This window comes from Micromonospora sp. NPDC049201 (assembly GCF_055586805.1).
The window spans coordinates 277,259-392,601 of record NZ_JBVJHM010000006.1 but is presented as its reverse complement, the minus strand read 5'-3'; the positions used below and the strand labels follow the sequence as shown (position 1 = coordinate 392,601).

Below are 115,343 nucleotides of genomic sequence, written 5' to 3'. Positions count from 1 at the left end.
GTCTGGTTCTCGAAGCCGTCACAGAGCGCCGCCCCGGCGCAGCCGGCCGGCGGCGGCGCGGTGGTCGGCGGGTCCGTCGTCGGCGGCGTCGACGTCGGCGGCGTGCTGGTGGGCGGCGTCGAGGTGGGCGGCGCGGTGGTCGGCACCATCGTGGTGGGGGCGCCGGTCGGCCCGGCGCCGTTGCACGGCACGCCGTTCAGGGTGAACCCGGTCGGCGCGCCGCCGCCGGCCGAGAACGTGCCCTGCACGCCGAACTCGGTGGAGCCGCCGGCCGGGATGCTGCCGTTGTACGACACGTTGCGGGCGGTCACCGTCGATCCGGACTGGGTGACCGTGGCGTTCCAGCCGTTCGTGACGCGCTGGTCGCCGGGGTACGTCCAGGTGACCGTCCAGCCGGAGACGGCGGTGTCCCCGGGGGAGACCTTGACGTTGGCGGTGAACCCGCCGGACCACTGGTTGGGCGTGTAGTCGACCCGGCACCCCTGGGCGGCGGCGGCCGGGCCGGCGAGCAGGGCCGTGCCGGTCGCGGCCAGGGTGGCGGCCAGCGCGGCGACGGCCGCCAGGATCGGGGCGGGGCGGGCGCGGAGAATCTTCATGGAGGGTCCTTCTGCCATCGAGCGGGGCGGAGGCGACGCGGCGGCGCGCGTCCCGGACGGACGCGGCGCGGCAACGTGCCCTGGATGTGGCGCGGCGGTGCGCCACGGCGACCGGTCGGCGCGTACGGCCGACGTGCCCGGCTCGGGTGGAGCTGTCAGCCGCCGACGGCCCGGTCGGAGGACCTCGGCGACGCCCACCCCCAATCTATTGACAGATCCCTATTCAATCAAGCGTTGGCGGTCCACCCTCCGGACAGCTGATCGACAACGGCCGGCACATCGCAGACCATCTATCCCATGGAAGCCCCATCCACCGACGCTCGGGACCGCACCGAGAGCGCACCCCCCGAACAGCCCACCGCCGACCCAGCCCCGGGCAGGCCGTGGTGGCGCCGCGCCCGCACCGAATGGGTCCTCGCGGCGCTGGCCAGCCTGCTGGTCGCGGTGGCGCTCACCTGGCCGACGCTGCGGCACCCGGCCAGCACCATCCCCGGCGACCTCGGCGATCCCACGTTGCAGGCGTGGCAGGTGGCCTGGGCGGGGCACGCGCTGCTGACCAACCCGCTCGACCTCTGGCACTCGAACACGTTCTATCCCGAGCGGTACACCTACGCCTACAGCGACACGCTGCTCGGCTACGCCCCGGTCGGGATGCTCGGCACCGGCTTCGAGGCGGCCGTGATCCGGTACAACGTGCTCTACGTGCTGCTGCACGCGCTGGCCTGCTTCGGGGCGTACGCGCTGGCCCGGCAGCTCGGCGCGAACCGGTGGGGCGGGGCGGTCGCCGGGGTCGCCTGGGCGTTCGCGCCGTGGCGGCTGGCGCACTCCGGGCACCTGAACATCCTGTCCAGCGGCGGCATCGCGCTGTCCCTGGCGATGCTGGCCCGGGGGCACGGGTGGTCGCTGCGCCACGGCTACCGGCCGGAGCGGCGACGGCCCGGCTGGGCGCTCGCCGGATGGCTCGTCGCCGCCTGGCAGGTCAGCCTCGGCTTCGGCATCGGGCTGCCGCTTGTGTACTTCCTGCTGGCCGCCGTGCTGGTGGCGGCCGGCTGCTACGGCTGGTCCTGGTGGCGCCGACGGGAACGCCCGCCGTTCGGCCGCCGGCTGCTGCTCGCGGACCTGGCCGGCGGCGCCGTGTTCGGCGCGGTGACGCTCCTGCTCGGCCTGGTCTTCCTGCGCGTCGTCGACCTCAATCCGCAGGCCCAACGCACGCTGGACTGGACGAAGATGTTCTCCCCGCCGCTGATGGGGTTCCTCACCGCGCCCGGGGACTCGTGGCTGTGGGGCGAGCGGCACGCCGCCGCCCGCGAGCAGCTCTCCTGGCCGCCGGAGATGGCGCTGCTGCCGGGCATGACGCTGATCGGGCTGGCCGCGGCGGGGCTGGTCGTCTCGGCGTACCCGCTACGGCGCCGGGTGGCGCTGGGGGTGGGGGTGCTCGGCACGGTGCTGCTGGGGTTGGGCGCCACGCTGGGCGGGGACGGCGATCCCGGCTACCTGACGTTGTCCACGCACCTGCCGGGCTGGGACGCGTTGCGCACGCCCGGCCGGATGATGCACTGGACCAGCCTGCTGCTGGCGCTGCTGGCCGCCGGGCTGGTGACCGCGTTGGCCGAGTCGCCGGGACGGTCCACCGGCCGCCGCTGGTCACGGTTCCTCATGCCGCTGGTCCTGCTGGCGCCGCTCGCCCTGGTCGTCACGGAGGGCGTCAACACCACGCCCCACCCGGAGGTGCCCCGACCACCGGCGGCGATGCGGGCAGCCCGGGATCCGATCCTGGTGCTGCCGGCCGGCGGCGTGGGCGACCTGACGTACATGCTGTGGACGACCGACGGCTTCCCCCGGGTGACGAACGGGCTGGCCGGCTTCGAGCCGGTCAGCCAGTCGCAGACCAAGGCGGCGATCGCGTCCTTCCCCGACCCGGGCAGCGTGGCGTACCTGCGCGGGATCGGCGTGCGGTCGGTGGTGGCCGTCCCCAGCCGCGCCGCCGGCACGCCCTGGGAGGGCATCGAGGCCCGGCCCGTCGACGGGCTCGGCATCACCCGGGAGGATCTCGATGGCACGCTCGTCTTCCACCTCTGACCGGGGCGGGCCGAGGTGAAGCGGGTGCGCTTGTCCGTGGTGGTGCCCTGCTTCAACGAGGAGGCGTCGGTGGAGCGGCTGCACGGGACCGTGCGCGCCGCGCTCGCCGAGCTGCCCGACGTGGACGTCGAGGTGGTCTACGTCGACGACGGCAGCACCGACGGCACCCTCGCGGCGCTGCGCCGGCTCGCCGCCGCCGACGCGGACGTCCGCTACACGTCGCTGAGCCGCAACTTCGGCAAGGAGGCGGCGATGCTCGCCGGGCTGCGGCGGACCACCGGCGACGCGGTCGTGATCATGGACGCCGACCTGCAACACCCGCCGCGGCTGCTGCCCGAGATGCTGACGCTCTACCGGCAGGGCTTCGACCAGGTGATCGCCCGCCGGGACCGGCGTGGTGACCGCTTCGTCCGGACGCTCGCGTCCCGGTCGTTCTACCGGGCCATCAACTGGTGGATCGACGTCCGCCTGCTGGACGGCGCCGGCGACTTCCGGCTGCTGTCCCGGCTCGCGGTGAACGCGATCCTGGCCATGCCGGAGTACAACCGGTTCTCCAAGGGTCTGTTCTCCTGGATCGGCTTCCGGACCGCGGTGGTGGCCCACCGCAACGAGATCCGGCAGGCGGGGCGGAGCCGGTGGACGTTCGGCAAGCTTTTCAACTACGCGTTCGACGGCCTGCTGTCGTTCAACAACCGGCCGCTGCGGCTCGCGATCTACGGCGGCCTGTTCCTCACCCTGATCGCGGTCGCGTACATGGCCTGGGTGGTCGCGGACGCCGTCGAGAAGGGCATCGACGTCCCCGGCTACACCACCATCATCGTCAGCGTGATCGGGCTCGGCGGCATCCAGATGATGCTCCTCGGGGTGATCGGGGAGTACATCGGCCGGATCTACTACGAGACCAAGCGCCGGCCGCACTACCTGGTGCAGGAGACCGAGCGTCCGGCCGGCCCGGACGAGCGTCCCGGGAGGTGACCGCGCAATTCGGTGGACCGGCCGCGCCGGCTCTGCCAGCCTGACGCGGAGACGGGCCGAACCGACCGACGGGAGCACGACGATGCGAGGACTCGAAACCTTCCCGCCCATCCGGACGCGAGCTTTCGAGGACCCGTCGACCCATGCAGACCGTCAACCTCGGCATCGTCGCCCACGTCGACGCCGGTAAGACCAGCCTGACCGAACGCCTGCTGCACGCCACCGGCGCCATCGACCGGCTCGGCAGCGTCGACGCGGGCACCACCCGCACCGACAGCGGCGAGATCGAGCGTCGGCGGGGCATCACCATCCGCAGCGCCGTCGCCGCGTTCGACGTCCGCGATCGCCAGGTCAACCTGCTCGACACGCCCGGGCACAGCGACTTCGTGGCCGAGGTCGAACGCGCGCTCGGGGTGCTCGACGCGGCCGTCCTGGTGCTGTCCGCGGTCGAGGGCGTCCAGCCGCACAGCCGGCGGCTCATGCGGATCCTCCGGTCGCTGCGGCTGCCCACCCTGATCTTCGTCAACAAGATCGACCGGGTGGGCGCCCGCGTCGACGAGCTGGTCGCGGACGTGCGCCGACTGCTCACCCCGGCCGTCGCCCCGCTGGGCACGGTCCGCGCGCCCGGCACCCCCGGGGCCACGTTCCGGACCGACCAGCCACGGTACGACGCCGGCGCCGCCCACCGGCTCGCCGAGGTCCTCGCCGAACACGACGACGAGTTGCTGGCCGCCCTGGTCGACGACCTGCCGCCGGACCCGCACCGGATCGACCTGGCGCTCCGCGCGCAGACCGCGGCCGGGCAGGTCCACCCGCTGCTGTTCGGTTCGGCGCTGTCCGGGGTCGGCGTGCCGGAACTGCTGGACGCCGTCGCGACCCTGCTCCCGGCGTCGCCGCCGGCCGAGCCCGAGCCGCGGGCCCGCGTCTTCGCCCTGGAACGCGACCCGACCGGCGAGCGGGTGGCGTACCTGCGGTCGTACGGCGGGCGGCTCCGCGCCCGGCAGCCGGTCACCGCGTACCGCCGGGAGCCGGACGGCCGGATCACCGCGACGCGCGCCCGGATCGTCCGGCTCGACGTGGTCGGCGCGACCACCGACCGACCGCAGCCGGCCGCGCTGACCGCCGGGTCCATCGCGCGGGTCACCGGCCTGGCCGGGGTACGCCTCGGCGACCAGCTCGGCAGCCCGGCCGGCCTCGACGGACGCGCGCACTTCCCGGCGCCGACGCTGGAGGCGGTGGTGCGTCCCCGCGACCCGGACCGGGCCCTGGCGCTGCACGCCGCCCTGCTGGACCTGGCGGACGCCGACCCGTTCATCCGGACCCGGGTGGCCCCGGACGGCGGCACGAGCGTGCTGCTCTACGGCGAGGTGCAACGCGAGGTGCTGGCCGCGACGCTGGCCGAGACGCACGGGATCGAGGCGGACTTCGGGCCGGGCCGGCTGATGCACGTCGAGCGACCGGTCGGCGCCGGCAGCGCCGTGGAGATCATCGGGCACGGCTTCTCCGGCACGGTCGGGTTCCGGGTCGAGCCCGGTTCCGGGGTGGACTACCGGCTGGCGGTCGAGCTGGGCGCGCTGCCGCTGTCGTTCCACCGGGCCATCGAGGAGGCCACCCGCGCCGCGCTCGACCAGGGACGCCACGGCTGGCCGGTCACCGACATCCGGGTCACGCTCACCCACAGCGGCTACTGGTCGCCGATCACCACCGCCGGGCACTTCCGGGACCTCGCGCCCCACGTCCTCATGCGGGCGCTCGCCGAGGCCGGCACCCGGGTCTTCGAGCCGTGCCGCCGGTTCGAGGCGGAGGTGCCGGCCGACCGGCTCGGCCCGGTCACCGCGTACCTGGGCCGGCTCGGCGCCCGGATCGACAGCGCCGACGAGATCGCGGCCGGCTGGCGGATCGGCGGCGTCCTGCCGACCCGGCTGGAACCGGAGGCCCAGCGGCGGCTGCCGGACCTGTCCAGCGGCGAGGGGTTGTGGTCGTCGGCGCCCGGCGGGGACCGGCCGGTGGTCGGCGACCCGCCCGGCCGGCCCCGCACCGACGGCAACCCGTTCGACCGGGTGGAATACCTGCGCTTCCTCGCCCGGCGCCGGTGACCGGCCCGGCAGGCGCCGCCGTCCGCACCTCCTGAGTACGCCGACTCATGCCCGCCACATCGACCTCGGCCACGCTGGACCGCATGACGTCTGCCACCACCGCCACCGCCCGCCGGGGCGGACCGATCGTCGGACTGCTTGTCGTGCTCTGGGTCTGCGGGCTGATCGCGACGGCCACCTGGTGGGTGGGCATCGGCCTGCGGCAGTGGTCGGTCAGCTACGACGACGCCCCGGGTGAGGTCGCGGACCTGCGCCGCCGGGCGACGCTGGCCCTGCTGACCTTCGTGCTGGTGGCGGTCGCCGGGCCCGTTCTCGTCGCGCTGGTCGCGTACCACCTGCGACTGGTCCGTACCGCGATCGTCTTCCTGGTGCTTGCCGTCGGGCTCGCCGTGCCCGCCCTGCCGATCGCCGTGCACGCCGGCCGGGACCTGAAACCGGCGCCGGCCCCGACCGCGCCCGTCCCTCCTGGACACTGCATGGAGCACAGTGGCGGCGACACCCGCTGCCCGGGCGGCTGACCGAACCAACAGATCCAGGAATCTCGATCTATGGAAGTGGGTAGAGGCGGGGTCCCGGGCGGTGCGCCCGGGACCGATCGGAGGTTCGATGCGCAGACCCCGCACGCTCCTGCTGCCGGCCGCCACCATGGTGATCACCCTGGGCACCGGGCTGTTGCCCGCCCTGGCCCAGCCGGCCGTGGACCCCACCCCCGCCGACGCCGTCGACGAGCGCACCTGCATCCGCACCATCGAGGGAGTGGACTGGTTCTTCGATCCGTGCGTCGCACCGGACGAGCCGTTGCCGCCCGACGTGCGGACCGGCATCGAGGAGGACAGGCAGGCCCGGTGCGGGCCGACCGGCGCCCCCTCGACAACGCCACTCGCGGTCGCCCTGACGGCGACGCCCTCGGCTTCCTCGACCGCGACCGTCGCCCCGACCAGCATTCCGACCTCCACCGGCAGCGCGGGTCCGGGTCCGAGCGGATCGGTCGACCCGTCCGCCTCGGCGGTGTCGCCGAGCCCGTGCCCGGTCACCCCGAGCCCCACCGTGCCGGCGTCCGCCCCGCCGTCGTCACCCGGCACGACCACGTCCGCCACGCCGCCGACCACCGCCGCACCATCCAGCAGCACCGTGCCGCCCAGCGCCACCGTGCCGCCCAGCGCCTCGGTCCCACCCAGCGCCTCGGTCCCACCCAGCGCCACCGTGCCACCCAGCAGCAGCGCACCGCCCAGCAGCACCGTGCCGCCCAGCGCCACCGTGCCGCCCTCGGGGAGTCCGTCACCGCCCGCCGGCGGGTGCGCGGCGACCGGCGGCACCGCGCCCACCGACAGCCGACTCCCCGAAGCGGAGAAGGACCGGCTCTGCCCGCCGAACCGGACTCCGGCCGCGCCCGCGGTGCTGGTGGCGACCGGCGACTCCGTCACCTCGGCGCACATCCAGGCGAAGCACCACCACGAGCCCAAGAAGTGCGCCGTCAACCAGAACACCCAGGCGGACCAGCGCGGCCTGCCCGGCAACGACATGACGTCGAGCTACGCGGGCAGGTACGTGACCGCGCTCAACCAGGACGTGGTGGAGTACTACAACTTCGCGCGCACCGGCATGGGCACCGGTGACATCCTCGGTGCGCCGGCGACCTATCCGGACGCCTGCGAGAACCTCTGGTCGCGCACGTCGCCGCCGATAGCGCTGGCCGAGGCGGCCGTGGCCAAGGCCAAACAGGATCGACGCAAGGCGTACTTCGTCACCACCGGCGGGATCAACAACACCAACTGGACCCAGGTGGCCCAGGGCATCGCGATGTGCGGCATGGCCGAGCTGATGCGCACCGAGATGGTCAAGTACTTCATCCGGAACAACCTCCCGCTCAACGCGGTGATGCGCTGGTACGACACGACCGGCAAGCAGATCGGCCGGGACGACGTCATCAAGGGCGGGGCGTGCCAGGTGGTGCTCCAGGAGAACGTCAACGCCGGCAACGAGAAGGAGGTGACGGTCGACCGGCTCCGGTTCGTGGTGCCCGCCTTCGACGGACCGGCCAACTACGCGAAGATCACCGCGGACGCCAACGCGATCACGACCCGGATGGTCCGCGCCGGGGCGGACAAGGTCGTCTGGATGGGCTACTACGACATCACGCCGGCGAAGGTGGCGCTGGGTTCGTTCGCCCAGACGTACGTGCAGAACACGAAGTTGCCCGACCCGGTCAAGGGCGCGCTGCCGAACATCCCCGACGTCGAGGTGGACCTCGTGACGCAGCCGGCGTGGAAGACACAGGTCCAGACCTGGACGAAGGACGTCAACAACGCCATCCGGGCGAGCATCCTGCCCGCCGACCCGATCGTCCGTTTCCAGCCGGCGCCGGCCCTCACCTCCGACAAGATCCAGAAGAAGTTGATCGGTGGGTGCCCGCACCCCAACCTGCCCGGGCACGACGAGTTGGCCAAGGCGCTGGACGCCGCGATCAAGGCGTAGGCCGCACGGAACCGGGCCGGTACGCGGATCGCGTACCGGCCCGGTCGCCGGGATCGGGCGGGGCGGCCGATCCCGCTCCTCGGGAGGGGAACTGTCGTACATCAGCGTGCGTCTATGGCCATCCGTGAGCGCGGCCCTAACCTCACCCCGGGGCGGCCGGAGAGGGCCAGTGGGGAGGCCGGATGTCCGACCAGAGGGAGCGTCGCGATGCCCGGAGAACGACGACGCCGGGCGTCGCGCCCGACCGCTCCGCGCACCCGTTGGTCCGTCCCGCCGACGCGACCCGGAGCGTGCCGGAGCTGGCCGGCCTGCTGCGTCAACTGCGCCGCCGGGAGGCCCGGCAGCAGGGTGAGACGCCGTTGACCTACCGACAGCTCGCCGCGAAGACCGGCTGGTCGCGTGGCGTGATCGGGGAGTACTTCGCGGGGAACATCCTGCCGCCGACGGAGCGGTTCGACATCCTGATCCGACTGCTCGGGGCCACCCCCGTGGAGCAGGGCGCGTTGGCCACCGCGCGGGACCGGGTGGAGGAGGCCCGACGGCAGCCCGGACCGGACCGGACCCCCGCCCTCCGGCCCGGTGGCGGGCGGGCCCGCACCCGGGCCGCACGGCTGCCCGTACCGCGTCAGCTTCCGCCGGCCCTGCCCGGCTTCGTCGGCCGGCAGGCGCAGTTGGCGCACCTGGACGGCGCGGGTGACCGCGGCGGGCCGGCGACCGGCGACCCCGCCTCGACGATCGTGGTCCTGTCCGGTACCGCCGGGGTGGGCAAGACGACGCTGGCGGTGCACTGGGCACACCGCGCCGCCGACCGGTTCCCGGACGGCCAGCTCTACGTGGATCTGCGGGGCTTCGACTCCACCGGGGCGGTGGTGACACCGGCGGATGCGGTGCGCGGCTTCCTGGAGGCACTGGAGGTGCCACCGGAACTGCTGCCCCACCACCTGTCCGCGCAGGTCGGCCTCTACCGCAGCCTGCTCGCCGACCGCCGGATGCTGGTGCTGCTGGACAATGCCCGCGACGTCGAGCAGGTCCGGCTCCTGCTGCCGGGCAGCCCCGGCTGCCTGGTGGTGGTCACCAGTCGCAACCGGCTCGCCGGCCTGATCGCCGCCGAGGGCGCCCGGTCGATCGATGTCGGGCTGCTCAGCACCGGCGAGTCCTGGCAGTTGCTGGCCCGGCGCCTCGGCGCCGAACGGTTGGCGGTCGAGCCGCAGGTCGTGGACGAGATGGTCGAGCGGTGCGCGCGGCTGCCGCTGGCGCTGGCGGTGCTCGCCGCCCGGGGCGCGGCGCACCCCGCCTTCCCCCTGGCCACGCTCGCCGCCGGGTTACGCGAGACGGCACGGCTGCTGGACGCGTTCGACACCGGCGACGCCGGCACCGACGTGCAGGCGGTCTTCTCCTGGTCGTACCAGTGCCTGACCCCGCCGGCGGCGCGGCTGTTCCGGCTGATCGGCTGCCATCCGGGCCCCGAGTTCGGGATCCCGGCGGTCGCCAGCCTGGCCGGCCTGCCCCGGGACCAGGTGCCCCGGCTGCTGGGTGAGCTGGCCCACGCGCACCTGGTCACCGAGCACGCCCCCGGCCGGTTCGGCGTGCACGACCTGCTGCGCGCGTACGCGGCCGAGCTGACCGAGCGGCTCGACCCCGACGAGCAGCGGCAGGCGGCGATCCGTCGAGGGCTCGACCACTACCTGCACTCCGCGCACGCCGCCGCGGTGCTGTTGCAGCCGGGCTGGGATCCGGTCGCGCCGGCCGACGCGCTGCCCGGCGTGGTGCCCGAGGAGGTCACCGGCCAGGGGTCGGCGCTGGCCTGGTTCACCGCCGAGCACCGGGTGCTCCTGGCGGCGGTGGCGCACGCCGGGCGCACCCGGTGCGACGGTCACGCCTGGCGGCTGGCCCGGACCCTGGTCGACTTCCTGCAACGCCAGGGCCGCTGGTCGGACCTGGCCGACGCCCAGCAGGCCGCCCTGACCGCCGCGCGGCGCTCGGGCGAGCGCGCCGGCCAGGCCAACGCCCACCGCGACCTCGCCCGCGCCCTGGTCCGGCTGGACCGGAAGGAGGAGGCCGCCGGCCACTACCGCCACGCATTGGCGCTCTTCGCGGAGCTGGGCGACCACAGCGGACAGGCCCGCACCCACCGCGCGTTCGGCGCGATGCTGGACGGGATGGGCCGGTACGAGGAGTCGCTGCACCACGCGACGCGGGCGCTGGCGCTCTACGAGCACACCGGTCACCCGGTGGGGCAGGCCAGCGCCCGCAACGCTATGGGCTGGGCGTACGCCCGCCTCGGCCGGTACGCCGCCGCGCGGGGGCACTGCGAGCAGGCGCTGGCGCTGCTGCGCCGGACCGACGACCGGCACGGTGAGGCGAACACCTGGGACAGCCTCGGCCTCATCCACGACCGGCTCGGCCACCACCGTCGGGCGGCCCGGTGCTACGGCCGGGCGCTGACGCTCTACCAGCGCATCGGTGACCGGTACGACGAGGCGGACACCCTGACCCGGCTCGGTGACTGCCGGCACTCCGCCGGTGACCGGGCCGGCGCGCTCCGCACCTGGCGCCGGGCCCTGGTCATCCTCGACGGCCTCGGCCACTCGGACGTCGACCGGGTCCGCGAGCGGCTGGCCCGGGCGGCGCCGGGCGAGCCGGGGTGATCAGTCGCCCTCGTGGCGGCGGAGCATCTTCTCCGTCTCCGGGTCGTACTGGAGTTCCCGCACCTCCTGCGGGCACCGGCAGGCGTCGGCGATCCGGGTCGCCCAGGCCAGCCCCTCCTCGCGGGTCTCCGCGTCGACGATCACGAACCCGCCGAGGAACCGCGCGGCCTCCGGGTCGGGGCCCTCGGTGACCGTCCCGTCCGCGGCCACGACGCTCGCCCGCTGGCGTTCGACCCCGATGCCGAACACGTACGCACCGGCCTTCACGGCGTCCTCCATCACCGCGTGCGAGGCCTTGTCCACGTCTGCCATCTCCTCGGCGGGGATGTGGTCCATCGCGCCGTCTTCGAACGAGATCAGGTACCGCTTCATGCCATGACTCCCTTGTCCCGGGCGACTCTCTCCGGTCACCCCTCACCTGTCCCTACCCAAACAGGACGATCAGATATCGACGCCCGTACCGGAAGATTCTCCATCAGGTTGCCCTGCCCCGCTCACCGACCGTGGTGCCAGCACCACCCGAACGTGCGTGTCGGCACCGCCGACCCGACGCGGGAAAAGGACTGGACCGGGCGACACCCGGGCTTGTAGCTTGCGGCTGACCGTGACCCGGCCCGAGGAGGTGAGACCCATGAACCGTATCGATGTGGGTGCTCCCCCTCCGGTCCCGGTCGGGCGATCGACGTAGGTGTCGCCGGGAGCGCCCCCGCCACCACGGCGCTTCCCGAAAGGCAACACCATGTTCGATGTGATCATCGCCGGCTGCGGGCCGGTCGGCGCGATGCTGGCCGCCGAACTACGGCTGCACGACGTCCGGGTGCTCGTCCTGGACAAGGAGACCGAGCCGACGTCGTTCGCCCGCATCGTCGGTCTGCACATCCGCAGCATCGAGCTGCTGGCCATGCGCGGGCTGCTGGCACGCGTGCTGGAACGCGGGCGACGGCGTCCGGCCCGCGGTTTCTTCGCCGCCATCGACAAGCCCGCGCCGGAGGGCCTGAATTCCGCGTACGCCTATCTGCTGGGAATCCCGCAGCCGGTCGTCGTCCAACTGCTCGAGGAGCACGCGGTCGCGCGGGGTGCGCAGGTCCGGCGGGGTGGTGCGGTGTCCGGCCTCGCCCAGGACGACGACGGGGTGACCGTCGAGCTGGCCGACGGGCAGCGGCTGCGCACGCGCTACCTCGTCGGCTGCGACGGTGGGCGCAGCACGGTGCGCAAGCTGCTCGGCGTCGGCTTCCCCGGCGAGCCCGCGCGGTCCGAGACGTTGCTGGGCGAGCTGGCCGTGGGCGTGTCGCCCGAGGAGATCGCCGCCCGGGTGGCCGAGGTCCGGGAAACCGACAGGCGGTTCCTGGTGGCGCCCGTCGGCGTCGGGGTCTATCGCGTCATCATCCCCGTCCCGGGCGTCAGCGACCGCGCGAAGCCGCCGACGCTGGAGGACTTCCGACGCCAGCTCCGCGTGGTCGCCGGCACCGACTTCGGGGTGCACTCCCCGCGTTGGATGTCCCGCTTCGGGGACGCCACCAGGCTCGCGGAACGCTACCGCGTCGGTCGGGTGCTGCTGGCCGGCGACGCGGCCCACATCCATCCGCCGATCGGCGGGCAGGGCCTCAACCTCGGCCTTCAGGACGTGTTCAACCTCGGGTGGAAGCTGGCCGCGCAGGTCCGGGGCTGGGCGCCGGACCCGCTGCTCGACACCTACCAGGCCGAACGCCACCCGGTCGCCGCGGACGTGCTGGACAACACGCGCGCCCAGATGGAACTGCTGTCCACCGAGCCGGGCCCACGAGCCGTCCGCCGGCTGCTCACCGAACTGATGGACATCGACGAGGTGAACCGCCGCCTGATCGAGAAGATCACCGCGATCGACGTCCGCTACGACCTCGGTTCGGGGCCCGACCTGCTCGGCCGCCGCCTGCCCGACGTCGACGTGCGGCAGGGCCGCCTCTACGACCTGCTGCACCAGGGCCGTGGCCTGGTGCTGGACCGCACCGGCCGGCTGGCCGTCGACGGGTGGGCGGACCGGGTCGACCACCTCGGGGATCCCACCGCGACGCTGGACGTCCCGGGCGTCCTGCTCCGCCCGGACGGCCACGTCGCCTGGGTCGGCGACGACCAGCGGGACCTGGACAGGCACCTGTCCCGCTGGTTCGGCGAGCCGCGCGCACACGCCCCGAGCGCCCCGCCGGCCTGAGCGTCGGCCGCCCCGGCCCCGACGTACCCCGGGGACCGGACGTGACCGACGTCCGGTCCCCGGACCGCCCGCGTACCGGTGAATGCGCTTGCCGGGCGGACGCCGGCCTGTCACGCTCCGTCCGTGATCGACAGGCCCGACGTCGACGAACGGTCGCTGGCGGCGGAGGTGGCCGCCGCCTGGGCGCTGGACGTCTCCGCTCTCGTGTTCCTGCCGGTCGGCCTCGACGGTCGGGCCTGGGCCTACCGGGTGGACACGGTCGACGGCGGGCGCTGGTTCCTGAAGCTCCGGCTCGGCGAGTTCACGCCGGCGGCCGTCCGGCTGCCCGGCCTGCTCCGGGCCCGGGGCATCCGGCAGGTGGTCGCGCCGATCGACCGGCCCGACGGCGGCACCGCGCACGCCTTCGGGGACCATCACCTGCTGCTCTACCCGTTCCACGACGGCGGGAGCCGGTGGGAGCGCGGCCTGACGGACCAGCAGTGGATCGAGTACGGCGAGTTCCTGGGCCGCCTGCACACGATCACGCCGACCGCCGGGATCGCCGGCCTCCTGCCGGCCGAGACCTACCGGTCGAGCGCCGGCGAACGGCTGCGGACGCTGGGCCCGCAGGCGGCGGCGAGCCCGGCCCTCGGCGCGTTCTGGCACCGGTACGGCGACGCGCTGCACCGGTTGTCGGCGACCGTCGACGAGCTGGCCGCCCGGATGACGCCGGCCCGGCCCGTCATCTGCCACGCCGACATCCACCCCGGCAACCTGATCGCCGACGGCGACGGCCCGCTGCACGTCGTGGACTGGGACGCGCCGGTGCTCGCGCCGCGCGAGCGGGACCTGATGTTCGTCCTGAGCGGTGACTTCGGGGACCATCCGATCGACGCGCGCCGCGCGGAACTGTTCCGCCGGGGCTACGGGCCGTGCGAACCGGACCGGGCCAGGCTGAGCTACTACCGCGCCGAGCGGCACCTCGACGACGTCGCCGCGTTCCTCGCCGGCATTCTCGCCCCCGGGGCCGGTGCCGAGTCCCGCGCCAACGACCTGCACTGGCTCACCCGCATCGCCGAGACGGTCGCCGACCCCGGCTACGCGCCCTGACCTCCCGCCTGCTGTCCGGGACGGATCAGACGATCTTGAGGTTGGCCATCATGCCCATCGCGCTGTGGTCGACCATGTGGCAGTGATAGGGGTAGACACCCCGCCAGGTGTCGAACGTCGCCTGCAACCGCACGCTCTGCCCGGGCCAGACGATCACGGTGTCCTTCAGCCCGGACTCGGTGGGATCGGCCGGCGCGCCGTTGCGGTCGAGCACCCGGAACTGCACCAGGTGCATGTGGAAGTTGTGCGGCATGACCACGTTGGCGTTGGTCACCGTCCACTCCTCGGTGCTGCCCCAGGCGATGGTGGTGTCGATCCGGGCCGGGTCGAAGACCTTCCCGTCGATGTACGCCTGATGCCCGCCGGAACCCGCCTCGTCCATCCGCAGCTCGATGCTGCGGCGCACGGTCGGCGTGGGCAGCGGCGGCAGCGTACGCAGCCGCGGCGGCACCGACGTACGGTCCGGGCCCTTCGCCGGTACGACGTCGAAGCGCATCACCTGGCCCACCTGCTCGGCCGGGCCGGGCCCCATCAGGTTCTGCAGCACCACCGAGGTGCCCGGCTGGTAGCGGGCGAAGTCGACCACCACGTCGAGCCGCTCGCCCGGGGAGAGCAGCACGTACGGCATGGTGACCGGCGCCTCCAGCAGGCCGCCGTCGGAGCCGATCACCGTGAGGTCTCCGCCGTCGGCGAGCCGCAGCAGGTAGAAGCGCAGGTTGCTGGCGTTGACCAGGCGCAGGCGGTAGCGGCGGGCCTGCACCTCGAAGCGCGGCCACGGCCGGCCGTTGACCAGCAGGGTGGTGCGGTTGTCGGCGTCGTCCATGGTCCAGACCAACTGGGCGTTGGCGTCCAGATGCGCGTCGCGCAGCACCAGCGGGACGTCGAACCGGCCCCGGGGCAGCGGCAGCGCCGCCTCGGTGCGGTCGGTGAGCAGGTAGAGGCTGGCCAGACCCCGGTAGAGGTGCTCGGCCTCCATGTGGTGGGTGTGGTCGTGCATCCAGAGCGTGGCGTGCGGCTGCCGGTTCGGGTAGGTGTAGACCCGCTCGCCGCCCGGCGGAATCGTGGCGTCGCCCGAGCCGTCGTCCTCGGGGGCGGTGGCGCCGCCGTGCAGGTGCACCGCCGTGGGCATGGTCAGCCGGTTCCGCTGGCGGACCACCACCCGCCGACCCGAGGTGGCGTGGATCGTGGGGCCGGGCAGGTCGCCGTTGTAGGTGTACACCTCGGTGCGCGTGCCGGGCAGGATCTCCAGTCGCCGCCGGTGCATGGTGACCGAGTAGTAGTCGGTGGTGGCGGTCCGCCGTACCGGACGCAGGGTCTGCGGCACGGTCATCGGCACGGTGAACGGCGGCACGGGCGTGGCCGTCGGCGCGGCGGTCCCGGCCGTGGCGGGAGCCGCGCCCCACTGCCCGGCCAGCCCGGCCAGGCCACCGGTCGCCCCGACGATGCCCGACGCCGCGCCGAGGCGCAGCAGTTGACGACGAGTGGACAAGGCAGTTCCTTCCCCGAAGGTGCGCGAGAGGTTCCGGCAGCGGCGGTCGGCTCTGGTGGGCCGGACGGTCGTCGCAGGCACGATGATCCCGGTGAATCCGTCGGGAGGAGACCCCTATCGACCGCACATCCGCAACCGGCCGCCCCCTTAGCGCGTCCCCGCGCCCCTGGTCGCGGCCGGGTCTACCCGCGACGCCGGGGCGGTCGGGGCGTCGAGGGCGTCGAGGTAGCGGGCGAAGCCGTGCGGGGCGCGGGCCTGGCGCCGGGCGCTGGTCCGGACCGGGCAGTCGGGGTCGGCGACGACCCGTACGGCCTGCCGACGACCCCGCTCGACCAGGTCGTGGTCCTCGCCGTGCGGCAGGTCGGCGAACCCGCCCAGCCGCTCGTAGGCCGGGGCGGCGCAGCCCAGGTTCGCACCGTGGACGTGCCGGTGCCAGGTGCTGCCCAGATCCCGTCGGTACCGGGTCTCGAAGCGTTCCCGGACCTGCTCGGAGCGGGGCGCCCAGTCGGTCACCCGCACGGTGCCGACCAGCAGGTCGGTGCCGGCGCGGGCGTGGCGCAACTGCCAGCCGCCCCACCGCCGGGGTACGCGGCTGTCCGCGTCGGTGGTCGCGAGCCAGAGATCCCGTGGGCCGTGGCGCAGCGCGTGCGCCATGCCGACGGCGCGGGCCCGGCCGACGTTGCGGGCCCGTACCGTCAGCACGACGGCGCCGAGTCGCTCGGCGACGGCGGCCGTCCCGTCCCGGCAGTCGTCGGCCACCACGATCACCTCCGACGGCACGGGCAGGCGGCGGAGCGCACCGAGGACCGAGATCAGGCAACCGGGCAGCAGCTCCTGCTCGTCGTGGGCAGGCACCACGACGGCCATCCGGTTCACCACAGACCCTCGGCCTGCGCCACGGAGCGGGCCGGCGGCGGCACGCGGAGGAAGACGTCGAGCAGGAAGTCCGCCTCCTCGTGGCGCGCCGTCCGCACCAGCCCGTCCACGTCGTCGAGCAGCCGGTGCACGTCGTCCCCGCCCCGGGCGTGCTCGGCCACCGCCGGCCGCCAGTGCACCGCGACCAGCGTGCCACCCGGTTCGAGCGAGTCCACCGTCCGGGTGGTCAGCAGGTCCAGCCCGGCGTCGTCGAAGTAGTAGCCGAGTTCGGAGAGCACGATCAGGTCGAAGCGGTCGGCCGCGGCCGGCCACTCGTCGGGGACACGCATCCGCTCCACCCGTACGTGCGGTTGGTCCGCGAGCCGTTGCCGGGTGCTCGCCACCGGCGCGGCGGCGATGTCGACCGCCAGCAGCCGGTCGCACCGCTGCGCGAGCCGGCGGGTGAGCATGCCCGTCGAGCATCCCGGTTCGAACGCCGACCGGTACCGCCGACGAGGCAGACAGGCGACCGTCAGCTCGTGCTTACGCCGGTCGTACCAGCGGGTCTCGAAACTCCACGGATCCTCGGCGCCGGCGTACATGTCGTCGAAGTATTCGGCGGGGGTGCCGGGTGAACTCATGGCACGAACACCGTTTCGTAGGGACGCGCGAAGCGTGCGAGAACGTGCGGGGGAAGGATCGCGGCGTCGGCGGGCGCCGGCCCGAGTGGCCGGATCTGGCTGTGAAAGGCGTCGATCGCTTCCCGCTTGGCCGATCTGGCCGCCTCGGTCAGGTCGATCCGGAGCGCGCGGTGCCACGGCACCTCGGGGTCGTCCGGCTCGGCCCAGTGCCACGTCCAGACCGGGAACTCCAGCAGCGTCGCGCCGGTGCGCCGGCAGGCGACCGCGGCCGCCCGTCCGACCGCCTCGTGGTCCGGGTGGCCGTCGCCGCGCCAGGTCGTGACGCACCACCGGCCGGGTGTCAGCCGGGCGGTCAGCGCGTCGGTGAGGGCCGTCTCGTCGACCGCGCCGTCCGGGTGCCCGAGGTGCGCGATGGCGGCGGGGGCGACCCCGAGCAGTCCGCAGGCGGTGGCCGTCTCGGCCCGCCGGATCGCCGCCAGCTCCCCCGGTGAGTGGACCGTCGAACCGGGATGGGAGGCCTCGCCGTCGGTGACGACCGCGATCTCCGCGCCGGCTCCGCCGCCGAGCATGGCGACCAGGCCGCCGACGCCGAGCACCTCGTCGTCGGGGTGCGGGGCGACGACCAACGGCGGCGCCGTCGGCGCCCGACCGGCCACGGCCAGCGCGGGCCAGGTGGCCGGCGCCGGCCACGCGCGCCACGTCCGCTCGTCCGTGCCCGCGCCCACGATCGGCCTCACCATCCGGGATCTCCGACCGCCGTCACCAGCTCGCCCAGATGGGCGAGGTCCGCCTCCGCGTGACTCTGCCGCACGTACACCGTCAGGTCGGCGACCCGTCTGGCGTGGCCGGCGTCCTGGCACAACGGGCCGGCCCCCAGCGCCCGACCGACCCGGTCGACGACGGTGGTGGCGGTCGCCTCGACGGTGGCGCGCACCTGGTGTGCCAGCCGGTCGGCGTCGCCGGTGGGGTTCGCGTCGATCTCGTCGGCGGCGGCGAACAGGACGCGACGGGCGGCGGTCAGGACCGCGTCGACCGCGCCGAGGTGCGCCAGGGCGTGCGGGCCGAGGCGGCGGCGCCGCGCCGCGTCGTGCAGGGTGTCGGCGACGCCGACCGCCCCGCCGTACCAGCACGCCGCCACACCGGCTCCGCCGTGCCAGAAACCCGGCCGCGCGGTGTAGCGGCCGGGTCCGCCCACGGCGTCGGCGGGCACTGCGTCGAAGCGGACGGTCCGACTGTCGCTGGCGGCCATGCCGACGGCGGGCCAGGTGTCGGCCAACGGGGTCACCCCGGCCGCGCCGACCTCGACCGAGAACAGGCGTACGCCGTCGTCAGCGGTCGCGGTCACCAGCGCCCGGGACAGCAGACCCGCCCCGGAGCACCACGGTCGCTCCCCGGTCAGCCGCCACCGGTCTCCGTCCCGGGTCGCGGTGACCGAGGCCGGCACGGCGGCCCAGACGCCCCACGGCTCGCGGCGCCACGCCGGATCGATCACCACCCCCAGTTCGGCGAGGATCGCCAGCGCGTCGGCGTGCCCCTCCCCCAGCCGGGCCAACGCCGGATCGGCGCGGCCGAGCGAGACGAGGCACGCGAACCGCTCGGCCGTCCGTCCGCCACCGGGCAACGGCAGGTCGAGACGTCCCCCGAGCACGGCCGATCGGAACGCGGCACCCGTGGGCTCGCCGCCCATGGTCATCGCGAACTCCCCCTCCCGGTGACGTGGCGACCCGAGTGGCCCGCGGCCGGAAGATGCCCCTCGCACCGGGGCCGAAACCCTCACGGGTCACCGGTTCCGCCGGGCAACCTGAGCACCACCTGGGAGTTGTGGTCCAATCGCATCGAGGTGGGCGCGGCGGGGTAGGTACGACCGGTATGGCCGACACCGCGCTGCTGGACCTCGCCGCCGACTACCAGGTACACGACGGATACGACGACGACCCGGTCCTGCTGCTGCCCGACGGCAGCCCGGTGGAGACCTGGCGCGACGGCTACCCGTACGACGAGCGTCTCGACCGGGAGGAGTACGACCACCAGAAGCGGTTGCTCCAGATCGAGCTGCTCAAGTTGCAGGACTGGGTCAAGGACACCGGTGAGCGGTTGGTGATCCTCTTCGAGGGCCGCGACGCCGCCGGCAAGGGTGGCACGATCAAGCGCTTCATGGAGCATCTCAACCCGCGCGGCGCGAGCGTGGTCGCGCTGGAGAAGCCGGACGAGCGTGAGGCCGGCCAGTGGTACTTCCAGCGTTGGCTGGCGCATCTGCCGGCGGCCGGGGAGATCGTGCTGTTCGACCGGTCCTGGTACAACCGGGCCGGCGTGGAACGGGTGATGGGCTTCTGTTCCCGCAAGGAGTACCTGGAGTTCCTGCGCCAGGCCCCGGACCTGGAACGGATGCTGGTCCGTTCCGGCATCCGCCTGGTCAAGTTCTGGTTCTCGGTGTCCCGCAACGAGCAGCGCACCCGATTCGTCATCCGCAAGGTCGATCCGGTGCGTCAGTGGAAGCTCTCGCCGATGGATCTCGCCTCACTCGACCGCTGGGACGACTACACCGAGGCCAAGGAGGCGATGTTCTTCTGGACCGACACCGCCGACGCGCCGTGGACGGTCGTGAAGAGCAACGACAAGAAGCGGTCCCGGCTGGAGGCGATACGCCACGTGCTGCACCGCTTCGACTACGCCGACAAGGACGAGGCCGTGGTCGGCACGCCGGATCCGCGCATCATCGGGCCGGCCGGGCTCGACCTGGACCCGGAGGACCAGCCGGTGCCGATCTTCCCCCGCCCCTGATCTCGGCTCGACCCTCGACCTGATGGAGGGCCCAACCCTTCGTAGCCGACGCCCGGAGACGGTGGCACGCGAGGAGAGCGCCCGATGACAGCCGGAGCCGAGGACACGTCACGGGACGACGGCACCGGCCAGGCGACGTCGGAGCTCCTCGTGGCGGAACCGGTACACCGGACCGGCCTGGCGTAGGACGCCCCGCTGCTGGGCGTCGTCCAGGAACCGGACGGCGCGCCAGGGCAGACGGCCGGTCACGGCGAGATACGGCCGGGTAAGGGTGCTCCAGGAACCCCATGCGGTACAGGTCAGGACGTAGGCCAGCCGGGCGGGTACCGCCAGGCCCGCGGCGACGAGACCGACGGTCACGCCGCCGAACGCGCCGAAGGCTCCGCCGACTCCGACGACGCAGGCCAGCGTGACGACGCCCGAGCGCAGCAGGGCGCTGCGGCGACTCGACCCGAGGGACGCGTGCGGGCTGCTGACGAGCTCGGGCTCGGCGGGGACCTCGACGGAACGCAGCAGAATCACGGTGATCGCGGTCGACAGGGCGACCGCGATGGAGGGCACGGTGCCGAACGCGAAGGCGAGTGACCATCCGCCGGCCGTCAGGAGGATCACCTTCAGCGGCAGAAAGAACGCTTTCGCGATGAAGAAGACGATCACGAAGTCGCGGACCTGGTCGCGGAGACGCCCGCGGACACCCACCTGTGTCCGCGTGGGTGACGCGCCCCTGGCCGGCCAGCCCGTGTAGAGGCCACCGACGAGCGCCACCACCCCGGACAACGCCAGGCCGGGCCGGAGCACCGCGTCGCCTCGGCCGCCGAAGTGACTGAACAGCACCGTGAGCAGCGTGACGGTGAGCAGTGCCGCCAGTCCGTGCACGGCCCCGCAGCACAGCACGCGTACGGTCCTCGGCACCTGGTCGCGGAGCTGCCACCAGGCCAGGTCCCCGCTGCGGGACACACCGGCGTAGCGGGCGAGACTCGTCAACCACCGGCTCGCGGCCTCCGCCGTCCAACCGTGGGCAGACGGGTGGCGGTAGACGGCCGGAACGAAGGCCGTCAACAGGTGCTGGCGGATGTCGTCGGCGGTGGGAAAGCGATCCCGGTCGAGCAGTTCCGCCGGATCGTGGCCGTTGTCGGAATAGCGGGCCCGGGCCAGATGGACCATGAGGGGCGTGGTCAACGCTCCGGCCAGGGCAGCGGCTGCCGGGTCGGTGGCGTGCCGGCGAAGCCGCGCGAGCACCGGACCCCACCCGCCGTGGTCGGTGTCGGTCGCCGGGGGCGACGGACGGCTGGTGCGCGGGAGGTAGTGGGCCAGATCGGTTGCCGTCAGGCCCTGTAGTTCGATGCCGGCCGCTTCGGCCAACACGGATCCGTCGGCGACCGTCGCCGCGTACTCGGCGGCTCGCGAGGTCAGGACCAGCGGCACCGATGCGGCGAGGTTCATCTGCTCGATCGCCAGTTTTCGCAGGCGGGGCGGCACGTCGTCGAAACCGTCGAGGATCGGCCAGACGTGTCCGCCGCCGACCAGTCGCGCGGCGAGGCTGGGTCGGTCCGGGCCGGCCGACGCGGCGAGCTCAGGATGATCGTGGGCCAGTTGTTCGGCCATCCAGTCACGCAGGGGGCCGGCGGGATCCCACGAACAGGCGTCGAGCACCACCGGCACCGCACCACCGGGGCGACGCCTGCCCAGTAGTTCGAGGGCGAGACGGGTGACCAGCACGGTCTTGCCGGCCCCGGCCTCGCCGAGAACGACCAGTCGGCCGGACGGGATCCGACTGTGGACCTTGGCGATGTCGGCCGAGTTCCCGGTCAGCCGTAGCGGGCCGGGATCGGCGCCGGGGCGGGCTCGGCGGATGTTGGGCCAGTGGTCGAGCAGTTCCTCCGAGGCTGGCCGGAACCGCAGCAGCAACGCGGGTGGGGCCTGCACCCGCCGTTGCTCCTCCGCCTGGACGTACCGCTCGCGGAGGGCCCGCGCCAACCAGTCGGCCGCGTCGTCGAGCTCGTTCAGGCGCGTGGTGATCGAAGGCGGCGCCGCCTTGTCGCGAACTCCGATGACGACGGCCGCCAGGCCGAGGATCCCGGTCGCCGTCCAGACCGCCGGGGGCCACCAGCTCGCCGACACCTGCACGGTGCTGGTGGCCAGGTTGCCCACCATCGCCAGCACCACCGGGACCGCGGCCACCGGAACCGACCGACGCCACCCGCGCATACCGGTCCTCCATCGGTGCCGATCGTCGTGCCGCCACACCCTACAACGGACTGTCGTCTGTGGACCTTGTCCGGCGGGAACGCTCCCGGTGGGATCTGCTCGCGGCGACGGACGTCAAGTGGCGGAAGCGGTCGCTCCCCGCACCGGCCGGTCGATCCGGGCCGCCGAACGGCCTTGACCATCCGGCGCAGTGATGACCATCGTTGAGATCGACTGCCAGAATGACCGGCGTGTCATTGCGCGGTCACTCTGCGACCATGATCGATGTCACGGGGGAGGGCCGGGCGAACCGGTTCATGCTGGTCCTGCTGGCGCTGCATCGGATCACCTGTCTGGCTCCGGCGGTCGTCACCTGCGCCTACGGCGCGTACCGCAGCGCCTGGGCCAACCTCGGCCTGCTGGTCGCGGCGACGACCTGGAACGTGGTGCTGTTCGGGGTGGCCCGGCGGCGGGGCTGGTTCCCGACGGCGCTGGTGCACCTGGACGTCCTGCTGGCCGGCGCGGTGCTGGTGGCGGTCACCGCGAACCTGACGACCGACGTCGGGGCCCCGAACTGGGGCAACCTGCTGGTGCAGGCGAGCGGTTCGCTGGTGGGGGCGGCGCTGGCCCGGCCCTGGGCCGTCGCGGGCGACCTGCTGGTGCTGGTGCTCATCCAGTCGCTGGTGATCGTCGCCGTCGGCCCGGGCCCGGGCCCCTCGGTACCGGCGCTCGTCCACGCGGTCAACGGCGTGGCCTGCTTCGCGCTGGTCGCCGGCTTCGCCGTGCGCTACCTGCGGCGTACCGGACGCAACCTGGACCGGACCAACGCGCAACGGTTGGCGGCCGAGGCCGACGCCGCCGCCGACCACGCCCGCTTCGTCACCCGGCTCGCCCACCACCGGACGCTGCACGACACCGTGCTGACCACGCTGACGTTGATCGCCCGCGGGGTGGCCGACCCGGGCCGGCCCGAGGTACGCCGGCGCTGCGCCCGGGACGCGGAGGTGGTCCGCGGACTGCTCGGCGACGGCTCCGACGTGGAGTTCGGCACGCTCGGCGAGGCGCTGCGGGACGTGGTGAGCGAGGCGTCCCTGCTCGGCCTGCGGGTCCGGTACCAGGGGGCGACCGTGCCCGCGGACGTCCCGCCCCAGGTCGTGGCCGCGTTACGCGCGGCGGCGCGGGAGGCGCTGAACAACGTGGTCAAGCACGCCGGCGTGGAGCACGCCTGGCTGACCGTGACCGTGGAGGGCCGACTGCTGCGGGTGACGGTGGTCGACCGTGGGCGCGGCTTCCGTCCGGAGGAGGCTCCCCCGGGTTTCGGCTTCCGGCACTCGATCGTCGACCGGGTGGCCGAGGTGGGCGGTCGGGCCCGGGTCTCCAGTGAGCCGGGGGCCGGGACGTGCGTGGAGCTGACGTGGGCGGGCTGATCCGGGTGGCGGCCGTCGACGACGACCGGATGCTGCTGGAGGGCCTGGGCGCCTGGCTGGCGGGCGTCGGCGACCTGCGACTGGTCCGCACGGCGGCCACGGTGGAGGGCCTGCTGCGGACGTTGACCGAGCCGATCGACGTGGTCCTGCTGGATCTGGTGCTGCGTGACGGCAGTGACGCGGCGGAGAACGTGCGGCGGCTGGTGACGTCCGGCCGCCGGGTGCTGGTGCTCAGTGTCTGGGCCCGCCCCGACCAGGTGGTGGCGACGTTCGCCGCCGGGTGCAGCGGGTACGTGACGAAGGACCACGACCTGGGGGCCCTGGCCACCGCGGTCCGGGACGTGGCGGCGGGGCGGCCCGCGTTCTCGTCGGAACTGGCGTTCGCCTGCCTGGGCGACGCCCGGCCGACCCGTCCCCGGCTGTCCCCCCGCGAGCGCGGGGTGCTGCTCGCGTACGCCTCCGGCATGACCCTCACGGCCACCGCCCGGCACCTGGGCATCAAGCCGGAGACCGCCCGCACCTACCTGGACCGGGTCAAGGCCAAGTACCACGATCTCGGTCGGCCCAGCCGCACGAAGCTCGACCTCGCCGACCGGGTCCGTGAGGACCGTCTCCAGGCCGGCTGAGCCGGCGTCCACCGCGGCACGAACCGACTGCCGCGACGGCGGTGTCCCCCGGCCGGGGGACAGCCGGCCGCACGGTTCGCCCCCCGAACATCCGGCATGACGAGATCGACACACGTCGCTAACTTGAGATCGCACAGCGTCGCCACAGCGTCACCCGGAGAACCGGGGAGACCGGTCCCGTGGACGCTGACACTCCCCCCACCGGTCGTCCGAGGAAAGGCCACCGCATGCCCCACCTGATCGGTATCGACGAGGCGGAACAGCTCGGCACGAAGCAGGTGCACCAGCTGTACCGCGACCATGTCAGTCGCAGCCAGGTCTCCCTGATGACGACGTTCGGCTTCGGCCGGGAACTGGTGGACCACGCCGAGGGGGTGTGGATCCATCTCCGGGACGGCCGCCGGGTGCTGGACTTCTCCGGCGGCGTCGGCGTGCTGAACCACGGGCACAACCATCCGCGGATCCTGGCCGCCCGGCGGCGCTTCGCCGAGGCCCGGCGGATGGAGGTGCACAAGGCGTTCTTCTCGCCGTACACGGCGGCGCTGAGCCACAACATGGCCGCCCTGCTCCCCGGCGACCTCTCCGTCTCGTACTTCCCGAACTCGGGCGCGGAGGCGAACGAGGGCGCGGTGAAGATGGCCTACAAGTACCACGGCGGACGGCGCAACACGGTGCTGCGCGCCGACATCAGCTTCCACGGCAAGACCCTCGGCGCGGGCAGTCTCACCGGCTCGTCGGAGAACGCGTTCCGCTTCCCCGGCCTGCCCGGCATCGTCGTCTACCCGTACGGCGACCTGGCCGCCGTCCGCGCGGCCGTCGACGCGGCACGCGCCCCGGACGGCGGCTGCGACGTGTACGCCATCCTGGTCGAACCGTTCAGCGCCTCCACGATGCGCCGGTGGAGCGACGACGACCTGCTGGCCCTGCAACGGCTCTGCCGTGAGCGGGACATCATCATGATCTTCGACGAGGTCTACACCGGGTGGGGCAAGACCGGCAGTCTCTTCAACTTCATGCGGTGCGAGGGGCTGCTGCCGGACATCCTCACCTACTCCAAGTCGCTCGGTGGCGGCAAGGCCTCCATCGCCGGCTACACGGCCCGCGAGCCGGTGTTCCGCCGCGCCTACGACCGGCTGACCGACGTCATCCTGCACAGCACCACCTACTACGGCTTCGGCGAGGAGACCGCCACCGCCCTGGAGGCCGTCGCGGTGGTGGTGGACGACGACTACCCCGCCCGGGCCCGGATGCTGGCGGCCGTGCTGCAACCCGGCCTCGACCGGATCGCCAAGGCGTACCCCGAGGTGGTCGGCCGGGTCGACGGCGCCGGCGCGCTGTGGGGCGTCTTCCTCGGCGGTGGTCCCGGCCTGCTCGACCTGGCCGGCCGGCTGATGCCCGGCTTCACCCACGACCCGCAGTTCCGCACCAAGCTCATCACCCTGTCGGTGATCGCGCACCTGTTCCGCGAGCACGGGATCATGACCTACTACAGCCCCAACGCCGACAACCCGCTGATGGTCGCGCCGAGCCTGGTGGCCAGCCCCGAGGACGTGGAACATTTCCTCACCGCCCTGGACGCGACGCTGTCCCGGGGGCTGCCCCGGCTGCTGACCGCCTTCGTCCGGGAGCGGGTGACGTCGCGATGGTGACCAGCGGCCACGTCGTGGTGACCGGGGCCAGCGGGATGCTCGGCTCGCACCTGGTCCGCCGGCTGCTCGCCGAGGGACACCGGGTGCACGGGGTTGACCTGCTGCCCGCCGCGCACACCCATCCGGAGCTGGCCCACAGCCAGGGCGACGTCCGCGACGCCGCGCTGCTGGCGCGGGTGTTCGCCGACGCGTCCGCCGTGGTGCACTGCGCTGCCGCGCTGCCCAGCTACCCGGCCGAGATGATCCGGTCGATCATCGTGGACGGCACGCACGCGGTGCTCGGCGCCGCCCGCCGGGTGCAGGTCCCCCGGGTCGTGCACATCTCCTCCACCGCCGTCTACGGCCTGCCCCGGCTGGTGCCCACACCCGAGGAGCACCCGCGGGAGCCGGTCGACCCGTACACCCGGGCGAAGGTCGAGGCGGAACTACTCGTGGAACGGTTCCGCGCGGACGGGCTCTGCGTGCCGGTGCTGCGACCCAAGACGTTCCTCGGGCCGGGCCGGATGGGCCTGTTCGCGATGCTCTTCGAATGGGCCGAGGAGGGCCGGAACTTCCCGGTGCTCGGTCGCGGCGACGTGCGGGTGCAGATGTTCGCCGTCGAGGACCTCGTCGACGCCGTACTGACCGTGCTGGCCGCCCCGGAAGACGTCGCCGGGGACACGTACAACCTGGGCGCGGCCGAGTTCGGCACGCTGCGCGAGGACTTCCAGGCGGTGCTCGACGCCGCCGGGCACGGCCGGCGGGTGGTCGGGCTGCCGGCCGCGCCGACGCTCGCGGCGCTGCGGGCGTTGGAGCGCATCGGCCTCTCCCCGGTGTACGGGCGGCTGCTGTACAAGCTGCGCGCCGACTCCTACGTGAGCATCGACAAGGCCCGCGACCGGCTCGGCTTCACGCCCCGCCTCGCCAACCGGGACGCGATCCTCGCCACCTACCGGTGGTGGCGGGCGAACCGGGGCGCGTCGGCGACCGGGGCCGGCCGGACCAGCCGGGAACCCTGGCGACAGGGTGCCCTCTCCCTCGCGAAGATCTTCTTCTAGGGCGCCGGCCGATGCCTCTCCTCGACTCCGCTCCCGCCGCCGTACCGGCCGTGGAGCCGCCCGCCACCCGCCGCCACCGACTTGTCGTCGACCTGGTCCGCCTGGTCCGACCCGGCCACTGGGTGAAGAGCCTGCTGGTCGTCCCGCTCCCCCTGCTGGACCCGCTGTCCTGGCACCTGGCCGGGCTGACCCGGCTGGGCTGGTCCGTCGTCGCGTTCGTGCTCGCCGCCTCGGCCGTGTACGTGGGCAACGACGTGGTCGACCGGCACCGGGACGGACTCCACCCGGTGAAGCGGCACCGGCCGGTGGCGTCCGGCCGGGTGCCGGTGCCGCTGGCGTACGCCTGCGCGGTCGTGCTCCTGCTCGGCCTCGCGCTGCTGCTGGCCGCCGGCCCGGTCGGACCGGCCTGGCCGGTGCTGACCTACCTCGTGCTCAACGTCTGGTACAGCCGGGGCCTGAAGCACGTTCCGCTGGTCGAGGCCGGTGTGGTCGCCACCGGGTTCGTGCTGCGCGCCGTGCAGGGCTACCTGGCCGTCGGCGCGGACGTGTCGGCCTGGTTGCTGGTCACCGTGTTCGCCGGCTGCCTGCTGCTGATCGTCGGCAAGCGCCGTCAGGAACTGCTGGACGCGGGGGTGGCCCACCGACCCGCCCTGCGCGGCTGGTCGGTGGAGCTGGCCGGGCACCTGCTCCAGCTCAACGGGCTCCTGGCGGTCACCGCCGGGCTTGTCTGGCTGGGCACCGAAGCGCCGTTCGGCCGGTACGGGGACGCCGCGATGCTGCTGTCCACCCCGTTCGTCCTCTACCTGATGTCGCGGTACCTGCAACTGGCGCTGGTCCGGCGGGCCGGCGGCGACCCGGTCCGGCTGCTGTCACGGGACCGGGCGGTGCTCGCCGCCACCGTGCTCTGGGCGGCCTGCCTGGGCGCGCTCTACGCCGCCATCCGGTTCCCGGCGCTCGTCGCCGCCCTGTCCTGAACCCGCGCCCCGCCCTCGCCCGCGCCCCGCCCTTCGCCCGCGCCCTCGTCAAGGAGAGCCATGACCGCGCACACCCCGACGGTCTCCGTCGTCGTCCCCAACTACAACCACGCCGACTCGCTGCCGCTGACGCTGCCGGCGCTCCTGGCCCAGACCCATCCCGCCACCGAGATCATTTTCGTGGACGACCGGAGCACCGACGACTCGGTGGCGGTGGCCGAGTCGCTCGGCGTGCCGGTGGTCCACACGCCGCACAACGGCGGCCCCGCCCTGGCCCGCAACATCGGCGCCGCCCGGGCCCGCGGCGACGTCCTGCTCTTCGTCGACTCCGACGTGGAACTGCCGCCGGACACGGTGACCCGGGCGGTGCGGCTGCTCGCCGCCGACCCGCGGGCCGGCGCGATCTGCGGCATCCTCGACGAGGACCCGCTGGTCCGGGACAGCCTCGTGCAGGAGTGCCGGTGCCTCCAGGCGCACTGGTGGCGGATCAGCTCGCTGGGCGACGTCAGCTTCCTGTTCACCGCCATCTGCGCCATGCCGGCCCGGGTGTTCGCCGAGATCGGCCCGTTCCACGAGGGGCTGCGCCAGACCGAGGAGGTCGAGTACGGCGAGCGGCTCACCGGCCGGTACCCGATCCGGCTCACCGACGCGCTGCACGGCCGGCACCGCGACGACGACCGGCTCGGACCGATGCTGCGCAAGGTGTTCCACCGCAGCCGGCTGCGGATGCCGCTGTACGCGTACCGGCGTCGTGCCGCGCAGGGCTTCGAGACCGCGTCGCGGATGTGGGCCGCCGTCAGCGCGCTGCTCGGCACGCTCGCGCTGCCGTTGCCGCTGCTGGCCGGGGCGCTCGGGGCGCTGCCTTCCCTGGCCGCCCTCCTGCTCTTCCTGGCGTGCGACGCCGGCATGTACCGGTTCGTCGCCCGCCGGCGCGGACCGGCGTTGCTCGTCGCGTTCGTCGGGGTGCAGTGGTTGATCAACCTGGCGATCGCCGCCGGGGCCGCCGCCGGCGCGGCGCAGTGGCTCTGCTCCCGCTCCTTCCGGCACCTCTACGAGGGCGGCCCACGCCCCACCGCGCAGGTGCCCGCATGAGCGAACGCACCGAGCGCAGCGAGGGCCGTGAGCGCATGCCCGACCGGCACAGCATGAGTCTTCTTATCCAAGCCGCCGGTCCGGTGCCGGCAGCGGGCCGGCCCCGGCGATGGTGTGCGGCCACCCGGCTGCTCTGGGCGGCGGCGCTCGGCTGGGCGGTGTTCGCCGGCCTGCACCGCGCGTTGAGCGGGCGCTGGTGGTTCTGGCTGCTGCCGGACCTGCTGCCGCCGGCGGCGTACCTGCTGGTGCCGGTGGCGCTGGCGGCGGCCGTGCCGGTGGCCCGGGCGCTGCGCCGGCCGCTGCCCGCCCGGGCGGCGGCGGTGGTGCTGGCGGCGGCGGTCACCGCGCTGGCGATCGGCCTGCCCGACGCCGGCCTCAACCGGTACGCGTGGGCGTCCCGCCCCGCCCCGCCGTCGGGCGCGCTGACGGTGCTGGCCTGGAACACCGGCTACTGGGACCAGCACGACGACCCGGAGGCGTTCCTGCGGTTCCTGGTCGACCGGCGGGCCGACGTCTACCTGTTGCAGGAGCACCTCTACTGGGACGACGCGGCCGGGCTGGCCGGCGCCCGGCCCGCCCCCGACCCGGAGCGGCTGCGTCGGGCGTTCCCCGGCTACACCGTCGTCGCCCGTGGCGAGCTGCTCACCCTGTCCCGGTTCCCGGTGGTGGCCCGGCCGGCGGTCGGTCCCGACGCGGGCCTCGTGGCCGACCCGGGCGCCGACTTCGGGCGGGTCTTCGCCGCCGCCAAGGTGCTCCGCGCCGACCTGTTGGTGGACGGCCGGGTGCTGTCCACGTACAACGTGCACCTGCCGGTGCAGGTGAACCTCGCGCCGAGGCGGTTCCTGGGCTACGTGCGGGAACGCGACCGGGCCCGGCGGGCGCAACTCGCCGGGCTGCGGGCCGATCTCGCCGCCAACCCCGGGCCGGTGCTGGTCGCCGGCGACTTCAACACCACGGCCGCGATGGGCGACCTGCGCCCGTTGCGGGACCGGCTGCGCGACGCCGCGGACGCCAACGCCGACGTGTACCCGGCGAGCTGGCCCGCCGGTCGGCTGCCGGCGGCCTGGCGGCTGGACTGGACGCTGACCTCCCGGACGGTACGCGTGCACCGGTACACGCTCGACGATCCGCGCGGGTTGTCCGACCACCGCGCCCAGACCGCCGTGGTGACGCTCGGGGAGGGGTCGTGAGCCGTACGCCGACCGTCTCGGTCGTGATTCCGGTCTGGAACGCCGCGAAGACGCTGCGCCACTGCCTTGACGCGGTGGCGGCGCAGACCCACCCGCCGGTGGAGGTGCTCGTCGTCGACGACGGCAGCACCGACGGGTCGGCGGCGGTGGCCGCCGCGGCCGGTGTCCGGGTGCTGGTGCAGCCGGTCAACGGTGGGGTCTCCGCGGCCCGCAACGCCGGGGTGGCGGCCAGCCGCGGTGAGGTGGTCTTCTTCGTCGACTCCGACGTCGCGCTGGCCCCGGACGCGATCGCCAACGCGCTGGCGGTGCTCGCCGCCGACCCGGGCTGCGGCTGCGTCTACGGCGTCTACGCCCCGGAGCCGCTGATCGACGACGGGCCGGTCGAGCGGTACCGGGTGCTGCACCTGCACTCCGCGCTGACCCGGGCGGTCGGCCCGGTCGACACCGCCGTCTTCGCGCTCGCCGCGGTGCCCCGCGCCGTGCTGCGCGACCTCGGTCCGTTCGACGAGAACCTGCGCAGCGCCGAGGACGACGAGTACAGCGAGCGGCTGCTGACCAGGTACCGGATCCGGCTCACCGACACCGTGGTCGGTCGGCACGACGAGGCGGACCGGCTGCTGCCGCTGCTGGCCGAGCAGTACCGGCGGGCCCAACTGCTCCGCTGGTCGCTGCGCAACCGCTACCGCCGGCGCGGTCTGGCGCTGAACCGCAGCCTCGGCGTGCTGGCCGCCGGGCTGGCCGTGCTCACCCTGCCGGCGGCGCTGCTCGGCCCGTACGGAGTGGGTGTGCCGGCGCTCTGCCTGGCGGTCTTCGCCGCCGCCGACCCGCCGCTGGTGGGGGCGCTGCGCCGGGGCGGCGGGGCGTTCCTGGTCCGCGCCCTCGGCATCCACCTGCTGGTGAACGTCGCGCTGATCACCGGTGCCGCGGTCGGCCTGGTCCGGTCCCTGGTGGACCCGTCGTTCGGCCCGTCGTCGCGTGCCGCCCTCCGTCCCCTCGACTCGAAAGGTTGGTGAGGTGGTGGCCGTCTCCGCGCCCCTCGTCTCGGTCATCGTGCCCAACTACAACTACGCCCGCACGCTGCGGCTCTGCCTGGCGGCGCTGCGCCGGCAGACCCACCGGCCGGTGGAGGTGATCGTGGTCGACGACGGCAGCACCGACGACTCGGTGGCGGTCGCCGAGTCCTTCCCCGAGGTGCGGGTGCTGCGTACACCGGTCAACAGCGGGCCCTCGGTGGCGCGCAACCTCGGCGCGGAGGCCGCCACCGGGGAGGTGCTGATGTTCGTCGACTCGGACGTGGCGCTGGCCCCGGACGCGGTGGCCGTCGCGGTGGCGATCCTGCGCGACGAGCCCGGCGTCGGCGCGGTCTGCGGCAACTACGACACCGTCCCGTTGATCGACGGCACCTTCACCAAGGACTACCGCAACCTGTACCGGCACTGGTACTTCCGCGTCGCCGAGGGCAGCATCACCGGTTTCCTGTCGACCGCGATCCTGGCCGTGCCGACCAGGGTCTGGGCGCAGGTGGGCCCGTTCAACCCCCGGCTGACCCAGAGCGAGGGCGCGGACGTCAGCGAACGGCTCACCGACCGGTACGAGGTGCGGATGACCAGCCGGGTCATCGGCCGGCACGACGACGACGCGACGCTGCGGATCGCGCTGGGCAAGGTGTTCACCCGGACCCGCGTGCACATCCCGTTCTTCCTGCACCGACGCCGGGTGGTGGGGGTGGTGACCTCCGCCGAGTCCGGCACCGGACTGGCGTCCTGGCTGGCCGCCGCCACCACGCCGCTGCCGCTGCTGGCCGGTCCGGGGTGGGCCGTGGTGCCGTTGCTGCTGCTGGCGCTCTGGCTGCTCAGCGACGCCCGGATGTACCGCTACGTGCGCGCCGTCCGGGGCCTGGGCTACACGCTGCGCTTCGCCGGCCTGCACCTGCTGGTCAGCCTCACCATCGGGGTGGGCGTGGCGGTGGGGCTGGTGCAGTGGCTGCTGTCCCGCCGCTTCCGCCGCCTCTACGAGCAGCCGGCGGTGGTCGCGTGACCGCCGTGCGGACGCCAGCGCGCACCGAACCGGCGGCCGGCCGGGCGGGTCGGGTCGGCCGGCGACCCGGTTCGCGCGCCAGCGTGGTGCTCACCGCCCTGGGCGCGGCGTGGCTGCTCCTGGTGGTGGCGCACCGGCTGCTCAGCGGCCGGTGGTGGCTGTGGCTGGCGCCGGAGCTGATCCCGCCGCTGGCGTTCGTCGCCGTACCGCTGCTGCTGCTCGGGGCGGTGCCGCTGGCCGGCCGGTTCCGGGCCCGGCTGGCGCTGCTCGCGGTGGCCGGGCTGCTGCTCGGCGCGGACCTGGCCGGGCTGAACCCGGCCGTGTGGCGCACCCCGCCGCCGGCGCCGGCGGACGCGCTGCGCCTGGTCTCCTGGAACACGACGGTGTGGAACGCCACCGACGACCACGACGCGTTCTACGCCTCGCTGACCGCCCGGCACGCCGACGTCTACCTCCTCCAGGAGTACAAGCCCGACGACGACCCGGCCCGCCGCGACGCCGACCTGGCCCGACTGCGCCGGGAGTTCCCCGGCTACCAGGTGGTGCTGCGCGGGGAGTTGGTCACCGTGACCCGGTTCCCGGTCGTCGCGACGACCGCGTTGCCGGCCGACCCGCCGCCCGGCGCGGACTGGCGCACCGACTACTGGGAGGTCAAGTCGCTCCGCACCGACCTGCGGGTGGCCGGCCGCACGGTGTCGGTCTACAACACCCACATCCTGGTGCCGCTGGACCTGAGCAGCCCGCTGCGCGAGCTGTTCTACGACCGCCGGCACGAGTTCTTCCAGCGGCGGGAGACGCAGTACCGGGCGCTCGCCGCCGACCTGGACCGCAACCCGAACCCGGTGCTGGTCGCCGGCGACCTCAACACCAGCCCGGCCATGGGCGACCTGGGCCGGCTCCGCGACCGGCTCACCGACGCGGCCCGGGCCAGCGGGTCGGCGTACCCGACGTCGTGGACGATCGCCGGCCGGCGCTGGTGGCGGCTGGACTGGACGTTCGTCTCCCCCGGATGGACCGTGCACCGGTACCGGCTGCGCGACGCGCGGGGCATGTCCGACCACCGGGTGCAGGACGTCGTGCTCTCCCTCGGCGGGTCCCGGTGAGCCGGGCGCGGGTGTGGGCCGCGCTGCGCGTGGTCGGATACGCCGCCGTACTGGCCTTCCTCGGCTGGCAGGTGTGGCGGGTACGGCACGGGATGGCGGACAGCCTGCGGACGGTCGGCTGGGGCGCGGCGCTGACCGCCGGGGTCCTCGCCGCGGTCGGCGGCGTGCCCGGCTTCGTCGGCTGGCGGGTCCTGCTGGCCGGGCTGGGCACGAGACTGTCGCTGCGCGACGCCACCCGGGTCTACTTCCTCGCCGGGCTGACCCGCTACCTGCCGGGCGGGGTGTGGCCGACGGTGGCGCACGCCGCGATGGCCCGGCCGCTGCGTCAGCCACCGGCCCGGCTCGCCGCCGCGTTCCTCGCCAGCCAGGGACTCGCGGCGGTGTCCGGGGTGCTCGTCGGCGTCCTCGCGCTGCCCTGGCTGGTCGGGCAGAGCCGGTGGTGGTGGCTGCTGCTGCCGGCCTGCGTGGCCGCCGCCGCGCCGGTGCTCGCCCCGGGCCTGCTGGGCCGGCTGCTGGCCGCCGCCGCGCGGCTGCTGCGCCGGGGCGACACCGGGCCGCTGCTGCCCGGCCGCCCGACGCTGCTGGGCGCCACCGGGCTGATGGTGCTCGGCTGGCTGATCAGCGGCCTGCACATCACCGTGCTGGCGGTCGCCCTCGGCGCAGCGCCGGGCCCGGCGCTGCCGCTGGGCGTCGGCGGTTTCGCCCTCTCCGTGGTCGCCGGGCTCTGCGCCGTGGTCCTGCCGACCGGGCTCGGCGTACGCGAGGTCGCACTCGCGCTCACCGTCGCCACCCTGGTCGGCGGCCCCGACCTGGTCACTCTCGTCGCGCTGAGCCGGGTGCTGCTGACCGTCGGCGACATCGGCTCGACGGTCGTCGTGCTGGCCCTGCTGGCCGTCACCGGCCGTCGGTCGGGCGGTCCGCCGCAGGCCGCCACCCCGTCCCGTCCCGCCCCTGCCGACCGTCTCGAAGGAGTCTCCTCATGACCACCACCGACCTGCCGTCCGCCGCGTCCCCCGCCACCGGCGGCGGGCTGCGCGGCGGCGTCCGCCGGCTGCGCAGCGCCGTGCGTACCGCCTCCGGTGTGGAGGTGCTCTCCGCCCTGCCGTTCCTCGCCGGCCCGCTGGCGCGGCTGGAGCGGCGCCCCCTGCTGCACGGGCTGGTGCTCTCCGCGTTCGGGCTGCGCCGGCCGATCTTCGTGGACTTCCCGGTGAGTCCGGAGCCGCGCTTCGGCTACGGCCGACCCGACCACCCGGGCATCACCGAACTGCTCGACCGGCGGCGGGACGCGTACGCCGACACGCTCCGGCGGTTCCTCGGTCACGCCGACCGGCTCGCCGCCGTCCCGCTGCACGGCGACCTCGACTCGGGCGAGCCGTACTGGCGCAACGGCTGGCTGCCGCCGCTGGACGCGCTGGCGCTCTACGGTTTCCTGGTCGAGCACGAACCGGCGCGGTACGTCGAGATCGGCTCCGGCAACTCGACGAAGTTCGCCCGCCGGGCGGTCCGCGACCACGGTCTGCGTACCCGGATCACCTCTATCGACCCGGCGCCCCGGGCCAGCGTCGACGTGCTCTGCGACGACGTGGTCCGCGCGCCGCTGGAGCGCGCCGACCTGAGCCTCTTCGACGAGTTGGACGCCGGTGACGTGGTCTTCTTCGACGGGTCGCACCGCAGCTTCATGGGCTCGGACGTGACGGTCTTCTTCTTCGAGGTGCTGCCCCGGCTGCGGCCCGGCGTGCTGGTGCAGGTGCACGACATCATGCTGCCCCGCGACTACCCGCCGCAGTGGCGCCACCGGCACTACAACGAGCAGTATCTGCTGGCCGCGTTCCTGCTGGCCGCGCCGGAGCGCTGGGAGATCGAGCTGCCCAACGCGTTCGTGGCCGGCGACCCGGAACTGCGCGAGGTCGCGGCCCCGCTGTGGCGGCGTCTCGGGCTGACCGAGCACTTCCTGCCCGCGTCGTTCTGGCTGCGCCCGCGGGCGCAAGAAGCGGCCCGCGCCACGGGCTGACCGGCTGACCGGCCGGGGAAAGCGAGGTCACCGGCCGGTCACTCCTCCGGCGAACCGGGACTGACCAGTCCCGTCTCGTAGGCGACCACCACCGCCTGGACCCGGTCGCGCAGACCGAGCTTCGCGAGGATCCGGGCGACGTGGGTCTTCACGGTCGCCTCGGACAGGTGCAGCGCGTCCGCGAGTTCGGCGTTGCTCAGGCCGCTGGCCAGCAGGCGCAGGACCTCCGTCTCGCGCGGCGTCAACGTGGCCAGGTCGCGGTGCACCGCCGCCGTCCGGGGATCGGGGCGGGCGAAGCGCCGCACCAGGCGGCGGGTGATGGTGGGCGCCAGCAACGCGTCACCGTCCTGGACCATGCGTACGGCCGCGACCAGGTGCTCCGGCGTCACGTCCTTGAGCAGGAATCCGCTGGCGCCGGCCGCGAGCGCGGCGTAGACGTACTGGTCCAGGTCGAAGGTGGTGAGGATGATGATCCGCGGCGCGGCGGCGGTCCCGGCGAGGATGCGGCGGGTGGCCTCCAGACCGTCGACGTCGGGCATGCGCACGTCCATGAGCACCACGTCGGGCCGGGTCCGCCGGACCGCGTCGACCGCCTCCGCGCCGGTCGCGGCCTCGGCCACCACGTCCACCCCGCCGGCGGTGAGGATCATGCGGAACCCGGTACGCACCAGCGCTTGGTCGTCGGCGACCACCACCCGTACCGTCATGTGGCCTCCCACGGGATCCGGGCCTCGACGTGGTAGCCGGCGCCGGGCCGGGCTCCGGCGTGCAGCGTTCCGCCGTAGACGGCGAGCCGCTCCCGCAGCCCGATCAGGCCACGCCCACCCGTCCCGGCGGTCGCGGCCGGGGTAGCGGGCTCGGTGTTGCCGACCTCGATCCGCAGGGTGTCCGACGAGTACTCGACGATCACCGTGCCGCTGGCGCCGGGCGCGTGCCGGACCATGTTGGTCAACGCCTCCTGCACCACGCGGTAGGCCGTCAACCCGATGCCGGAGGTGACCGCCCGGCGCTCGCCGGAAATGGTCAGTCGCACCGGCACTCCGGCGTCACGAATGCGGTCGACCAACTCGGGCAGCCCTTCGATGCCGGGCTGGGGGTCCTCGGGGTCGTCCGGTTCGGGTTGGGCCAGCAGACCCATCACGTGTCGCAGCTCGGTCAGCGCGGACCGGCCGGTCGACTCGACGGCGAGCAGCGCCTCCCGGGCCTGGTCCGGTGCGCCGGCGAGTACCGTCCGGGCCGCGCCGGCCTGGATGACCATCACGCTCACGTGGTGCGTCACGACGTCGTGCAGTTCCCGGGCGATCCGGGCCCGCTCCCCGGCGACCGCGTCGCGCAACGCCTCCTCGTGGGCGCGGGCCTCGGCGACGAGCCGTCGCCGGTCGTCGCCCGAGCGGCGTCGCCACACGTGGTGACCGCCGGCGGCGGCTACCAGCGGCGCCAGCAGGACGAACGGCAGACGGTCCGCGGGCACCGGAAGGAGCGTCAGCTCGCGCAGGCCCACGACCAGCAGTACGGCCACCGGGACCGACGCCAGCGCCGGCAGCCGGTACGGGCTGTGCGCTGCCGCGCTGTAGGCGGCGACGAGGCAGGTCAGCGCCACGCACGGGAACAGGTTCGCCCGTTGTGCGCCGTCCGTCAGCAGCACCAGTGACGCGGCGGCTGTCGTCGCCCAGAACACCGCGAGCGGATACCGGCGGCGCAGCACCAGCGGCGCACACATGACGAAGACCAGCAGGAGCGCCCCGAGCGTCGACTCGGGCCGCGCCGCCGGCACCTCCGGCGGGACCCCCAGCGGTGGCAGCGGCGGCGGCAACGGCGGCGGCACGTCGGCATCGGCGGTCGCGGCCTGGAAGCACACGAGCCCGAGCGCCGCTGCCAGCGCGCCGTCGAGCAGCAGCGCCCGCCAGCCCGGCCTCGGCAGCGGTCCCGTCGCCACGATGCCTCTCACACGCGACATTCTCGCCGCCGTACGCCGTTTCCGGCATCAGCCACGGTATGCAGGGCGGCTACATCGCAGGGATGACGCCGGGCGAAGATCCGCCCCCGACGGTACGACCGATGCGTCCCCGGACCGATGCCCGGGCCGCGGACCCGCCCCTAACGTCACCGCCGTCCGGACAACCGGCCTGACCAGAGGGGCGACACATGACCGAACCGGTGATCCAACTGTGCGGGGTGACCCGCCGCTACGGCGAGGGCCCGCCGGCGTTGCGGGACGTGTCGTTGACCGTCCGGCCCGGCGAGTCCGTGGCCGTGCTCGGACCATCGGGCAGCGGGAAGTCCACGCTGCTCAACCTGCTCGCCGGCCTGGACCGGCCGAACGCGGGCACGGTGACCGTCGCCGGGACGCGCCTGGAGGGCCTCGGCGAGGCCGCCTCGGCCCGCTTCCGGCGGGCCCACGTGGGCCTGGTCTTCCAGTTCTTCAACCTGCTCGACGACCTGACCGTGCTGGACAACGTGCTACTGCCCGCCCAATTGTCCGGCGCCCCGGCCCGCGCGTCGCGTGCGCACGCGGCCCGGCTGCTGGACTCGCTCGGCCTCACCCGGCACGCGCACGCGTACCCGGGGCGGCTCTCCGGCGGCGAGCGTCAGCGCGTCGCCGTCGCCCGCGCCCTGATCAACCGCCCCGCGCTCCTGCTGGCCGACGAGCCGACCGGCGCGCTGGACACCGCCTCCGGCGAGGACGTGCGGCACCTGCTCGACGAGCTGCACCACAGCGGCCAGACGATCGTGCTCGTCACCCATGACCTGCGGCTGGCGGAGGCGTGCGCGAGCCGCACGATCCGCCTGCGCGACGGCCGGGTCGAGGGGGACGGGTGAACGGCCTCGGCCGGGTCGTCCGGTCCGGCCTCCGGCGTCGCCGGGTGCAGACCGTCGTCATCGGACTGGTGACGGCCGCCGCCGTCACCGCGACGGTGCTCGGCGCCGGGCTGCTGGTGGCGTCGAAGACGCCCTTCGACGACGCGTTCGCGGCCCAGCGCGGGGCCCACCTGACCGTGCGGGTGGATTCCGGTGCGGTGACGGAGGCTCAGCTCACCGCGTCGGCCTCGGCGCCGGGCGTGGTCGCCGCCGCGGGCCCGTACCGGGTGCTGGCGGTCGCCTTCACGGATCGCGACGGGATGCGGCTGCCGCCGCTGGGCGTCGTCGCCCGCGCCGATCCGGGCGGCCCCGTCGACCGGGTCGAGCTGGCCGACGGACGGTGGCCGGCCCGTCCGGACGAGATCGTGCTGGGCGGCCACGCCGTCCGCATTCCGCCCGGCGCCCGCCTGACCGCACCCGACGGCGCCGTCTTCACCGTGGTCGGCACCGCCCGGTCGGTCAGCGACACCGCCGCCGCCTGGGTGCTGCCGTCCGCCGTGGGCGCGCTCGACGGGCCGGCGGTGGGCGGGTACCAGATGCTCTACCGGTTCGCGGACGCGCGTACCGCGACGAAGGTCGCGGCCGGCCGCGACGCCGTGGTCGCGACGTTGCCGCCCGGTGCGGTCGCCGGCACCCGGTCCTGGCTGGACGTACGACAGCGCGCCGTGGAGGACGCGGCCGTGTTCGTGCCGTTCCTCGTCGCGTTCGCGCTGCTCGGCATCGCGATGGCGATGCTGGTGGTCGGCACGGTGGTCGCCGGGACGGTCGGCGCCGCCACCCGCCGCATCGGCATCCTCAAGGCGCTCGGCTGCACGCCCGCCGGCATCGTCCGCGCCTACGTCGCCCAGGCGCTGGTGCCGGCCGCCGCCGGTGCCGTCGCCGGAACCGTCACGGGGAACCTGATCGCGCTGCCGGTGCTGGCCGAGACCGAGCAGCTCTACGGCTCGGCGAACGCCACGATCGCCTGGTGGGTGACGGTGCTGGCCGCCGGCGGGGTGCTGACGGTGGTGGCGGTGACCGCGTGGACAGCCGCGCTGCGGGCCGGCCGGCTCCGCACCGTGGACGCCATCGCGGTCGGCCGGGCGTCCGGCCCCGCCCGAGGTCGGTGGGCGGCGCGGGTGGCGGCGCGGCTGCCGGTGGCCCGGCCGGTGGGGCTCGGTCTGGCCCGTCCGTTCACCCGACCGGTACGCACGCTCGCGATCCTGCTGGCGGTCGCGACGGGCACGGCGGCGGTGACGTTCGCGACCGGGCTCGGCGCGTCGCTGCTGCGCATCCAGACCGCCCTCGATCAGAACGTCGCGGACGTCACCCTGGGCGGTGACCCCGCCGCCGGACCCGGCACCCCGCTCGCCGCCGACCCCGCGACGGTGCTGGCGGCCATCGACGCGCAGCCCGGCACCCGGGCCCGGTACGGGCTCGCCCAGGCGCCGGGCACCGTCGTGGGCGTCTCCGATCCGGTCTCCGTCACCGCGATCACCGGCGACGCGACGTGGGACGGCTTCGAGATGGTGTCCGGACGCTGGTTCACGGCGCCCGGCGAGGCCGTCGCCGGCGGTCCGCTGCTGACCGCGACGGGAGCCCGGATCGGCGACACCGTCACCGTCCACGTCGGGGGCACGCCGGTACGCCTGCGCATCGTCGGCGAGGTCTTCGAGTCCGGTACGGCGGTGTTCACCAGCACCGCCACGGTCGCCGACCAGAAACCGGCCGAATACCGGGTCGCCCTCACCCACGGCACCGACGCCGGTGACTACGCGCGGACGCTGACCGGCGCCCTCGCCGCCCGGGGCCTGACCGCGCAGCCGACCGGCCTGGACACCGACCCGCTCCTCGTGGTCGTGGAGGGGCTGACCGCCACGCTGACCCTACTGCTCCTCGCGGTGGCCGCGCTCGGTGTGCTCAACATGCTCGTCCTCGATCTGCGCGACCGGGTCCACGATCTCGGCGTGCACAAGGCGCTCGGCATGACGCCGGGCCAGACGATCGCGATGGTGGTCGCGTCCGTCGCCGGGGTCGGGCTGCTCGGCGGGCTGCTCGGCGTACCCGCGGGCGTGGCGGTGCAACGGCTCGTCGTCCCCACCATGGCCGCCAACGGCGGACTGCACCTGCCGCAGCCGCTGCTCGACGTGTACGGACCGGTCACCCTGGCGGCGTTGGCGCTGGGCGGACCGGTGACGGCGCTGCTCGGAGCGCTGCTGCCGGCCGGGTGGGCGGCCCGGGCCCGGACCGCGACCGCCCTGCGCACCGAATAGCGGGAGTTCCACCCCCGGTCGCGCTGACACCGCGTCCGGGGGGCGGGAGGATGGGGGCATGGGTTCCCCGGATCACCGCTACCTGCTCGACAACGCCCGGGCCGAGGCGGGTGAGCGGTTCACCTGGCTGGCCGAGCTGTTCGACGGGGTCACGCGTGGGCACTTCGACCGGCTCGGGGTGGGGCCGGGCTGGCGCTGCTGGGAGGTCGGCGCCGGCGGCCCCAGCATTCCCGAGGCGCTGGCCACGGCCGTCGGGCCGACCGGTCACGTGCTGGCCACCGACCTCGATCCGAGCTGGTTGGACCCGCACGGCCGGTACGAGGTGCGCCGGCACGACGTCGTCGCGGACCCGCCGCCGCAGCCCGGCACGTTCGACCTGGTGCACGCGCGGCTCGTGCTCGTTCACCTGCCCGACCGGGCCCGGGCGTTGGCGACGATGACGGCGGCGCTGCGGCCCGGCGGATGGCTGGTGGTGGAGGACGCCGACACCGAGTTGCAGCCACTGGCCTGCCTCGACGAGGTCGGCCCGGCGCAGCGGCGCGCCAACCGGCTGCGCCGGGCCGTCCGGGAGTTGCTGACCCGCCGCGGCGCCGATCTGCGCTACGGCCGTACGCTGCCGCGGGCGTTGCGGGCGGCGGGCCTGGTCGAGGTCGCGGCGGCCGGTTGCTTCCCGGTCGGCGGGGTGCCCTGCGACCGGCTGGAGGCCGCGACGGTGCGCATGGTCCGTGGCGAGCTGCTCGCCGCGGGGCTGGCCGACGACGTCGAGATCGACGCCCACCTGGCCGCCGTCGAGGCCGGCGAACTCGACCTCACCCTCGCGCCGCTGATCTCGGCGTGGGGACGCCGTCCCGGCTGAGCGGTCGGCCGCACGCCGCTGGCCGGCGAGGACGAGGGCGAGGACGTCCGCGTCGGCCGGCGAACGCCGAGAAACCTCTGCGGCTCGGGCCGCGACGCCCCCGCCGCCCGATCTGGGTCGACCTCGGGCATCTGCATACTCTCGCCGCCGCGGCGCAGTGGACCCGCCACTGGGCGTACGGGCCTTGGGCGTCACCACCACCGGCTACGTCATGGTCACCCGCGACTCACGGCGCGCGAGTCCCGACAGTCGGGCATCATATTGACACTTATCGCTGCCGCTGTGACAGTGACCGCATCCCGTTCCCGCCCGCGCGCATCTGGATGACCCAGGTCGGTCGAGGCGCGAGCGGCCAACCGCCACCGGCCACCACAGGCAGTGCCGTGGCGACATCCGCGGGAGTACGCATGAGACGGACATCGAAGATCTGGGCGGGGCTTGCGGCCGTCGTCCTTCCCGTCACCGCGGTGGTCATGGTGCTCGGCGGGACACCGGCCGACGCCGCGGTGGGTGGTTCCGGCCCCTATCCCGCCGACTACGAGACCTCGACCACCCTGGCCAACCACACCATCTTCCGGCCCCAGACGCTCCCGTCCGAACGCCTTCCCATCCTCGTGTGGGGCAACGGCGGCTGTTCGGCCAACGGCCTCTCCCAGGGCAACTTCCTCCGCGAGATCGCCTCCCACGGCTTCCTCGCCATCGCCAGCGGGGCGCCGAACGGGTCCGGCTCCACCACCTCCCAGATGCTCACCCAGTCCATCGACTGGGCCGTCGCGGAGAACTCCCGATCGGGCGGCAAGTACTACAACCGGCTCGATACGTCGAAGATCGCGGTCGCCGGTTTCTCCTGTGGCGGGCTGGAGGCGTACGCCGTCTCCGCCGACCCGCGGGTCACCACGACCGGCATCTTCAGCAGCGGTCTGTTGAACGATGCCGATGACTACCAGCTCAGGCGGTTGACCAAGCCGATCGCCTACTTCGTCGGCGGGCCCAGCGACATCGCCTACCCGAATGCCATGGACGACTGGGGCAAGCTGCCGGCCGGGCTGCCCGCGTTCATGGGCAATCTCAACGTTGGGCACGGCGGCACCTACGACCAGCCCAACGGCGGCGAGTTCGGCCGGGTGGCCGTGCTCTACCTCAAGTGGCGCCTCAAGGGTGACACCACCGCCGGGCGCAACTTCGTCGGCGCCGACTGCGGCCTGTGCCACAGCCAGTGGACCGTCCAGCAGAAGAACCTGACGCTCGACGACGGCCCGCCGCCCACCAGCCCGCCCCCCACCACTCCCCCGCCCACCACTCCCCCGCCCGGCGGTGGGACCCCCGTCTGCACCGCGGTCCACTCCGTCCAGGACCAGTGGAACGGCGGATTCGTCGCCAGCGTCAACGTCACCGCCGGTGGCACCGCCCTCACCGGCTGGCGGGTGACGCTCACCCTGGCCGGCGGAGCATCGATCACCTCGCTGTGGAACGGCGTCGCCAACGGCACCAGCGGGACGGTCACCGTCGCGAACCAGAGCTACAACGGACAACTGGCCGCCGGCCAGTCCACCAGCTTCGGGTTCCAGGGCAGCGGAACCGGCGGGGGAGCCACCGCCACGTGCGTCGGAAGCTGACGCCCGACGCCGACGACGTCGAGATCGACGCCCACCTGGCCGCCGTCGAGGCCGGCGAACTCGACCTCACCCTCGCGCCGCTGATCTCGGCACGGGGACGCCGCCCGGCTGAGCGGTCGGCGGGGGCCTCGCCGGCCGGCGCGCGCCGCGAGGCCCTTGCCCTTCGCCGGGAGCAGCCTTAGGTTGCATTGATGATCCTCAGTGGAGAGCCGCGCTCCAGCCCGGCGCGGAATGCCGGCCGCGGCGAGCCGGGGCCCGAGGATCTCGACGGCATCGCCTACCTGCGAGGGCTCTCCAGGCGGGGGTTCCTCACCGGCGCCGCGCTGGCCGCGTCCGGGGTGTCGGCCGCCTTCGCGCTGCTGCCCGGCGTCGCCCGGGCCGCGGGCAGCTATCAGCGGCCCTGCGGGAACGTCCGGATCTCCAGTTCCTGGCAGGACCACCGGAACCGGACGCCGCCCTCGGCCGAGCCGGGCACCGACTACGCGGTGGCCACCGGCACCCCGGTCGTGGCCGCGGCGAACGGCACGATCCGTCTCGTGAAGACCGACACCTCCACCGGGACCGGACGCGTCGTGGGGATGGCCCACGACGACGGCAACTACACCCGACACCTGCACCTGTCGAGGATCGCCGTCTCCACCGGGCAACGCGTGTCGCGGGGCCAGACGATCGCCTACTCCGGCGCGTCGGCGAACGGCAGCGACCAGGGTGTCGGGCCGCACGTGCACACGAGTCTCTGGCTGAACACCGGCAGCCCGACGAATTTCGGCGCCACCACGGATTTCGAGAACCACGTCGGAGACGGCGGCAACCCCAACCCGCCGGACCAGGAGGCAGACGAAGTGTTCATCGCGAATGTGAAAGGCAGCTGGTACCTCGTGGTCCCGCAGGGCTCCGGCAAGCCGCGGGCGGTGGTCCTCGGCGGCGACAGCAACGCCGCCGCGTCCGGCCTGCCCGTGCTGAACTTCACCTGGGACCCGTCGGTCAACGCGCTCCGGGCCGCCGTCGACGGCATCGGCTGACCCACCGGGCGGTCACGCCAACCGGCCCGGGACGGAACGACGCTTCCCGCCGTGCCGTACCGGTCCACGGTGAGGGCGTTGTGGTGACCGTCGATGATGGTGGGGTGACTCGGGTGTTCCGGCGTCGGTTGCGGCGGCGCGTGGTCGTGCTCGCGGTGGTGGCTGTCGGTTGTGCGCTGGTGGCCGTGTCGGCCTGGTGGTTGCCGGCCGGTTGGTGGTCGCCCCGGCCGGGCTGGACGGGCACCGAACAGGCCGGCTGGATCGCCGGGATCGCGGGCGCGGTGTTCGCGCTGGCGTCGTTGGTCTTCGACCGTCTCGACGCCCGTGGGGCACGTGCCGCGGGGTCGGCCCGGGTGGGTGGGGTGGTCCGGATCGGCCGGGTGCCGCAGCAGGCCGCCTGGTTCCAGGACCGCGCGGCCCGCGTCGATCTGATGAGGGCGGCCCGGACCGGGCGGACCGCGGTGTTGACCCAGGTGCTGTCGGGGATGGGTGGTGTCGGCAAGACGCAGTTGGCCGCCCAGTTCGCTCGTCACCTCGACACCAATGGTGAGCTGGACGTGTTGGTCTGGGTCACGGCGTCCAGTCGTGACGCGATCATCGCCGCCTACGCGGAGGCCGCACGTGCTGTCGGTGTGGCGACCGCTGATCTGGAGCCGGAGACGGCGGCGGGGCGGTTGCTGGTGTGGTTGGAGCGCACCGACCGGCGGTGGCTGGTCGTGTTGGACAACCTCGACGCGCCCGGCGACGCCGCCGGTTGGTGGCCGCCGGCCAACCGTGACGGCCGTACCGTGGTCACCACCCGCCGTCGGGATCCGGTCCTGCACACCGACGGTCGCGTCCTGGTGCCGGTCGACCTGTTCACCCCCGCCGAGGCCGTCGACTATCTCACCCGGGCCACCGGCACCACCGGCGACCAACAGGGCGATGTCGAGGCGTTGGCCGCCGAACTCGGCTATCTGCCGCTGGCGGTCGCGCAGGCCGCGGCGTTCATCCGCGATCGTGGCATCGACGCGGCGGCCTACCGGGACCGGCTGGCCGGTCAGCGCCTGGCTGATCTCGCGCCGCCCGACGACGCCCTGCCCGACGACCACCGGGCCACGGTCGCGGCCACCTGGCTGTTGTCCCTGGACGCCGCCGACAACCACCCGCCCCGGGGGTTGGCCCGACCGGTCCTGGACCTGGCCGCGCTGCTCGACCCCAACGGGATTCCGGAGGCGGTCTTCACCACCGACGCGGTCGTCGCGCACCTCGGCGCGGTGACCGGCCAGGACGTGGCAGCACCGATGGTGACCGACGCCATGCGTAACCTGCATCGACTCAACCTCGTCACCCAGGACGCCGCCACCGCCGGCGTGCGCGTGCACGCCCTGGTGCAACGCGCCACCCGCGACCACGGCGACACGGCCCGGCTGGGCGCCGCGGCCCGCGCCGCCGCGGACGGGCTGCTCGCCCTCTGGCCGGACATCGACCGGGACCCCAAGTACGCGCAGACCCTGCGCGCGAACACCGCCACCCTGCGGGCCGGCAGCGGGGACAGCCTGCTGCTCCCCGACCCCCACGGACTGCTGTTCCGCAGCATCCGAAGCCTCGGCGACATGGGCCAGGTCACCGCCGCCGCCACCGCCCTCGAACAGCTCCTCACCGACTGCCTGCGGGTCCTGGGCCCCGACCACGGCGACACCCTGACCACCCGCCACAACCTCGCCTACTGGCGGGGAGAAGCCGGCGACCCCACCGGCGCCGTCGCCGCCTTCGAACAGCTCCTCACCGACTGCCTGCGGGTCCGGGGACCCGACCATCCCCACACCCTGGACATCCGTCACAACCTCGCCTACTGGCGGGGAGAAGCCGGCGACGCCACCGGTGCCGTCGCCGCCTACGAACAGCTCCTCACCGACCAGCTCCGGGTGCGGGGACCCGACCACCCGCACACCCTGGCCACCCGCGGCCACCTCACCCGCTGGCGGGTGGAAGCCGGCGACACCACCGGCGTCGTCGCCGCCTTCGAACAACTCCTCACCGACTATCTGCGGGTGCTGGGGCCCGACCACCCGGACACCCTGGCCACCCGCGGCAATCTCTCCTACTGGAGGGGGAAGTCCGGAGACACCGTCGGCGCCGTCGCCGCCTTCGAGCAACTCCTCACCGACCAGCTCCGGGTGCTGGGACCCGACCACCCCGACACCCTGATCACCCGCAACGACCTCGCCGGGCGGCGGGGAGAGGCCGGCGACGCCCCCGGCGCCGTCACCGCCTACCAGCAGCTCCTCACCGACCAGCTCCGGGTGCTGGGGCCCGACCACCCCGCCACGCTGATCACCCGCCACAACCTCGCCCGGTGGCGGGGAGAAGCCGGCGACCCCGCCGGTGCCGTCACCGCCTACCGGCAGCTCCTCACCGACCGGCTCCGGGTGCTGGGGCCCGACCACCCGCACACCCTGACGACCCGGCACAACCTCGCCCACTGGCGGGGAATGGCGGGCGATCCCACCGGCGCCATCGCGGCGTACGAGCAGCTCCTCACCGACCGGCTCCGGGTCCTGGGAGCGGACCACCCCGACACCGTGAACACCCGCCACAACCTCGCCGGATGGCGGGAGCTAGCCGGCGACTCCACCACCGATGCGTCCCGGGACGACGGACCGTAGGCCCCGCGACCGCCACCGGGCCGGGCCGGGCCGTGCACGTCCCGGCCCCGCCCCGCCCGGTCGAGGGGCGGGGCGGGGGCGCGGCGGAGCGTCCGTCAGCGCGGAGCTATGCGGAGTTGCGCCATCTGCGGCCGTGCCGGCCGATGAGCCGGTCGGCGTCGGTCGGCCCCCAGGAGGCGGCCTCGTAGGTGGGGATCGGCGTGTCGTCCTTCTCCCAGTTCTCGATGATCGGATCGACGATCCGCCAGCACTGCTGCACCTCGTCGCTGCGGATGAAGAGTGACGCGTCACCGATCAACGCGTCCAGGAGCAGCCGCTCGTACGCCTCCGGGGACTCCTCGACGAACGTCTGGTCGTACGAGAACTCCATGGTGGCGGTGCGGACCCGGAACGAGTGGCCCGGCACCTTCGCGCCGAAGCGCAGCGAGATGCCCTCGTTCGGCTGGATCCGCAGGATCAGCGCGTCGGCTTCGAGGCCGGTGAGCTGGTCGGTCGGGATCGGCAGGTGCGGCGGGCGCTGGAACTGCAACGCCACCTCGGTGAGCCGGGCCGGCAGGCGCTTGCCGGTACGCACGTAGAACGGCACCCCGGCCCACCGCCAGTTGTCCACGTTGAGCCGCAGCGCGGCGTAGGTCTCGGTCCGCGACAGCGGGTCGACGCCCGCCTCCTCGCGGTAGCCGGCCATCAGTTCCTCGCGGGTGCCGCCCCGGGTGTACTGCCCGCGGACCGCGGCCTCGGCGATGTCCCGGTCGGTGGGGAGCCGGATCGCCTGGAGCAGCTTCACCTTCTCGTTGCGCAGGCCCTCGGCCTCGAACGAGGCCGGCGGCTCCATCAGGGCCAGCGCGAGAACCTGGAGCACGTGGTTCTGCACGATGTCCCGCATCGCGCCGGCCTCCTCGTAGAAGCCGCCGCGGGTGCCGACGCCAAGGGTCTCCGCGACGGTGATCTGCACGTGGTCGACCCAGGAGCGATCCCAGATCGGCTGGAAGATCGAGTTCGCGAAGCGCAGCGCCAGCACGTTCTGGACGGTGTCCTTGCCCAGATAGTGGTCGATCCGGAAGACCTGGTGCTCGTCGAACGCGCTGTGCACGACGGCGTCCAGCTCCCGGGCCGTGACCAGGTCGCGCCCGTACGGCTTCTCGATGACCAGGCGGGAGAAGGAGCCCTCACGCGGCCGGTTGAGCCCGACCCCGGCCAGCCCGTTGATCACCGGCTCGAAGGCGCCGGCCGGGGTCGACAGGTAGAAGAGCCGGTTGCCGGACGTGCCCCGCTGCGCGTCCAGCTCGTCGAGGGTCTCGACGAGCCGCTTGTAGGTCGCCGGGTCGTCGTAGCCGCCGGCCACGTAACGTACGCCGCCTCGGAGCTGGCGCTTGTCGGCGAGTTCGCGCCCGCCGAGGGCGCTCTCGGCGAACTGCTCGTCGGTCATCGGCGTACGCGCGACGCCGACCAGCGCGAACTGGTCCGGGAGCCGCTCGTGTCGAGCCAGGCTCTCGACTGCGGGCAGCAGCTTGCGTCGGGTCAGATCACCGGAGGCGCCGAAGATCACCAGCGTGGCCGGCGGGGCACTCCGCTCCTGGATGAGCTGAGATGCGTGGTCCATGGTCTGCGTTCCTCCGGGCACTAGGGGTGTCGGGGTCGGGTGGGGCCGCGCTGCCATGCCTGAGATTGTGCGACTGATGCGGTCGCGCCGGGGCCACGCGACGTTGCTCCCTTGGTCGAGGAACCTGAGCGTCGCATGCCGTCCTGGAGGGCCGGCGGCTCGGTGGCGGGTTCGGTGCGTCGCGGTGGCCCCGCCCGGACGTCCGGCCGCGCACCCGCACGCCCTCCAGCGGGTTAACGAAAAAGAAACACCCTGGCCACCAATTTCGAGCAAAAACCGGCTGATCCACCGGTCAGTGAAGTGGTCGAATCGAAGTTGACCAAACGCTGGCGCATCGTCTTTCGTCATTGCATAATGGCTCCGCCGCACCGCCACTCCCGGCGTGCCGACGCCGAGTGGAGGCCATCCTTGAAGCGCGACAAGTCGCCCGTCCTACCCGGGTCCGGCACCACCGACTACGCGCGTTACATGCGCACCGACGTGCTGCTCGGACTGCAACGAAACCCGGACGAGGTCATTCACCGCGACGAGTTGCTGTTCCAGGTGGTGCACCAGTCCAGCGAGCTGTGGTTCAAGCTGGCCGCCGCCGAGGTGACCGAGACGACCGCCCGGGTGGCCGTCGGCGACCTGGCCGGGGCAGCGGCACTGCTGGCCCGGGCCACCCTCGCCGTACGCCTGGTCACCGACCAGTTGGAGATGCTGGACCACCTGTCCCCCGCGGACTTCCAGGCGATGCAGCCCGCGCTGGGCAACGGATCCGGCGCCGAGTCGCCGGGCTGGCGGCACGTCCAGGCGGCCAGCCGGAAGCTCGACCGCGCCTTCGCCGACCACCTTGCCGCGCACGGGTCCACCGCGGTGGACCTGCGACCAGGAGACCGCACGGATCCGGCATGCCGGCTCGCCGAGACGATGGTGGAGTGGGACGAGCGGGTGGCGTTGTGGCGGTTCCGGCACTACCAGGTGGCGCTGCGGGTCGGGGGCCATGCTCCGGCGGGCGCGCCGAACAGTTCGGCGACGGTGCTCGCCCGGCTCGTCGAGCACCGGTTCTTCCCGGACCTGTGGCAGGCCCGACTCCACACCCCCGGTGGCAGCCCCGGGACCGACCCGCTCTGACGGCCCGCGTCCGACGCAGGGTCTCCGGTGCACCTGCGTGACAGTCGTCCTCACCCCCGAAGGGCTGCCCGTGCGCGAATTGACCAACTGGTTGTCCGGAACGACGGACCCCCGCACTTTTCCCTACGCGGCGGTGCTGCGAGAATTCCACCGGGTCGGCAAACACTTCGTCGACCCGCGACTACTCGAACTGCTCGACGGAGCGCGGCAACGCCTCGCCGCCCCCGAGCGGACCGGGAGCGGTGCGGCACCCGGGCTCCTGGACGACTTCCTCGACGCCACTCTCGACAAGTGGGACGGGCGATACGACTACCGAAGTTATCTGGCGCTGCGGCTGCTGCGGTTGCCGACCGGCGAGGACGAAGCGGTCGCGACCGGAGGCGACGACACCACCACGCGGCGCGACCGGGACCGGCTGTTCGTCCGACTGGTCGCCGACGCGGTCGCGTTCGAGGTCACCGCTGCCCGGGGCGCCGCCGACCTGTTCCCGCTCCGGCGTCCCGCGTGGGCGGTGGTGGCCAAGCGCTGCCGGCTCGGCACCCGGGCCGCCGCTCCCGCGCTGCGGCGCCTCGGTCACCCGACGTGGCCTGAGGACACCGCTCCGGCTGATGCCGCAGCCGCACTGCACGCCGTCGCCGCCACCCTCGATCCCCCGTCGGACCTGTCGCTGCGGTTGAGCATGCTGCCGGTGCACGTGACACACGACGAGTACCTGTTCATCCGGGTGCTTCAGGCCTACGAGTGCCTGTTCGCCGCACTCGTCGACGAACTCGACGCCACCGTCGCCGCGCTTGCCGACCTCCGGCCCACCCCCGCCGCCGACCGACTGGCGTACGCCCGCGACCTGCTCGACGACGCCGGTCCGTTGTTCTCGCTGCTGGCGACCATGCAGCCGGAGTCGTTCCAGACGTTCCGGCAGTACACCGAGGGGGCCAGCGCCATCCAGTCCCGCTCCTACAAGCGGGTGGAGTCGCTCTGCCGGACCCCGCTCCCGGGCCGGCTGGACTCGGTGGCGTACCTGTCGGTTCCGGAGGTACGGGCGCGGGTCCGGGCCGGCCGGGCGACGATCGACGAGGCGTACCGCGCGGCCGTGCGCGACGGTCGACTCGACGGCCCGGGCCGGCGGCTGGTGGTGCGGCGGATGGAGGAGTTCGCCGCCGCCCTGCTCCGGTGGCGGCGCACCCACCACCGCATCGCCACCCGGATGCTCGGGCAGCGTTCCGGCACCGGCTACACCGAGGGCACGCCCTACCTGGCGGCGGTCCGGGACGTGCCGGTGTTCACGTCCGTCGACCGCCGGCCCGGCCCGTTCGAACCGGTGGGAGGGCAGCGCGCATGAGCCCACCCGAATCGGGACCTGGCAGCCCGCCACGGTGCCTCGACGAGGCCACGCACGCCGCGCTGCGGGCCGAGTTCCCGGTGCTGCGCACCTGTGTGTACCTGAACAGCAACTCCACCGGCGCGGTGCCGGCCGGGGCGGAGACCGTGCTGCGCGACTACTGGGAGACGCTGCGCACCTGGCGCGACGACGTCTGGCAGGGCTGGCACGTCGGCCTCGACCGGTACGCCCACTCGGTGGCCCGCCTGCTCGGCGCGCCACCGGGCAGCGTGGTCACCGACGGAAACCTCAGCACGCTGCTGGCCCGGGTGGCCTCCTGCTTCGACTACCGTCCGCCCCGCGACCGCGTCGTCACCACCGACCTGGAGTACCCGACGGTCCCGTTCATCTTCCGGGCGTTCCGCCGCTACGGCGCCCGACTCGACGTGGTCGGCGACGGCGGCCCCCACCTCGACCAGGACGCCCTGGAAGCCCGTCTCGACGAACGGACGCTGCTGGTGTGCGTGTCGCACGCCAGCTTCACCTCCGGCGCCACGGTCGACCTGGCCCGCCTGGTCGCCCGCGCGCACGACGTCGGCGCGCTCGTCGTCGTCGACGCCTTCCAGACCGTCGGAGTGGTGCCGCTGGACGTCACCGCCCTCGGCGTCGACATCGTGCTCGGCGGCGCGCACAAGTGGCTCTGCGGTGTCGGCACCGCCTTCCTCTACGTCCGGCCGGAACTGGCGTCGACGCTGGAACCGGCGGCCACCGGCTGGCAGGCCGGGGACCGGGCGTTGACGTTCCAGCCGTCCGACGGATGGGCGGCCGGCGCGCAGCGGTTCGCCGGCGGCACGCCGTACCCGCTCACCGCCCTGATCTCGCAGGTCGGCCTCGACCTGCTGGCGGGCATCGGCGCCGACGCCGTCCGGGCGCACTCGCTGGTCCTCACCGGGCGGGTCCTGGACCGGGCCGCGGCGGCCGGGATCCGCGTGGTCAGCCCCACCTCACCCGAGCGTCGCGGCGGCGTGGTCTGCCTCGACGTTCCTGACGGCGAGGCGGTCAAGCGCCGGCTGGCCGCCCAGGGGCTGATCGGTAGCTGGCGCGGCTACCTGCGGATCGGACCGCACGTCTACAACACCCTCGACGAGGTCGACGCGTTCATGGACGCGCTGACGAAGGAGCTGCCCCGATGACCGTCGCCCTCTCCCCACGGGCGCTGATGAGCCTGCTCGCGAACGGCCCGAAGGCCATGGACGTGCTGGCGACCGCGTTCGACACCGGGCTGCTCGACGCGCTGGAGCCCGGCCCGGCCCGCCTCGACGCGCTCGCCACGCAGTTCCGGATGCGCCCGTTGCGGCTGTACAAGTTCCTCGACTGTCTGGAGAGTCTCGGCCTGCTGACCCGGGAGGCGTCCGGCGACGACATCGGCGCCACCACCTACCGGACCCTGCCCGGGTTGCGGGACACGGTCGCCGCGGTGGTCGGTCCGGACGCGGTCGAACGGGACCGCGACCGTTACCCGTGGCGGCTGCTGCACGGCCGGCTCACCGAGAGCCTGCGCGGCGAGGTCAGCATCGGCGACGACGACTTCGCCTGGCCGCCCCGGACCGACGCCCAGACCGCCGAGTTCGAGCGCAGCATGGCCGTCGGGCTCGGCCCGGTGCGCGAGAGCGTCGGGCGGCACGCCGACACGCTCTGGTCGGACCGCCGACGCCTGCTGGACGTCGGCGGCGGCGACGGCACGCTCGCCGCGCACATTTTGGACAGCGCGCCCCACCTGCGGGCCGACGTCTACAACCTGCCCGCCGTGGCGCCCCTCGTCGCGGCCACCCGCGTCGCCCGCGGCCATCCGGACCGGCTCGGCTTCGTCGGCGGCGACTTCCTGGCCGAACCGCTGCCGCCCGGCTACGACGCGCTGTCCTTCGTGCGCGTCCTGCACGACTGGCCCGACGACGTCGCCCGCCGCCTGCTGGAGCAGGCGTACGCCGCCCTGGAGCCGGGCGGGCTGATCGTGGTCAGCGAGGAGTTCCGCACCCCGGACCGCCTGGCCATGCAGTTCTTCTGGAGCTACTTCCTCATCGGGGTGGACACCTGCGTCAGCCGGCTCCGCGAGACCGACTTCTACACCACGCTGCTCGGCGAGATCGGCTTCGCGCGAACGGCGGTGCTGCCCGGCACCTGGGAGCTGATCATCGCGTACAAACCGTCCACGGCCGGTTGACGGGCCCGTCCCGCCTCACGCCGGCACACCGGAGACGACATCCGCGACGTTGCCCTGGTAGCAGGTCGTGGTGGAGATGGCGGGGGCGGTCACGGCCGGGCCGGAGACGACGTACCGCTGGCCGGTCTGCGCGTTGCGGCACTGGATCTGGACCCGGTAGGTGCCGGTGTCGCACTGGGCGGTGCCACGGCCGTAGTAGTGGTTGCTGCCCTCGTGGACCCACTCCGCCCAGGAGACGCAACCGGTGACGCCGGTCGTCGGCAGTGGATCGTCGACGGGGTACACGCCCTCGGCGACGTTGCCGCTGTAGCAGGTCGTGGTGGCGGTGCCGGGCGCGTTCACCGCGTACCCGCCGTAGACGACGTATCCCACCCCGGTCTGGAGGCTGCGGCACCGGAGCTTGACCTTGTATCGGCCGCTGGTGCACTGCACGTTGCCCCGGCCGTAGTAGTAGCTGTTGCTGCCCTCCTGCACCCACTCCACCCACGTCGTACAGCCGGAAGCCGCGGCCTGGGCGCTCAGGTCGACCCGGGTGGTCGCGCCGGCCGGGGCCGGCGCGGCCAGGACGGAAAGGCCGAGCATCGTCGTCGCCATCAGCGAACGCGCATACCTCGTCACACACGCCTCCTGAAAGAGTGGACGGACGTCGATACTACAACTGTTCGTGACCGCGTGATCAGATCTGCGTGACCGGTGCCGACGGCTGCGGCCCGCGGCGTCGACACCGTCCGGGTGGCCCGGCCCCGCGGAGCCGGTACACCCGGGACGGCACGGCTCAGGGGGTGTACGGGGTGTCGGTGTGGCTCAGCTCGGTGACCGTGACGCCGGAGAGTCGGTAGACGGTGGTCCGCCTCGTGTTGAGCTCGGCCATGGACGCGTCGTCGGACCGGGTCAGCCAGACCACTGTGGCCTTCTGCCCGGTGATCCCGATCGAGGTGACCGGGGTCCGGTCGCCGAGGTCGACCACCGTGCGGTAGGCCGGCTTCCCGGCCGCGTTGTGCCAGAAGACGACGCTCCAGAACTGGCCGGTCCCGCCGGTGCGCACGACCACCGCACGGGCGGCGTCGGCGGCCTTGTCGCCGTCCAGGTCGCCGATCCCACAGGGCTTCTGGAGTGCGACGCCGGTGCCGTCCTCACCGTTCCAGATGCCGTCGAGCAACGGAATGTGGTCGGTGTGGTCGTAGAACGGCGCCTTCGGGCTGCCCAGGTCGGCACCGGCGAGCTGACCGCAGGTCAGCGCCGGGACGACCTTCGGCGGGGCCGGTTGCGGGTCGCTCGCCGGCTTCGCCGGCGCGGACGCGGCCGACGTGGGACTGTCGGCGGTCGGCGCGGGCGAGGTGGCGTCCGGTGTCACCTCGTCGGCCGGAGCTGCGGCAGGCGCGGTGACGGCGGTGGTGGCGGTGGAGACAGGGCCGGAGTCGCCGGCACACCCGGTGGAGAATCCGAGCAGGGTGAGGGCGACGACGATCGGCAGGGTCCGGCGCATCAGCGGGCGGTGTCCTCTCTGAGATGGTGCCCGCACCGTACGGAACCGGTGCCACCCCACCGGTTCCGTACGGGCGCCCCGCGGCATGCCCCGCCCGGGATCAGGCCGCTGGTCGCTCGTCGTCGGGGACGACCAGGGTCAGCCGGCGACGCCGGGCAGCGAGGAACAACACGCCGCCGGCCGCCAGCGCCGCGACGCCGATGCCGCCGATCAGTCCGGCCTGCGGCCCGGTGACGGGCAACCCGCCGTCACCGCCGCCGGCGCCACCACCGCCGTCCGCGTCACCATCACCGCCGTCACCGTTGCCGCCGTCACCGTTGCCGTTGCCGCCGCTCTTCGCGGCCAGCACCACGGCGAACCCGTCCCGATTGTCGCTGCCGTCCACGTCGGCCACCCGGGCGGCGACGGCGTTCGCGGGCAGTTCGGCTTGCGCGGCCTTGGTGCGGTCGTTCGTCGGCCGCTCGGCGAGGCCCTCCACCCGCACGGTTCCGCCCGGCAGCGTCGCCGGCGCGCTGGCGGACGCCGAGGTCGTCACCAGGTTGTACAGCTCGACCGCCGAGTAGACCGTGTCGTTCGGATCGGTGTCCTCGACGGCCGGCACGAGGGTGAGGCCCTGGTAGGTGCAGACCGCCGACCGCCCGGCGTCGGCGAGCACACACTGGGTCGGCCGCCTGGTGAAGGTGACCCCCTCGGGCAGGCGCAGCGTGACCCGCACTCCGCTGACCGCCTTCCGGCCCTGGTTGGCGATGGTGTGCCACACCGCGCCCGTCTCACCGGGGTTCAGCGTGCCGGTGGGCTCGGGCGTGCCGCCGGCGCCGATCCGTACGGACTGCTTCACGTCCCGGGCGACCACCGAGAGGTCGGCGCTGGGCTGGTCGACCAGCTCCAGCGGGAACCATCTGGTGTTGTCGGCCGGATTCGCGTCCTTCTCCGGGCTGATGGTGACCGTGACTTCGAACCTGCCCCGGTAGGGCCCCGCCGCGCCGAAGACGGTGGCGTCGACGGGAACGTCGACGGTCTCCCCCGGCCCCGGGATCAGCTCCGGCAACAGGTCGCAGTAGAACCCCCCGAAATCACCGTCGCACTCGCCCACCCCACCCGAGTGCCAGATCAGGGCGACCGGCAGGGGCTCCGGGAGGCCCTCCGGCGGCTGGCGGACTCTGACGACGACACTGCTCGGGGTCTCGTCCCCCCGGTTGCTGATCTTCAGGTGGACGACCTTCTTCTCGACCCCCCGCGTGATCCTCGTCCCGGACGCGTCGACCGCGAGGTCCGGACCCTTCTTCGCCGCCTCGGCGGGACCGGCGGGGACAGCCACCCCGGCGAGGAGGAACAGCGCGGCGGCAGTTCGCGACAGCCGCCGACGACCACAGCTCATGGCACAACCCTTCCGGACGTGCGGACAGTGTGACTGAGAACACTATCGACAACCGGCTGCCACCAGTGCCCCTCCGGAAGCGGCCACCGGAGACCGCCCGGTTCCTCGTGCGACGCCGCCTCGGCGGCTCAGTCCGGGCGATCCACGTCGGCCGCGGGCGCACCCGGGCCGGGCCGGGTGGCCACCTGGTCGGGGCGGAGTTCGGCGTGGCAGGCGCCGCAGCGGTAGGCGGCCCGCACCGGCCCTCCGCAGCCGTCGTGCACCAGCAGCCGGGGCGGGCCGCCCGGCTCGGGGTAGTGGCGGTCGCCCCACCACATGAGCTGGGCGACGACCGGGGTCAGCTCCCGACCCTTGGCGGTCAGGTGGTACTCGAAACGCTCGGGTCGCTGCTGGTAGGCGCGGCGTTCCAGGACACCCTCGGCGACGAGGAGGCGGAGCCGCTGGGTGAGCACGGTCCGGGTGACCCCGAGGCTGGCGACGAGTTCGTCGAAGCGGCGCCGGCCGACCAGGACGTCCCGGAGGACGAGCATGGTCCAGCGCTCGCCGACCACCTCCAGGCTGCGGGCGAGCGAGCAGGTCTGGTGCGCGTAATCCTGGCCCAGCATGAGGCGGCCAACCCTACACCCAGTGAGTTGCGTGAAGCGACTCACCGATCCTACGGTGAGTCGCGTGATGCTACTCGCTCGGTGCCCGGCATCCGGCGAGCCACCTCTGCCGGAAGGGCGACCTCCGCCATGACCACATCCGAGACCCACCCCACCCCCGCCGCCTCCCGCAGCCGCGCCCACCAGCGGTTCCTCGAACGGTACGGTCCCACCGCCCTGGTCACCGGCGCCTCCTCCGGCATCGGCCGGGAGATCGCCCACCGCCTCGCCGAACGCGGTCTCGATCTGGTGCTGGTGGCCCGCCGCGAGCCCGAGCTGCGGGAACTGGCCGCCGACCTCACCGCGCGGCACGGCATCGACGCGCAGGTGCTGCCGCTGGACCTGGCCCGGCCGGAAAGCCTCGACGCGCTCGCCGCCGCGACCGCCGGCGCCGACATCGGTCTCTGCGTCGCCGCCGCCGGCTTCGGCACCTCCGGCCCGTTCGTCGCCGCCGAACTGCCCCGCGAACTGGAGATGCTCCAGGTCAACTGCGCCGCGACGCTGGCCCTGAGCTGGCTGTTCGGCCGACGGTTCGCGGACCGGGGCCGCGGTGGGATCATCCTGCTCAGCTCCATCGTCAGCTTCCAGGGCGCGCCCAACGCGGCGAACTACGCCGCCACCAAGGCCTACGTCCAGACGCTGGCGGAAGGACTGCACGCCGAACTCAGACCCCACGGGGTCGACGTGCTCGCCTCCGCGCCGGGCCCGGTCGCCAGCGGCTTCGCCGACACCGCCGGCATGCGCATGGGCAGGACCCTGACCCCCGAGGACGTGGCGCAACGGTCACTCGACGCGCTCGGCCGCCGGGCCACCGCCTTTCCCGGACTACTCTCCCGCATCCTCAAGGACAGCCTCGCCCCGCTGCCGCGCCGGGTCCGCGTCCGCGTCATGGGTGGGGTCATGGCCGGCATGACCAAGCACCGCCGCTGACCCTCCTCAGCTTCGCGATCGTGGTCGGGGCCCGGGGGTCGCGGGCAATCTCGGCGAGGATGTCCCGGGCGACGGGCCGGTGCGTGATCTCGGCCGGTGCGGTGTGCTCGACCTCGGTCACCAGGCGAGCCGCGTTGCCGGCATCTCCGGCATGCAGGTAGGCGCGGGCGACATCGAGCAGATGCGCGGCACGGTGCTCGGCGGGCAGCCACCGCCAACCGGGCCGCGCGACGGCCCGCTCATGTCGGACGACCGCCGCACGAGCCTCGCCGGCTTCGACGGCTGCGTTGGCGCGAGCCAGGTCGACGGCGGTGGGACCGAACCCGGTGCGGTGATGGTCGCACCCGTCACCGACCCGCTGCGCCATGCCGTCGGCCTCGTCGAGCAGTTCGCCGGCGCCGGCCTCGTTCCCGTCCTGCGCCGCCGCCAGGCCGGCCTGGACGAGCAGGGTCCCACACAGGGACAGCTCCGCCGGTGCGCCGTGGTCCAGCACGGGCGGGGCGATCCGGTACGCGGCACCGAGCAGCACCGCCTTCGCCTCCCGCACCCGACCGAGCGCGCGTAACACCTGGCCGAGCTGCACGGCCGCGACGGCCACCAACTCCCGGTCACCGGTGGCGACCAGCATCGCCCGATCCACCGCCAACCACGCCAGCTCGGCATCGCCGAGCTTGAGCAACAGAGAAGCGGTGATCCGGTACGCCTCGACGAGCGGCACCCGACCCGCCACCGGGGCCTCGGCGTGGGTGCGTTGTGCATGGGTGAGCAGGTCCGGCACGAGGTCGACCAACTGCGGGTAGCGGGCGTGCTGGAACGTCGTCCACGCGTACCCCACATCCCGCAGCATCCGGTCCACCGGCACCACCGGGCCACCTCCCGACCTGCCCAACGGGATCTCGTAGCGAGACAGCGCCGCCCTGATCCGCCCGACGCCATCACCGCGACTCGCCACCTCGGCCGCTGCGACGTCCTGGCCGACCAGAGCGGCGGTGTCGATACGAAGCACTCGGGCGATCTCCTGAAGCGTCGAGAGCTTGTCCAGCGACCGGACGCCGCGTTCGACCTTGTCCACCCAACTCTTCGACTTGCCTAGCCGGTCGGCGAACACCTGCTGCGACAGCTTCCGCCGACCCCGCCAGTACGCCACCCGCCGTCCGACCGGCAACAGCTCAACGCTGCCCACGACGCCACCGCCGATCCGGTACGGCCCGGGTGGTCTCCTCCACCGGGATGCGGTCCGCCTCCGCCTCTGCCAGAAGCCGCCGCTTCGCCGCCTCCCGCTCGACCACCTGGATCTGCTCACCCCGGCTCACCGCAGAATCGTCGCCCTTGCCCGACATTCCCCACCTCCGCCTGCAGAAAGCGGCGGCACAGCGACCGTCGCAGCTCCACAGTGCCGTCGATATGTCACCTGCCGCGACGGCACAAGAACCGACAACTCGGCCACATCGCCGGCGACATTTAGGCGACATGACGCTAGGGTGGCGGTCATGACCGCCCCCAATACCGCGTTACGCGCCGTCCGCACCGGAATGCGGATGAGCCAGGACGACTTCGCTCGCGCCCTCCAGGCCGCCGGCCACCGCGTCGGCGAACCCAACGACGCCAACAAGCGGCTCATCCAGCGATGGGAGTCCGGCGCGATCGCCGCGCCGCGCCCCGTCTACGCCCGCGCGCTGGAAGTCGTCACCGGGCTACCCATCTCGCTCCTGGGCTTCGCCGCAGTGCCCAACGGGCACGTCACCGACGACGACCACGGCGGCCACGATCTGACCTCTTCCGTGTCCGACCTGGCCACGCCCACACCGACGGCCAAGCCCACCTCGGCCCACCGGTCGTACGAGGGCGTGTGGCTCAGCCGCTACCAGTTCTACTCCAGCGGGCGGGGAGACTCCTTCGCCGGACAACACTTCGTCGTGCTGCTCCAGCACGGCGACCGGCTGACCGCGCGCAGCCTGCCCGGCTCGGCGTCATCGTCGCTCTCGCTCGACCTGAGCGTGGACGGTGCCGTCGTCACCGGCACCTGGGTCGAGCAGACCGACCCCACCGGCTATTACCGGGGCGCCCGATACCACGGGGCAATCCAACTCATCGCTGAGCCCACCGGCCGACGGATGGCCGGGAAGTGGATCGGCTTCGGCAAGGACATGGACGTCAACACCGGTCCTTGGGAGCTTGTCTTCCGGGACGCGTCGACATCCAAGGCGACGCTCGATCGCTACAACACGCGAGCGATGTAGCGCGGCTCCGTGGGAGGGTCCACACCACACCTGTCCACCCCGGACGTCCGTCCGGCCAGGTGCGCCCCTCGCTGACTTACTGCTGACCTGTTGCGCGTCGACAGCCTCCCGTGCCCGGTCCCGCCACGCCGGCGGCGTCGATCGTCCGATCCGGCGTGGCTGCGCGAGCGGGGCCCGATGATCCGTCTGGCATTCACCGCCGGGCACAAGGACCACGGAAATGGCACCTGTTCTGCGAGATCGACACGGGGCCGAACCGGGGGCGCCGAGTCATCCGGTCACAGTGGTGACGGGTCGTCGCGCAACCGGCTGCAGAGCCATCCGTCCCGCCAGGCGCCGGCCCGGAACTCGCAGGCCCGCAGGACCCCCTCCAACTGGAAGCCGGCCTTCTCCAGCGAACGCTGCTCGGCGGCGTTCTCGGCATGGGTGCCGGCCTGGATGCGCTGCGCCGGGGTGTGGCTGAACAGGTAGTCGCAGAGCAGCGCCTGGGCCCGCCAGCCGAGACCCCGGCCGCGCCACTCGGGCAGCAGCACGATGCCGATCTCCCAGTACGGCGCCCGCCCGCCGCCCCGGCGCTGCTGGTAGCTGAGGTAACCCGCCGGGACGTCCGGGGGCTCGACCTGGACGATCAGGCCGCCGACCTGCTCGCCGAGATAGCCGTCCTCGGCAAAGCGGCGGCCCGGGGCGGCGGCGTCCCGGAAGCCGGCCCAGTCGAGCCCGATCAGCCCGGGTTCGACCGCGAACCGGCGCAGCATCGCCAGATCGTCCTCGGCCACCGGACGCAGCCGTACGGTCGAACCGGGCACCTCGTGCACGACGCCGACCACCTGCGGATGGGAGCTGTCCATCCTCCGCACCGTAGTGACGGCCCGAACCGCCCGCTGCCCCGCGCAGCGATTCCGCGAGGTGACCACGCCGGGCCGGGGTCCCCGCACGGCGAGGTCGGGAAGGGCGGTCAGCCGGCGGTGCGGTCGAGCAGTTGCAGCAGCTCGTGCGCAGCCAGCTCGACATCCTTGTGGCGCCACTCGGCAGCGCGGTAGACACAGGCGATGAGCCCGGCGCGGTGGACCCGGCGGAAGTCGCCGTAGGCGAAGGCGTAGCGCCCCTTCGTCTCCTCGCTCGCCCCGTCCGTGCAGGCGAGGAACCACTCGCCGTACTCGGTCCACGAGTGCCCGTCGAGGTAGGCGTTCTCGTCGCTCGCCCGGGGTTGCACGGCACCCCAGTCGCTGTCGAGAACGTACTGCCGGGCTTCGATGAGCCGCCGAGCGCGGGCGACGGCCGCGTTGTTCACCGAGTACGACGCCATGGTCGTCAGGATTCCCCGGAGCGCGACCTGCTATGCCTCATGGAGCCGGCGCTTTCGAGTCCACTGTCCGACCGGGCAGGACCTCCGCTGCGTCTGAGCTGGGGTGCCGGGCCCCGTCAGGTACTCACCGGGCCCGGCTGCCCGTGCCGCGTCGCCCGCGAGAGTTCAGTAGTCGCACTCGTCGACCCACGGCATCCGATACCAGGTGGTGTGGGTGTCGATGTAGTAGTCGGCGGCGTAGCCCTCGCCGCCCGGATACACGATGTAGTCCCAGATGGTGTCCCCGTTGACCAGTTCGCCGACGTACTGGCAGACGACGTGCACGGCGGTGCCGGGCGCCAGCGTGGCCTGAAGCCTGCATGAGGTGCCCGGCCAGGGCGGCTTCGTCGGGTGGTAGCAGTCACGGACGTTGACGCCGCTGCCGCCGACGTTGGCGGCGTGCCAGCTGGCATGGGCCGGAGCAGCGGTCAGGCTGAGCACCGTGGCACCGACCGCGACGACCGCGGCGAGCCGCGCCGGGACACGGCTTCGGCGCCGTGCGGTCGATCCGGCAGCGGCATCGCCCCTGTCGCCGGCCCGCCCGCTCCGGGATACGTCTCTGTCGTGGCGCTTGATCCGGAACATCTGCTTCTCCTCCTCGTCGTGCCGCCTCACCGTCCACCCGGCTTTCCTGGTGCGTCGGCGGCTGCCCTCCGTCGAAGCCTCGCCCACGCCCGGCTCTCCGCTCTGGACCGTTGCGCGCGAAGAAAGGCGCGCAACGGCCGCACCCGTACGTGCGCACCGCGATGGCATGTTGACAAGGAGTGACCACCCCGGCACCTTGGGGACATGCTTCCCCTCGCGCCTCGGCGACGGATCGGCTGGATGCTGCGAGCCAACCGGCTTCTGGGGGCAGATCAGCGGCTGCGCTCGGGGCGAGAGTTCGCCCGGGTGTTCGCTGCGGACTCCGGGCGCGACCTGGCCCCCTCGCAGATCACCCGCTGGGAACGCGGTGACCTGCCGGTCAACCGGACCGTGCTCCGTTGCTACGAACGCCTCCTGGGGCTGCCCGAGCTGACCCTCACCACGGTCAGCGACGCCGTGCACCGCTTCTACGGTGACCTCGATGACACCGGGACGCGCCGTTACGAGGGTGACGTGCGGGTCACGGAGACCTCTGTTTCGAGGCGGTGGCACGACCTGCTCGCTCAGGCCCGCGTGCCGTACGCGATGACCGGCGCTGCCTGGGACGAGCTGACCGCGGAGATCGGGCGCCGACCCGGCCTGGTGCTGCACCCGCCCACGCTCTGGGACGAGATGTGCCACCACCTGCTCAGTGAACTCGTCGTCGCCGAGGGTCGGGAGTGGCTGCTGCGACAGGAGGCGATGAGCCGGTTGCTGAGACACCCGGACGGAGGCCCCGCGGCGGTCCGGACCTGCACGGCCATGGTCGATGATCGGGCCGTCCCGGTGTTCATCACTCCGCTGTCCCTGCTGGACGCCACCGCGGATCGGCGCGCGAACCGCTACGTCCTCGACCAGCTCGACAATCCGCACAACGAGTTGGCGCATCAGGGCGCCCTGTTGGCCGCGATACGCAAGCTTCGCGCCGGCCACTTTCGGACAGCGCCGGAATGGCGGCGGCTCACCGCCGCTGCCCGGGGTCTTCTGGCCGGTTCCGGTCCTGATCCGGCGGTGCAGGCACTCAGCGGCGAACTTCTCACCGGGATGGCCCGCCTCCTACCGCACGAGAACGGCCTGCGAGCCCAACTGGCCGCCCTCCACCACGACGGCGGCCCGGCCCTCCCGCAGGGCGTCTCCGCCGACCCGGGAGTCCTTGTCGACAACCTGGTCCGTCGGGCCCGGGGGCTGCTGCCCGTCGAGCCTTCCGACGACGACGACGTGTTTCCCGCCCTGATCGCAGAGGCGATGCACAGCCCCAACGCCGATCTGCGGCTCTACTCCGTCATGCTGGTGGCCGCCACCCCGTACCGCTGGCCATTGGCCTCGGCCGTCCTCGGGGAGATGCCGGGACGTCTGAAGGACTGGGGCCCGGGGCTGGTCGCCTCGACGCTGCGGATGCTGACTCTCCTGAAGACCCCGGACCACCGGGAGCTGGTCTACGGGCTGCTGGTCGACCCGGCGGCGCCGCCACCCCTCCGGCATGCCGCCGCCAGCGCCACCCCCCACTGGCGGGCGCGGATGGACGCCGGACGATGGCAGCGCGTCCTGGCCGCCCAACGGCAGCAGGCGAGGCGAGCGCCGTCAACGCTGGACGACGGCATCCTGCGGGCCCTGACCTACGGCATGGCCACCGACGGCCACCGGGACCTGTTGCGTGAGGTCGAGGCCGGCTCGACGGGCCGGCCGTACCCACCGCAGGCCCAGGCGGTCGCGGACTGGTGGACCCGGCTGCCGCCGCAACTCCTCGCCGCGGCCCGCCGCTGAACGACGGCAGTCCGGCGACGATCCGCGCTGCCGGACCGACGAGACAACCGGTCGCGGCCCCACCGAAGCCGGGCGCGGTCTCGCGGGACGGCCCGGTCCAGGCCCCGGAGCCGGGCGGTCGGTTACGCTGACCCGGTGGCGCCGGACAAGTGGGCACAGTGGCTCCTGACCCGCCGGGACGGCGACAGCGCGGGGCTGCGCGCCCGCCACGCGCGGGATCTGGCGGCGTTCCGTGACGGCGTCCTGGACGGCGCCGCCCTGACGGCCGACGACGTGGTGCTCGACGTGGGCTGCGGAACCGGGCTGATCGGGTTCGGCGCGCTGGATCGACTCGGCCCGGCCGGTCACGTCATCTTCAGCGATGTGTCGCCCGATGTGCTCGACGAGTGCCGGCGCACCGCCGGCGGTGACGTGCGGTGCAGCTTCGTGGTCGCGCCGGCCGACGACCTCACCGCAATCGCTGACGCCTCCGTCGACGTCGTGACCACCCGGTCGGTGCTCATCTACTCCGACCGCAAGGCCGCCGCCTTCGCGGAGTTCCTCCGGGTCCTGCGGCCGGGCGGACGGATCTCCCTGTTCGAGCCCATCAACCGCTTCGCGGAACGGCTCCGGCCGGATGATCTGTTCGGCACCGGCGACTCGCCCGTGCACGACCTGTTCGCCAGGGTCGGCGACGTCTACCGGAGCGGGGAGGCCACGCGACCGATGATGGACTTCGACGAACGTGACCTGGTCGACTGGGCGACGGCCGCCGGCTTCGAGGCGGTGGAACTGGACTACCGCGCCCGGGTCGACGTGCCCGCCGACCCGATCGAGGACTGGGCGGCACTCAAGCGCGCGGCGCCCAACCCCCTGGTCCCCACGTACGGCGAAGCGATCGCCGCCGCCCTGACCGACGACGAGCGCGCACGTCTCGACACGTACATGACCGCCCTGGTCGCGGCCGGCACGCCCACCCGGCGCACGACGGCCACGGCGTTCCTCCGTGCCCGGCGTCCACACCCCGCGACGGCACGGCGTCGAGCAGCACCGGGCGTGGGCACCTAGCAGAGGGGACGACGTGAGCAGCAGGTACATCGTCATTACCGGCGGCCCCGGAGCCGGCAAGACCACGCTGATCGACAGCTTGCGGCGTGCCGGTCACGCCTGCGTCGACGAAGCGGGGCGACAGATCATCCAGGACCAGCTGTCGATCGGCGGCCAGGCGCTGCACACCGGGGACTCACGACTGTTCGCCGAGGTCATGCTGAGCTGGGAGATCCGCTCCTACCGCCAAGCCGGCCGGCATCCCGGACCCGTCTTCTTCGACCGCGGAATCCCGGACCTCGTCGGCTACCACCTCCTACTCGGCCAGCCCGTCCCCGCGCACGTGACAGCCGCAGCACGGCTGTTCCGCTATCACCAGCGTGTGTTCGTCGCCCCGCCCTGGCCGCGGATCTACACCACCGACAGCGAACGACACCAGGACTTCGCCGAAGCCGTGCGTACCCATGACGCGGTGGTCGCCGCCTACACCCAACACGGCTACGAACTCCACACCCTGCCCCGGAGTGACGTCGCCGCACGCGTCACGTTCATCCAACGGCACACCGCCGTGTTGTCCTGACAGCATCAGGCAGACACTGGCGCTACCGGCGGCCACACCGCCGGCGGGGAGTTGCATCGTGGATCCGGCAGTGAGGGCACCCGAGGCCGAGTCGGGCCTGACGTTTTCGAGCGCGTCCGGGCGGTGGACGGTGGCGGCCACGGTGCTCGGGTCCGCGATGGCCTCGATCGACGCGACCGTGGTCGGTATCGCGCTGCCGGCGATCGGCCGGGAGTTCGAGGCCGGGCTGGCCACGTTGCAGTGGGTGGTCATCGGTTACACGCTGACCCTGGCCGGGTTGCTGCTGGTCGCGGGCGCGCTGGGAGACCGGTACGGGCGACGGCGGGTGTTCGTCGCCGGGGTGGTGTGGTTCGCTGTCGCGTCGCTGTTGTGCGCCGTCGCGCCCACCGCCGAGATGCTGGTGGCGATGCGTGCGCTGCAGGGCGTCGGAGCCGCCCTGCTGACCCCGGGCAGCCTGGCCATCCTCCAGGCCGCCTTCACGCCGGCCGACCGCAGCCGCGCGATCGGCGCCTGGTCCGGCCTGGGCGGCGTGGCGACCGCGGTCGGCCCGTTCGTGGGCGGCTGGCTGGTCGCCGTAGGGTCGTGGCGGCTGATCTTCCTGATCAACCTGCCGCTCGCCGCGCTGGTCGTGGCCGTGGCGCTGCGGCACGTGCCCGAGTCCCGTGACCGGGACGCCGTCGGCCGCATCGACGCCACCGGCGGCACACTTGTCACCCTGGGGTTGGTCGGTCTGACGTACGGGCTGATCCAGGGGCCGAGCGCCGGCTGGACGCATCCCGTGGTGCTGGCCTCGGTGGTCGGTGGCGCGGCGGCGCTGGCCGGCTTCCTGGCCTGGGAACACCGCTCGGCGACGCCGATGCTGCCCCTCGGCTTGTTTCGCTCGGTGCAGTTCAGTGCCACCAACGCGATCACCTTCATCGTCTACGGTGCGCTGGGCGGCGCCCTGTTCCTGCTGCCCATCCAGTTGCAGCAGGTGAGCGGGTACACGCCGTTGCAGTCCGGCATCGCGCTGCTGCCGGTCACGTTCATCATGCTGCTGTTGTCGGCGCGTTCCGGCGCGCTCGCGGCCCGCATCGGCCCGCGCGTGCAGATGAGCGTCGGACCGGTGCTGGTCGGTGTCGGCCTGGGCCTGCTCGTGCGCGTCGGCCCCGGCGGCACGTACGCCACCCAGGTCCTGCCGGCGGTGATCGTGTTCGGATTGGGCCTGGCCACCACGGTGGCCCCGCTGACCGCGACCGCGCTCGATGCCGCGCCGGCCCACCAGGCCGGCATCGCATCGGCGGTCAACAACGACGTCGCCCGTGCCGCCGGCTTGATCGCCGTCGCGGTACTGCCCGCGGCCGCCGGCATCACCGGCGGTGACTGGCAACAGCCGGCCCGGTTCTCCGCCGGCTTCCATACCGCGGTACTGATCTGCGCGGCCCTGTGCCTGGCCGGTGGACTGCTCGCGGCGCTGACCATTCGCCGGACGACCGGCGCGGCCGCCGCGTCCCCGACCACGCACCTGGTGCACTGCGCGTTGCACGCCACCGACGGCGCCGGTCGGCCGGCCGGCCGCGACCGGCGCCGGCCGTCGGCCCGGCAGCCGCCGCTGGTGAGCTTCCGCGGTACGCGCCTTCGCGGCGGACACGGGCGCGCTGACCTCGGAATCGGCGCTTCGCCTCCGGAGCCGTTCACCTTCCGGCGTCGGCGTCGGTGAGCAGTCGGGCTGCCAGCGCCCGCACCTCGTCCCTGAGTTTGTCCGGCCGGTCGATCGTGAAGGACCAGCCGAGCCCGGCGAGCATCTGTGCCGCACCGTCGAGCCGTTCGACCCGGGCGGTGAGGCGTACGCCGTCGGGCACCTCGGTGAGCGTGCCGACCGACGGTGGGATCCGTCGCTGCGCCTGCGCCAGGCTGGTGTGCAGCACCACGGACATGTCGTGCGCGTACGGCACGGCAGCCAGACCGGCAAGTACCCGCGTGGTGGGGTCGAAGCCGGCCGGGATGTCGAACCGGCCCTGGGTGGGGCGGGCAGTCCCGATGCGGTCGAGCCGGAACGTGCGTACCGCCCGGCGGTCGTGGTCGTGGCCGGTGACGTACCACCGGCCCGCGTGGAAGACCAGCCCGTACGGGTCGAGCTGCCGCTCGCCGGCCCGGCCGCGCCAGGTGGTGTACGTGATGCTCACCGGTTGCTGATGTCGGGCCGCTTCGGCGAGCACCAGCAGCACCTCGATGCCGGGCGGGGCGGGCTTCCGGACCGGTGCGGTGAAGTCCACGGTCTCCAGCAGCGAGTCGATCCGCCGGGCGAGGACGGCCGGCAGTACCCGGCGGATCTTCGCGGTCGCGCTCTCGGCGGCCGCGCCTTCGGCGGTGACCAGCCCCGCCCGGGTCGCGGCGACGAGCCCGAGCATGACGGCGACCGCCTCCTCGTCGGTGAGCATGAGTGGTGGCAGCTTGTATCCGGGCGCGAGCCGGTACCCGCCGTAGCGACCGCGTCGGGCCTCGACCGGGATGCCGAGGTCGGCGAGGTGCGCGGCGTAGCGGCGGACCGTGCGCTCGTCGACGCCCAGCCGACCGGCCAGGTCAGCGACGGTGAAGCCACCGCCGGCCTGGAGGATCTCCAGCAACGCCAGGACACGCGCGGTGGGGCGGGCCAAGAATCTGACTCCTTTCCGGGCGGAATCTGTCCGGTATTGATCGTAGCGTGCACCGCATGACGACCTTCGTACTGGTTCCCGGGTTCTGGCTCGGCGCGTGGGCCTGGCGCCCGGTCACCGCCGCGCTGCGTGGGCACGGCCACGAGGTGTACCCGCTGAGCCTGACCGGCACGGGCGAGCGCGCCCACCTGGCCCGCCCGGACACCGACCTCGACGTCCACGTCACCGACGTGGTCAACCTGCTGCGCTACGAGGACCTGCACGACGTGGTCCTCGTCGGGCACAGCTACGCCGGCGCGGTCGTGACGACCGCCGCCGCCGACCGCATGACCGACCGGATAGCCCAACTGGTCTTCGTCGACACCGGCCCACTGCCCGACGGGGCGACGAACGACGACTTCAACCCACCCCGGGAGCGTGAACGCAACGCGGCGGTGGTGGCCGAACACGGCGACGGCTGGCGGCTGCCACCCCCGCCCTGGGCCGACCTGGCGGCGGGTGCAGCAGATGTGGATGAATCGATCGTCGCGCTGCTCGGTGAGCGGTCGACGGCCCAACCGTGGGCGACCGCCACCAGCCCGGTGCGGCTCACCGGGGCGTGGGAGAAGCTGCCCCGCCTCGGCGTGCTGTCGAGCTTCACCGTCGAGCAGGCACGCGGGATGGCCGCCACCGTGCCGCTGTGTCGGCACATGGGCGGCGACTCGTGGCGGTACGAGGAACTGCCGACGTGGCACTGGCCGATGCTCAGCCGACCGGCCGAGCTGGCCCGGATCCTGCACCGGGCCAGACCGACGGCATAGCCCGCGGCGCCCGGGCGACCAGCACCGAGGTCACCCGGGCGCCGGCGCGCAATCGAGGCGGGGCAGCAAGAGGCCGCAGACGCCGTGCGTGGCGGCCCAGCGGGTCGACTGCCGAGGTTCTAGACCGGGACGAAGGTGGCGGCCAACACCCGCCAGTTGCCGTCCGCACGCACCCACAGCCGGGTGTAGCGCAACCGCGCGGACACGACGGCACCGCCCTGGACGGCATCCACCGCGGCGACCATGCGGGTCACCCCCGTCTCGGCGTCTTCCTGGACGTCGAGCGACTCCTCCACCAGGCTGGTGATGCGCAGGGCTCCCGAGCGGTAACCCTCCAGGTCGTCCTCCTTCGTGAAGACCGAGCCGTCCGGCCCGGCACCCACGACCCGGGGGTGCAGGAGCGCGTCGAGGGCCTCGACATCACCGGCGCGCTGCGCGGCTTGGAGCTGCCGTTCCGCAGTATGGAGATCCATCCGCCGATCCTCTCCAGCGCACGACCGCGGGACAAGCGGATTCGCTCGCGGCAGAACCGCGGTCGCCGAACCGGCCGGTCGCCTCGGGAGCGACCGGCCGACTCGGCTACCCCTGCTAGAAGACGCCGCTTGCTCCGGTGGGGTTACCGAGGAAGGACGTGTTGTAGGCGTAGTGCTGCCCGGTGGTGGAGACCATCACGTAGCCGGGCTGGCCGTCGGTTCGGTAGCTGACATCGGCGATCTCTCCGGTGATGCCGGCCGGTGAGCCGCCCTGGTACTGGGCGTTGCCGTACGCGTAGATCTGTCCGGCCTTGCTCACGAGGACGTAGCCGAGGCCGTCGCTCGTCCGCGACATGGCGACGATTGCCCGGCTGAACCCGGTGGGCGAGCCGCCGAGGTAGGCGGCGTTGCCGTAGGCGTAGACCTGCCCCATCGAGGTGAGCAACCAGTAGCCGCCGCCGTCCGGGGTCATCTCGATGTCGACGAAGCTCCCCGAGTAGCCGCCCGGGCTGCCGCCACGGTACGGCGTGCCGTAGGCGTAGACCTGTCCCGTCGCGCTCAGCATGACGTAGCCCTGGTTGTCCGGCGTCGCGGCCATGGCCACGATCTCCCCGCTGTATCCCGTGGGGCTGCCGCCCTTGTACGGCGCGTTGCCGTAGGCGTAGATCTGCCCGATCGACGTGAGCAGCCAGTAACCTGCCCCGTTCGACGTCACCTTCGCGTCGGTGAAGCGCCCGGAGTAGCCGGTCGGCGAACCGCCGAAGTAGCCGCCGTTCCAGGCGTAGACCTGGCCGGTGCTTGACACGTCGGTGTAGGAGTTCGGGCCGGTGACGTGCACGCCGGCGCCGTTGGTGACCGGTTCCGCGCCGGAGGTCGCACCGATGTTGATCGAGGTCCGGGTCTTCGCGGTGATCACCGTGCCCCGGCCGGCGTTGGCCGAGCACTGGAAGGCGCCGTTCTTGAGGATCTCGAAGTGGACGTGCAGCCCGGTGGAGTCACCGTTGACCGCGGTGTGCCCGATGAGCTGCCCGCGGCTCACCGTCGCGCCGTTGGGAACCAGCGGAGCCGTGGGCGTCTCCCGCAGGTGCGCGTAGCGGGTCGACCAGCCGTTGGCGTGGACGACGTCGAGATAGTTGCCGTAGCCGGCGGGGTCGGCGCCGACGGCGTTCCACCGGACGGTGCCGTCGTAGGCGGCGTACACCTCGGTGGAGGGGCTGCGGGCGATGTCCGTCCCCTTGTGGGTGTGGGTCGGACGGGGCTCGCCGCACGTGCCGGTCACCGTTCCGTTCGAGGGCCACCACAGGTCGCCGTCGGTGGCGGCGGAGGCGGAGTCGGGAGCGAGCGCGCTCGCCATGGCGATCAGCGACGCCACCAGGTTGACCACCGCCACCCGGCGGCCGATCAGTTGAGGTCTCATCCGAGTTCCCTTCTAGCTCGTACGGGTGTTTCGCCAAGCGTCGGCACCGGGGCTCGTCAACGGTGTGGACAGCGAACACAGCCGCCCCGGCAGGGGGCTTGAGCTGCGGTGACGGCGGACCAGCGAGCGATCATGAGCGAACGGTGAACGGCGCACCAGCAGGGGCGCACCGACACGGAGCGTTGTTGTCGACTACGCAGAGCTGGACAATGGCGGGGTGTCGGAGGCGTGGGAGGCCGAGATTCTGGTGCTCTGGCAGCGCCTCCGCGCCCCCGCTGAGACATCCGGTCGCGGGGCTGTCCCATCACTGCGGGCGGTCGCCGCCCGGTCCGGATACTCGGTCGGTTTCCTCAGTGAGGTCCTTCGCGGCCGGAAGCGGCCGAGCCCGGACGCGGCAGCCGCCATCGCCGAGGCACTCGGTGGAACCGAGTACGACGTCCATGCCGCGCGCACCTACGCGGAGCGGATGCGGGACTCGCCGGTGCCCCGGCCGCCCGCCCCGACCCGTGCCCGGGTCCACCGCACCGGGGAGCCGCACTGGCCGTGCCGCATCGGTGTCGTACCCCACGCCGCCGACTGCTGGCAGCGCCGGCCGATCAGCAGCGAGTTGGCCGCTGACCGCCCGGGTACGACCAGCTCCGAACCGACGTCGGTCCTGACCGGGCTGGGCGGTGTGGGTAAGACCCAGATGGCCGTCGCCCACGCCCTCGACCTGTGGACCCGAGGCGCCCTGGACATGCTGGTCTGGGCCAATGCCGCCCACCGCCACGGCATCGTCGCGGCCTACGCGCAAGCCGCCCAGTTCGCGACCGGCGCCGACCAGATGGACGACACCGAGGCGGCCCGCAGGTTCCTGGCCTGGGCCGCCAGCACCGACCGGCGATGGCTCGTCGTCCTCGACGATCTGGCGGCTCCCGGCGACATCGCCGATCTCTGGCCGCCGAACACCGCCCACGGTCGAACTCTGGTCACGACGAGGCGTCGCGACGCCGCCCTGGCCCACGAGGGTCGTCGGTTCATCACCGTGCAACCCTTCACCCCGGCCGAATCGATGGCGTACCTCACCAAGAAGTTCGCCACCGCTCCACAGCGCATGCACGGAGCGGCCCAACTGGCCAACGACCTTGGACACCTGCCGGTGGCGATGGGTCAGGCCGCCGCCTACATCCAGGATCGCGGACTGACCTGCCAGGAGTACCGACGACGGCTCACCGCCAGGCTCGCGAAACTCGCCGACCTCCTGCCCGAGCCCGACGCCCTGCCGGACGACTATCACGCCGCCGTCAGCGCGACCTGGTCACTGTCGGTCCGGCTCGCCGACCGTCTGCGCCCGAAGGGCCTGGCGCGTCCCCTACTGGACACGGCCGCCTGGCTGGATCCCAACGGCATTCCGGTCGTGCTCTTCGAGCACGCAGCCGTCCGCGCCTACCTCGCCCGGCGGCGACCGACCGCCGAACTCCGAACCGGCGACGCCTCCGACGCGCTGGGCAGCCTGCACCGATTGAACCTGGTGACCGTCGACGACTCGGCGGCTGTGGTCAGGGTGCACGCCCTGGTCCAGCGGGCCACCCGTGACGGCCTCGGCAGTTCTCGGCGGCGACACGCACTCCGTGCGGCGGCGGACGCGCTCAACGCCATCTGGCTCGACACCGGCGGCAACGACTTGCCGGAAGAAATTCTGCACTCCAACGCGCTCGCACTCCACCGGCACGCCGGCGACCAACTCGTCCGCGACGGCGTGCACCCACTGCTGTTCCGGGCAACCACCAGCCTCGGTCGAGCCGGTCACGTGGCGGCAGCCGTACGACTCGCGCAATGGCTGAACGAGACGGCGTCGCGACTCCTCGGCGAAGACCATCCGGACACGCTCGCCGCCCGTGGCGACCTTGCCTTCTGGCGCGGCGAAGCCGGGGCACCCCGCAACGCCGCCGCTGCGGCCCAGCGGCTCGTCGCGGACTGCCAACGGGCACTGGGGCCACGCCACCGACAGACACTCAACGCGCGCCACCACGCAGCCGGCTGGCACGGGCGCGCGGGTGCGCCGCAGCGAGCGGTCGCGGAACTCAGCGCACTGCTGGCCGATCGAATCCGGATTCTGGGCCCGGACGACCCGGACACCCTCAACAACCGCAACAGCCTGGCCGGATGGCTCGGCTACGCAGGCGATCCGCGCGGCGCCGTCGCGGCACTCCGGTCGGTCCTGATGGATCGCGTCCGCATTCTCGGCGACGACCACACGGACACGCTTGACACCCGACACCATCTCGCCCACTGGCTCGGGGAAGCGGGTGAGCCGGCAGCCGCCGCGGCGGCATTCGAATCGCTGCTCGACGACCGTCGTCGCGTACTCGGCGCCCAGCATCGCGACACGCTCGCGACCCGGTACCGACTGGCCCGATGGCGTGCCGCCGCCGGCGACTCCGCCCGGGCACTGCGCGACATGCAGCAGCTCGTCAGGGACTGTCGGGAAGCCCTCGGCACGCACCACCCGGACACCCTCACCACTGAGGCGTCACTTGCCGAACTGTACGGCGAGCAGGGGGATCCGCACCTCGCGGTGGCGTTGTTGAAGAGGGTGCTCACCGACCGGCTCACGGTGCTCGAGAGGAGCCATCCCGACATCGTCAGGACCCGTGAACGACTCGCCCGGTGGACGAGCGCCGCGAAGCCGGTACGCGAGACCGGGTGACGGTAGCGTGATGGCCGTGACCGGTGTGTCGGCGACGCGGGGCGGATGGGTCGTCCGCTTCCTGCTGCTGGCCGCCACCCTGATCGGGCTCGCGGCGATGCACAGCCTGGGTCACCAGTTGGCGATGCCCGGCGGCCACGCCGGGCACGGGATGCCCCCGGGCGCGCATCCGGCGACGGCACCGGCAGCGGACCTGACGAGCGGCGCTGCCGCGATGAGCGGCGCTGCCGCGATGAGCGGCGCTGCCGCGATGAGCGGCGCTGCCGCGATGAGCGGCGCTGCCGCGATGAGCGTCGCTGCCGCGATGAGCGTCGCTGCCGCGATGAGCGTCGCCGTCCCGAGCGGGTGCGCCGGCGACGGGTGCCCCGGGCTGGCCGCCGCGCCGGACGGTACGCCGGGACACCTGCCGGGCTGGGCCGTGTGCCTCGCGGTGATCGGCGCGTTCGGGACGGCGCTGGCGCTCGCCGCGGCGCTGTTGGTGACGCGGACGGTTTCCACGCCCGGCCGTCTGCGCTGGTCGTCGCCGGCCGCCTCCCGAGGACCGCCCACGGCACCCCGGCTGGGACAACGCGTCGCCGCGGTGTCGGTGCTGCGCGTATAGGAGCGACTCCGCCGCGACATCCCCAGGGGGTGTCCGCGCGATCGCTTCCGCGTACGTTCACCGACTCCGAAAGGGCTTACCTCGTCATGACCCGTACCATCCTGCGTCGTGCCCTCGTGGCCGGCGTCAGCCTCACCACCGCCACCGTCGTCCTGACCGGCTGCGGCAGCGACGACCACAGTGCGGTCGGCGGCGGCCACAGCACGCCCACCGCCACCGCCGCGTCCGACGCCGCGTCCGCCTCGGCACACAACGCGGCGGACGTGATGTTCGCGCAGATGATGATCCCGCACCACCAGCAAGCCGTGGCCATGGCCGACCTGGCCGCCACCCGGGCCGCCGACCCGCAGGTCAAGCAGCTCGCCGCCCAGATCAAGGACGCCCAGGCACCGGAGATCGCCACGATGAGCGGCTGGCTGCGCGCCTGGGGCGCGCCCGTGCCGACCGGAAGCGGCAGCGCCACCCCTGGCAGTGGCATGCCCGGCACGGATCATGGCAACAGCGGCATGCCGGGCATGGGCCACGGTGGTAGCGCCAGCCCGACCAGCTCCGGGATGCCCCGGATGGATCACGGCATGCCGGGGATGATGTCCGACGTCGACATGGCCCGGCTGGCGGCGGCCTCGGGGCGGGACTTCGACAGGCGGTTCCTCACCATGATGATCGCCCACCACGAGGGCGCGATCACGATGGCCCGGACCGAGGCCGCCCGGGGCGCCAACAGTGACGCGAAGGCCCTCGCCGAGCGGATCAGCACCAGCCAGCGGGCCGAGATCGACACGATGAAGTCCGTCCTGGCCCGGATCTGACCGGGAGCGCGGTGGCCGGGTCCGCGTGGACGCCCGGTCACCGCGCCGGTTCGGGCCAGGTACCCGAGGTTGATCATCATGCCGGTCTCGGCGTGGTACGGCTTGCGGCAGCGGGTCATCAGCCGTCCGCTTCCTGATCCACTTTCGGATGACCTGCATCAATGCAATAACTGCCACAGGTGCCGCCGGACTTCACAAGCCGAGGTGGCGTTTGGATCAAGCACATAAGTGATCTACCAGCACGGTCGGCCAAGCGCCGACCGAGGCCCACTCTGATAAAAATTGATGACATTGATATTAATTCCCACTGCTTTGCTCGGCGTAATGTCGGGAGTAACACCGCTTCACCCATCTCAGTCAAGCAGGTCAATGTTTGCTCGCTTGGCGAGGTCTTTCTCCAGATGACATCCGACGCATTTTGATGACTGCTTTTCCGCTTCTCCGTCGTATCTTTCTATCTCCCCCACACCCCACCTGGAGAGGCAGGGAGAATGTCCCGGAGACTGCTGAGCAGCCTCGCGCTGGTCACCGCGTTGTCCGCGGTGACGCTCACCACCGCGGGCACCGCCCAGGCGAAGCCCGACACGTCCCACAAGGGCGTCGTCGGCGTGGTCGCGCAACTGAGCCCCGAGGTCGCCCGCACCGCCCACGGCACCGGCGTCGACGCCCGCGCCGCTGCGCTGGCCGCCTACTGGACCCCGGATCGGATGCGCGCGGCGCTGCCGGAAAGCGAGATCCCGGCGGTGAAGAACGCACGTCCCGGCCAGGTCACCGGCGCTGCGAGCCGTCCGCAGGGCGCGGCGGGCAGCGTGGCGCCGGCTCCGCCCGTCACCAAGCCCCGAGCTGACCTGCCCGAGATGGGCACCAACGCCTACGACCCGGCCTACCCGGTCGGACACCCGACCGCCCGGACCACCGGCAAGGTCTTCTTCACGCTCAGCGGCCTCAACTACGTCTGCTCGGCCGCGGTCGTGAACACCGAGGGCAAGTCCTCGGTGTGGAGCGCCGGGCACTGCATGACCGGCAACCTCCAGTGGGCCACCAACTGGGCCTTCGTCCCGAACTACGTCAACGGCTCGGCGCCGTACGGCTACTGGTACGCCACGGGCCTCTGGACCACCAGCGCCTGGTACAACAACAACGGCGACTTCGCCAACGACGTCGGCTCGGCGGTCATCGGACGGGTCAACGGCTGGCGGATCACCGACTACCTCGGTGGCCAGGGCATCGCCTGGAACCAGGCGATCGGCCAGTACGACTACGCCTTCGGATATCCGCAGGCCTCCCCGTTCAACGGGCAGACCCTCTGGGCCGAGAACGGCCCGACCTACGACGGTGGCGGCGGCACCATCTACATGACGAACTACATGACCGGCGGCTCCTCGGGTGGTCCCTGGCTCATGGCGTTCGACGGCAACTGGGGCCTCATCAACGGACACAACGACTTCAAGTACAACAACCTCCCGCAGTACATGTACTCGCCGTACTACGGCAACCAGGTGGCGGGCCTCTACAACACCGTTCGCAACATCTCTTCCTGATCCTGCCGGAACTGCCCGCCGGGTGCGTCGTCACGCGCCCGGCGGGTTGCCGTCACCACCAGGCGAAACACTCCTCGATCGCGGTGGCACAGGTGGTCGCGTGGGCCGGGCCGGCAATTCGGGCCAGCCGCGATGCCGCGACGTCGAGCAATTCCATGAACGTGGCCCGGTTGTTCTCCGGCAGCATCCGGCGCAGAAACGCGAGCAGCTCGGAGTCACCGACGCCGGGTGCGGCAGCGGCCAGCCCGACCATCACCGGTGCGACCTTCGTCTGCTCGTCCGGCTGGAACTGTCGCATGGCCTCCTCGAGCGCCTCTGGCCGTAGTCCGGGCCCGACTGCCGCCACGGCGGAGGGCGTGAGCCACCATGCCGTGCGGGCAAGGATGGCGGCCCGGTCAAGGATGTCTCCGGCGTCCAGTCTCGGCGCTTCGTCGATCAGCCGGGCGATGAAGGCGAGGTCCGGTTCGTCGTAGCTGGACGGCTGGGGGGTGTTGGTCGTGGGCGGCGGCGAGTTCCGGAACGCGGCCAGCGAGACCGGGCTGGGCTCCTGCGGTTCCATCACCCGGTTGATCGCGTCGGACAACAGTGTCCGGCGCCGCAGCGGGTCGGTGATCCGGGGAACGACCGCCGCCGCCACCGCCGGATCGTCATGCGCCTGCCGCAGCACGTCGTCGAGATGTTTCTCCGGTACGGCCGACGCGAGTACGGCCAGCCCAACCGGGCCAGCCGAAGCGATCAGGTCCGGCAGGTGCCGGTCCGGCAGGACCGCCGCGGCCTGCGCGAGACGGGGCAGGGGCAGCGGAAAGTGATGGGAACCCCCGCGGGCCGAGGCGGTGACCCGGCTGACCGCCGCGTCGAGGATGTCGTCCGGCAGCAGGTCCGCGACGCAGACCAGGCGTTCGGCGAGTATCTGCTGGCGGGCCATGACGTCGTTCCAGTCCGCGGTGTGCCCGGACGCCATGGCCATGTCCTCTTCCACGGCTTCGGTGAAATCGAGGCCCTTCCGGTCGTTGCGGATCCGATCGAGCAACGCCGGGTGCAGGGCGGGTGGCACCAGCCGGAGCAGATCCGGCGCGATCTTGAGGCTTGCTTCCTCATTCCCGTACGCCGTCAGCAGTTTTCGGCACCGTTGGGAACGCTCGCTCTCGTTCATCAGGACGGTCAGCGTGGCGCGCGCCGTGCTCCGGGCCGGCTCGGAGAGGCTTCCCGTGCGCTGATACGCCGCCAACACCTTGGGCCGTGCCGCGGCCGGCAGAAGCTCCTTCAGTTCGCGTAACGCGTCGATCGACAGCTCGGCCAGGTTGAGCCGTGGGCGGAGTAGTCGCGCCGGGTCCGGGGCAGTCTCCACGAGGATCGGTATCAGGGCGCCGAGATAGCCGAAGTCGCTGGCGAGCGCCTCTGCGGTGGCCGTCCGGCGCTCGGGCGGTGGCAGATGCGGCAGCACGACGGCACGTATCCAGGGACCGAAGTCGTGGTCCCTGATCCGGCACGCGGCCTCCCAGACGCGGTCCAGCAGCGCGGGTGGTGCGACCGCGGCGATCTGGCCCAGCGCCGCCGCGATGTCCCAGGCGTTCGTGTAGGTCACCGGGATGGCATTCGCCGACACCAGGGCTTCGGCGACCAGGCTGGGACGATCCGGCTCCGGGACGTACGGGCAGAGCCCGGCGAGGGCGCGGGCGCGGTCGGTCGGCTGCGTCATCCAGCGCACCAGCATGGCCGCCCGGGACAGTTCCCACAGACCTTCGCTGACGAGCGCGCCGGGCAGTGCGGCGGGGATGCGGTTGGCGATGTCGTGCACGCTGACCTGGATGAGCCGGTAGCGCAGTTCCTCGGGCAGGCGCTGCGGCGGCTGGCCGGCGGCGAGCGCGGTGTCGACGGCCCGGACGGCATCGGCCAGCGCCGAGCCCACGTCGAGAAGGTAGGTGTCGCCGGATGCCGCTGCCAGGTGCGCGGCGTACCAGAGATTCGCAGGCCGACCGTCAGCATCGGTGCTGCCGCGGGCGAGAAGGTCGTGGACTTCGGACATCCGGCCGGACGCTGCCAGGTGCCGGACCAGATGCCGGGCCACGTAGCCGTCACCGAACGGGACCGGTGCCGCCTGACAGGCGTCGGCACAGCGGCTGTGCGCCTGCCGGACCGCGTCGGTCAGCTCCGCCGCCACGACCTCCCGGTCGTCCGGCGTGGGACCGGTGGGCAGACGCCCGTTCAGGAACTGGCGGAGGCTGACGTGATAGATGCGGTAGGCCCGGGGCCGGCCGGCAACAGTGAGGAACGGGCGGAGCGGGCCGTCGCAGAACCGTCGGACGGCAGTCACCTCGCCGTCCGTCAGATCCGCGACGGCCTGGGCGGTGATCGGCTCGTCGACGGCGGTGAGCACGCCGAGGATCGGGAGATGGTGCTCCCAGTCGCGTCCTGCCCGCCAGTGATGAATCTGACGCAGGTAGTAGTCCCACAGAGTGCCGGGCAGATCATCGATATCGTCGACGCCACGCAGCCCGAGTTTGATCTCGGCCAGCAGGTAGCGCAGATATATCCAGATGCCCTGGCAGGCGACGGCCAGGCGGTCGATGATTTGCTGACGGTCCACGCCGGCGGCGTCGAGGGCGTGCCGAAGCGGTGGCTCCCGTACCGCTCGGTCAAGGAAGGTTCGCAGGTCGGCGCGGTTGCGCTCGTCCTGAGCCGCGATGGTCACAGTGGTGTGCGCGCTGTCGGCAACAGCGGGTGGATGTCCCGTGCGGTAGGTGCCGATGACGAAGACGCCTTCAGGTAACACCGCGGGCAGGCCCAGCGGGAGCTGGTGGGCTTCCCCGTCCAGTTCGTCGAGTCCGTCGATCACCAGGACGATCCGCTCACCGGTGGCGGCCAAGCGGCTCGCGGCCGAGGCCAGGAACACACCGAAACCCTCCGGTGTCGTCGCCCAGGCCGGAACAACGCCGGCGGCTGCGAGGCCGGTGTGCGGAAACCGCCGGAGTACCTGCGCGGCCAGGTTCTGCCGCGCCACGGCGCTACGGCCGGAACTCTGCCGCGCGAAGTGACACAGCCAGCCTCGGTCCGACACGAGCCGGGCTGCCAGCGCCGACTTACCTACCCCGGCATCGGCCTCGAGCCAGAAGTAGCCGCAGGCGTGGCGCCGCAGGAAGTCATCGAGTTCGACGACCAGCCACTCCCGCCCGACAAACCGGTCGGTCTCCAGATCGGCGAATATCGGGGCGGGATCGAGAAAGGCGACCTCGATCGGCAGCTCGGGAACGGTCGTCGCGTAGGTGGTGATGGTGCTGTTGACGACATCTCCGGCGACGGCGACCGAACCGGCGCCGGACGCGTTGGCGATACGCGCTGGTTCGGTCACGACCCCTCATCGGTGATCTTGCCGGTTGCCTGAATCTCGCCGGAGGCGTCGCGGCCGATCGCCACCGCGCCCGGCCCACGCGCGGTGGTCCCGTCGTGCGCCGTTGGTTCCGGCGGCGCCACCGGACCGGAACCGTTGGTGACGATGCGAGCGCCGCGGGTCAGCGAACCGCCGACCGACACCGCGGCCGGGCCGGACGCCACCACCGGTCCGGTGGCGGGCTCGGACACCTCGGACACCTCGGCCGGCTCGAACACCTCGTTCGCATCGCGTTCACCTGAGGTGAGCCACATCTGCAGTCCGGCGGCGGACGCCACTGCGACACCCAGAGCGACGCCCCACGCCCAACCGCCGCTGTCGGTCACCACATTCGTCGCCACCCCGGCCAACGCGGTGACCACCACCAGCAGCCCTGCGGAGCCGATCCGTCGCTGTGCGAGTGCCATGGAAACCCCTTTCCCACCCACGATCACGTCTCGAGCTGGCCCGACCGTCGCCACGACACCACTGTGAGGGGTTCTCGCCAGTCGATGCCCGTGGAGACCGCCTGCACCAATTCTGCCGCCCCCACCGATCCGGCCAGACCATCGGGCGCCTTCGGGGCATGCGCCGAAGGTGATCGTGGCGACCTGATGCGGGACGCTGCTTTCTCGCCTAAGCTGCGTCACGTGAACATCGACGTTCATCTATAAAATGCGTGGTGACCGAGGCCACCCCACCGGAAACCACGGACCTCGCATTCACCGATCCCGATGGGAGTACCCGATGACCTGGCGTCCAACCATCGCCGCACTCACCGGCCTGTGCCTCGCCCTCACCACCGCACCAGGCCCCGTCGGTGCCGCACCTCCGGCAGCTCGACGCGCCGCTGATGTGAACGCTCACACCAACCCGCTGGCCGGTCCACCCGGCGCGCCCCCCGGGGCCTGCCCGGGCGGCACCGGGTACGGCCCGCCCCTGCCGGCCAGCTCCGTGTCCGCGACCAAGATCCAAGGCGGGTTCTCGTTCCTCGAAGGACCGGTCTGGATCGCCGACGGTGGCTACCTGCTGATGTCCGACATGGCCGCAGGCACCGGGCCGAACAACGTGCAGCCCTCCACGATCCGCCGATTCACCCCGCCGGCGACCTTCGACACCTTCATCGCCAACGCCGGCAGCAACGGCCTGGCGCTCAGCCCCGACGCCCAGCAGCTCATCGCCGCCACCCACGACCAACGGAGCGTCTCCGCATACCGGCTGAGCGACCAGGCCCGCAGCACCGTCGCCGCCAACTACCAGGGCCGGGTGTTCAACTCACCCAACGACGTCACGGTCCGTTCCGACGGCGTCGTCTACTTCACCGACCCCACCTTCCAGCGCGGCAACCGACCTGACCAGATGAGCGGACGTACCAGCGTCTTCCGCGTCTCCGGCGGCCAGGTGTCACTTGTGGACGACCGGCTGCGGCAACCCAACGGCATCGCGCTCTCCCCGGACGGCGGCACGCTCTACGTGGGCGCCTACTCCGAGAACAAGATCTACAAGTACGTCGTCCAGCCCGACGGCAGCACCGGCGCCCGCAGCGTCTTCGTGAACTACCTCGGCGGTCCCGACGGGGTCACCGTCGACTGCGCCGGCAACGTGTACTGGGCCTCCGGCTCGGACGGGCTGATCCACGTCTACTCGCCCGCCGGCGCGCAGCTCGGCACGATCCGCTCCGGCGGCGCCGGCACCACCAACGTGGCGTTCGGCGGACCCGACCGGCAGACCCTCTACGTCACCTCCGGCCGAACGAACGACTCCGGCCTGTACAGCGTGCGACTCAACGTCCCCGGCTACCCGTACTGACCGAAGAACCCCGGAAAGGAAGAGCACCCGTGCGGATGAGTCCTCGGAAGCTCCGACACCGCGTCCCGCTCGCCCTGCTGATCTGCGCCGGCACCATCCTGACCGGCGTACCCGCCAACGCCGCGCCGGCCTCGCCGTCGACCGGGAGCCGGCCGGCGGCCCGGCTCGCCGCCGACACCAGCCCGCCCACCCGGCCGACCGGCCTGCGCAGCACCCGGCTGACCTGCCAGTCCGTCACGCTTTCCTGGTACGCCTCCCGGGACAACGTCGGCGTCGCCTCCTACGACATCTACCACGACGGCCAGCTCGTCACCTCGGTCTCGGGACGGACGCTGACCGCCACGCTCAGCGTCGTGCAGGGCGTCACCTGGGGCTGGTACGTCAACGCCCGCGACGCCGCCGGCAACGTCTCTCAGGCCAGCTCCACGCTCTCGGTCACCCCGCCGTTCTGCCAGCAGGACACGTCTCCGCCCAGCACGCCGACCAACCTGGCCGCGACGGTCAACGGCACGGACGTGACCCTCACCTGGTCGGCCTCCACCGACAACGTCGCGGTCACCGGCTACACCATCCTGCGCAACGGTACGGCGGTCGGCTCCACCACCGGCACCGCCGGCAACCCGCCGGCGACCACGTTCACCGACACCGGCCTGACGCCCGACACCGACCACCGGTACACGGTGACCGCCCGGGACGCCCAGGGCAATGTCTCGGGGGCGAGCGCCGCGGTCACCGCGCACACCGGCTCGGGCTGCACGAGCCCGATCTGCGGCGCCACGGCGATCACCACCGAAAGGGACCTGCCCTGGGGCCTGGTGCAACTGCCCGACGGCACGGTCCTCTACGGCCGGCGCGACCTGTTCGACATCGTCGCCATGAACCCGGACGGCACCAACAAGCACAGCATCGGCACCGTGCCGAACGTGGCCGGCACCAACGGCGAGGGCGGCGTGCTCGGGCTGGCCGTCTCGGCCACCTTCACCACCGACCACTGGCTGTACATCTACCACACCACCACGACCGACAACCGGATCGTGCGCATCCGCTACGACGGCACGCTGCAAACCAACACCGAGCAGGTGCTCGTCACGGGAATCCCGCGCAACAAGTACCACAACGGCGGCCGGCTGCGCTTCGGCCCCGACGGCAAGCTCTACGCCGCCGCCGGCGACGGACAGGACCCGGACGTGGCCCAGGACACCAACAACCTGGGCGGCAAGGTGCTGCGGCTCAACCCCGACGGCACCGTGCCGGCGGACAACCCCTTCGGCAACTATGTGTGGAGCTACGGCCACCGCAACCCGCAGGGGCTCGCCTTCGACTCCCAGGGCCGGCTCTTCGAGCAGGAGTTCGGCAACAACGTCATGGACGAGACCAACATCATCGTCAGGGGCGGCAACTACGGCTGGCCCGCCTGCGAGGGCACCTCCGGCGACTGCGCCAACCCGAACTTCAGGGCCCCGGTCCGGACGTACCCGGTGGCCGAGGCCTCGTGCAGCGGCATCGCGATCGTCCGGGACGTGCTCTACATCGCCTGCCTGCGTGGCAACCGGATGTACCGTGCGGAGATCAGCGGCAACACGCTCACCAACGTCCAGCAGTACTTCGTCGGGACGTACTTCCGGCTGCGCACCGTCGAACCGACAGTCGACGGCAACCTGTGGCTGACCACGAGCACCGGCGGGGACAAGGACAGCACTCCGAACAACAGCAACGAGAAGATCCTCGAGGTCACCCTCGGTGGGGCGGCGTCCAGCCCCACGAGCTGAGGTCGAGCCGGGAACCCCGCACCGCCAGCCCAGAGAGGAAGCACCGCCGCCTCCTTGTGCCGCAGGTGTCCGGGAGCGTGGATGCCCGATCGCGGGGAGGCGGTCGGGCATCCACGCCATGGAGGACGGCCCACAGCGCCAACCCACCGTAGGACCGCCCGCACCCCGCAGCCCGCGCGGGTGATGTCAGTCGGTGCTCTCCAGCCCCGTGGGCAGCCGGCGGTAGAGCTCGTCGAGATAGCCGCTGAACGACTCACTCTGCTCGTCGTGGGCGGCTCGCCACCGGGCCACGTCGGCAGGCCCCACCGGCTGGCCCAGGAGTTGGGCCAGGTGCGTGCAGAGGCTGGTGTCGTCGTCGGTGGGGTCGAACCGGACCTTGCGGTCCGAGATCTCGAACTTGCGAAGCATGTCGAGCCGCAGCGATTGATACGGGAAGGACTGGATCCCGAACCGGTAGGACTCGGGCATCTCCATCCCGCTGGACCGGAGGCCGTGGTACCAGGAGAGATAGACGGCCTCGTCGCACAGCACGTACCGGTAGACCGCGGTGTCCCCGTGGTAGAGCAGCTCGATCGGGCAGATCTGCCGGCAGTCGAAGAGCGCGACCACGTTGACGATCAACTCTTCGCGCAACTCCTCCTCGATGGCGGCGACCGGCCGGCCCTGCGACGCGGGCCAGAGGACGCGGTCCGCCGCCCGACGGGCAAGCGCGCGTCGGTCCCCTGGATCCAGCATGACGATCTTGATCTGCTGCGGGTAGTGCCGCAGCTTCCGCAGCCGGGCGGCGACGAGCCGGGCACTCGGGCCCTGGAAGAAGAAGGTGTTGCTCCGCTCCAGGCTGAGCGTCAGGTCGCGGTTGTACGCGTCGCCGAAGCTGGCACCGGGATCCAGTGCCGGATAGCTGGCCGACGGCAGGAAGCTGCGGTTGTTCGCGGCCAGGGCCGCCACCAGGTCATGGCGCAGCTCGTCCAGGCCGTCGGCGAGGTTCTCCTCCAGGCTGCGCTCCTGGATCCGGTTGCTGGCCACCGAGAAGACGACGGCGAAGATCACCGCCGCGATCAGGTTGAGACCGACCGAGGAGAAGACCGCGTCGCGGGTGAGCTGGCCGTCCTGGTAGGTCAGCAGGAGACCCACCAGCAACACCGAGAGGCAGGCCGCGCCGAAGGCGTACCAGGCCAGTGACTTGCGGAGGTCGCGGATTTTGCGGGGTCGCGGAGTCATTGGTCGTCCGATCCGCTGCGTCTGCCGACGGGTGTGACCATTGTAGAAGGCGATCTCCACCGTGACCGCCCTGCGCCGGCACCGGCACCGCGCGACCCGGGGGCCGCCGTGTCAGAAGACGCGCGTTCGGCGCGGCCCGGACCGAAGGCGCGCGAGCGGGCCGACGGCGCCGTCTCGTCCAGGTTGCCGGGGTGCGCCCGACAGGTCGATGTCCATGACGGCGGGGCTGCCGTCGACCTCCTCGAAATCCGCGTCGGCGCACCGGACCCGTTCCAGCTCCCGGCCGGTGACCACACCGACCCGGGCCTCGTCGAACGCCTCGGGGAGATCCGTGACGAGCCAGACCGCGTCGTCCTCGTCGACAACTGTCGCTGTCGCGGTGCCCAGCACCCACGGCTCGCGCTCACCCTCGAACGGCCGGGCGCCCGCGGTGTAGGCGTTCGCGCGGGCGTACACCGGCTGTTTCACGTCGAGGTACTTCTGCTGGTCGCTGGGCGGCTGGTCGACGAGGCGGGCCAGGTACTCCTCGAACGACGCGGGATGGCCGTCGTATCCGGCGGTGCCGGCCAGCGGTGGCCCGTCGCCCTCCGCGCCCGCCCCGTAGGCCGCGCCCGGGTCGCCGCCCAGAAAGAGGTTCCCGACGTACCTGTCGTCGCCGCCGTAGATCACCGCGTACCCGGCGACCTGGGTGCTGTGCGGCCGGTGGTAGGGCGTGGCGCGGTCCAGCACCGGCTCCAGCCGCACGGTGCCACAGATCAGGTTGTGGACGAAGGCGCCTCCCTGGCTGAACAGCTCCAGCGAGGCGGGCGAGGCGAAGATGTTGTGCTCGACCAGATAGGGACCGTGGCTGACCTCGACGAAGAGATCCCGGCAGTTGTCGTGGTAGACGTTGCGGGACAGCCGGGTGCCCTGCGCCTGCCAGTCCAGCCAGGTGCCGAGCGAGCAGCCGTGGATCCGGTTGTGCCGGATCACCACGTCGATGGCGGCGTGCAGCTTGATGCCGGCGATCTCGTATCCGTAGAACTCGCGCTTCACGCCGATGCGGTAGATGTGGTTGTCCTCGATGGTGGAGAACGCGCACCCGAGGTGACCGACTATCGCGTTCTGGCCGCAGTCGTAGATCGTGTTGCGGCGGATCACGTGCGAGCCGATGTGCTCGCGGTCCCACCCGAGCCCGCGGGCCGCGAAGACCGACTCCACCTGGTACTGGTAGCCCGGCTTGTCGCCGCGCAGAGCGGAGTGGTTCTGCCCGGTCGTCCCCTCCTTCCCGATCGAGATCGCCGCGCACTTGGCGTCATGGATCACGTTGTCCTCGATGACCCATCCCTTCGCCCAGTGGGGTCCGATCAGGCCCGGCTGGTCGGCGGTCGGCGGCGCCCACGGGCTGGCCGCGTGCGCCAGCTCGAAGCCACGGACCGTGAGGTAGTCCAGGTGCGGCTGTTCCGGGTAGAAGACGCTGCGGCGTACGTTGATCTCGACCAGTTCCGTGTTCGGGTCGGCGCCCTGGAAGTTGGCCCAGATCGTCGTCCGCTCGCCGACCTCGGCGTACCAGACGAGCCGGGTCTGGTCGGGGTCGTCGACCGGACGGGTCACCCTGGTCCAGTCGTCGACGACCCCGGTACGCCGGGGTGGCGCGTCGACCTCCGCCCGGCTGGCCACCTCGAAGAAGCTCACGCCGTTCAGATAGACGTCGCCGAGGTGCCGGCGTGGCGCACCCGTGCCGTACACGATCCAGTCGCCGGCCACCTCCTCGGCGAACGGGTTGAACGCGCCGAACAGCGCGTTGTCGACGACCGCCCGCCACACCGTGCCGCCGAGCGGTTCCCAGCCCGTGACACGCTCCGATCCCTTGATCACCACGTGTTCGCCGGGCGCGGCCTGGTAGGTGATGCGGCGGGAGTCGCTGAGACCGCCGTGGCGTGGCTTCACCCACTCGCGGTACTCCCCCGCGTGCACCACCACGGTGTCACCGGGCTGCGCGACGCCGGCCGCCCGGTTGATCGTCCGGAACGGCCGCTCGGCGCAGCCGTCGGCGTGATCCGAACCGGTGGTCGCCACATGGAATACGGATGTCATCCGGGGAGTCCTCCTGACGAGTGGTTCACGAAGCTGTCGACACGCTCGCGCCCGGTCACGTCCACACCGGCAGGTCGAGCCGGGACGGGTGGGCGCCGTCGTGCGAGATCTCCTGCCGCGCCCGTACCGTCGTGGTCGCGGTGGCGGCGGGTTCGCCGCTGCCGGGATTGCGGGCGTAGCGCGGATGCGCTCCGGAGCTGACCTGCACGGCGACGCGGTGGCCGGCGGCGAAGCGGTGGAACGCCGGCCACAGCGGCACCGCCAGCTCGACGAAACCGTCCTCGTCGGGCCGCGGGTCGGTAGCCGAGGTGCCGACACCGCCGAGGCGGCGGATGCCGTCGCACACGCTCATCGAGCGGCCGTCGGGGTGCACGTCGCAGATCCGGACGAACACGTCCGCGCTGGCCGCCGTCGAGCGGAACCGCACGTGGGCGACCGGCTCCCCGGCGAGGACGACAGCGTGCTCCAGCGGTGGACCACGGAAGACGACCACGTCCGCGCGGCGTTCGTGGGCGCTGGTGTCGACCGGGCCCGGGGCCGGGCCGGGACCACCGAGCGCGGGTGTGGGCCGGTCCGGATCGTAGGGGTAGCGGGTGCTGCCCCCGTCGGGGACCGCCGCGTCGAGCAGCCCGGACGGATGCAGGTGCCACCGCTGCACGACGGTGCCCGGCGGCGGCCACGCGGGTAGGTCACGCCACTGCTCCGCGCCGGTGAGGAAGGCGCGCACGGGCGCCGGCCGGGCCGCGGGCGCGTCGGCGAAGTGTTCCTTGAGGAACGCGATCGACTCGGCGAGGAACGGACTCCGGTCGCCGCGGTGGCCCCACGGACCGATGGTGAGCCGTGGCGGGCGACCGGCCGCGGCGAGTTGGGCGTAGTTGCGCAACTGCCAGGGAAGGAAGATGTCGTACCAGCCGGTGGCCATGTACACGGGTGCGGTGACGTCGGGCACCGACGCGGTGTGCGACTGCCGGGTCCAGTAGTCGTCGGTGAGGCTCTCGTGGGCCAGCCAGTCCTGGTACCAGCCGATGGGGTGGCCGGCCACGACGGTGTCGGCGCGGGACAGGGGCAGGACGTCGAAGGCTTCGGCCAGCTTCCGGTCCGGCCGCCATGCGAGCCGCGCCCGGATGAGGGCGCCACGCATGCCCCGCAGCGCCATCCGGCGCGACCAGCCGAGCGAGCCGCCCAGCGAGAAGGCGCCGTTGTTCCAGGTGACCGCGCCGAAGTCGGCCATCGTGACGTTCAGGCACAGGGCGTCCGGCGCGTTCCCCGGATCGTCCCGGCACATCCGTCCCGCCACGGCCCACTGGACGTAGCCGAGGTAGCTCTCCCCGTACGTCGCGACCGTGCCGGTGAACCAGGGCTGGCGGCGTACCCACCGGTGGGTGGCCGTGCCGTCGCGCTGCTCGTCGAGCTGCGGCCGGAAGCTGCCTCCGGAGCCGCCCGTACCGCGGCAGCTCTGCACCAGAACCGTGAACCCCTCGGCCGCCAGCGCCGGCGCGTGGGTGAGGGAGCCGTGCCGGCCGTACGGCGAGCGGACGACGACAGTGGGCAACGGCGGTTCGACCGTGCCGAGCGGCAGGTAGAGGTCGGCGCGCAGCGCGACGCCGTCGTCCATCGGCACGCGCAGCCCGCGCCGCACGGTGAAGGCGTACGGCGGCTCCGTGGCCGCGTGGCGGCGGACGCGCCGGAGCCGGCCGGACAGTCGGCGGCGGAGGCTCGTCATCACTCAGCCCCGGTGCTGGCGGTGATCGACGACACGACCGGCTTGCCGAGACGGATCACGACATCGACACTCATGCCGTGTCCGCCCACGGTGAGTCCCTCAGCTACCGCAACCCGATCCTCCCGGGCTTCTGGCCCGATCCGAGCATCTGCCGCGCCGGTGACGACTACTACCTGGTGTGTTCGAGCTTCGAGTACTCGCCCGGTGTGCCGATCTTCCACAGTCGGGACCTGTTCACCTGGCGCCAGATCGGCAACGTGCTCGACCGCGCCGACCAGCTTCGGCTGCCTCCCGACACGCCGGCCTCGCGGGGCATCTACGCGCCGACGATCCGCCACCACGACGACCGGTTCTGGGTCGTCACGACGAACGTCACGCTCGGTCGGCACCTGATCGTCACCGCGACCGATCCCGCCGGCCCGTGGTCGGATCCGGTCTACCTGGACCTGCCGCACGTGGACCCGTCGCTCGCGTGGGACGACGACGGCACCTGCTGGCTGACGGTGTCCGGGGTCGAGTCGTACCGGATCGACCCGGATACCGGAGAGGTGTTCGAGGGGCCGGTGCCGATGTGGTCGGGAACGGGTGGCCAGTACCCGGAGGCGCCGCATCTGTACCGGGTCGGCGACTGGTGGTACCTGCTCGTCTCGGAGGGCGGTACCCACACCGGCCACGCGGTGAGCGTCGCCCGCGCGCGATCGCCGCGCGGGCCGTTCCAGCCCGGGCCGGCCAATCCGATCCTGACGCATCGCGGTACCGACCGGCCGGTGCAGGCGACCGGGCATGCCGACATGGTCGAGGCCACTGACGGCAACTGGTGGATGGTCCTGCTGGGCATCCGGGCCAAGGGGCACTGGCCGCCCTACCACGTACTCGGGCGGGAGACGTTCCTGGTGCCGGTGCGCTGGGTCGACGGGTGGCCGGTGGTCGAACCCGTCCGGTCCGGGACCGGCTCGGCGGGGACGAGCGGGTCCGACGACCGGGACGACTTCGACGACGAGCGGCTGGGCGCACAGTGGATCTCTCCCCGTGACCGGCCCGCCTCGGCCTGGTCGTTGACCGACCGGCCCGGCTGGCTGACCCTGCACGCGACCGGCGACAGCCTCGACCGGAGCGGCGCCACCATCGTCGGCCGCCGCCAGCAGCACCATGACTGCCGGGTCAGCGTCCGCGTCGATCCCGGCGCGGGCCGCTGCGGCCTGACGATCAGGATCGACGAGGCCCACCACTACGACCTGGAACTCGCGCGGGGCCGGGCTCGGGTCATCGGCCGGGTCGGGCCGTTCCGCCAGGTGTTCGGGGAGTGTCAGGTGCCGGCGGGGGCGGTGACCGTGGCACTGAGCATCCGGAGTACCGACGTGCTGCCTCCGACGGTCACCTCGTCCGACGATCTCGCGCGGGCGGGCCACGTGGGCGTCGTGGCCGCCGGCAGTGACACGATCAGGTTCGAGGTCGAGACCGGCGACGGCTGGGCGTACCTGGCGGAGCTGGACGGGCGCTACCTGTCCACCGAGGTCGCCTCCGGCTTCACCGGACGGGTCATCGGCATGTACGTCACCGAGGGAACCGCCGGGTTCGACTGGTTCGACTACCGGCCGACCGGATGACGGGACCGGCACGCTCACCCCTTGAAGGCGCCTTCCATGATGCCCTGCACCAGACGTCGTCCGACGAAGACGAACAGCACCAGCAGCGGGAGGGTGGCCAGGAAGGAGCCGGACATGGCCAGGCCCAGATCGATGTCGCGGTTCTGTTGCAGCGCCTTGATGGCGATCTGGACGGTGTAGTTCTCCGGCGACTTCAGGACGATGAACGGCCACAGGAAGTCGTTCCACGCGTAGACGAACGTGAACAGCCCCAGCACGTACGCCGCCGGGCGGACCAGCGGGAAGGCTATCCGCCAGAAGATCTGCCAGGTGGTCGCGCCGTCCACCCGCGCCGCCTGCATCAGCTCGTCGTCGATGGTGCTGCCGATGTGCTGGCGCATCCAGAAGATGCCGAACGCGCTGACCAGCCCCGGAACGATCACCGCCTGAAGGCTGTCGACCCAGTTGAGCTGGGAGATGATCAGGTACTGCGGTACCACGGCCAACTGCGCCGGCACCGTCATGGTCAGCACGACGATGAGGAACAGCGTGTTGCGGCCCGGGAAGGACAGCTTGGCGAAGGCGAAGCCGGCCAACGCGCAGAGCAGCGCCTGGCCCACGGCGATCGTGCCGGCGACGACGAGGCTGTTGAGCAGGGACTGCACGAACGGCACGATGGTGAGGACCAGCTCCGCCAGGTGCAGGAAGTTGCCTCCCGGCGTGATCGTCGGGGGCAGAGTCGTCGCGGTGGCGGAGTCCGTCGTCGCCACCACGAACATCCAGTAGAGCGGAAAGACGCTGACCAGCGCCATGAGGGTGAGCAGCGCGTACACCGGGAGCGGGACGCGGTTGGCCGAGCGCCGCCTGGCCCGCCCGGGCGCGGCGGTCGAGGGTGTGGGCTTCATGGGCGCTCCGAACGGATGCGGGTGGCCAGCAGATAGTTGAGTCCGGAGAAGGCCACCACGATGACGAAGAGCGCGACGCCGACCGCCGCGCCGTAGCCGAAGTGGAACTGCCCGAAGGACTGCTCGTAGAGGTAGAGGGTGACGGTCTGGCACTGCCGTGCCGCTCCGCACGTGAGTCCGCCCACCGGGTTGGCCAGCAGCGGCTCGGTGAAGACCTGCAACCCGCCGATGGTCGACGTCACGACGGTGAACGCGATGATCGGCCGCAACGAGGGGATGCTGATGTGCAGGAACTGTTTCCAGCCGTTCGCACCGTCGGCGGCGGCGGCCTCGTACAGTTCCCGGGGGACCGCCTGGAGCGCGGCGAGGTACAGCAGGGTGTTGTAACCGGTCCAGCGCCAGGCGATCATCGTGGCGATCATGAGGTGGCTGCCCCACAGCGACGCCGTGAAGTCGATGTGGTCGAAGCCCAGCAACCCGAGGAACCAGTTGATCATGCCGTAGTCCCGGTCGAACATCTGGGCGAAGACGATGGTCGTGGCCGCCACCGAGGTGACGTAGGGAACGAGCACCGACATCCGGAACAACGCGGCCAGCCGCAGCCGCGCGTGGTTGAGCAGGTGCGCCAGGCCGAGCGCCAGGAGCAACTGCGGCACCGTCGACAGCACCCAGATGCTGAACGTGTTCCGCAGCGCCCCCCAGAAGCGCGGGTCGTGCAGGAGTTCGGAGAAGTTGTCCAACCCGACGAAACGGTGCTCGCCGATGGGGTCCCAGTCGAACAGGGAGATGTAGAAGGTGAACAGCAACGGGAAGAGGCCGAAGATCAGGAAGAGCACGAAGAACGGTGAGATGTACGCGTACGGCGCCAGGGACTCCCGTACGCCCTGCCGGATCCGCCGCCTGCGATCGGGGCGCCGGACGTCCGGTGCGGCCGTGGCCGGGGTGAGCATGGTGGTCAAGGCGTCACCTTCCCGATGGGCGGCAGCCGGGCGGTGCCCGGCCGCCGCGCGTCAGCCCTCCGTCATTCGCGTACGGCGTTCTTGACGTTTGTCAGTGCGGTGTTCCAGGCGTTGGCCGGGTTCACCTTGCCCTGCTCGACGCTGGTGAGCGTGTTGAGGAACTCGGTGCCGACGGGGCCGTCCTGCGGACCGAAGTAGAAGGGCTTGATCCCCACCACCGACTGGGTGTAGATCTTGCCGATCGGCGCGTTGCTGAAGAACGGGTCGGTCCTGCCGACCAACTGCGGGTCCGTGTAGACCGACGGCGTGGTGGGCAGCGACCCCTGCATCAGGAAGTGGTCCAGTTGCCCCTTCGGCGACTGCATCTCGGAGATGTAGTTCCACGCCGCCTTCGCGTTCTTGGCGCGCTTGGGGATGGCGAGGAAGCTGCCGCCCCAGTTCCCCGAGCCACCGGGAATGGTGGCGATGTCCCACTTGCCGTTCGTCTCGGGGGCGTTCGTCTTCATCTGGCTGAGCATCCAGGACGGTGAGCACACCACCGCGTAGTCGCCCTTCTTCATGGCCGCGGTCCAGCCGGACGAGAACGACCCCTGCTTGGCGGAGATGCCCGCGCCGAATGCCTTCAGCGTCACGTCGAACGCCGCCTTGACCTGCTCGTTGTCGTAGTCCAGCTTGCGGTCGGCGCTGTAGTAGCGCTGGCTGCCCTGGTTGACCGCCTGGAAGAAGACGCTTGTCGGCGTGTTGTCCACGAACGGTTTCCCGGTCTGCTGGACGTATTTCCTGCCGACGTCGATGAACTTGTCCCACGTCGGCCAGAGCTTGGCGACCTCGTCCCGGTCGGTGGGCAGGCCGGCCGCCTTGAACAGATCGGTCCGGTAGGCGACCGCCAGGCCGCCGACGTCGGTCGGCACGCCGATGATCTTGCCGTCCTTGGTCGTCGACTGCGCCATCACCCAGTCGAGGTAGTTGCCCTTGATGTCGCCCGCGCCCAGCGTGGTGAGGTCGACGAAGTTGTCCGAGGACTGCATGAACTTCGGCAGGTCGTCGGCCTGGATCAGCACCAGGTCGGGCACCTTGCCACCGGCCAGCGCGGCGGTCAGCGCCTGCGCGGTCTCGGTCGTGGTGCCCACCTCGGTGAGCTTGACGCGCACGTCCGGGTGCGCCTTGGTGTAGACGTCGACGTCGGCCTTCTGGTTGATGTTGGCGAACGACCAGAACTCGAAGGTCTTCGAGTCGGACGTGCCACCTGATCCCCCACAGCCGGCGAGGAGGAGCGCGAGGGTGGCGATGACGGCTGCGGTGCTCCGGACGCGTTTCAACGGCCCTCCATCGGTGATCGTGAGCGGCGGTGGTCGGGTGACCGCGGCGAGTCAGGGAGACGGGTTCCCACCAGCGGGGCACGCGGGCGGAAGCCGACGGACGGGCTCACCGACGGTCAGCCGCGGCCTTGTCGTCGCCTCGGAAAATTATCGAGACATTTACATCTGATGATTCGTTCGCTGAGGCTACTCAGTGCCCCGGTCATCCGTCAATGACCTCGCTGCCAGCGGGAGCGCCGGACGGCAGGCCGGCATCCCGACCGGCACAGCGCCGAAAGTTTCGGAACAGGTAACGCGGCTCGGCGCTATGGAAGCCACCACGAGGAGCCGTCGCCCCTCCTGCTCGACCGGGAAGACGCCGCCGCGCCGGCAGGGTCCCGGAGCGGACGGGGCGGCTGCACCAGACGCTGGGCAGGCACGCAGTCGCTTGTCACAGGCCCTGGGCCGGTGCCGGGAACAGCGGTTGGTCGCCGAGGCCGAGCGCATCGCCGTGGCCCACGGCGGCTGGAACCCCGCCAGCGCCGACGCGCTCCCCGGGCAGGGGCAAGCGGCGGCGGCCGGCACCCCGGAGGCGGGGGCCGGCCACCGCCGCGCTCACCGGGTCAGCGCGATCCGCACGGCGAGGACGATCAGGATCACTCCGGTCAGCCGCTCGATGACCAGGAGCACCGCCGGGCGGGTCAACCAGGCGTGCAACCTGTCGATGAGCAGGATGTAGCACGCCCACCAGAGCACCGCGAGGCCGATGAACGTCGCGGCGAGCACCGCCGTGCGGGCCGCCGCGCCGTCGCCGGACTTGACGAACTGCGGGACGAACGAGACGTAGAAGATGACCACCTTGACGTTCAGGAGCTGGCTGGTGATGCCCATGACGAACGAGCGGCGGGCCACGTGCGGTTCGTCGGCCGCCGGGGCCGGCTCGGGCGGCGCGCTCGGGGTGTCGCCGCCCCCGCCGACGCCGACCGGGACCGGCTGCGCGGCCGGCGCGGGGCGTCGGGGCCGGGTGGCCCAGAGGATGCTGCCCCCCAGGTAGACCAGGTAGAGGGCACCGGCGATGCGCAGCACGGTGTACAGCCGCGGCGAGGACACCAGCAGGGCCGAGAGCCCGGCCGTGGCGAGCGTGGCGTGCACCAGGGCGGCCACGAAGAGCCCGGCCAGCACCACGAACCCGGCTCGCCGCCCGTACCGCACGGTCTGCCGGGTGACCAGGGCGAAGTCCACCCCCGGCACGACGATGATCAGGATGCTCGCGGCGACGAAGCTGACGAGCTGGATGTCAGACATGCTGGTGGATCTCTTCCTGTGCGACGAGGGCCGGGACGGCCTCCTCGATGACCGACACGCCGCTGTCTCGGCGTGGCCCGTGCCGGCGCCACTGCTCGCGCAGGCGGATCCGCCCGTCCGGCAGCCGCTCGGGACGGGAGACGCACTCGCCGACGACGATGGTGCCGTCGGTGAGCACCTCCAGGTAGGCGAAGCGCACCACCCCCTCGGCGTCGCAGGTCCCGGCCAGCGAGCCGTGCCGCACCGCGCCGCCGGTGATCTCGGCCCAGACCAGGTCGCCGCGCTGGTGGTAGTGCCCGGTCAGCGGTCCGGCGTCGCCGGTCGTGCCGTGGTCGGTGCCGGCCTGGTCGGCGGCGACGAAGACCCGGCCGTCGTAGTCGAAGGAGGCCATCGGGGTCACGCCCACCGGGTGCTGAGGAACTCGTCGCGGAACGGGCAGACCACCCGGCCGGCGATCGAGTTGAGCACCATGGCGCTGCGCACCGGCAGGATGCTCAGGTTGGAGTCGACCAGCCCCTGCACGTAACGCCCCCGGTTCAGCACGAATATCTTGTGCTGGTCGGCGTGCTTCCACCGGATCGAGTAGTCCGACTCGATGACGGGCTGACCCCGCTCGTCGATGTCGACCAACGCGGTCAACTCCTCGTCGAAGGGCAGCGGGGCCTGTTGCCGCCCCGCGGCGACCACCAGGTGCACCGCCCGGTGCCGCTCCTCGCCGCTGCCGGCGGTGAGGCACTCCAGCTCGATCTCCCCGTCGAGCTGCCGGGCCGCGGTGACGGTGCGGCTCGGCATGATGGTCACCGGGAACCGGCCCGTGCGTAGCCGCTCCTCGTAGTTGTGCTGGTAGATACCCCGCAACGTGCCGGGGGAGATGCCGTCGCTGGTGAGGATCTGCCCGGAGACCAGGCGTTCCCGCACGTCACGGGAGAGGTTGAGGAACGCCTCCTGGTAGGCCGGCCGGTACAGGTCGTTGGCCGAGGGGGAGTCCTCCAGCGGCGCGAACCACGACCGCCGGCCGATCCAGCGGATGTCCCGGACCCCGCGGGCCAGCAGCGCCGCCACGCACTCCGCGCTGGTCTGCCCGCTGCCCATCACGATCCACGACGCGTCCGGCTCGTCGGCCACGGTCGACAGGCGGTGGTGCAACTCGTCGGCGACGAAGACGTGCCGGGGATCCAGGGCGGCGAGGAAGTCCGGCAGGAACGGCACGGTGCCGGTGCCGAGCACCAGGTGCCGGGAGCGGGCGACGGCCACGTCACCGCTGCGACTGACCAGCGCGCCGTCGAAGTCGACCCGGTCGATCCGGGTGCCGTAGACGATGTTCGGCAACTGGCCCGCCGCCCAACTCAGGTACTGCTGGTACTCGATCCGGGGGATCGTGTCGAAACCGGCACCCAGCAGGGCGTAGACCCGCCCGGTGGTGACCAGGTAGTTGAGGAACGACAGGGGGTGGGTCGGGTCGTAGAGCGACACCAGGTCCTTGACCCAGCCGGTCTGCATCCGCACGCCGCTGTGCAGCATCCCGTCGTGCCAGCCCGGCTGGTCCCGGGACTCGAACAGCGCGATCTCGTGCGGCGCGAGCACGTCGTACATCGCCGCGAGGCTCAGGTTCGCGGGCCCCGCGCCGATCCCCACGGTGTGGTATGTCTGCGTCATCTCTCTGCCTTCGGCTAACCCGTCGGGACCCCGACGGACGATGGGTGGTCCAGCAGAGCGCTGGCTGCGCGTCGGCTGGCGGCCAGGGCGGTCTTGGCGGCGCCCCCGCTCCCGCCGGTGAAGGTGTGCACGGTCCCGGAGACTGCCCGCAGCGCGAGGCCGGGGGGCTCGCTGTAGCAGTCGGCCGCGCTGACCGGCGGGCCCGCCGGTCGCGGGTCCAGGCCGGGCAGCCGCAACGCGGCCACCGCTCGGACCCGCGCCGCGAGTTCGGCGTCGGGCGCGGGGGCGGCCGGGTCGACGTCCCAGCGGGAGCTGGGCAGGCCGAGCAGGAGGCGCCCGGGGCCGGCGGGCCGGCCGTAGAGGCCACTGGTCTCGTCCACGAACGACGGCAGGTCGGCGCGGCGCACCGCGTGGTGGGCGTACTGGATGTGCTTGGTGCGCAGGCAGGTGGCCAGCCCGGCGGCGCGCAGCAGTCCCGGGGTCCACGCCCCGGCGGCCACCACCACGAGGTCACCGGCGAGTCGCCGGCCGTCGCGCAGCTCCACCGTGTCGCCGTCGAGCCGGGCCATCGGCACGGCCTCGGTCCGGGTCAGCCCGGCCAGCACGGCCCGCCGCAGCCGGTCCGGCACCACGTGGCCGGCCCGGCGCTCCCAGACCCCCACCGCGTGCTCGGGCAGCCCGGCGACGCCGAAGCGGCGGGCGACCTCCGCAGCGGTGAGCACCTCGGCGTCGACCGCGGCGGCACCGGCCCCGACCCCGCCTCCGCCCCCGGCGACGGTGTCCGGATCGAGCAGGTAGAGCGAGCCGGTGCGCCGCCAGCCGGCCTCCGCCGCCAGGCTGGGGTCGCCCCGCAGCTCGGCGAGGCTGGCGGCGGCCAGGGCGCGGGCGGCCGGCTCCGGCTCGAAGGCCCGGACCAGCCCGCCCGACGCGGCGGTGGCGTCCCGGTACCCGCCGGTCGGGCCGTCGGGCGCCGTGCCGATGAGCACCGCCTCGGTGCCCGCGTCCTGCAACCGCCGGGCCAGCAGGACCCCAGCCAGCCCGGCGCCGACGACGAGTACCCGCGGCTCAGTCACCGGCGCCCGCCGGGAGGGTGCCGCCGACGAGACCCAGCAGCCGGGCCGCCCGTTCGGGTCGGCTGCCGGCGGCGGCCAGCGCCGCGCGGACCGCGGCGGCCGGGTCGAAGGCGTCCGGGCGCAACGCCCGCTCGCCCCGGGTCAGCTCGATGTCCGCCAGCGCCGCGTCGAGGTGAGGGCCGGCGCCGTCGAGCGCCGCGGTGTAGCGGGCCTTGAACGCCTCGTACGCCGCCGGCAGGAAGTCGGACTCGTAGCTGTCCGGCCGGTCCCAGCTCACGAACGCCCGGACCACCGCCGGGTCCTCGGTGGCCAGGAACTCGTGCGCCCAGATGGCGTGCCCCCGGCTGGTGGAGAACTTCGCGCCGGTGAGCCGGTAGAACTCGTTGACCACCAGCCCGGTCGGCCGCTCGGGCAGCCCGGCGGCCAGGTGCAGGGCGGGGATGAGCACCGCGTAGTAGAAGGCGTTGTCGATGCCGAGGAACAGCCACTGTTCGTCGACGTCGCCCCAGGCGTCGAGGTAACCGGTCAGCGTGTCCGCCCCCGGACGCAGGTGGCGGGCCGGCAGCACCAGGTTGGCCAGGGCCATCTCGGCCCAGACGTCCACCCGCAGGCCGTCGCCCCACTCGATGCCCCAGTCGCTCGGGTAGGCCAGCGCGACGTCCGGCAGCCCCGTGTCGAGGTACGCCGCGACCAGCCGGCGCAGCCGGGGCGGCAGGACCGCCCGGGACCAGAACTCGCACAGCCGCTCCCGGTGCTCCTCCAGCCGGAGGACCGGCACCGGGTGGGTCACCGGCTCCGGGACGGCCGAGCAGCAGGTCGAGCGGGCGTCGACCAGGTCCGCCGCGGCGAGGAAGCTGCCGCACCCCTCACAGGTACCGCCGGCCGCCCCGGCCCCGCAGCGCGGGCAGGCCCCGACGACCCGGGCGTGGTGCAGGATCCGGTGGCAGCCGGCGCAGGCGCGCAGCGACATCGGGGCCAGCTCGACGACCTTCGCCTCGACCAACTCGGTGAGCAACCGGGCCACGGCGTCGCGGTAGCCCGCGTCGGCCAGCGGGTCGACCATCACGTCGTACCCGATGCGCGCCGCGCGCAGCGCCTCGCCCACCAGCGCGCCGTAGTGCGCGGCGGTGTCCGCGGGTGCCTCGCCGCGCGCCTCGGCCCGGGTCAGCACGTAGTTCTGGTGGGCGTCCAGGCCGCACTGGGTCAGGACCCGGCGGCCGTCGGCGCGCAGCGCGCGGGCCGCGATGTCCCCGGCGACGTACGGGCCGGAGAGGTGCCCGACGTGCAGCGGCCCGTTCGGCGTCGGCGGGGGCGTCACCATGAGGACCACCCCGGCGGGAGCGGCGCCGTCAGTCACGGCCCGCCCCGGCGTCCCGGTCGCCCTCGGCGTCGGCGTCGGCGGTCCGGGGCATCCAGTAGATGCTCAGGATGGTCAGCGGGACCTCCGGGGAGGGGTTGTGGATCACGTGGGACCGCTCGGGGTCGAGCAGGATCACCCCGCCGGTCGGCACCTCGACCTTCTCCCCGGCCGCCTCGTAGATCGCGGTCCCCCGGGTCACCACCGCGAACTCGACCTCCGGGTGCACGTCCTCGGCGCTGCTGGCACCGGGCGGGATCACGCACCACATCGCGTCGAACGGCAGCGGCCCCAGGTCGCGGTACTGCTTCCAGCGGCCGATCTGAATGCCGTACTCGTCGGTGAGCTGCGCGGTGTCGCTGACGTACTTCCGCATGGTTGTCCTCCTGATCGCGGGTGACCTGAGCGGCAGGGCCGTGGGTCGGCGCCGACGGCCCGCCGGGGCGGCGGTCGTCGGCGTGCCGGCGGGTTCGCGTCCCGCCGGCGTCGTGGCGCGGGGCCGGTCGACGGCGTGCCACCGCCCGGGGCGGGGCCCACGCCGGCGGACCGGCGGTGAGGGCGGCACGGGCGTCCCCACCGGGGGCGGGGGCCGGCCCCGGGCCCGGCGCGCGCCGGGCGGCGCGGTGCGTGACCAAGCCACGATGGGTCACGGCGGACCGCTGCTCGAAACACCGCCTCCCCGGCTCCGATTGATTCGCCGCGGCGAATGGCGGCACTGCCACTGTCGGCGTAGGGTCGTCCTGCGAACAGGCAGGCAACCGGCAGTTCAACGGCAACATCGCTGCCGACTCCCGGATCAGTGGCCTCGGCTACGGCATACCGTCGGCACGAATCGGCCAGACCCGCACGGAGCAGGCGAGTGGGGATGGCATGGCGATCGACTACCAGGTTACCCTGAGTGATGAGATCGTCGCGGCCCGGCAGCGGGCCCACCTCACCCAGGAGGAGCTGGCGGCCCGGACGGGGCTGAGCGTGCGCAGCATCCGCAACCTGGAGTCGGCGCGGGTGCTGCGGCCCCGACCCGCCACCGTCCGACTGATCCGCGACGCGCTCGGCCTGCCCGGCCCGCCCGTCCCGTCATCGCCACCGCCCCGGCCGCGGCCGATGCAGCTGCCGCTGGACGTGCCCGGCTTCACCGGCCGCGTCGCCCAGCTCGCCCAACTCGACCGGCTCTTCGACGGTGACCCCTGGCGAATGTCCACGGTGGTCGTCTGCGCCCTCGTCGGTCGCCCCGGGATCGGCAAGACCGCGCTGGCGCTGCACTGGGCGCACCGGTTCGCGACCCGCTTCGCCGACGGGGTGCTCCACATCGACCTGAGCGGCAACCGGACACAGAGGCCGCCGGCGTCGCCCTCCGACGCGCTGGGCTGCCTCATCGAGGCGCTCGCCGTGCCGGCCTGCGGCATCCCGCGTGGCCTCGACGCCCGGGTCGGGCTCTACCGCAGCCTGCTCGCCGGGCGGCGGATGCTCATCGTGCTCGACGACGCGCGGGACGCCGACCAGGTCCGGCCACTCCTGCCCGGCGCGGCCGGGTGCATGGTGCTGGTGACCAGCCGGGACCGGCTCACCGGGCTGGTCGCCGGGGAGGTCGCGCATCCCGTCGTGCTCGACCGACTCGCCCCGGAGGAGGCGTACGAGCTGCTGCGGGCCCGCCTCGGCGCGCACCGCCTCGCGACGGAACCCGAGGCGGTACGCGGGATAGTGGCCCACTGCCAGGGCGTGCCCCGGGCGCTGGCGGTGGTGGCGGCCTGCGCGGCCGTCCAGCCCGGGGTGTCGCTCACCGAGCTGGCGCGGCAACTGCGCTAGCGGCGCCGGTCGGCAGCCCGGCCCGCGCCGGTGCGTTCAGGACCGGTCGGCGCGGGTCCCGGCGCGGGCGGCCACGTGCGCCGGCACCGCCACGGTCGCGGGCAGCGCGGGATCGGTCAGCGGCTGCTGCCACGTCGCGACCAGGGGAAGCTCGCCGGCCCAGAGGCCGAGCGCGGCGTCCGGGCCGGCGCCGTCGTCGGGCGGGCCGCTGCGGGTCTTGACCGACGCCTCGGCCAGTGGCAGCGCCAGCAGGACCGTGGCCGCGAGTTCCTTGCCGTTCGGCCCGCGGGTGTAGTCCCACTGGCCCGGCGCGACGTGCTCGGTCAGCAACCGCAGGCCGTACCGCTTCTCCTCGGCGTCGATGACCCTGCGCGGGGTCCCGTAGACCATCGCGCTGCGGTAGTTGACCCCGTGCTCGAAGACCGAACGTGCCAGGACCAGCCCGTCGACGACCGTGACCGTGGCGCAGACCTCGGCGTCGGTGGTGAGGCTCCGGCTGGCCACCGAGCCGTGCAGGAAGAGGTGCGTGGTGTCGAAGCCGTAGACGGTCGGCACCACCATCGGAGCGCCGTCCACCAGCGCGCCGAGGTGGCAGACGAGACCGGCCCGTAGCACCTCGAAGAGGGCGGCACGGTCGCCGCGTCCCTTCTGGCTCATGCGGCGCAGCCGGGTGCGGGGGGTTGCGGACAACGGCGCGTCGGCGTCGCTCATGACTCGTCTCCCGTCGGTCGGAACGGACCAGGGCGCGAGCGTACTCACCGGCCGGTGCCCTCCGCCTCCTCGACCGGCGCCTGGCGGCTCAGCGGTGATCCTCGGTGGGGTCCGATCCGGCCAGCCGCGTGGCGGCGGGGTCGGCTGAGGTTCTGGTCGCGGTGTCAGCTCCGCTCTGAGGCGGATCCTGCGGGTGGGTGGGAGCGCTGGTCGGCGGGAGCAGGTGACGGATCAGTTCGTAGGCGCGGGACACGTCTCGCAGGCCCGCCAGGTGGGCGATCACTGTTCCCCCAGCGGTTGCCTCCATCTCGTGCCAGCCGACCTTCTCATGCCTCGCGCGCATGGGGGTGCCGGTTCGGGCGACGGCGGCGGTGGTGACGTCCAGTTGGCCGTAGCCGAACACCCTGCCTGGTAGGGACTGCTCATATCGCAGGTCGGTGATCTGCCGCAACGGCACCTCGACGCGTCGTGACATCGTCACGACTCGCATTCGACGATCCGTCACGGTCACATGCTCGTCGGAGGCGACGATGATCGGCAGGACGACGATGACGAGCAGCACGACCAACAGGTACGGGATGCCCGGTAGCAGGAAGAGGCACGAGCCGACGAGCACGGCGACAACCGTCACCGCGGGCAGTACCGCGATGGGGTGCATGGGCAGGCGAAGCCGCACGCGTTCGCCGGACGGTAGCGTGCTGTCGTCGGCCAGTTGATACCACGCGCCCAACTGCCAGGAGGTGTGGGCGACCCTCCAGTCGGTCGCCCATTCCTCGGGTGGGTCGGTGAGGTGCTCGGCGGCAGTGGATGCGCGGGCGGCGAGCATCGTGGCGAGGGTGGGGTCGCGCCAGCGTCGGCGGGACCACGGCAGCCGCTGCAGGACCAAAGCGTCAGTTCTGGGCGGATAACGGTGCCGCTCGATCCAGGTGACGAGCTGTTCCAGGCGCTGTTGCACATGTCCGTTGGCGTCGGTGTCGGCGAGGTGGTTCTGCAGTCGGAGGTGGCGGATCTGGTAGACAGCGCCGATCTGACGCAGCACGCCACGTCGGTGGGCGTCGATCATAAATGGCATGATCCGCCAGGGCAGACGACGCCTGAGCGCATAGGACAACCGCGTGGCCGCGAAGCGACGGGACGCCCAGCCGAAGTCGCTGATCATCGCGGTTACGGCGGTGCCGGCGACGGCGTAGGTGAGGTAGCCGACGAGCGTGACGGGGCCAGCGAACAGCCAGATGAGCAGCGCGAAGGTGCACCGACGACCCGCCGTCGTGATCAGCCCGGCGCGTCTGTCCAGACGCAACAGCTGCGCAGGCCCGACGGCTCGGGAAACGTCCACCGGCTGCACCAGCCAGCCCGGCGCATTGGCCATTACCACGCCGAACGCCGCTACTGCCACCAGGAAACCGTTGATCTTCGGCACTGCCAGGTGCGGGTCCCAGGTTCGCACGACGCCCAGGGTGGTCAGCCCGGTCAGCGAGACACCGACCCAGATTCGCACGAACGTCCACCGCCAGGTGAAGCGGCGTCGTTCAAGAGCCGAGGGCAGCGGCTGCACCGCGACGGAGCGTCCCAGGGCGACAAGGGCGGTGCCCAGGACTGTCCAGACTGCTACCCACCAGACGAGTACATGCGGGTCGAACACCGCGTCGACGTCGACCTCCGGTGGTAGATCGGAGCCCTGGACAACATCTATCGCTTCCATGAGCGACGGCGGGAGGTGGACATCGATCGGGCCCGACGACGCCAGTCGACCCATCTCGACGAAGAGGTTCCGTCCCGGGTCCGGTGCGTCGATGGCGATGGTGAGGGCGATGGCGCCCCAGAGCAGCGCAGCGCCGACGGCGCAGCGCGCCGCCACGACAAGCGAGGCCCAGAACAGGCTTGGGTCGCTCATCCGCCACCAGGCGAGGTCTCGGCTGTCCGCGCGGGTCAGGTCGGCGGCCAGAGCGGCCAGCCACCGCTGTGCCTGCTTCGGGCGGCAGCGAAACTGCGTTGGGCCGGGCCGGTCACCGTAGACTGCGGGAATCAGGGCTTCCAGCAGGTGCTGTTCCATGGCTTGCGCATCGGAGAAGCCGAGAAGTTCCGTCGGATCGTGGTGCTGGCGTTCGTACACGGTGCGGGCCAGCCACAGCATCAGCGGGTTCGTCAGCACCTGTGCCGCCGCTGCGTTCGGCGCGGCGGCGAAGTCGTCGAAGATGGCCTGCCAGCGCCCCGTTCGACCGCCTGCGGTGGCGGCGAGGAGATAGTCACGCACCTCGTCTGTGGATAGTGGACGCAGGTGGACCGCTGTGGCGAATGCTATCGAACGCCCCGCGCGATGCTCGGCGCTTCGGTATTCCTCCGGGCGGCTGGTCAACACGAGCGGCCGGTCCGAGCCGTAGGCGTTGATCTGCTCAATCACCCAGGCGCGCTCCGGCGCGGGCAGTTCATCCAATCCGTCCAGGACAGGCAGGATCCTTGCGGCGTCGACCAGCGCTTGGGCAACAGTGACAGGCGTGTAGTCGCCGGCGCGTACCCGGGCAGCGAGCCCAGGGCTGAGGTTCACCAGTTCGGCGGCCAGCCACCGGCTCAGCGTCGCTCCGGTGTGCCAGTTACCCAGCGGCACGAGAACGGGCACGGGATCTCCCGCCGATCGTGCGGCCAGAAGGTCGCGGACCAGGCGGGCCGCCAGCACGCTCTTTCCCGATCCTGCGTTGCCGAGGATGACCAGCCGTGGTGTGGTCAAGGCGGTGAAGAACGCCGCGACGTCAGTGAACACGCCGGCACCTCGGGCCGGTGCGTCGTTCGGTCCGCCTGTGTCGCTGGTGCTGGGACTGTCGATGGCCCCCCATCGCACGGGCAACGGCCAGGGATCGTTGATCCGCCGTAGCCGCTCCTCGTTCGCCCAGACGCGGCCGAGCGCCACGGCAAGGTCCTCGGTGGCCTGCTCGAGGTCGGCGTTCGCCAAGGGCTTCGCCTCGCGGGCCCAACCCAGCAGCCGGCGGAGGATCGCCGCGAGCGTGCCGGCGGCCAGGAGCACGAATCCGGCGATGCTGGCGATCTTGTCGCCCCAGTCGATGTCCCGTTCGCGCACTGACCAGCCGGCTCGGGCGAGCAGGGTCACGGCCCCGCCGACCACGATGACCGCAAGCAGTCGGCGTATCCGTACGCTCCGCACACCTCATCATCGCTGACGAGCCAGGCATGCTCAACGCGGATCGGGTCTGCTGCACTCGTGAGTTCCGCGATGATGTCGTGCGGGCGCTCCACGTCCCTGGTATCAGGCTGCCCGTCGACGCCATGCAACTGCTCGACCGCACTGCCGGCGTGGCTTCTCGGTCGACGTACCCGATCGGGTGACGTCAGAAGCCGAACAGAAACAGCACCCCGGCGGCGATCAGGCCGACCTCCACGAGGGCGACGAACAATCGGTCACTGATCCGCCCCACGGTCTTCCGGCCCGCCCAGGCGCCCAACAGGGTCGCGGGTGCCAGCGCCACCCCGAACAGCAGCACGGTGCGGTCGAGCAGCGCGGCGGCGCCGTACGCGGCGATCTTCGAGACGTGCATGACCAGCGCGCCGGCGGCTTCGGTGCCGATGTACGCGGCGCGGGTCAACCCGTACGCGAGGAAGAACGGCGCGGTCAGCGGCCCCACCGACCCGAGCAGCGCCGAACCGAGTCCCGAGCCCGCGCCCACGCCGGCGAACGCCGGGGCGGACGGCCGCCGCGGATGCGGACTGCGTCGCCGCCAGACGACCACCGCGATGAGGAACACCCCGAGCAGCCGCTTCAGTGGCCCCAGCGGGGCGTGGGCCAGCAGCAGTCCGCCCAGGACAGCGGTGGGTCCCGCCCCCAGGGCGAACCAGCGCACCAGTCGCCAGTTCACGTCCCGCCGGTTGAGCCACACCCGTGAGCCGTTGCCCCACACCTGGGTCAACGTCAGCATCGGCACCGCCATCCGCAGCCCGAACAGCGCGGTGAACACGGGCAGCAGCAGCACGCCGCCGCCGAAACCGGCCACCGCCGACAGCCAGGCCAACGCGAACGCGGCCGACGACGCCACCGCGAGGACACCGACCAGATCCGTCGCCATGCCGGCCTCCAGGTCAGTCTCGGGTACAGACGCGAGTCCGGCCACGGTAGCGGCCCAGGACGGCGGACACTGCGGCGCGCACAACGAGTTGATCGGCAGGTACGACGCTGGAGGCCGAAGCAGGGCAGACGAGCGTCGGGTGCTGTCTGCCGGCAGTGCTGCCAGGCAATACCCTCGACCATGAGCCCGGCTTCCTCCGGCACGTCGAACGCTCGGGCTCGACCGGTCCGCGCTCGCTGCTCGACTCGAGAGGCACAACAATGCCCGGTACAACCGCACCCGTCACGTATCTCATCGTGGACGGGGAGAACATCGATGCCACTCTCGGCAACAGTGTTCTGGAGCGCCGGCCGGCCCCTGCCGAGCGACCCCGGTGGGAGCGTCTGCGGGACTTCGCACGGGACACGTGGCAGCAACCGGTGAAGGCACTGTTCTTCCTCAACGCCTCGGGCGGCGGTCTGCCGATGCCCTTCGTCCGGGCCCTCCTGAGCATGGACTACCGCCCCGTCCCGCTCGCTGGTTCGTCGGATCAGAAGGTGGTGGACATCGGCATCCAGCGGACGTTGGAGGCTATCGCCCGACGCCCGGGCAATGTGATGCTCGCCAGCCACGACGGCGACTTCCTGCCGCAGGTCGACGAGCTCCTACGAGGTGATCATCAGGTCGCGGTCGTCGGGTTCACGGAGTTCCTCAACGCCGGCTTCGCGGACCTTCCGGGCCTGCATGTATTCGACATCGAGGAGGATGCGGACTGCTTCACCAACGTCCTTCCTCGGGTTCGCATCATCGACCTTGAGAGCTTCGACCCCGAGCGCTTCCTGTAGGCCGGACAGCATCCGCGCCTGCTCGCGGTGTGAGCGCACGCCCGCAGCACAACGTCTAGGGTGTTGCCGTGATCCTCTCGGACTGGTCGGATGTACCCGATCGCCTGGCCAGACTGTCGACGCACCCGTCTGCCGGCACGGTCTTCGGAGCCGACGGCCATCAGTGGCGACGCGAGCCGCCGCTGACCACGACTGAGCTGGCCGAACTGGAATCGCAGCTGGCTGTCGAGCTACCCGCCGAGTACCGTTCCTTCCTCCTACAGGTCGGTCGCGGGGGCGCGGGCCCGGCGTACGGTCTCTTCTCCGTCCAACGGGTCGGCGGCCGCTGGCACTGGGACGGCGACGGCGCCGAACTCACCGACCTGGAAACTTTGGGGCAGCCGTTCGCACACACTGATGCGTTCAACCCCGCAGCCGATCTGCCGGATCCCCCCGATGAGGCGGACTTCGACTCCGAGGGCGAGTTCAACGAGGCTGAAGACGCTTACTGGCAGCAGCACGATGCCGTCGCCTTCTCACCGGAACACTCCATCGGGTTGCTCTATCTCTGTCACCTTGGCTGCGCCTACCGCGAAGCCCTCGTCATCAGTGGACCAACTCGCGGTCAGATGTGGGCGGACGACACCGCCAGCGACGGTGGGTTCCGGCCGCTGCACGAACCCGACGGAAGCCCGACGGGCTTCACGCGCTGGTACCGAGGCTGGCTCGAACAGGCCGAAGAGCAAACCCGGTCCCGATCAAGCCGCGACGCACGGAAGTAGCGGCAGAAGCGGATACCCGCCGAGGTTTGCCCGGACCACAACCATCTTGCCGTCATGTCGTTCAACTTCGGTATCCCCGGCTACCAGCCCGACTGGCGCCAGGGAGTCGCCGACGTCACGAGGCGACACGCTGGCCGACTGCTACGCCGTCCCTGACCGACATCGTCAGCGTGGGGCCGGACGGCGCCCGGATCTGGCCGGTCGCGGGCCACCAGGTGACCACGTCGAGCAACGCCCCGACCAGTTCGTCGACGGCGTCGTTCCCGCCCTGACGCCGTATCCACCAGGCGGACGCGGCGAGCAACCCGCACAGTGTTCTCCGGTCCACCCCGGTCGGCCAGGTGCGGAGCAGGTCTCCGCCGCCTGGTGCGGTCGTTCCCGGCCATTCGTCTCCGAGCCGCCGCAGGATCGTGGCCTGTGCGCTGGCACGCGAGGCAGGGCCGCGGGCCCGGGTGACCCGCGCGTACAACTCGACGAGTTCGTCACGCTCCAGCACACCGACGGCGGAGGCGAAGCCGGCGTCCGGCGCCCAGGAGGTCGAGGCGTCCGGCGTATGACAACTGATCAGCCGCTCCGTCAGAGTCCGGAACCGAACGGCGTCGTCCCGACGCATCCGAGCCAGGAACGGGATGATGCCCCGCCCACTCGCGAGCTCCACCTCCGTCATCCGAAGGGCATGCGCGAACATCTCGGGTGCCAGGACGTCTGCGGCGTCCGGCGCCAGCCGCCTGGCGAATGCGGTGACCACCCCGAGACGGAAGCCATCATCCGCCTCGTCCTCCGTCATCGCCCGGAGCGCTCTCTGGAGCTGGTCCCCGTCGAGGCTGGGGGCCAGCGCGACGAGCACCTGGTAGTTGCGCCGCCCGGGCGCGTCCGCGAGCGTCATCGCCAGGGCCTCCTCGACGACGGACGCCGGCAGCGGAGCACCGAACGCCTCAAGGACGACCGCGTCCCACTCACCGCTGACAGCCAGTAACGCACGCAGCGCCCTGGTTGCCGCTTCGGTGGCTCCCGCTTGGTACAGGTACCCGAGCGTGCGAGCGTCCGCCGAATGGGACCGGTCGGTGGTCTTACCCTTCCACCGGGCGCTCGCCAGCATCGTCAGCACCGCTCCGGTCAGGGAACTCCGCTCGGCATCGGGGAGATGACGGCTCAGACCCGCGAGAGCCTGCGCGCGCAGCGGACCGTCGCTGCGGGCAAGCAGGAGCTCACACGCGCGGCGTACCTGTTCCACCGGCACCAGTTCCGCGAAACGGACCAGCGGCGGCACCTCGTCCTCGTCGATCAGTGGCATGTGCTCTGCGGCGTACGTGAAGACACCGTCGAGGAGTTCGTCCTGGCCGGTGGAACGGAGTCGCGACACCAGACCGGGCGCCCAGAGCGCCATCTGCGCGGCGCTCTCCCGGTCATCGCCCACCGCGGCGGCCCACGCCCGTGGCAGAGCCTGATCCGGCAGCGCCTCGCTGAGCGCCTCCACGGCCCGCGCGACGCCCCCGAGACCGTACACCCGCTTTTCGCTGATCATCGTCGTGCTCAGACCAGGGTCCGCCGAGGCCATGGTCAACGGCCGCCACACCGGCTGTTTCCGCGCCCAGAGAGGCACCGAGCGTGACCCGGACTCCAGCAGCGCCAGCGCGTCCACGGCGGCCTCCGAGGACAGCAGGGTGGCGAGCCTCGCCACCGCATCGGCCAGTGTCCGCGACTCCGGGATCCCGCGGACGAAGGTCAGGACGCGCCTCCCGGTCCGGCTACGTGCCTCGGGGGGAAGAACCCGTCCGATCTCGGCTACGGCGGACAGGTCGTCCAGCCGCACCGGGCTCGACGTGCTGTCGGCTACGGCCTGTCGCAGCACGTCCTCGGGAAGGTGCGGAGCGAGCACGTTGAGTGCCGTCACCCGGGCGCCTGACTCGACGGCGTCCTCCGTGTTCACGGCGCGCAGTGCCGCCCCGAGCTCCTCCTCGCTCAGCTGCGGCGCGATGATCGCGAGCGTCTCCCCGTACCTGGGGTCGTCTCCCCATGCCTCAACGGCTTCCGTGACGTACCGGCGTCGCGTCTCCGGGGAGAGATACCTGACCAGGTGTGGCCGGGCGTCCAAGGCGAGTGGGTGGTCAATCCGGAGCGGTAGCCGTTCGATTTTCGGTATCGCTGCCATCTCCCGCTCGGCGTAGCCGCGCGCCTCCTCCGGCGGCAGCCGGTCGAGCATCGCGCCGAGCAGAAGGTGTCGGACCCCGACATCCAGCAGGCGACCCGACTCTCCGTCGGGCGGGAACAACTCGCTCAGCCAGCCTCGCACCTCGGTGGTGGAGAGTTGTCCGCAGAGCGCGTAGAGCAGATTCGGTGAGCGGAAGTCCAACCTGAACCGCAGCGCCAGCTCCAGCAGGGTGGGCACTTCCGACCTGCCCCAGTCGAGGTGCGCGGCCACATGGAGCATGCGGGCGGCCACCTCCATGTCCACGCCCTTCTCCAGCACCCACCGCAGTCGCTCGATGCCGCCCGTGGGGCGGGGACCATGCGCGGCAGACCTGTCGCCCCGTGCCTCGGGCCGGTTCCCGAGCAGGGTCAGCACGTCGTCGAAGACCGCCTCGGTGACGGGTACGTGCTGGAGCAGGGCGATCAGCTGATCCCGGCCCGGCTCGTACCTTCCCGAGCCGAGGATCCGTAACGCCTTGCGCGCCCCGGCCCCCCGGTCCGGGTGCAGAAACAGGGTGACGACAGCCCGGACGAACTTCCGGTTGCCGTACCGATCCTGCAACAGATGATGGTGATGCAGGTCCTTCAGCGCGTCGTGCGGCAGCCGGGCAGCCGCGGTGGCCAGCGGCCCGGGCAGCAGTCGACCGTTGTCGGTGTCGAGGGCCAGTTCGACCACGACCGGAACCAGTTCGTCGGCCAGGAGCGGCAGGATCGCCTCCAGCACGGCGGAGCGTTCCTGGCTGCCGTACGAGGCGGCGAGGCTGAGCACGTCCGGATGCGTCCGCTCCGGCAGGTCCGGTACGAGGAGTCGAACCCCCACCGCCTGATGATCCGGATTGCTCATGATCGCGACACGCTGGAAGCCCTGCTCGACGGTCCAGTGTCCCCGAGTGACCATCTCCCGCACCAGCCCGGGCGGGAGGGCCGTCACCGCCGAGGTCACGCTCGCCCGGATGAGGCGGTACCGCAACCGGAGCGTGAGCCGCCCGGTCGCCGCCTCCGCCAACTCGACGTCACGCAGATAGCTGCCGACGTCGCCGGCCTGCGCGTGCACCGCGTACCAAAGATTCTCCCGACCCCGGCTCAGCGCGAGCAGGCGGTGCAGGTCCGCTTCCCGGCCCGTCGCCAACAGGTGCGACGCCAGATGCCGGACGGGATACCCACCGTCCGCGCCGGCCAGCTCCGGCTGGGCCACCAGGGTCCCGAGCCCGGACTCCAGGCCGCCCCACGCTGCCAGGTAGCGGTCGCAGACACGGGCGTGAGCGGCCCGGGCCGCCTGCCGGAGGGTCCCGTCGGACGCGCCCGACAGGTACTCCCGGAGACTCGGGTGGTGGGGCGCGAAGCGGACCGGCTCGTCCACGTCCTCACCGGGGCCGACGACCGTGCAGAAGGGCCGCAGCCCGTCGCGCATGAGAGCGTCCACGAGGGACGGCTCGTCCAGCCCGGCGAGCGAGCAGAGGGTGTGGGCGTCCACCGGCTCGCCGGCCACGCCGAGCGCCGCGAGCAGTCGGACGCGTCGCTCGTCGTACTGTCTGTCCCCGCCGAGGCAGAGCGACAGGACGCGGTGCTGGTAGTAGGCCTCCAAGCCTTCCGGCAAGCCGGGGAGATCCCGAATCCTCCGCGGATCCTGACCGATGGACTCGATCACGTAGTGGGCATAGACCCACGACCCTCGACTGCGTTCCAGGATCCGCAGGGCGAAGGCCTCCTCGGTGACGCCGTGTCCGTCGAGCGCCCGGGCGATACGGGGGTCGTTCCGCGCCCGGTCACGGAGGAATCCCTCCAGCGCCTCACCATTCCCCGGCGATTCCGGCAACAACGCCACCCGACGCGTCTGGTCCCACGGAAGGTTCCTCAATCGCCCGGTCCGCGCGGTCACGACGACGTACACGCGCTCCGGAAGCCACTGCGGCAGTCCGAACGGCAACTCGGTGGCGGGATGCTCGTGGGCGGCGTCCAGCGCGTCGACGACCACGACGATGGGCCGCGCCGGCCCCTGCTCGTTCCGCCGTCGCGCCGCCTGCTCGATGACGTCGGCCAGCCATCCGGCCTCTCCGCTGGAGTCGGAGAGCCAGCCACCGGGGGCGAGATCGTCCAGCTTCCACGCGGTGATGAGTTGAGCGCCCAGGCTGCGCACGACTGTCGCCGTCAGCCCCGCCCCGGCGCCGTTCTGCACGAAGTGCGCGGCGTCCGTCTCCGGTCGCGCCTCGACCCACGCCGCGAAGGCCGACTTGCCCATGCCGGGCTCGGCTTCCACCGCGAAGTATCCACGATCCTGTTCTTCCATGAACCGACGGAAATCCGCGACCAGGGGATTGTTCGGGTAGTAGGCCCGGGTCAGCGAATCGACGTATGCCCCGTACGCCTGGGGAGCGCCCCGGAGCGGATGGGCCCCGGCGGCGGCGGCCATGACCGTAATGTTGATGTTGCCGCTGTTGTTGTCCGCGTTGATGACGGGGCTGTTGTTCCCGCGCGTTTCCGACGTACCGCGCCGCTGGGGGAACGGCCGCCATCTCCTCATCAGGTCGGATCGCCGTTGTCGCCGGACGGCCTGTCGGCTCTCGGCGGCGCGTGGAAGGTGATGTGTCCGCTGTTGTTGTCCGCGTTGACGATGGGGCTGTTGTCCCCGTGCGTCTCGGATGTCGGGGCCGCGGGCGGCGGTGATCCGGGGCGCTGAAGCGCGGTCAGCCCGGCCCAGAGCAAGGTGACCGCGACGAGCGCCACGACGAGCGGCGGCGTGAGACCTGCGGTGACCAGATTGGTCAGGACAGCGGCGACGATTGCCAGCACCACCGAAAGGGCGGCAATGAGTCTTTGGTTCATCTGTCCCCACCCCGTGCGACGGCGACCCGGATTCGCTGACTACCGCTCCCATCCTGCCATCGGTCGCGACAGTCACACCAGTTCGTCCACTCGCCCGCCGAGGGCTCGTGGCGAGCATGGTCGCCGACCACGCCGCGGTCCGGACCGAGTCACCCGTGGGCGAGATCGCCACCGGCGCCCGTCTGTGACCATGCGAAGAGCCCGCAAAGGCGTTTCTCCGACTGGCGTTCCCTCCGTAGGATCACCGGCGATCAAGGGGGATGAAACGGTGGGCGATTTCGAGCAGTTCGCGACGGATGTGACCTCACGTCTGTCCACCATGGCCAAGGGCGAGCTGTACCTCGTGGGCGACGGTCTCGACCGGGACTCGCTCTGGCTCACCTTTCTCGATTCCTTCCCCGCCGGCACCAATCTTCGGTTCCGTGAACGATCCGAGTACGACTGTTCGACCTGCCGCGGTTTCCTCAAGCACTTCGGCAACGTCGTCGAGATCCACGCCGGGCGGGTCCGTACCGTCTGGTCCGGGGTGTCGGGCTCCGACCCGGTCTTCTCCGTCGTCGCCGCCGCCTTGGACGAGTTCGTTCTGTCGCTGCCGTTGTCCACCATCTTCCGGTCCGCTCAGGTGCAGTACGGAACGAAGACCACCCGAACGCTGCGCGACGGCCAGGTCGAGGTGTGGCACCACCTGCACGGCCGGGTGGAGAGGCGGCACCGTACCGAGGACGTCGGCGCGGCGCAGGGCACCTTTGACGCCGCGGTGCAGGTCTTCCAGCGTGGCCTGGCCGAGCTGACCCGGCACGCTCTGGACACCGTCGTCGACCTTGTCGACGGCAACGCCCTCTACCGCGGCGCGGAGCATCGTCGGGGGGTGACCGAGTTCCGCTCGCTGCAGAGCCGGTGGATCCAGGCCGCCGACCGGCGTGCCTTCGTCTTCGCCAACGCCACGAACCCGGCGGCCCGGCTCCGCAACACGGTGATCGGCACCCTCGTCCAGGACCTCTCCGCAGGCGTCGACCTGGAGCAGGCGGTCCGGTCGTTCGAGGCGAAGGTGGCGCCGCAGAATTATCAGCGCCCCACGGCGTTGATCACCCCGGGCATGGTCAAGGCTGCCATGAAGACCATTGCCGAGCTGGGCATCGAGGAGTCGTTGCAGCGACGGTTCGCCCGGCTGTCCGACGTGTCGGTCACCAATGTGCTGTGGGTCAACAACGACACGCAGACACGGATGAAGGACGGCATCGAAGGGCTGCTCATGCAGGCGGCCGTCCCCAGGTCGTCGAGTGCGCTCCGCGACGCCGAGCCGGAGGAGATCCCCGTGGTCTCCTTCCTGAAGGACATCCTGCCCGGTGCCGCCGCCATCGACCTGTGGGTCGCCAACTCCTACGAGCCGCACTTCGTGAGCCTCACCATCGGCCGGCATCCGGCTGCTCCGCGGTTGTTCAAGTGGGACAACGATTTCGGCTGGTCGTACGGCGGCAACGTCACCGACTCGATCAGGGAGAGAGTCAAGCGGGCCGGCGGCAACGTCTGCGGAAGGCTGCGGGTGAGCCTGTCCTGGTTCAACCACGACGACCTCGACCTGCACGTGTACGAACCCAACGGTGACCACATCTGGTACCAGGAGAAGCGCAACAAGCTGGATGTCGACATGAACGCCGGCGGGACACTCTCCCGCGAGCCGGTGGAGAACGTCACCTGGACCGACCGTGTCCCCGATGGTGAGTACCGGATCGAGGTGAACCAGTACCGCAGGCGGGACAGCACCCAGGTCGGCTTCGTGGTCGAGACCGAGAGCAACGGGAAGATCGAGCACTACCGCCACGAGCGCGCGGTCGGCCACAAGGAGACCGTCGAGGTGGGCCGGATGACGGTTACCGGCGGGGTGATCTCCGCTTTCCGACCGGGTAGGGACGTGCAGCCAGGTAGTGCGAGCAGGGAGTTGTGGGGCATCACCACCGAACAGTTCGTACCGGTGTCCACCATCATGTACTCGCCGAACTACTTCGACGACAACGAGGTCGGCAACCGGCACTACTTCTTCATCCTGAAGGGGTGCGTGAACGATCAGCCGACGCGGGGGATCTACAACGAGTTCCTCCGCGGGGACCTGCAACCACATCGCAAGGTCTTCGAGGTTCTCGGCGACCGCACCAAGTGTGAACCGTCTCCGGACCAGCTTTCCGGCCTCGGCTTCAGCTCCACCGTCCGCAGCTCCGTGGTCGCCAAGGTGACCATGACCGACGGCCGGCCCCGCCTCGTCAGCATCCAGTTCTGAACCCCTACACAGATACTTGGGAGGTCACCGTGACCATTTTCGAGAAGGCCACGCGGGAGAAGTTCCGCTATCCGTCGGCCAAGGGACTGCTGACCACGGAGCAGCTGTGGGAGCTTCCGCTGACCGCCAAGTCCGGCTTCAGCCTCGATGATGTGGCCAAGGCGGTCAACGCCGAACTCAAGGCCGTCGACACCGAGTCGTTCGTGGCCACCGAGGCCAATCCGGCCAAGGCGACCTTGGAGACCAAGCTGGAGGTCGTCAAGCACGTCATCGCCGTCCGCCTCGCGGAGGACCAGGCGGCGAAGGCGGCGGCGGCCAAGAAGCTGGAGAAGGAGAAGCTGCTGGCGGTCCTGGGCCGCAAGCAGGACGCGGTCCTGGAAGACCTGACCGAGGCAGAGCTGCTGGCCCGAATCAACAACCTGTAGCCCGCCGAACAGCGGCTCCAGCGGATCGGCCGTGCGGCGCTCGTACCCGGCGGTCGCCACCTCGCTTCGGGCCCGACTGTTCCCTTCGAGCTGGCCGGCGGCCGTCGGGCCGGCTCTGCCGTGGAGCCGGCCCGACGGGGCGAGCGGCACCGCGGGCCGCAGCCCGACGGGACCAGGCGCTCGACTGCTCCTCGCGGTTTTCGGTGTGGTCGCGATCGTGGCTGTCGTCCGAGCTGTTCACCCCAACCGGATGCTGGTCAGCAGCTCGTGCAGGACGACTCCCTTCTGACGCTCCAGGTGAAGGTGGTGCTGCCCCTGTCCGCCGCCATCGGCCGTGACCATGACGGTATAGATGCCTATGGTGCTGAGCGTGCCGGTGATCCGGCCATCGACCGGGCAGTGTGTCCGGCGTTGGCCGAGGCCCTGGCCCGGTTCGATGCGAGGTCAGACGACCTGCTGAAGAGCTTCTCGGCCTGGTTCGGCTGCCACGGTTGCTGTACTTCGCTGCTGTGCTCCCTACCGCGTGGAACGCCGCTCAATCGACCCCTAGCGTGGCGGTGAGCCGCGCGATCGTGGTCAGAGCGTGCGGATCGCGGGCAACCTCAGCAAGCATGTCCCGGCCGACAGGCCGACTCGTGATCTCGGCTGGTGCGGTGCGCTCCGCCTCAACCAGCATGCAAGCCGCATTTCCCGCGTTCCCGGCGTGCAGGTAGCTACGTGCGGTGGTCATGGCCGTCACCGGGTCGCCGGAGGCCGTGGCGAGTGGGTCGATGGCCTCGCGGATACATCGCCAGAGCGTCGTGACGCCGATCTCGAATCCGGCGGCCAGGCGGGTCAGGGTGTCGCTGTTGCGCAGGTGGGTCAGGGCGAGCAGGGCTGGCCGGCCGGGGTCGGCATCCGATCTTGGTCGATTGCTGTCTTACCCGGAAATCGTCCTACTTGGACACCGGCCTCCCGCACCGCCTGCGGCCTGCACCGTCACGATGAGACGGCTCAGTGATCACGACATTTGCGGGTTCTCCCTTGACCAGGAGTTGAACTCCCGCCTGTTTGCAGCCCTTAAGAGACGTTCCTTAGCCTCCAGCGGCAGTAGACGAAGCGCGTTCGCCTACTGCCGCTGCGGTATCGGCTACAGTTCAGCCCTGAGGCTGCAGGCCGCTCCCTTTAGCAATTCTGCCGTTCCAACTGGCGCCTTGAAAAATCTCGGTGAATGGCCCAATGCGAAGCGTGGTTGTCTAATTCCTTTCCAGCTAACCAGCGATTTTTTCATAGGCGCCCCAGTTGTAGCCGAATTCGATGCCGGTGCTGGGGAGAAATCCTCCGCTGCCGTTACCGGCGAAGAGATGAAGATTCCTAGTAGTCGCGTTCCGAGCGATGAGATCAGCTTTGGTATCGCCGTTCCAGTCGCCTACAGCGACGATCGTGTCGTAAGCGCCCCAGTTGAAGCCGAACTCAGTACCAGTGTTGGGAAGAAATCCTCCGCTGCCGTTACCGGCGAAGAGATGAAGATTCCTAGTAGTCGCGTTCCGAGCGATGAGATCAGCTTTGGTATCGCCGTTCCAGTCGCCTACAGCGACGATCGTGTCGTAAGCGCCCCAGTTGAAGCCGAACTCAGTAC

95 protein-coding genes and 1 pseudogene (1 of these 96 cut by a window edge) are annotated in these 115,343 nt (G+C 72.2%); 51 read left to right on the top strand and 45 right to left on the bottom strand.

Annotated features, from left to right (window positions below):
* Positions 1-596: the start of a cellulose-binding domain-containing protein gene (locus ACZ6O5_RS15925; RefSeq protein WP_465977775.1), read on the bottom strand. The gene continues 643 nt to the left of window position 1, outside the view; 596 of the gene's 1,239 nt are visible here — the first part of the coding sequence; its start codon is at positions 594-596; its stop codon lies off the left edge, out of view.
* Positions 597-893: 297 nt separating this feature from the next.
* On the opposite strand from ACZ6O5_RS15925, the gene ACZ6O5_RS15920 reads away from it, so the two are divergent.
* From ACZ6O5_RS15920 to ACZ6O5_RS15895, 6 genes are all read left to right on the top strand, one after another.
* Positions 894-2,675, top strand: a complete 1,782-nt coding sequence (locus tag ACZ6O5_RS15920) for a hypothetical protein (protein ID WP_465977773.1) — start codon at positions 894-896, stop codon at positions 2,673-2,675.
* A 24-nt stretch (positions 2,676-2,699) separates the two neighbouring features.
* The gene (locus tag ACZ6O5_RS15915) at positions 2,700-3,650 is read left to right on the top strand and encodes a glycosyltransferase family 2 protein (RefSeq protein WP_465977771.1); all 951 of its coding nucleotides are present in this window, start codon (positions 2,700-2,702) and stop codon (positions 3,648-3,650) included.
* Between the two features lie 143 nt (positions 3,651-3,793).
* Positions 3,794-5,746, top strand: coding sequence for a GTP-binding protein (locus ACZ6O5_RS15910; protein WP_465977769.1), 1,953 nt, complete (start codon positions 3,794-3,796; stop codon positions 5,744-5,746).
* Positions 5,747-5,829: 83 nt separating this feature from the next.
* Positions 5,830-6,264 (top strand): DUF6234 family protein, encoded by a 435-nt coding sequence (locus ACZ6O5_RS15905; RefSeq protein ID WP_465977767.1) that lies wholly within the window; start codon positions 5,830-5,832, stop codon positions 6,262-6,264.
* A gap of 88 nt (positions 6,265-6,352) precedes the next feature.
* Complete coding sequence (locus ACZ6O5_RS15900; protein ID WP_465977765.1) at positions 6,353-8,221, top strand: hypothetical protein; 1,869 nt, start codon at positions 6,353-6,355, stop codon at positions 8,219-8,221.
* Positions 8,222-8,403: 182 nt separating this feature from the next.
* Positions 8,404-10,869 (top strand): ATP-binding protein, encoded by a 2,466-nt coding sequence (locus ACZ6O5_RS15895; RefSeq protein ID WP_465977763.1) that lies wholly within the window; start codon positions 8,404-8,406, stop codon positions 10,867-10,869.
* Here the strand turns inward: ACZ6O5_RS15895 and ACZ6O5_RS15890 are convergent, their stop codons facing one another.
* Positions 10,870-11,241: a YciI family protein gene (locus ACZ6O5_RS15890; protein ID WP_465977761.1), complete on the bottom strand. Its 372-nt coding sequence runs from the start codon at positions 11,239-11,241 to the stop codon at positions 10,870-10,872.
* 367 nt (positions 11,242-11,608) lie between these two features.
* Between ACZ6O5_RS15890 and rox the strand changes: the two genes are divergently transcribed.
* Together rox and ACZ6O5_RS15880 are read left to right on the top strand one after the other, a co-directional pair.
* Positions 11,609-13,057, top strand: coding sequence for a rifampin monooxygenase (rox, locus tag ACZ6O5_RS15885; protein ID WP_465977759.1), 1,449 nt, complete (start codon positions 11,609-11,611; stop codon positions 13,055-13,057).
* A gap of 123 nt (positions 13,058-13,180) precedes the next feature.
* On the top strand, positions 13,181-14,146 hold the full coding sequence (locus ACZ6O5_RS15880) for a phosphotransferase enzyme family protein (protein WP_465977757.1): 966 nt from the start codon (positions 13,181-13,183) through the stop codon (positions 14,144-14,146).
* Between the two features lie 25 nt (positions 14,147-14,171).
* On the opposite strand, the gene ACZ6O5_RS15875 is transcribed toward ACZ6O5_RS15880, so the two are convergent.
* From ACZ6O5_RS15875 to ACZ6O5_RS15855, 5 genes are all read right to left on the bottom strand, one after another.
* Positions 14,172-15,635, bottom strand: coding sequence for a multicopper oxidase family protein (locus ACZ6O5_RS15875; protein WP_465977755.1), 1,464 nt, complete (start codon positions 15,633-15,635; stop codon positions 14,172-14,174).
* A gap of 147 nt (positions 15,636-15,782) precedes the next feature.
* Positions 15,783-16,502 carry a glycosyltransferase family 2 protein gene (locus ACZ6O5_RS15870; protein ID WP_465977753.1) on the bottom strand — a complete coding sequence of 240 codons (720 nt, stop codon included), beginning with the start codon at positions 16,500-16,502 and terminating at the stop codon, positions 15,783-15,785.
* Positions 16,503-16,507: 5 nt separating this feature from the next.
* On the bottom strand, positions 16,508-17,131 hold the full coding sequence (locus tag ACZ6O5_RS15865) for a class I SAM-dependent DNA methyltransferase (protein ID WP_465977751.1): 624 nt from the start codon (positions 17,129-17,131) through the stop codon (positions 16,508-16,510).
* Positions 17,128-17,871, bottom strand: a complete 744-nt coding sequence (locus ACZ6O5_RS15860; RefSeq protein ID WP_465977749.1) for a PIG-L deacetylase family protein — start codon at positions 17,869-17,871, stop codon at positions 17,128-17,130. Before ACZ6O5_RS15860 ends, ACZ6O5_RS15865 begins: the two co-directional genes overlap by 4 nt.
* The gene (locus tag ACZ6O5_RS15855) at positions 17,865-18,824 is read right to left on the bottom strand and encodes an acyl-CoA dehydrogenase family protein (RefSeq protein WP_465977747.1); all 960 of its coding nucleotides are present in this window, start codon (positions 18,822-18,824) and stop codon (positions 17,865-17,867) included. Before ACZ6O5_RS15855 ends, ACZ6O5_RS15860 begins: the two co-directional genes overlap by 7 nt.
* A gap of 176 nt (positions 18,825-19,000) precedes the next feature.
* On the opposite strand from ACZ6O5_RS15855, the gene ppk2 reads away from it, so the two are divergent.
* The gene (ppk2, locus tag ACZ6O5_RS15850) at positions 19,001-19,912 is read left to right on the top strand and encodes a polyphosphate kinase 2 (RefSeq protein ID WP_465977745.1); all 912 of its coding nucleotides are present in this window, start codon (positions 19,001-19,003) and stop codon (positions 19,910-19,912) included.
* A 108-nt stretch (positions 19,913-20,020) separates the two neighbouring features.
* Here the strand turns inward: ppk2 and ACZ6O5_RS15845 are convergent, their stop codons facing one another.
* On the bottom strand, positions 20,021-22,120 hold the full coding sequence (locus ACZ6O5_RS15845; RefSeq protein ID WP_465977744.1) for an NACHT domain-containing protein: 2,100 nt from the start codon (positions 22,118-22,120) through the stop codon (positions 20,021-20,023).
* A gap of 257 nt (positions 22,121-22,377) precedes the next feature.
* On the opposite strand from ACZ6O5_RS15845, the gene ACZ6O5_RS15840 reads away from it, so the two are divergent.
* From ACZ6O5_RS15840 to ACZ6O5_RS15785, 12 genes are all read left to right on the top strand, one after another.
* Entirely contained in the window at positions 22,378-23,526 is a 1,149-nt protein-coding gene (locus ACZ6O5_RS15840) for a sensor histidine kinase (protein WP_465977743.1), read from the top strand.
* Entirely contained in the window at positions 23,514-24,152 is a 639-nt protein-coding gene (locus ACZ6O5_RS15835; protein WP_278104801.1) for a response regulator transcription factor, read from the top strand. Before ACZ6O5_RS15840 ends, ACZ6O5_RS15835 begins: the two co-directional genes overlap by 13 nt.
* Before the next feature lie 326 nt (positions 24,153-24,478).
* Positions 24,479-25,801 (top strand): aspartate aminotransferase family protein, encoded by a 1,323-nt coding sequence (locus ACZ6O5_RS15830; protein WP_465977893.1) that lies wholly within the window; start codon positions 24,479-24,481, stop codon positions 25,799-25,801.
* Positions 25,795-26,838, top strand: coding sequence for an NAD-dependent epimerase/dehydratase family protein (locus tag ACZ6O5_RS15825; protein ID WP_465977741.1), 1,044 nt, complete (start codon positions 25,795-25,797; stop codon positions 26,836-26,838). The genes ACZ6O5_RS15830 and ACZ6O5_RS15825 overlap by 7 nt, the downstream gene beginning before the upstream one ends.
* 11 nt (positions 26,839-26,849) lie before the next feature.
* Positions 26,850-27,812, top strand: coding sequence for a UbiA prenyltransferase family protein (locus ACZ6O5_RS15820; RefSeq protein WP_465977739.1), 963 nt, complete (start codon positions 26,850-26,852; stop codon positions 27,810-27,812).
* Positions 27,813-27,872: 60 nt separating this feature from the next.
* Positions 27,873-28,904, top strand: a complete 1,032-nt coding sequence (locus tag ACZ6O5_RS15815; protein WP_465977737.1) for a glycosyltransferase family 2 protein — start codon at positions 27,873-27,875, stop codon at positions 28,902-28,904.
* Complete coding sequence (locus ACZ6O5_RS15810) at positions 28,901-30,094, top strand: endonuclease/exonuclease/phosphatase family protein (protein WP_465977735.1); 1,194 nt, start codon at positions 28,901-28,903, stop codon at positions 30,092-30,094. Before ACZ6O5_RS15815 ends, ACZ6O5_RS15810 begins: the two co-directional genes overlap by 4 nt.
* Positions 30,091-31,107, top strand: a complete 1,017-nt coding sequence (locus ACZ6O5_RS15805) for a glycosyltransferase family 2 protein (RefSeq protein WP_465977733.1) — start codon at positions 30,091-30,093, stop codon at positions 31,105-31,107. The genes ACZ6O5_RS15810 and ACZ6O5_RS15805 overlap by 4 nt, the downstream gene beginning before the upstream one ends.
* A 1-nt stretch (position 31,108) precedes the next feature.
* Positions 31,109-32,131, top strand: coding sequence for a glycosyltransferase (locus tag ACZ6O5_RS15800; protein WP_465977731.1), 1,023 nt, complete (start codon positions 31,109-31,111; stop codon positions 32,129-32,131).
* Entirely contained in the window at positions 32,128-33,234 is a 1,107-nt protein-coding gene (locus ACZ6O5_RS15795; protein WP_465977729.1) for an endonuclease/exonuclease/phosphatase family protein, read from the top strand. The genes ACZ6O5_RS15800 and ACZ6O5_RS15795 overlap by 4 nt, the downstream gene beginning before the upstream one ends.
* Positions 33,231-34,217, top strand: a complete 987-nt coding sequence (locus ACZ6O5_RS15790; protein ID WP_425787304.1) for a hypothetical protein — start codon at positions 33,231-33,233, stop codon at positions 34,215-34,217. The genes ACZ6O5_RS15795 and ACZ6O5_RS15790 overlap by 4 nt, the downstream gene beginning before the upstream one ends.
* On the top strand, positions 34,214-35,245 hold the full coding sequence (locus tag ACZ6O5_RS15785) for a class I SAM-dependent methyltransferase (RefSeq protein WP_465977726.1): 1,032 nt from the start codon (positions 34,214-34,216) through the stop codon (positions 35,243-35,245). Before ACZ6O5_RS15790 ends, ACZ6O5_RS15785 begins: the two co-directional genes overlap by 4 nt.
* A gap of 38 nt (positions 35,246-35,283) precedes the next feature.
* On the opposite strand, the gene ACZ6O5_RS15780 is transcribed toward ACZ6O5_RS15785, so the two are convergent.
* Both ACZ6O5_RS15780 and ACZ6O5_RS15775 read right to left on the bottom strand, forming a co-directional pair.
* Complete coding sequence (locus ACZ6O5_RS15780; RefSeq protein WP_465977724.1) at positions 35,284-35,952, bottom strand: response regulator; 669 nt, start codon at positions 35,950-35,952, stop codon at positions 35,284-35,286.
* On the bottom strand, positions 35,949-37,202 hold the full coding sequence (locus ACZ6O5_RS15775) for a sensor histidine kinase (protein ID WP_465977722.1): 1,254 nt from the start codon (positions 37,200-37,202) through the stop codon (positions 35,949-35,951). Before ACZ6O5_RS15775 ends, ACZ6O5_RS15780 begins: the two co-directional genes overlap by 4 nt.
* Before the next feature lie 188 nt (positions 37,203-37,390).
* On the opposite strand from ACZ6O5_RS15775, the gene ACZ6O5_RS15770 reads away from it, so the two are divergent.
* From ACZ6O5_RS15770 to ACZ6O5_RS15740, 7 genes are all read left to right on the top strand, one after another.
* Positions 37,391-38,065 (top strand): ABC transporter ATP-binding protein, encoded by a 675-nt coding sequence (locus ACZ6O5_RS15770; RefSeq protein ID WP_465977720.1) that lies wholly within the window; start codon positions 37,391-37,393, stop codon positions 38,063-38,065.
* Positions 38,062-40,356 carry an FtsX-like permease family protein gene (locus ACZ6O5_RS15765; protein WP_465977718.1) on the top strand — a complete coding sequence of 765 codons (2,295 nt, stop codon included), beginning with the start codon at positions 38,062-38,064 and terminating at the stop codon, positions 40,354-40,356. Before ACZ6O5_RS15770 ends, ACZ6O5_RS15765 begins: the two co-directional genes overlap by 4 nt.
* A gap of 58 nt (positions 40,357-40,414) precedes the next feature.
* Positions 40,415-41,212: a methyltransferase gene (locus ACZ6O5_RS15760; RefSeq protein ID WP_465977716.1), complete on the top strand. Its 798-nt coding sequence runs from the start codon at positions 40,415-40,417 to the stop codon at positions 41,210-41,212.
* 407 nt (positions 41,213-41,619) lie between these two features.
* On the top strand, positions 41,620-42,828 hold the full coding sequence (locus ACZ6O5_RS15755) for a cellulose binding domain-containing protein (protein WP_465977714.1): 1,209 nt from the start codon (positions 41,620-41,622) through the stop codon (positions 42,826-42,828).
* Entirely contained in the window at positions 42,813-43,010 is a 198-nt protein-coding gene (locus ACZ6O5_RS15750) for a hypothetical protein (RefSeq protein WP_465977712.1), read from the top strand. Before ACZ6O5_RS15755 ends, ACZ6O5_RS15750 begins: the two co-directional genes overlap by 16 nt.
* A 9-nt stretch (positions 43,011-43,019) precedes the next feature.
* Complete coding sequence (locus tag ACZ6O5_RS15745) at positions 43,020-43,850, top strand: M23 family metallopeptidase (RefSeq protein WP_465977710.1); 831 nt, start codon at positions 43,020-43,022, stop codon at positions 43,848-43,850.
* A gap of 104 nt (positions 43,851-43,954) precedes the next feature.
* A complete protein-coding gene (locus tag ACZ6O5_RS15740) occupies positions 43,955-46,498 on the top strand; it encodes a tetratricopeptide repeat protein (protein WP_465977708.1) in 2,544 nt (847 codons plus the stop codon).
* Between the two features lie 106 nt (positions 46,499-46,604).
* Here the strand turns inward: ACZ6O5_RS15740 and zwf are convergent, their stop codons facing one another.
* Complete coding sequence (gene zwf, locus ACZ6O5_RS15735; RefSeq protein WP_281934962.1) at positions 46,605-48,098, bottom strand: glucose-6-phosphate dehydrogenase; 1,494 nt, start codon at positions 48,096-48,098, stop codon at positions 46,605-46,607.
* 408 nt (positions 48,099-48,506) lie between these two features.
* On the opposite strand from zwf, the gene ACZ6O5_RS15730 reads away from it, so the two are divergent.
* The 4 genes from ACZ6O5_RS15730 (at position 48,507) to ACZ6O5_RS15715 (ending at position 52,750) form a co-directional block, all read left to right on the top strand.
* Positions 48,507-49,211 (top strand): tryptophan 2,3-dioxygenase family protein, encoded by a 705-nt coding sequence (locus tag ACZ6O5_RS15730; protein ID WP_465977706.1) that lies wholly within the window; start codon positions 48,507-48,509, stop codon positions 49,209-49,211.
* 70 nt (positions 49,212-49,281) lie between these two features.
* Complete coding sequence (locus tag ACZ6O5_RS15725) at positions 49,282-50,550, top strand: tryptophan 2,3-dioxygenase family protein (RefSeq protein ID WP_465977891.1); 1,269 nt, start codon at positions 49,282-49,284, stop codon at positions 50,548-50,550.
* Positions 50,547-51,722, top strand: a complete 1,176-nt coding sequence (locus ACZ6O5_RS15720) for an aminotransferase class V-fold PLP-dependent enzyme (RefSeq protein ID WP_405093272.1) — start codon at positions 50,547-50,549, stop codon at positions 51,720-51,722. The genes ACZ6O5_RS15725 and ACZ6O5_RS15720 overlap by 4 nt, the downstream gene beginning before the upstream one ends.
* Positions 51,719-52,750 carry a methyltransferase gene (locus tag ACZ6O5_RS15715; protein WP_465977705.1) on the top strand — a complete coding sequence of 344 codons (1,032 nt, stop codon included), beginning with the start codon at positions 51,719-51,721 and terminating at the stop codon, positions 52,748-52,750. The genes ACZ6O5_RS15720 and ACZ6O5_RS15715 overlap by 4 nt, the downstream gene beginning before the upstream one ends.
* Positions 52,751-52,765: 15 nt before the next feature.
* Here ACZ6O5_RS15715 and ACZ6O5_RS15710 read toward each other — a convergent pair whose 3' ends face one another.
* From ACZ6O5_RS15710 to ACZ6O5_RS15695, 4 genes are all read right to left on the bottom strand, one after another.
* Entirely contained in the window at positions 52,766-53,368 is a 603-nt protein-coding gene (locus ACZ6O5_RS15710) for a hypothetical protein (RefSeq protein ID WP_465977703.1), read from the bottom strand.
* 157 nt (positions 53,369-53,525) lie between these two features.
* Complete coding sequence (locus ACZ6O5_RS15705) at positions 53,526-54,236, bottom strand: hypothetical protein (RefSeq protein WP_465977701.1); 711 nt, start codon at positions 54,234-54,236, stop codon at positions 53,526-53,528.
* A 100-nt stretch (positions 54,237-54,336) separates the two neighbouring features.
* Positions 54,337-55,614 carry a COG1361 family protein gene (locus tag ACZ6O5_RS15700; RefSeq protein WP_465977699.1) on the bottom strand — a complete coding sequence of 426 codons (1,278 nt, stop codon included), beginning with the start codon at positions 55,612-55,614 and terminating at the stop codon, positions 54,337-54,339.
* Positions 55,615-55,742: 128 nt separating this feature from the next.
* Positions 55,743-56,219 carry a winged helix-turn-helix transcriptional regulator gene (locus ACZ6O5_RS15695; RefSeq protein WP_465977697.1) on the bottom strand — a complete coding sequence of 159 codons (477 nt, stop codon included), beginning with the start codon at positions 56,217-56,219 and terminating at the stop codon, positions 55,743-55,745.
* A gap of 129 nt (positions 56,220-56,348) precedes the next feature.
* On the opposite strand from ACZ6O5_RS15695, the gene ACZ6O5_RS15690 reads away from it, so the two are divergent.
* Positions 56,349-57,188, top strand: a complete 840-nt coding sequence (locus tag ACZ6O5_RS15690) for an SDR family NAD(P)-dependent oxidoreductase (protein WP_465977695.1) — start codon at positions 56,349-56,351, stop codon at positions 57,186-57,188.
* On the opposite strand, the gene ACZ6O5_RS15685 is transcribed toward ACZ6O5_RS15690, so the two are convergent.
* Entirely contained in the window at positions 57,157-58,371 is a 1,215-nt protein-coding gene (locus ACZ6O5_RS15685; protein WP_465977693.1) for a helix-turn-helix domain-containing protein, read from the bottom strand. The genes ACZ6O5_RS15690 and ACZ6O5_RS15685 overlap by 32 nt on opposite strands.
* The gene (locus ACZ6O5_RS15680) at positions 58,358-58,501 is read right to left on the bottom strand and encodes a hypothetical protein (RefSeq protein WP_465977691.1); all 144 of its coding nucleotides are present in this window, start codon (positions 58,499-58,501) and stop codon (positions 58,358-58,360) included. Before ACZ6O5_RS15680 ends, ACZ6O5_RS15685 begins: the two co-directional genes overlap by 14 nt.
* Positions 58,502-58,669: 168 nt before the next feature.
* Here ACZ6O5_RS15680 and ACZ6O5_RS15675 point away from each other — a divergent pair, with 168 nt between their 5' ends.
* Positions 58,670-59,428 (top strand): helix-turn-helix domain-containing protein, encoded by a 759-nt coding sequence (locus ACZ6O5_RS15675; protein WP_465977689.1) that lies wholly within the window; start codon positions 58,670-58,672, stop codon positions 59,426-59,428.
* A 278-nt stretch (positions 59,429-59,706) separates the two neighbouring features.
* On the opposite strand, the gene ACZ6O5_RS15670 is transcribed toward ACZ6O5_RS15675, so the two are convergent.
* From ACZ6O5_RS15670 to ACZ6O5_RS15660, 3 genes are all read right to left on the bottom strand, one after another.
* On the bottom strand, positions 59,707-60,276 hold the full coding sequence (locus ACZ6O5_RS15670) for a GNAT family N-acetyltransferase (protein WP_465977687.1): 570 nt from the start codon (positions 60,274-60,276) through the stop codon (positions 59,707-59,709).
* Positions 60,277-60,383: 107 nt separating this feature from the next.
* Complete coding sequence (locus tag ACZ6O5_RS15665; protein WP_465977685.1) at positions 60,384-60,734, bottom strand: hypothetical protein; 351 nt, start codon at positions 60,732-60,734, stop codon at positions 60,384-60,386.
* A gap of 165 nt (positions 60,735-60,899) precedes the next feature.
* Positions 60,900-61,214, bottom strand: a complete 315-nt coding sequence (locus ACZ6O5_RS15660) for a hypothetical protein (protein ID WP_281934990.1) — start codon at positions 61,212-61,214, stop codon at positions 60,900-60,902.
* A 450-nt stretch (positions 61,215-61,664) separates the two neighbouring features.
* Here ACZ6O5_RS15660 and ACZ6O5_RS15655 point away from each other — a divergent pair, with 450 nt between their 5' ends.
* The 4 genes from ACZ6O5_RS15655 (at position 61,665) to ACZ6O5_RS15640 (ending at position 66,466) form a co-directional block, all read left to right on the top strand.
* Entirely contained in the window at positions 61,665-63,161 is a 1,497-nt protein-coding gene (locus ACZ6O5_RS15655; protein ID WP_465977683.1) for a hypothetical protein, read from the top strand.
* Positions 63,162-63,296: 135 nt separating this feature from the next.
* Positions 63,297-64,208, top strand: coding sequence for a class I SAM-dependent methyltransferase (locus ACZ6O5_RS15650; RefSeq protein ID WP_465977681.1), 912 nt, complete (start codon positions 63,297-63,299; stop codon positions 64,206-64,208).
* A gap of 13 nt (positions 64,209-64,221) precedes the next feature.
* Positions 64,222-64,767: an AAA family ATPase gene (locus ACZ6O5_RS15645; RefSeq protein WP_465977679.1), complete on the top strand. Its 546-nt coding sequence runs from the start codon at positions 64,222-64,224 to the stop codon at positions 64,765-64,767.
* 70 nt (positions 64,768-64,837) lie between these two features.
* Positions 64,838-66,466, top strand: a complete 1,629-nt coding sequence (locus tag ACZ6O5_RS15640) for an MFS transporter (RefSeq protein WP_465977677.1) — start codon at positions 64,838-64,840, stop codon at positions 66,464-66,466.
* Here ACZ6O5_RS15640 and ACZ6O5_RS15635 read toward each other — a convergent pair.
* A complete protein-coding gene (locus tag ACZ6O5_RS15635; RefSeq protein WP_465977675.1) occupies positions 66,441-67,403 on the bottom strand; it encodes a helix-turn-helix transcriptional regulator in 963 nt (320 codons plus the stop codon). The genes ACZ6O5_RS15640 and ACZ6O5_RS15635 overlap by 26 nt on opposite strands.
* Positions 67,404-67,459: 56 nt before the next feature.
* On the opposite strand from ACZ6O5_RS15635, the gene ACZ6O5_RS15630 reads away from it, so the two are divergent.
* The gene (locus ACZ6O5_RS15630; protein ID WP_465977673.1) at positions 67,460-68,203 is read left to right on the top strand and encodes an alpha/beta fold hydrolase; all 744 of its coding nucleotides are present in this window, start codon (positions 67,460-67,462) and stop codon (positions 68,201-68,203) included.
* Positions 68,204-68,322: 119 nt separating this feature from the next.
* On the opposite strand, the gene ACZ6O5_RS15625 is transcribed toward ACZ6O5_RS15630, so the two are convergent.
* Positions 68,323-68,676 (bottom strand): nuclear transport factor 2 family protein, encoded by a 354-nt coding sequence (locus tag ACZ6O5_RS15625; RefSeq protein WP_465977671.1) that lies wholly within the window; start codon positions 68,674-68,676, stop codon positions 68,323-68,325.
* A 115-nt stretch (positions 68,677-68,791) separates the two neighbouring features.
* Positions 68,792-70,093, bottom strand: a complete 1,302-nt coding sequence (locus ACZ6O5_RS15620; protein ID WP_465977669.1) for a murein hydrolase activator EnvC family protein — start codon at positions 70,091-70,093, stop codon at positions 68,792-68,794.
* A 217-nt stretch (positions 70,094-70,310) separates the two neighbouring features.
* Here ACZ6O5_RS15620 and ACZ6O5_RS15615 point away from each other — a divergent pair, with 217 nt between their 5' ends.
* The 4 genes from ACZ6O5_RS15615 (at position 70,311) to ACZ6O5_RS15600 (ending at position 75,733) form a co-directional block, all read left to right on the top strand.
* Positions 70,311-72,782 carry a tetratricopeptide repeat protein gene (locus ACZ6O5_RS15615; protein WP_465977667.1) on the top strand — a complete coding sequence of 824 codons (2,472 nt, stop codon included), beginning with the start codon at positions 70,311-70,313 and terminating at the stop codon, positions 72,780-72,782.
* Positions 72,783-72,798: 16 nt separating this feature from the next.
* Complete coding sequence (locus tag ACZ6O5_RS15610; RefSeq protein WP_465977665.1) at positions 72,799-73,383, top strand: hypothetical protein; 585 nt, start codon at positions 72,799-72,801, stop codon at positions 73,381-73,383.
* 86 nt (positions 73,384-73,469) lie between these two features.
* Entirely contained in the window at positions 73,470-74,192 is a 723-nt protein-coding gene (locus ACZ6O5_RS15605) for a DUF305 domain-containing protein (RefSeq protein ID WP_465977663.1), read from the top strand.
* A gap of 491 nt (positions 74,193-74,683) precedes the next feature.
* Positions 74,684-75,733, top strand: coding sequence for a trypsin-like serine peptidase (locus tag ACZ6O5_RS15600; protein WP_465977661.1), 1,050 nt, complete (start codon positions 74,684-74,686; stop codon positions 75,731-75,733).
* Positions 75,734-75,785: 52 nt separating this feature from the next.
* Here ACZ6O5_RS15600 and ACZ6O5_RS15595 read toward each other — a convergent pair whose 3' ends face one another.
* Positions 75,786-79,082, bottom strand: a complete 3,297-nt coding sequence (locus tag ACZ6O5_RS15595; protein ID WP_465977659.1) for a hypothetical protein — start codon at positions 79,080-79,082, stop codon at positions 75,786-75,788.
* Complete coding sequence (locus tag ACZ6O5_RS15590; RefSeq protein ID WP_465977657.1) at positions 79,079-79,582, bottom strand: hypothetical protein; 504 nt, start codon at positions 79,580-79,582, stop codon at positions 79,079-79,081. The genes ACZ6O5_RS15595 and ACZ6O5_RS15590 overlap by 4 nt, the downstream gene beginning before the upstream one ends.
* A gap of 265 nt (positions 79,583-79,847) precedes the next feature.
* On the opposite strand from ACZ6O5_RS15590, the gene ACZ6O5_RS15585 reads away from it, so the two are divergent.
* Both ACZ6O5_RS15585 and ACZ6O5_RS15580 read left to right on the top strand, forming a co-directional pair.
* Positions 79,848-80,909 carry an SMP-30/gluconolactonase/LRE family protein gene (locus ACZ6O5_RS15585; protein WP_465977655.1) on the top strand — a complete coding sequence of 354 codons (1,062 nt, stop codon included), beginning with the start codon at positions 79,848-79,850 and terminating at the stop codon, positions 80,907-80,909.
* Positions 80,910-80,944: 35 nt separating this feature from the next.
* The gene (locus tag ACZ6O5_RS15580; protein ID WP_465977653.1) at positions 80,945-82,678 is read left to right on the top strand and encodes a PQQ-dependent sugar dehydrogenase; all 1,734 of its coding nucleotides are present in this window, start codon (positions 80,945-80,947) and stop codon (positions 82,676-82,678) included.
* A gap of 186 nt (positions 82,679-82,864) precedes the next feature.
* On the opposite strand, the gene ACZ6O5_RS15575 is transcribed toward ACZ6O5_RS15580, so the two are convergent.
* From ACZ6O5_RS15575 to ACZ6O5_RS15565, 3 genes are all read right to left on the bottom strand, one after another.
* Positions 82,865-83,899 carry a hypothetical protein gene (locus tag ACZ6O5_RS15575; RefSeq protein ID WP_465977651.1) on the bottom strand — a complete coding sequence of 345 codons (1,035 nt, stop codon included), beginning with the start codon at positions 83,897-83,899 and terminating at the stop codon, positions 82,865-82,867.
* A 111-nt stretch (positions 83,900-84,010) separates the two neighbouring features.
* Complete coding sequence (locus ACZ6O5_RS15570) at positions 84,011-85,975, bottom strand: right-handed parallel beta-helix repeat-containing protein (protein WP_465977649.1); 1,965 nt, start codon at positions 85,973-85,975, stop codon at positions 84,011-84,013.
* A 55-nt stretch (positions 85,976-86,030) separates the two neighbouring features.
* On the bottom strand, positions 86,031-87,698 hold the full coding sequence (locus tag ACZ6O5_RS15565; RefSeq protein ID WP_465977647.1) for a CocE/NonD family hydrolase: 1,668 nt from the start codon (positions 87,696-87,698) through the stop codon (positions 86,031-86,033).
* Between the two features lie 77 nt (positions 87,699-87,775).
* Between ACZ6O5_RS15565 and ACZ6O5_RS15560 the strand changes: the two genes are divergently transcribed.
* Positions 87,776-89,305 carry a glycoside hydrolase family 43 protein gene (locus ACZ6O5_RS15560; RefSeq protein WP_465977645.1) on the top strand — a complete coding sequence of 510 codons (1,530 nt, stop codon included), beginning with the start codon at positions 87,776-87,778 and terminating at the stop codon, positions 89,303-89,305.
* 14 nt (positions 89,306-89,319) lie between these two features.
* Here ACZ6O5_RS15560 and ACZ6O5_RS15555 read toward each other — a convergent pair whose 3' ends face one another.
* The 9 genes from ACZ6O5_RS15555 to ACZ6O5_RS15515 all read right to left on the bottom strand — a co-directional run bounded on the left by ACZ6O5_RS15555 (position 89,320) and on the right by ACZ6O5_RS15515 (position 98,213).
* Positions 89,320-90,189, bottom strand: a complete 870-nt coding sequence (locus ACZ6O5_RS15555; RefSeq protein ID WP_465977643.1) for a carbohydrate ABC transporter permease — start codon at positions 90,187-90,189, stop codon at positions 89,320-89,322.
* Entirely contained in the window at positions 90,186-91,139 is a 954-nt protein-coding gene (locus tag ACZ6O5_RS15550) for a carbohydrate ABC transporter permease (protein WP_107157697.1), read from the bottom strand. Before ACZ6O5_RS15550 ends, ACZ6O5_RS15555 begins: the two co-directional genes overlap by 4 nt.
* A gap of 71 nt (positions 91,140-91,210) precedes the next feature.
* Complete coding sequence (locus ACZ6O5_RS15545) at positions 91,211-92,467, bottom strand: ABC transporter substrate-binding protein (protein WP_465977641.1); 1,257 nt, start codon at positions 92,465-92,467, stop codon at positions 91,211-91,213.
* Between the two features lie 594 nt (positions 92,468-93,061).
* Positions 93,062-93,751, bottom strand: a complete 690-nt coding sequence (locus ACZ6O5_RS15540; protein WP_465977639.1) for a LysE family translocator — start codon at positions 93,749-93,751, stop codon at positions 93,062-93,064.
* Complete coding sequence (locus tag ACZ6O5_RS15535; RefSeq protein WP_281935036.1) at positions 93,744-94,142, bottom strand: avidin-fold protein; 399 nt, start codon at positions 94,140-94,142, stop codon at positions 93,744-93,746. Before ACZ6O5_RS15535 ends, ACZ6O5_RS15540 begins: the two co-directional genes overlap by 8 nt.
* A 5-nt stretch (positions 94,143-94,147) precedes the next feature.
* On the bottom strand, positions 94,148-95,407 hold the full coding sequence (locus tag ACZ6O5_RS15530; RefSeq protein WP_465977637.1) for a lysine N(6)-hydroxylase/L-ornithine N(5)-oxygenase family protein: 1,260 nt from the start codon (positions 95,405-95,407) through the stop codon (positions 94,148-94,150).
* A 14-nt stretch (positions 95,408-95,421) separates the two neighbouring features.
* Positions 95,422-96,480 carry an NAD(P)/FAD-dependent oxidoreductase gene (locus tag ACZ6O5_RS15525; protein WP_465977635.1) on the bottom strand — a complete coding sequence of 353 codons (1,059 nt, stop codon included), beginning with the start codon at positions 96,478-96,480 and terminating at the stop codon, positions 95,422-95,424.
* Positions 96,473-97,801: a class I tRNA ligase family protein gene (locus ACZ6O5_RS15520; protein WP_465977633.1), complete on the bottom strand. Its 1,329-nt coding sequence runs from the start codon at positions 97,799-97,801 to the stop codon at positions 96,473-96,475. Before ACZ6O5_RS15520 ends, ACZ6O5_RS15525 begins: the two co-directional genes overlap by 8 nt.
* Before the next feature lie 28 nt (positions 97,802-97,829).
* Positions 97,830-98,213, bottom strand: coding sequence for a cupin domain-containing protein (locus ACZ6O5_RS15515; RefSeq protein ID WP_465977631.1), 384 nt, complete (start codon positions 98,211-98,213; stop codon positions 97,830-97,832).
* A 494-nt stretch (positions 98,214-98,707) separates the two neighbouring features.
* Between ACZ6O5_RS15515 and ACZ6O5_RS15510 the strand changes: the two genes are divergently transcribed.
* Positions 98,708-99,643: a helix-turn-helix domain-containing protein gene (locus ACZ6O5_RS15510; protein ID WP_465977629.1), complete on the top strand. Its 936-nt coding sequence runs from the start codon at positions 98,708-98,710 to the stop codon at positions 99,641-99,643.
* A gap of 36 nt (positions 99,644-99,679) precedes the next feature.
* On the opposite strand, the gene ACZ6O5_RS15505 is transcribed toward ACZ6O5_RS15510, so the two are convergent.
* From ACZ6O5_RS15505 to ACZ6O5_RS15495, 3 genes are all read right to left on the bottom strand, one after another.
* Positions 99,680-100,354 carry a pyridoxamine 5'-phosphate oxidase family protein gene (locus tag ACZ6O5_RS15505; protein WP_465977627.1) on the bottom strand — a complete coding sequence of 225 codons (675 nt, stop codon included), beginning with the start codon at positions 100,352-100,354 and terminating at the stop codon, positions 99,680-99,682.
* An 88-nt stretch (positions 100,355-100,442) separates the two neighbouring features.
* Complete coding sequence (locus ACZ6O5_RS15500) at positions 100,443-103,457, bottom strand: NACHT domain-containing protein (RefSeq protein ID WP_465977625.1); 3,015 nt, start codon at positions 103,455-103,457, stop codon at positions 100,443-100,445.
* 238 nt (positions 103,458-103,695) lie between these two features.
* Positions 103,696-104,427 carry a sulfite exporter TauE/SafE family protein gene (locus ACZ6O5_RS15495; protein WP_465977623.1) on the bottom strand — a complete coding sequence of 244 codons (732 nt, stop codon included), beginning with the start codon at positions 104,425-104,427 and terminating at the stop codon, positions 103,696-103,698.
* A 296-nt stretch (positions 104,428-104,723) separates the two neighbouring features.
* Between ACZ6O5_RS15495 and ACZ6O5_RS15490 the strand changes: the two genes are divergently transcribed.
* Both ACZ6O5_RS15490 and ACZ6O5_RS15485 read left to right on the top strand, forming a co-directional pair.
* Positions 104,724-105,251: an NYN domain-containing protein gene (locus ACZ6O5_RS15490; RefSeq protein WP_465977621.1), complete on the top strand. Its 528-nt coding sequence runs from the start codon at positions 104,724-104,726 to the stop codon at positions 105,249-105,251.
* 68 nt (positions 105,252-105,319) lie between these two features.
* On the top strand, positions 105,320-106,012 hold the full coding sequence (locus ACZ6O5_RS15485; RefSeq protein WP_465977620.1) for an SMI1/KNR4 family protein: 693 nt from the start codon (positions 105,320-105,322) through the stop codon (positions 106,010-106,012).
* A gap of 115 nt (positions 106,013-106,127) precedes the next feature.
* Here the strand turns inward: ACZ6O5_RS15485 and ACZ6O5_RS15480 are convergent, their stop codons facing one another.
* Together ACZ6O5_RS15480 and ACZ6O5_RS15475 are read right to left on the bottom strand one after the other, a co-directional pair.
* Complete coding sequence (locus tag ACZ6O5_RS15480; RefSeq protein ID WP_465977618.1) at positions 106,128-110,723, bottom strand: hypothetical protein; 4,596 nt, start codon at positions 110,721-110,723, stop codon at positions 106,128-106,130.
* The gene (locus ACZ6O5_RS15475) at positions 110,723-111,025 is read right to left on the bottom strand and encodes a hypothetical protein (protein WP_465977616.1); all 303 of its coding nucleotides are present in this window, start codon (positions 111,023-111,025) and stop codon (positions 110,723-110,725) included. The genes ACZ6O5_RS15480 and ACZ6O5_RS15475 overlap by 1 nt, the downstream gene beginning before the upstream one ends.
* A 268-nt stretch (positions 111,026-111,293) precedes the next feature.
* Here ACZ6O5_RS15475 and ACZ6O5_RS15470 point away from each other — a divergent pair, with 268 nt between their 5' ends.
* On the top strand, positions 111,294-113,300 hold the full coding sequence (locus ACZ6O5_RS15470) for a hypothetical protein (RefSeq protein ID WP_465977614.1): 2,007 nt from the start codon (positions 111,294-111,296) through the stop codon (positions 113,298-113,300).
* 29 nt (positions 113,301-113,329) lie between these two features.
* Positions 113,330-113,725, top strand: a complete 396-nt coding sequence (locus tag ACZ6O5_RS15465) for a hypothetical protein (protein WP_465977612.1) — start codon at positions 113,330-113,332, stop codon at positions 113,723-113,725.
* Between the two features lie 535 nt (positions 113,726-114,260).
* Here the strand turns inward: ACZ6O5_RS15465 and ACZ6O5_RS15460 are convergent.
* The 3 genes and pseudogenes from ACZ6O5_RS15460 to ACZ6O5_RS15450 all read right to left on the bottom strand — a co-directional run.
* A complete protein-coding gene (locus ACZ6O5_RS15460) occupies positions 114,261-114,455 on the bottom strand; it encodes a hypothetical protein (protein WP_465977610.1) in 195 nt (64 codons plus the stop codon).
* Positions 114,441-114,614, bottom strand: a pseudogene (locus ACZ6O5_RS15455) (transposase family protein); the annotation flags it as partial. The pseudogene ACZ6O5_RS15455 and the gene ACZ6O5_RS15460, both read right to left, overlap by 15 nt.
* Before the next feature lie 361 nt (positions 114,615-114,975).
* A partial coding sequence (locus ACZ6O5_RS15450) for an FG-GAP repeat domain-containing protein (RefSeq protein WP_465977608.1) occupies positions 114,976-115,343 on the bottom strand: 368 nt, incomplete at its 5' end.

Coding starts and splice junctions, on each gene's coding strand:
- ACZ6O5_RS15865 (WP_465977751.1), bottom strand. CDS start 17,131: ATGAGTTCACCCGGCACCCCCGCCGAATACTTCGACGACATGTACGCC.
- ACZ6O5_RS15670 (WP_465977687.1), bottom strand. CDS start 60,276: ATGGACAGCTCCCATCCGCAGGTGGTCGGCGTCGTGCACGAGGTGCCC.
- ppk2 (WP_465977745.1), top strand. CDS start 19,001: ATGGCCGACACCGCGCTGCTGGACCTCGCCGCCGACTACCAGGTACAC.
- ACZ6O5_RS15530 (WP_465977637.1), bottom strand. CDS start 95,407: ATGACGCAGACATACCACACCGTGGGGATCGGCGCGGGGCCCGCGAAC.
- ACZ6O5_RS15780 (WP_465977724.1), bottom strand. CDS start 35,952: ATGACGGTACGGGTGGTGGTCGCCGACGACCAAGCGCTGGTGCGTACC.
- ACZ6O5_RS15460 (WP_465977610.1), bottom strand. CDS start 114,455: ATGACCACCGCACGTAGCTACCTGCACGCCGGGAACGCGGGAAATGCG.
- ACZ6O5_RS15555 (WP_465977643.1), bottom strand. CDS start 90,189: ATGAAGCCCACACCCTCGACCGCCGCGCCCGGGCGGGCCAGGCGGCGC.
- ACZ6O5_RS15785 (WP_465977726.1), top strand. CDS start 34,214: ATGACCACCACCGACCTGCCGTCCGCCGCGTCCCCCGCCACCGGCGGC.
- ACZ6O5_RS15625 (WP_465977671.1), bottom strand. CDS start 68,676: ATGGATCTCCATACTGCGGAACGGCAGCTCCAAGCCGCGCAGCGCGCC.
- ACZ6O5_RS15495 (WP_465977623.1), bottom strand. CDS start 104,427: ATGGCGACGGATCTGGTCGGTGTCCTCGCGGTGGCGTCGTCGGCCGCG.
- ACZ6O5_RS15855 (WP_465977747.1), bottom strand. CDS start 18,824: ATGACCATGGGCGGCGAGCCCACGGGTGCCGCGTTCCGATCGGCCGTG.
- ACZ6O5_RS15845 (WP_465977744.1), bottom strand. CDS start 22,120: ATGCGCGGGTGGCGTCGGTCGGTTCCGGTGGCCGCGGTCCCGGTGGTG.
- ACZ6O5_RS15870 (WP_465977753.1), bottom strand. CDS start 16,502: ATGGCCGTCGTGGTGCCTGCCCACGACGAGCAGGAGCTGCTGCCCGGT.
- ACZ6O5_RS15620 (WP_465977669.1), bottom strand. CDS start 70,093: ATGAGACCTCAACTGATCGGCCGCCGGGTGGCGGTGGTCAACCTGGTG.
- ACZ6O5_RS15550 (WP_107157697.1), bottom strand. CDS start 91,139: ATGCTCACCCCGGCCACGGCCGCACCGGACGTCCGGCGCCCCGATCGC.
- ACZ6O5_RS15690 (WP_465977695.1), top strand. CDS start 56,349: ATGACCACATCCGAGACCCACCCCACCCCCGCCGCCTCCCGCAGCCGC.
- ACZ6O5_RS15905 (WP_465977767.1), top strand. CDS start 5,830: ATGACGTCTGCCACCACCGCCACCGCCCGCCGGGGCGGACCGATCGTC.
- ACZ6O5_RS15715 (WP_465977705.1), top strand. CDS start 51,719: ATGACCGTCGCCCTCTCCCCACGGGCGCTGATGAGCCTGCTCGCGAAC.
- ACZ6O5_RS15840 (WP_465977743.1), top strand. CDS start 22,378: ATGATCGATGTCACGGGGGAGGGCCGGGCGAACCGGTTCATGCTGGTC.
- ACZ6O5_RS15510 (WP_465977629.1), top strand. CDS start 98,708: ATGGCGATCGACTACCAGGTTACCCTGAGTGATGAGATCGTCGCGGCC.
- ACZ6O5_RS15860 (WP_465977749.1), bottom strand. CDS start 17,871: ATGGTGAGGCCGATCGTGGGCGCGGGCACGGACGAGCGGACGTGGCGC.
- ACZ6O5_RS15695 (WP_465977697.1), bottom strand. CDS start 56,219: ATGCTGGGCCAGGATTACGCGCACCAGACCTGCTCGCTCGCCCGCAGC.
- ACZ6O5_RS15575 (WP_465977651.1), bottom strand. CDS start 83,899: ATGACTCCGCGACCCCGCAAAATCCGCGACCTCCGCAAGTCACTGGCC.
- ACZ6O5_RS15480 (WP_465977618.1), bottom strand. CDS start 110,723: ATGAGGAGATGGCGGCCGTTCCCCCAGCGGCGCGGTACGTCGGAAACG.
- zwf (WP_281934962.1), bottom strand. CDS start 48,098: ATGGACCACGCATCTCAGCTCATCCAGGAGCGGAGTGCCCCGCCGGCC.
- ACZ6O5_RS15900 (WP_465977765.1), top strand. CDS start 6,353: ATGCGCAGACCCCGCACGCTCCTGCTGCCGGCCGCCACCATGGTGATC.
- ACZ6O5_RS15830 (WP_465977893.1), top strand. CDS start 24,479: ATGACGACGTTCGGCTTCGGCCGGGAACTGGTGGACCACGCCGAGGGG.
- ACZ6O5_RS15475 (WP_465977616.1), bottom strand. CDS start 111,025: ATGAACCAAAGACTCATTGCCGCCCTTTCGGTGGTGCTGGCAATCGTC.
- ACZ6O5_RS15770 (WP_465977720.1), top strand. CDS start 37,391: ATGACCGAACCGGTGATCCAACTGTGCGGGGTGACCCGCCGCTACGGC.
- ACZ6O5_RS15565 (WP_465977647.1), bottom strand. CDS start 87,698: ATGACGAGCCTCCGCCGCCGACTGTCCGGCCGGCTCCGGCGCGTCCGC.
- ACZ6O5_RS15605 (WP_465977663.1), top strand. CDS start 73,470: ATGACCCGTACCATCCTGCGTCGTGCCCTCGTGGCCGGCGTCAGCCTC.
- ACZ6O5_RS15535 (WP_281935036.1), bottom strand. CDS start 94,142: ATGGCCTCCTTCGACTACGACGGCCGGGTCTTCGTCGCCGCCGACCAG.
- ACZ6O5_RS15705 (WP_465977701.1), bottom strand. CDS start 54,236: ATGCGCCGGACCCTGCCGATCGTCGTCGCCCTCACCCTGCTCGGATTC.
- ACZ6O5_RS15700 (WP_465977699.1), bottom strand. CDS start 55,614: ATGAGCTGTGGTCGTCGGCGGCTGTCGCGAACTGCCGCCGCGCTGTTC.
- ACZ6O5_RS15755 (WP_465977714.1), top strand. CDS start 41,620: ATGAGACGGACATCGAAGATCTGGGCGGGGCTTGCGGCCGTCGTCCTT.
- ACZ6O5_RS15815 (WP_465977737.1), top strand. CDS start 27,873: ATGACCGCGCACACCCCGACGGTCTCCGTCGTCGTCCCCAACTACAAC.
- ACZ6O5_RS15665 (WP_465977685.1), bottom strand. CDS start 60,734: ATGGCGTCGTACTCGGTGAACAACGCGGCCGTCGCCCGCGCTCGGCGG.
- ACZ6O5_RS15505 (WP_465977627.1), bottom strand. CDS start 100,354: ATGAGCGACGCCGACGCGCCGTTGTCCGCAACCCCCCGCACCCGGCTG.
- ACZ6O5_RS15890 (WP_465977761.1), bottom strand. CDS start 11,241: ATGAAGCGGTACCTGATCTCGTTCGAAGACGGCGCGATGGACCACATC.
- ACZ6O5_RS15580 (WP_465977653.1), top strand. CDS start 80,945: ATGAGTCCTCGGAAGCTCCGACACCGCGTCCCGCTCGCCCTGCTGATC.
- ACZ6O5_RS15775 (WP_465977722.1), bottom strand. CDS start 37,202: ATGTCGCGTGTGAGAGGCATCGTGGCGACGGGACCGCTGCCGAGGCCG.
- ACZ6O5_RS15920 (WP_465977773.1), top strand. CDS start 894: ATGGAAGCCCCATCCACCGACGCTCGGGACCGCACCGAGAGCGCACCC.
- ACZ6O5_RS15600 (WP_465977661.1), top strand. CDS start 74,684: ATGTCCCGGAGACTGCTGAGCAGCCTCGCGCTGGTCACCGCGTTGTCC.
- ACZ6O5_RS15820 (WP_465977739.1), top strand. CDS start 26,850: ATGCCTCTCCTCGACTCCGCTCCCGCCGCCGTACCGGCCGTGGAGCCG.
- ACZ6O5_RS15810 (WP_465977735.1), top strand. CDS start 28,901: ATGAGCGAACGCACCGAGCGCAGCGAGGGCCGTGAGCGCATGCCCGAC.
- ACZ6O5_RS15760 (WP_465977716.1), top strand. CDS start 40,415: ATGGGTTCCCCGGATCACCGCTACCTGCTCGACAACGCCCGGGCCGAG.
- ACZ6O5_RS15895 (WP_465977763.1), top strand. CDS start 8,404: ATGTCCGACCAGAGGGAGCGTCGCGATGCCCGGAGAACGACGACGCCG.
- ACZ6O5_RS15630 (WP_465977673.1), top strand. CDS start 67,460: ATGACGACCTTCGTACTGGTTCCCGGGTTCTGGCTCGGCGCGTGGGCC.
- ACZ6O5_RS15520 (WP_465977633.1), bottom strand. CDS start 97,801: ATGGTGACGCCCCCGCCGACGCCGAACGGGCCGCTGCACGTCGGGCAC.
- ACZ6O5_RS15570 (WP_465977649.1), bottom strand. CDS start 85,975: ATGACATCCGTATTCCATGTGGCGACCACCGGTTCGGATCACGCCGAC.
- ACZ6O5_RS15825 (WP_465977741.1), top strand. CDS start 25,795: ATGGTGACCAGCGGCCACGTCGTGGTGACCGGGGCCAGCGGGATGCTC.
- rox (WP_465977759.1), top strand. CDS start 11,609: ATGTTCGATGTGATCATCGCCGGCTGCGGGCCGGTCGGCGCGATGCTG.
- ACZ6O5_RS15515 (WP_465977631.1), bottom strand. CDS start 98,213: ATGCGGAAGTACGTCAGCGACACCGCGCAGCTCACCGACGAGTACGGC.
- ACZ6O5_RS15585 (WP_465977655.1), top strand. CDS start 79,848: ATGACCTGGCGTCCAACCATCGCCGCACTCACCGGCCTGTGCCTCGCC.
- ACZ6O5_RS15720 (WP_405093272.1), top strand. CDS start 50,547: ATGAGCCCACCCGAATCGGGACCTGGCAGCCCGCCACGGTGCCTCGAC.
- ACZ6O5_RS15910 (WP_465977769.1), top strand. CDS start 3,794: ATGCAGACCGTCAACCTCGGCATCGTCGCCCACGTCGACGCCGGTAAG.
- ACZ6O5_RS15745 (WP_465977710.1), top strand. CDS start 43,020: ATGATCCTCAGTGGAGAGCCGCGCTCCAGCCCGGCGCGGAATGCCGGC.
- ACZ6O5_RS15540 (WP_465977639.1), bottom strand. CDS start 93,751: ATGTCTGACATCCAGCTCGTCAGCTTCGTCGCCGCGAGCATCCTGATC.